This window comes from Halogranum gelatinilyticum (genome assembly GCF_900103715.1).
GTDB classification, from domain to species: Archaea; Halobacteriota; Halobacteria; order Halobacteriales; family Haloferacaceae; genus Halogranum; species Halogranum gelatinilyticum.
In genome coordinates this window covers 1-112918 of record NZ_FNHL01000001.1, presented here as the reverse complement: position 1 = coordinate 112918, position 112918 = coordinate 1, and the positions used below count along the sequence as shown (strand labels likewise).

107 protein-coding genes, 1 tRNA gene and 1 pseudogene (1 of these 109 cut by a window edge) are annotated in these 112918 nt (G+C 66.8%); 64 read left to right on the top strand and 45 right to left on the bottom strand.

Annotated elements, in window-relative coordinates:
• The 3 genes from BLR57_RS00535 to BLR57_RS00525 all read left to right on the top strand — a co-directional run.
• A protein-coding gene (locus BLR57_RS00535; RefSeq protein ID WP_211603161.1) for an ABC transporter permease crosses the window boundary here: on the top strand, positions 1-1139 show its 3' portion. 595 nt of this gene lie to the left of the window's left edge; 1139 of the gene's 1734 nt are visible here — the last part of the coding sequence; the start codon falls outside the window, past its left edge; the stop codon is at positions 1137-1139.
• Between the two features lie 24 nt (positions 1140-1163).
• Positions 1164-2333: an ABC transporter ATP-binding protein gene (locus BLR57_RS00530; protein WP_089693075.1), complete on the top strand. Its 1170-nt coding sequence runs from the start codon at positions 1164-1166 to the stop codon at positions 2331-2333.
• A 106-nt stretch (positions 2334-2439) separates the two neighbouring features.
• A complete protein-coding gene (locus BLR57_RS00525) occupies positions 2440-2985 on the top strand; it encodes a DoxX family protein (protein ID WP_244509867.1) in 546 nt (181 codons plus the stop codon).
• A gap of 98 nt (positions 2986-3083) precedes the next feature.
• Here the strand turns inward: BLR57_RS00525 and BLR57_RS00520 are convergent, their stop codons facing one another.
• On the bottom strand, positions 3084-3764 hold the full coding sequence (locus BLR57_RS00520) for a class I SAM-dependent methyltransferase (protein ID WP_089693072.1): 681 nt from the start codon (positions 3762-3764) through the stop codon (positions 3084-3086).
• Between the two features lie 137 nt (positions 3765-3901).
• On the opposite strand from BLR57_RS00520, the gene BLR57_RS00515 reads away from it, so the two are divergent.
• Entirely contained in the window at positions 3902-4351 is a 450-nt protein-coding gene (locus tag BLR57_RS00515) for a DUF2391 family protein (RefSeq protein ID WP_089693071.1), read from the top strand.
• Between the two features lie 164 nt (positions 4352-4515).
• Positions 4516-5094, top strand: coding sequence for a DUF7090 family protein (locus BLR57_RS00510; protein ID WP_089693069.1), 579 nt, complete (start codon positions 4516-4518; stop codon positions 5092-5094).
• Positions 5095-5151: 57 nt separating this feature from the next.
• Here BLR57_RS00510 and BLR57_RS00505 read toward each other — a convergent pair whose 3' ends face one another.
• The 5 genes from BLR57_RS00505 to BLR57_RS00490 all read right to left on the bottom strand — a co-directional run bounded on the left by BLR57_RS00505 (position 5152) and on the right by BLR57_RS00490 (position 8071).
• The gene (locus BLR57_RS00505; protein WP_089693067.1) at positions 5152-5937 is read right to left on the bottom strand and encodes a DUF7089 family protein; all 786 of its coding nucleotides are present in this window, start codon (positions 5935-5937) and stop codon (positions 5152-5154) included.
• Positions 5937-6026 (bottom strand): hypothetical protein, encoded by a 90-nt coding sequence (locus BLR57_RS20005; protein ID WP_449271663.1) that lies wholly within the window; start codon positions 6024-6026, stop codon positions 5937-5939. Before BLR57_RS20005 ends, BLR57_RS00505 begins: the two co-directional genes overlap by 1 nt.
• Before the next feature lie 140 nt (positions 6027-6166).
• Positions 6167-7036: an OapC/ArvC family zinc-ribbon domain-containing protein gene (locus BLR57_RS00500; RefSeq protein WP_089693065.1), complete on the bottom strand. Its 870-nt coding sequence runs from the start codon at positions 7034-7036 to the stop codon at positions 6167-6169.
• 3 nt (positions 7037-7039) lie between these two features.
• Entirely contained in the window at positions 7040-7423 is a 384-nt protein-coding gene (locus BLR57_RS00495; RefSeq protein WP_089693063.1) for a DUF2073 domain-containing protein, read from the bottom strand.
• Positions 7424-7429: 6 nt separating this feature from the next.
• A complete protein-coding gene (locus tag BLR57_RS00490; RefSeq protein ID WP_089693061.1) occupies positions 7430-8071 on the bottom strand; it encodes an Era-like GTP-binding protein in 642 nt (213 codons plus the stop codon).
• An 879-nt stretch (positions 8072-8950) separates the two neighbouring features.
• Between BLR57_RS00490 and BLR57_RS00480 the strand changes: the two genes are divergently transcribed.
• Positions 8951-10684 (top strand): Cdc6/Cdc18 family protein, encoded by a 1734-nt coding sequence (locus BLR57_RS00480; protein WP_394327560.1) that lies wholly within the window; start codon positions 8951-8953, stop codon positions 10682-10684.
• Positions 10685-10945: 261 nt separating this feature from the next.
• Here BLR57_RS00480 and BLR57_RS00475 read toward each other — a convergent pair whose 3' ends face one another.
• Complete coding sequence (locus BLR57_RS00475) at positions 10946-11653, bottom strand: S26 family signal peptidase (RefSeq protein ID WP_089695411.1); 708 nt, start codon at positions 11651-11653, stop codon at positions 10946-10948.
• 227 nt (positions 11654-11880) lie between these two features.
• Here BLR57_RS00475 and BLR57_RS00470 point away from each other — a divergent pair, with 227 nt between their 5' ends.
• On the top strand, positions 11881-13635 hold the full coding sequence (locus tag BLR57_RS00470) for a DNA-directed DNA polymerase II small subunit (protein ID WP_089693057.1): 1755 nt from the start codon (positions 11881-11883) through the stop codon (positions 13633-13635).
• A 360-nt stretch (positions 13636-13995) separates the two neighbouring features.
• A complete protein-coding gene (locus tag BLR57_RS00465; protein ID WP_089693054.1) occupies positions 13996-15123 on the top strand; it encodes an oxidoreductase in 1128 nt (375 codons plus the stop codon).
• On the opposite strand, the gene BLR57_RS00460 is transcribed toward BLR57_RS00465, so the two are convergent.
• Positions 15120-15566 (bottom strand): hypothetical protein, encoded by a 447-nt coding sequence (locus BLR57_RS00460; RefSeq protein WP_089693052.1) that lies wholly within the window; start codon positions 15564-15566, stop codon positions 15120-15122. The genes BLR57_RS00465 and BLR57_RS00460 overlap by 4 nt on opposite strands.
• 183 nt (positions 15567-15749) lie before the next feature.
• Here BLR57_RS00460 and BLR57_RS00455 point away from each other — a divergent pair, with 183 nt between their 5' ends.
• Positions 15750-16928 carry an aspartate kinase gene (locus BLR57_RS00455; protein ID WP_089693051.1) on the top strand — a complete coding sequence of 393 codons (1179 nt, stop codon included), beginning with the start codon at positions 15750-15752 and terminating at the stop codon, positions 16926-16928.
• 54 nt (positions 16929-16982) lie between these two features.
• Here the strand turns inward: BLR57_RS00455 and BLR57_RS00450 are convergent, their stop codons facing one another.
• The gene (locus BLR57_RS00450) at positions 16983-17642 is read right to left on the bottom strand and encodes a metallophosphoesterase family protein (protein ID WP_089693049.1); all 660 of its coding nucleotides are present in this window, start codon (positions 17640-17642) and stop codon (positions 16983-16985) included.
• A 51-nt stretch (positions 17643-17693) separates the two neighbouring features.
• On the bottom strand, positions 17694-18269 hold the full coding sequence (locus BLR57_RS00445) for an IMP cyclohydrolase (RefSeq protein WP_089693047.1): 576 nt from the start codon (positions 18267-18269) through the stop codon (positions 17694-17696).
• 133 nt (positions 18270-18402) lie between these two features.
• Here BLR57_RS00445 and BLR57_RS00440 point away from each other — a divergent pair.
• The 4 genes from BLR57_RS00440 (at position 18403) to BLR57_RS00425 (ending at position 21173) form a co-directional block, all read left to right on the top strand.
• Positions 18403-18475, top strand: a tRNA-Gln gene (locus BLR57_RS00440).
• 279 nt (positions 18476-18754) lie between these two features.
• Positions 18755-19693: an ABC transporter substrate-binding protein gene (locus BLR57_RS00435; protein WP_089693045.1), complete on the top strand. Its 939-nt coding sequence runs from the start codon at positions 18755-18757 to the stop codon at positions 19691-19693.
• 29 nt (positions 19694-19722) lie between these two features.
• Positions 19723-20412, top strand: coding sequence for an ABC transporter permease (locus BLR57_RS00430; protein ID WP_089695408.1), 690 nt, complete (start codon positions 19723-19725; stop codon positions 20410-20412).
• On the top strand, positions 20409-21173 hold the full coding sequence (locus tag BLR57_RS00425) for an amino acid ABC transporter ATP-binding protein (protein WP_089693043.1): 765 nt from the start codon (positions 20409-20411) through the stop codon (positions 21171-21173). The genes BLR57_RS00430 and BLR57_RS00425 overlap by 4 nt, the downstream gene beginning before the upstream one ends.
• A gap of 150 nt (positions 21174-21323) precedes the next feature.
• On the opposite strand, the gene cgi121 is transcribed toward BLR57_RS00425, so the two are convergent.
• Entirely contained in the window at positions 21324-21860 is a 537-nt protein-coding gene (cgi121, locus tag BLR57_RS00420; RefSeq protein WP_089693041.1) for a KEOPS complex subunit Cgi121, read from the bottom strand.
• Positions 21857-24331, bottom strand: coding sequence for an ATP-dependent DNA helicase (locus BLR57_RS00415; RefSeq protein ID WP_089693039.1), 2475 nt, complete (start codon positions 24329-24331; stop codon positions 21857-21859). The genes cgi121 and BLR57_RS00415 overlap by 4 nt, the downstream gene beginning before the upstream one ends.
• 185 nt (positions 24332-24516) lie before the next feature.
• On the opposite strand from BLR57_RS00415, the gene BLR57_RS00410 reads away from it, so the two are divergent.
• Complete coding sequence (locus tag BLR57_RS00410) at positions 24517-24762, top strand: ferredoxin (protein WP_089693037.1); 246 nt, start codon at positions 24517-24519, stop codon at positions 24760-24762.
• A 337-nt stretch (positions 24763-25099) separates the two neighbouring features.
• Positions 25100-27646, top strand: coding sequence for a DEAD/DEAH box helicase (locus BLR57_RS00405; protein WP_089693035.1), 2547 nt, complete (start codon positions 25100-25102; stop codon positions 27644-27646).
• A gap of 17 nt (positions 27647-27663) precedes the next feature.
• Here the strand turns inward: BLR57_RS00405 and BLR57_RS00400 are convergent, their stop codons facing one another.
• On the bottom strand, positions 27664-28410 hold the full coding sequence (locus tag BLR57_RS00400; protein ID WP_089693033.1) for an Sjogren's syndrome/scleroderma autoantigen 1 family protein: 747 nt from the start codon (positions 28408-28410) through the stop codon (positions 27664-27666).
• A 141-nt stretch (positions 28411-28551) separates the two neighbouring features.
• Here BLR57_RS00400 and mdh point away from each other — a divergent pair, with 141 nt between their 5' ends.
• Together mdh and BLR57_RS00390 are read left to right on the top strand one after the other, a co-directional pair.
• Positions 28552-29466: a malate dehydrogenase gene (gene mdh / locus BLR57_RS00395; protein WP_089693031.1), complete on the top strand. Its 915-nt coding sequence runs from the start codon at positions 28552-28554 to the stop codon at positions 29464-29466.
• 124 nt (positions 29467-29590) lie between these two features.
• The gene (locus BLR57_RS00390) at positions 29591-30583 is read left to right on the top strand and encodes a CPBP family intramembrane glutamic endopeptidase (RefSeq protein ID WP_089693029.1); all 993 of its coding nucleotides are present in this window, start codon (positions 29591-29593) and stop codon (positions 30581-30583) included.
• Here the strand turns inward: BLR57_RS00390 and BLR57_RS00385 are convergent.
• From BLR57_RS00385 to BLR57_RS00375, 3 genes are read right to left on the bottom strand one after another with little or no spacing between them, the layout of a single operon-like run.
• Entirely contained in the window at positions 30561-30788 is a 228-nt protein-coding gene (locus tag BLR57_RS00385) for a hypothetical protein (protein ID WP_089693028.1), read from the bottom strand. The genes BLR57_RS00390 and BLR57_RS00385 overlap by 23 nt on opposite strands.
• Before the next feature lie 39 nt (positions 30789-30827).
• A complete protein-coding gene (locus BLR57_RS00380) occupies positions 30828-31079 on the bottom strand; it encodes a hypothetical protein (protein ID WP_089693026.1) in 252 nt (83 codons plus the stop codon).
• A 39-nt stretch (positions 31080-31118) separates the two neighbouring features.
• Complete coding sequence (locus BLR57_RS00375; RefSeq protein WP_089693024.1) at positions 31119-32855, bottom strand: excinuclease ABC subunit C; 1737 nt, start codon at positions 32853-32855, stop codon at positions 31119-31121.
• Positions 32856-32969: 114 nt separating this feature from the next.
• Here BLR57_RS00375 and BLR57_RS00370 point away from each other — a divergent pair, with 114 nt between their 5' ends.
• The 4 genes from BLR57_RS00370 (at position 32970) to BLR57_RS00355 (ending at position 37234) form a co-directional block, all read left to right on the top strand.
• Positions 32970-34658 (top strand): methyl-accepting chemotaxis protein, encoded by a 1689-nt coding sequence (locus BLR57_RS00370; RefSeq protein ID WP_089693022.1) that lies wholly within the window; start codon positions 32970-32972, stop codon positions 34656-34658.
• 420 nt (positions 34659-35078) lie between these two features.
• A complete protein-coding gene (locus BLR57_RS00365; RefSeq protein ID WP_089693020.1) occupies positions 35079-35348 on the top strand; it encodes a DUF7967 family protein in 270 nt (89 codons plus the stop codon).
• Between the two features lie 120 nt (positions 35349-35468).
• Entirely contained in the window at positions 35469-36413 is a 945-nt protein-coding gene (locus BLR57_RS00360; protein ID WP_089693018.1) for an ABC transporter ATP-binding protein, read from the top strand.
• Positions 36410-37234 (top strand): ABC transporter permease, encoded by an 825-nt coding sequence (locus BLR57_RS00355; RefSeq protein ID WP_089693016.1) that lies wholly within the window; start codon positions 36410-36412, stop codon positions 37232-37234. The genes BLR57_RS00360 and BLR57_RS00355 overlap by 4 nt, the downstream gene beginning before the upstream one ends.
• A gap of 29 nt (positions 37235-37263) precedes the next feature.
• Here the strand turns inward: BLR57_RS00355 and ligA are convergent, their stop codons facing one another.
• Positions 37264-39354 carry an NAD-dependent DNA ligase LigA gene (gene ligA / locus BLR57_RS00350; RefSeq protein ID WP_089693014.1) on the bottom strand — a complete coding sequence of 697 codons (2091 nt, stop codon included), beginning with the start codon at positions 39352-39354 and terminating at the stop codon, positions 37264-37266.
• Between the two features lie 85 nt (positions 39355-39439).
• Between ligA and BLR57_RS00345 the strand changes: the two genes are divergently transcribed.
• The 5 genes from BLR57_RS00345 to hisA all read left to right on the top strand — a co-directional run bounded on the left by BLR57_RS00345 (position 39440) and on the right by hisA (position 44694).
• Positions 39440-39895 carry a hypothetical protein gene (locus BLR57_RS00345; protein ID WP_089693013.1) on the top strand — a complete coding sequence of 152 codons (456 nt, stop codon included), beginning with the start codon at positions 39440-39442 and terminating at the stop codon, positions 39893-39895.
• Positions 39896-39964: 69 nt separating this feature from the next.
• Positions 39965-41245 carry an O-acetylhomoserine aminocarboxypropyltransferase/cysteine synthase family protein gene (locus BLR57_RS00340; protein WP_089693011.1) on the top strand — a complete coding sequence of 427 codons (1281 nt, stop codon included), beginning with the start codon at positions 39965-39967 and terminating at the stop codon, positions 41243-41245.
• 2 nt (positions 41246-41247) lie between these two features.
• Complete coding sequence (metX, locus tag BLR57_RS00335) at positions 41248-42465, top strand: homoserine O-acetyltransferase MetX (RefSeq protein WP_089693008.1); 1218 nt, start codon at positions 41248-41250, stop codon at positions 42463-42465.
• 110 nt (positions 42466-42575) lie between these two features.
• Positions 42576-43880, top strand: a complete 1305-nt coding sequence (locus BLR57_RS00330; RefSeq protein ID WP_089693006.1) for an O-acetylhomoserine aminocarboxypropyltransferase/cysteine synthase family protein — start codon at positions 42576-42578, stop codon at positions 43878-43880.
• Positions 43881-43971: 91 nt separating this feature from the next.
• Complete coding sequence (hisA, locus tag BLR57_RS00325) at positions 43972-44694, top strand: 1-(5-phosphoribosyl)-5-[(5-phosphoribosylamino)methylideneamino]imidazole-4-carboxamide isomerase (RefSeq protein ID WP_089693004.1); 723 nt, start codon at positions 43972-43974, stop codon at positions 44692-44694.
• A gap of 13 nt (positions 44695-44707) precedes the next feature.
• On the opposite strand, the gene BLR57_RS19160 is transcribed toward hisA, so the two are convergent.
• Positions 44708-44878, bottom strand: a complete 171-nt coding sequence (locus tag BLR57_RS19160) for a hypothetical protein (protein WP_170830529.1) — start codon at positions 44876-44878, stop codon at positions 44708-44710.
• Between the two features lie 124 nt (positions 44879-45002).
• Between BLR57_RS19160 and hisB the strand changes: the two genes are divergently transcribed.
• Positions 45003-45593: an imidazoleglycerol-phosphate dehydratase HisB gene (hisB, locus tag BLR57_RS00320; protein WP_089693002.1), complete on the top strand. Its 591-nt coding sequence runs from the start codon at positions 45003-45005 to the stop codon at positions 45591-45593.
• A gap of 5 nt (positions 45594-45598) precedes the next feature.
• Here the strand turns inward: hisB and BLR57_RS00315 are convergent, their stop codons facing one another.
• Positions 45599-46252, bottom strand: coding sequence for a hypothetical protein (locus BLR57_RS00315; protein ID WP_089693001.1), 654 nt, complete (start codon positions 46250-46252; stop codon positions 45599-45601).
• A gap of 96 nt (positions 46253-46348) precedes the next feature.
• On the opposite strand from BLR57_RS00315, the gene BLR57_RS00310 reads away from it, so the two are divergent.
• The 4 genes from BLR57_RS00310 (at position 46349) to BLR57_RS00295 (ending at position 48908) form a co-directional block, all read left to right on the top strand.
• Positions 46349-46849: a TrpY family transcription regulator gene (locus BLR57_RS00310; RefSeq protein WP_089692999.1), complete on the top strand. Its 501-nt coding sequence runs from the start codon at positions 46349-46351 to the stop codon at positions 46847-46849.
• A gap of 85 nt (positions 46850-46934) precedes the next feature.
• Positions 46935-47378 carry a hypothetical protein gene (locus BLR57_RS00305; protein ID WP_089692997.1) on the top strand — a complete coding sequence of 148 codons (444 nt, stop codon included), beginning with the start codon at positions 46935-46937 and terminating at the stop codon, positions 47376-47378.
• 51 nt (positions 47379-47429) lie between these two features.
• Entirely contained in the window at positions 47430-48224 is a 795-nt protein-coding gene (locus tag BLR57_RS00300; protein ID WP_089692995.1) for a DUF7979 domain-containing protein, read from the top strand.
• A 54-nt stretch (positions 48225-48278) separates the two neighbouring features.
• The gene (locus BLR57_RS00295) at positions 48279-48908 is read left to right on the top strand and encodes an IMPACT family protein (protein ID WP_089692993.1); all 630 of its coding nucleotides are present in this window, start codon (positions 48279-48281) and stop codon (positions 48906-48908) included.
• A gap of 12 nt (positions 48909-48920) precedes the next feature.
• Here BLR57_RS00295 and BLR57_RS00290 read toward each other — a convergent pair whose 3' ends face one another.
• The 3 genes from BLR57_RS00290 to BLR57_RS00280 are packed head-to-tail and all read right to left on the bottom strand — an operon-like array spanning position 48921 to position 53170.
• On the bottom strand, positions 48921-51620 hold the full coding sequence (locus tag BLR57_RS00290) for a TRAP transporter permease (RefSeq protein ID WP_089692991.1): 2700 nt from the start codon (positions 51618-51620) through the stop codon (positions 48921-48923).
• On the bottom strand, positions 51617-52120 hold the full coding sequence (locus BLR57_RS00285; RefSeq protein ID WP_089692990.1) for a DUF1850 domain-containing protein: 504 nt from the start codon (positions 52118-52120) through the stop codon (positions 51617-51619). Before BLR57_RS00285 ends, BLR57_RS00290 begins: the two co-directional genes overlap by 4 nt.
• Positions 52121-52180: 60 nt before the next feature.
• Positions 52181-53170 (bottom strand): TAXI family TRAP transporter solute-binding subunit, encoded by a 990-nt coding sequence (locus tag BLR57_RS00280; RefSeq protein WP_089692988.1) that lies wholly within the window; start codon positions 53168-53170, stop codon positions 52181-52183.
• Positions 53171-53403: 233 nt separating this feature from the next.
• On the opposite strand from BLR57_RS00280, the gene BLR57_RS00275 reads away from it, so the two are divergent.
• The gene (locus BLR57_RS00275) at positions 53404-55521 is read left to right on the top strand and encodes a S9 family peptidase (protein WP_089692986.1); all 2118 of its coding nucleotides are present in this window, start codon (positions 53404-53406) and stop codon (positions 55519-55521) included.
• Positions 55522-55704: 183 nt separating this feature from the next.
• Complete coding sequence (locus BLR57_RS19155) at positions 55705-55881, top strand: hypothetical protein (protein ID WP_170830528.1); 177 nt, start codon at positions 55705-55707, stop codon at positions 55879-55881.
• Position 55882: 1 nt separating this feature from the next.
• Here the strand turns inward: BLR57_RS19155 and BLR57_RS00270 are convergent, their stop codons facing one another.
• The 3 genes from BLR57_RS00270 to BLR57_RS00260 form a co-directional block, all read right to left on the bottom strand.
• Positions 55883-56092 (bottom strand): DUF7569 family protein, encoded by a 210-nt coding sequence (locus BLR57_RS00270; protein WP_089692985.1) that lies wholly within the window; start codon positions 56090-56092, stop codon positions 55883-55885.
• 149 nt (positions 56093-56241) lie between these two features.
• The gene (upp, locus tag BLR57_RS00265; protein ID WP_089692983.1) at positions 56242-56919 is read right to left on the bottom strand and encodes a uracil phosphoribosyltransferase; all 678 of its coding nucleotides are present in this window, start codon (positions 56917-56919) and stop codon (positions 56242-56244) included.
• Positions 56920-56977: 58 nt separating this feature from the next.
• Positions 56978-57157 (bottom strand): DUF8107 family protein, encoded by a 180-nt coding sequence (locus BLR57_RS00260; protein WP_089692981.1) that lies wholly within the window; start codon positions 57155-57157, stop codon positions 56978-56980.
• 58 nt (positions 57158-57215) lie between these two features.
• On the opposite strand from BLR57_RS00260, the gene BLR57_RS00255 reads away from it, so the two are divergent.
• Together BLR57_RS00255 and BLR57_RS00250 are read left to right on the top strand one after the other, a co-directional pair.
• Complete coding sequence (locus BLR57_RS00255) at positions 57216-57575, top strand: hypothetical protein (protein WP_089692979.1); 360 nt, start codon at positions 57216-57218, stop codon at positions 57573-57575.
• A 38-nt stretch (positions 57576-57613) separates the two neighbouring features.
• Positions 57614-58024 carry an SRPBCC family protein gene (locus BLR57_RS00250; protein WP_089692977.1) on the top strand — a complete coding sequence of 137 codons (411 nt, stop codon included), beginning with the start codon at positions 57614-57616 and terminating at the stop codon, positions 58022-58024.
• Between the two features lie 9 nt (positions 58025-58033).
• Here the strand turns inward: BLR57_RS00250 and BLR57_RS00245 are convergent, their stop codons facing one another.
• Positions 58034-59287, bottom strand: a complete 1254-nt coding sequence (locus BLR57_RS00245) for a CobW family GTP-binding protein (RefSeq protein WP_089692975.1) — start codon at positions 59285-59287, stop codon at positions 58034-58036.
• A gap of 178 nt (positions 59288-59465) precedes the next feature.
• Here BLR57_RS00245 and BLR57_RS00240 point away from each other — a divergent pair, with 178 nt between their 5' ends.
• From BLR57_RS00240 to BLR57_RS00230, 3 genes are all read left to right on the top strand, one after another.
• On the top strand, positions 59466-59762 hold the full coding sequence (locus BLR57_RS00240) for a DUF7990 family protein (RefSeq protein WP_089692972.1): 297 nt from the start codon (positions 59466-59468) through the stop codon (positions 59760-59762).
• Positions 59762-60733, top strand: coding sequence for an ArsA family ATPase (locus BLR57_RS00235; protein ID WP_089692971.1), 972 nt, complete (start codon positions 59762-59764; stop codon positions 60731-60733). Before BLR57_RS00240 ends, BLR57_RS00235 begins: the two co-directional genes overlap by 1 nt.
• A 195-nt stretch (positions 60734-60928) precedes the next feature.
• A complete protein-coding gene (locus tag BLR57_RS00230) occupies positions 60929-62764 on the top strand; it encodes a carbon starvation CstA family protein (RefSeq protein WP_089692969.1) in 1836 nt (611 codons plus the stop codon).
• A gap of 145 nt (positions 62765-62909) precedes the next feature.
• On the opposite strand, the gene BLR57_RS00225 is transcribed toward BLR57_RS00230, so the two are convergent.
• Together BLR57_RS00225 and BLR57_RS00220 are read right to left on the bottom strand one after the other, a co-directional pair.
• On the bottom strand, positions 62910-63647 hold the full coding sequence (locus BLR57_RS00225; protein WP_089692967.1) for a DUF8052 family protein: 738 nt from the start codon (positions 63645-63647) through the stop codon (positions 62910-62912).
• On the bottom strand, positions 63644-64021 hold the full coding sequence (locus tag BLR57_RS00220; protein ID WP_089692965.1) for a cupin domain-containing protein: 378 nt from the start codon (positions 64019-64021) through the stop codon (positions 63644-63646). Before BLR57_RS00220 ends, BLR57_RS00225 begins: the two co-directional genes overlap by 4 nt.
• 102 nt (positions 64022-64123) lie before the next feature.
• On the opposite strand from BLR57_RS00220, the gene BLR57_RS00215 reads away from it, so the two are divergent.
• Positions 64124-64351, top strand: a complete 228-nt coding sequence (locus tag BLR57_RS00215; RefSeq protein ID WP_089692963.1) for a DUF8007 family protein — start codon at positions 64124-64126, stop codon at positions 64349-64351.
• Positions 64352-64458: 107 nt separating this feature from the next.
• Entirely contained in the window at positions 64459-65145 is a 687-nt protein-coding gene (locus BLR57_RS00210; RefSeq protein WP_089692961.1) for a DUF5828 family protein, read from the top strand.
• 330 nt (positions 65146-65475) lie between these two features.
• On the opposite strand, the gene BLR57_RS00205 is transcribed toward BLR57_RS00210, so the two are convergent.
• Positions 65476-66522 (bottom strand): M48 family metallopeptidase, encoded by a 1047-nt coding sequence (locus BLR57_RS00205; RefSeq protein ID WP_089692959.1) that lies wholly within the window; start codon positions 66520-66522, stop codon positions 65476-65478.
• An 81-nt stretch (positions 66523-66603) separates the two neighbouring features.
• On the opposite strand from BLR57_RS00205, the gene BLR57_RS00200 reads away from it, so the two are divergent.
• The 8 genes from BLR57_RS00200 (at position 66604) to BLR57_RS00165 (ending at position 74120) form a co-directional block, all read left to right on the top strand.
• On the top strand, positions 66604-67644 hold the full coding sequence (locus tag BLR57_RS00200; protein ID WP_170830527.1) for a DUF4129 domain-containing protein: 1041 nt from the start codon (positions 66604-66606) through the stop codon (positions 67642-67644).
• A complete protein-coding gene (locus BLR57_RS00195; protein WP_089692954.1) occupies positions 67641-68630 on the top strand; it encodes a DUF7269 family protein in 990 nt (329 codons plus the stop codon). Before BLR57_RS00200 ends, BLR57_RS00195 begins: the two co-directional genes overlap by 4 nt.
• Positions 68627-69913 carry a DUF58 domain-containing protein gene (locus BLR57_RS00190; RefSeq protein WP_089692952.1) on the top strand — a complete coding sequence of 429 codons (1287 nt, stop codon included), beginning with the start codon at positions 68627-68629 and terminating at the stop codon, positions 69911-69913. Before BLR57_RS00195 ends, BLR57_RS00190 begins: the two co-directional genes overlap by 4 nt.
• The gene (locus BLR57_RS00185; protein WP_139173259.1) at positions 69910-71454 is read left to right on the top strand and encodes a DUF7519 family protein; all 1545 of its coding nucleotides are present in this window, start codon (positions 69910-69912) and stop codon (positions 71452-71454) included. The genes BLR57_RS00190 and BLR57_RS00185 overlap by 4 nt, the downstream gene beginning before the upstream one ends.
• A gap of 27 nt (positions 71455-71481) precedes the next feature.
• Positions 71482-71724 (top strand): DUF8001 family protein, encoded by a 243-nt coding sequence (locus tag BLR57_RS00180; protein WP_089692948.1) that lies wholly within the window; start codon positions 71482-71484, stop codon positions 71722-71724.
• A 123-nt stretch (positions 71725-71847) separates the two neighbouring features.
• The gene (locus BLR57_RS00175) at positions 71848-72222 is read left to right on the top strand and encodes a helix-turn-helix domain-containing protein (RefSeq protein ID WP_089692946.1); all 375 of its coding nucleotides are present in this window, start codon (positions 71848-71850) and stop codon (positions 72220-72222) included.
• 123 nt (positions 72223-72345) lie between these two features.
• Positions 72346-73653 (top strand): threonine synthase, encoded by a 1308-nt coding sequence (gene thrC, locus BLR57_RS00170; protein ID WP_089692944.1) that lies wholly within the window; start codon positions 72346-72348, stop codon positions 73651-73653.
• 104 nt (positions 73654-73757) lie between these two features.
• The gene (locus tag BLR57_RS00165) at positions 73758-74120 is read left to right on the top strand and encodes a cell division protein ZapB (protein WP_089692942.1); all 363 of its coding nucleotides are present in this window, start codon (positions 73758-73760) and stop codon (positions 74118-74120) included.
• 37 nt (positions 74121-74157) lie between these two features.
• Here the strand turns inward: BLR57_RS00165 and serA are convergent, their stop codons facing one another.
• Both serA and BLR57_RS00155 read right to left on the bottom strand, forming a co-directional pair.
• The gene (gene serA / locus BLR57_RS00160) at positions 74158-75753 is read right to left on the bottom strand and encodes a phosphoglycerate dehydrogenase (RefSeq protein WP_089692940.1); all 1596 of its coding nucleotides are present in this window, start codon (positions 75751-75753) and stop codon (positions 74158-74160) included.
• A 161-nt stretch (positions 75754-75914) separates the two neighbouring features.
• A complete protein-coding gene (locus BLR57_RS00155; protein ID WP_170830526.1) occupies positions 75915-77954 on the bottom strand; it encodes a bacterio-opsin activator domain-containing protein in 2040 nt (679 codons plus the stop codon).
• A 237-nt stretch (positions 77955-78191) separates the two neighbouring features.
• On the opposite strand from BLR57_RS00155, the gene BLR57_RS00150 reads away from it, so the two are divergent.
• Positions 78192-78860, top strand: a complete 669-nt coding sequence (locus tag BLR57_RS00150) for a DUF7504 family protein (RefSeq protein ID WP_089692936.1) — start codon at positions 78192-78194, stop codon at positions 78858-78860.
• 28 nt (positions 78861-78888) lie between these two features.
• On the opposite strand, the gene BLR57_RS00145 is transcribed toward BLR57_RS00150, so the two are convergent.
• Positions 78889-79311 (bottom strand): DUF7522 family protein, encoded by a 423-nt coding sequence (locus BLR57_RS00145; RefSeq protein WP_089692934.1) that lies wholly within the window; start codon positions 79309-79311, stop codon positions 78889-78891.
• A gap of 190 nt (positions 79312-79501) precedes the next feature.
• On the opposite strand from BLR57_RS00145, the gene serB reads away from it, so the two are divergent.
• Both serB and glmM read left to right on the top strand, forming a co-directional pair.
• Positions 79502-80152 (top strand): phosphoserine phosphatase SerB, encoded by a 651-nt coding sequence (serB, locus tag BLR57_RS00140; protein ID WP_089692932.1) that lies wholly within the window; start codon positions 79502-79504, stop codon positions 80150-80152.
• Between the two features lie 115 nt (positions 80153-80267).
• Positions 80268-81623 carry a phosphoglucosamine mutase gene (gene glmM / locus BLR57_RS00135; protein ID WP_089692930.1) on the top strand — a complete coding sequence of 452 codons (1356 nt, stop codon included), beginning with the start codon at positions 80268-80270 and terminating at the stop codon, positions 81621-81623.
• Positions 81624-81652: 29 nt separating this feature from the next.
• Here the strand turns inward: glmM and BLR57_RS00130 are convergent, their stop codons facing one another.
• From BLR57_RS00130 to BLR57_RS00110, 5 genes and pseudogenes are all read right to left on the bottom strand, one after another.
• Positions 81653-82801: a DUF7118 family protein gene (locus tag BLR57_RS00130; protein ID WP_089692927.1), complete on the bottom strand. Its 1149-nt coding sequence runs from the start codon at positions 82799-82801 to the stop codon at positions 81653-81655.
• Positions 82802-82804: 3 nt separating this feature from the next.
• Positions 82805-83176 (bottom strand): annotated as a pseudogene (gene hisI / locus BLR57_RS00125) (phosphoribosyl-AMP cyclohydrolase); the annotation flags it as partial.
• Positions 83177-83206: 30 nt separating this feature from the next.
• A complete protein-coding gene (locus BLR57_RS00120) occupies positions 83207-84223 on the bottom strand; it encodes an A24 family peptidase (RefSeq protein ID WP_089692923.1) in 1017 nt (338 codons plus the stop codon).
• Positions 84224-84315: 92 nt separating this feature from the next.
• Entirely contained in the window at positions 84316-84705 is a 390-nt protein-coding gene (fer, locus tag BLR57_RS00115; protein ID WP_089692921.1) for a ferredoxin Fer, read from the bottom strand.
• 123 nt (positions 84706-84828) lie between these two features.
• On the bottom strand, positions 84829-85980 hold the full coding sequence (locus BLR57_RS00110; protein ID WP_089692919.1) for an inorganic phosphate transporter: 1152 nt from the start codon (positions 85978-85980) through the stop codon (positions 84829-84831).
• Positions 85981-86166: 186 nt separating this feature from the next.
• On the opposite strand from BLR57_RS00110, the gene BLR57_RS00105 reads away from it, so the two are divergent.
• On the top strand, positions 86167-86529 hold the full coding sequence (locus BLR57_RS00105; RefSeq protein WP_089692917.1) for a hypothetical protein: 363 nt from the start codon (positions 86167-86169) through the stop codon (positions 86527-86529).
• A gap of 20 nt (positions 86530-86549) precedes the next feature.
• Here the strand turns inward: BLR57_RS00105 and lpdA are convergent, their stop codons facing one another.
• The 5 genes from lpdA to lipA all read right to left on the bottom strand — a co-directional run bounded on the left by lpdA (position 86550) and on the right by lipA (position 92927).
• Positions 86550-87974 carry a dihydrolipoyl dehydrogenase gene (gene lpdA, locus BLR57_RS00100; protein ID WP_089692914.1) on the bottom strand — a complete coding sequence of 475 codons (1425 nt, stop codon included), beginning with the start codon at positions 87972-87974 and terminating at the stop codon, positions 86550-86552.
• Position 87975: 1 nt separating this feature from the next.
• Positions 87976-89580 (bottom strand): 2-oxo acid dehydrogenase subunit E2, encoded by a 1605-nt coding sequence (locus BLR57_RS00095; RefSeq protein WP_089692912.1) that lies wholly within the window; start codon positions 89578-89580, stop codon positions 87976-87978.
• 1 nt (position 89581) lies between these two features.
• The gene (locus tag BLR57_RS00090) at positions 89582-90565 is read right to left on the bottom strand and encodes an alpha-ketoacid dehydrogenase subunit beta (protein WP_089692910.1); all 984 of its coding nucleotides are present in this window, start codon (positions 90563-90565) and stop codon (positions 89582-89584) included.
• A gap of 9 nt (positions 90566-90574) precedes the next feature.
• Complete coding sequence (gene pdhA / locus BLR57_RS00085) at positions 90575-91678, bottom strand: pyruvate dehydrogenase (acetyl-transferring) E1 component subunit alpha (RefSeq protein WP_089695405.1); 1104 nt, start codon at positions 91676-91678, stop codon at positions 90575-90577.
• 316 nt (positions 91679-91994) lie between these two features.
• On the bottom strand, positions 91995-92927 hold the full coding sequence (lipA, locus tag BLR57_RS00080; RefSeq protein ID WP_089692908.1) for a lipoyl synthase: 933 nt from the start codon (positions 92925-92927) through the stop codon (positions 91995-91997).
• 128 nt (positions 92928-93055) lie between these two features.
• On the opposite strand from lipA, the gene BLR57_RS00075 reads away from it, so the two are divergent.
• The 3 genes from BLR57_RS00075 to BLR57_RS00065 all read left to right on the top strand — a co-directional run bounded on the left by BLR57_RS00075 (position 93056) and on the right by BLR57_RS00065 (position 97956).
• Positions 93056-94462, top strand: a complete 1407-nt coding sequence (locus BLR57_RS00075; RefSeq protein WP_089692906.1) for an MATE family efflux transporter — start codon at positions 93056-93058, stop codon at positions 94460-94462.
• A 73-nt stretch (positions 94463-94535) separates the two neighbouring features.
• On the top strand, positions 94536-95528 hold the full coding sequence (locus tag BLR57_RS00070; RefSeq protein WP_089692904.1) for a calcium/sodium antiporter: 993 nt from the start codon (positions 94536-94538) through the stop codon (positions 95526-95528).
• Positions 95529-95622: 94 nt separating this feature from the next.
• The gene (locus BLR57_RS00065; RefSeq protein WP_089692902.1) at positions 95623-97956 is read left to right on the top strand and encodes a DEAD/DEAH box helicase; all 2334 of its coding nucleotides are present in this window, start codon (positions 95623-95625) and stop codon (positions 97954-97956) included.
• Here BLR57_RS00065 and BLR57_RS00060 read toward each other — a convergent pair whose 3' ends face one another.
• Positions 97957-98604, bottom strand: coding sequence for an HAD family hydrolase (locus tag BLR57_RS00060; RefSeq protein WP_089692900.1), 648 nt, complete (start codon positions 98602-98604; stop codon positions 97957-97959).
• A gap of 102 nt (positions 98605-98706) precedes the next feature.
• On the opposite strand from BLR57_RS00060, the gene BLR57_RS00055 reads away from it, so the two are divergent.
• The 8 genes from BLR57_RS00055 (at position 98707) to BLR57_RS00020 (ending at position 110507) form a co-directional block, all read left to right on the top strand.
• Complete coding sequence (locus BLR57_RS00055; protein WP_089695402.1) at positions 98707-99438, top strand: topoisomerase DNA-binding C4 zinc finger domain-containing protein; 732 nt, start codon at positions 98707-98709, stop codon at positions 99436-99438.
• Between the two features lie 63 nt (positions 99439-99501).
• Positions 99502-100578 carry a tRNA-intron lyase gene (gene endA / locus BLR57_RS00050; protein WP_089692898.1) on the top strand — a complete coding sequence of 359 codons (1077 nt, stop codon included), beginning with the start codon at positions 99502-99504 and terminating at the stop codon, positions 100576-100578.
• Positions 100575-102167 carry a tryptophan--tRNA ligase gene (locus tag BLR57_RS00045; protein ID WP_089692896.1) on the top strand — a complete coding sequence of 531 codons (1593 nt, stop codon included), beginning with the start codon at positions 100575-100577 and terminating at the stop codon, positions 102165-102167. The genes endA and BLR57_RS00045 overlap by 4 nt, the downstream gene beginning before the upstream one ends.
• A 314-nt stretch (positions 102168-102481) precedes the next feature.
• Positions 102482-103990, top strand: coding sequence for a phenylalanine--tRNA ligase subunit alpha (pheS, locus tag BLR57_RS00040; protein WP_089692893.1), 1509 nt, complete (start codon positions 102482-102484; stop codon positions 103988-103990).
• Positions 103990-105741, top strand: a complete 1752-nt coding sequence (gene pheT / locus BLR57_RS00035) for a phenylalanine--tRNA ligase subunit beta (RefSeq protein WP_089692891.1) — start codon at positions 103990-103992, stop codon at positions 105739-105741. The genes pheS and pheT overlap by 1 nt, the downstream gene beginning before the upstream one ends.
• A 73-nt stretch (positions 105742-105814) precedes the next feature.
• Positions 105815-106420 (top strand): DUF7979 domain-containing protein, encoded by a 606-nt coding sequence (locus BLR57_RS00030; protein WP_089692890.1) that lies wholly within the window; start codon positions 105815-105817, stop codon positions 106418-106420.
• Between the two features lie 127 nt (positions 106421-106547).
• Positions 106548-107789 carry a trans-sulfuration enzyme family protein gene (locus BLR57_RS00025; protein WP_089692888.1) on the top strand — a complete coding sequence of 414 codons (1242 nt, stop codon included), beginning with the start codon at positions 106548-106550 and terminating at the stop codon, positions 107787-107789.
• A gap of 114 nt (positions 107790-107903) precedes the next feature.
• The gene (locus BLR57_RS00020) at positions 107904-110507 is read left to right on the top strand and encodes a valine--tRNA ligase (protein WP_089692886.1); all 2604 of its coding nucleotides are present in this window, start codon (positions 107904-107906) and stop codon (positions 110505-110507) included.
• A gap of 38 nt (positions 110508-110545) precedes the next feature.
• Here the strand turns inward: BLR57_RS00020 and BLR57_RS00015 are convergent, their stop codons facing one another.
• Positions 110546-111601, bottom strand: a complete 1056-nt coding sequence (locus tag BLR57_RS00015) for a quinone-dependent dihydroorotate dehydrogenase (RefSeq protein WP_089692884.1) — start codon at positions 111599-111601, stop codon at positions 110546-110548.
• 83 nt (positions 111602-111684) lie between these two features.
• Positions 111685-111882 (bottom strand): hypothetical protein, encoded by a 198-nt coding sequence (locus tag BLR57_RS00010; RefSeq protein WP_089692882.1) that lies wholly within the window; start codon positions 111880-111882, stop codon positions 111685-111687.
• Positions 111883-112100: 218 nt separating this feature from the next.
• On the opposite strand from BLR57_RS00010, the gene BLR57_RS00005 reads away from it, so the two are divergent.
• Positions 112101-112409 carry a non-histone chromosomal MC1 family protein gene (locus tag BLR57_RS00005; protein WP_089692880.1) on the top strand — a complete coding sequence of 103 codons (309 nt, stop codon included), beginning with the start codon at positions 112101-112103 and terminating at the stop codon, positions 112407-112409.
• Positions 112410-112918 lie beyond the last annotated feature (509 nt).

Sequence of the window (112918 nt, the reverse complement as noted above, 5' to 3'; positions counted from 1 at the left end):
TACCACAGCTGCTGCCCGCGATACTCGTCGGCGCGACGCTGACGTTCGTCTTCACCTTCGCCTCCTTCCCCATCGTCCTCGCGCTCGGCGGCTTCCAGTTGGCGACGGTGGAAGTCTGGATCTACAAGCTCGTCGGGGAGTTGAACTACGCCGAAGCCGCCGCGCTGGCGGCGGTCGAGACGGCCATCTCCCTCGGGCTGACCTACGCCTACCTCCGCTACGAGGGGCGACAGACGGCCGCCGGCGAAGGGGCACACACCCAGCCGCGACGGTCGCTGCTGCCCGGCCCGCTGTCGGGGTCGTCGCGCTCGTCGCTTGTGGCGTCGCTCCGAGAGGTGGGGACCCGCCTCGCCGTCGTCGGCTACGGTCTCGTCATCCTCGTCGTCTTCGTCGGGCCGATCGCGAGCATGGTGCTCGCGAGCGTGACCGGGCCGAACGGCGGGCTGACGCTCCGACACTACGAGTTTCTCCTCCAGCGACAGGCGACGGGTGCGAGCTACCAAGTCAAGCCGTTGCCCGCGATTCGGAACTCGCTGGTCTACGCGTTCGGGTCGCTCGCAGTCGCGCTGCCGATGGGCGTCGTCATGGCCGTGTTGACGACGCGACGGTTCCGCGGCCGGAAGCTCATCGACGCCTTGGCGATGGCCCCGCTCGCGGTGAGCGGCATCGTCGTCGGTCTCGGGATGCTCAGAGGGCTGGTCTTCGGGCTGGAAGTCGGCGGGACGCGGATTCAAGTGACGGGCACGGTCGCCGTCGTCGCCGCCCACGCCGTCGCCGCGTATCCCTTCGTCACGCGCAACGTCGCGCCGCTGCTCGGCAGTTTGGACTCGCGGCTCGTCGAGTCGGCCCGGAGCCTCGGCGCGTCGCGGACGCGGGCACTCTGGGACGTCGAGTTGCCGCTGGTGTGGGCGGGCGTCGTCGCCGGGGCGGCCTTCGCCTTCGCCATCAGCATCGGCGAGTTCGATGCGACGGTGATATTGGCCTCCGGGTCGGGCAGCTACACGATGCCCGTCGCCGTCGAACGCTTCCTCGGTCGCCGTCTCGGCCCAGCGACGGCGATGGGCTGTGTGCTGCTCCTCGTCACGAGTCTGAGTTTCGTCGTCATCGAACGCTACGGAGGTCGGTGGGGCGATGTCTGAACGCCGGAGGGAGACTGTCTGACCATGTCCGAGATTCACCTCGATGCGGTGTCGAAACGCTACGGCGAGACGACCGCGCTGCGCGACGTCGACCTCGACGTCGCCGACGGCGAGTTCTTCACGCTCGTCGGTCCCTCCGGCTGCGGCAAGACGACGACACTCCGACTCGTCGCTGGCTTCGAGTCGCCCACCGAGGGACGCGTCCGCTTCGACGACGAGGACGTCTCGGGAGTTCCACCCGAAGCGCGGGGGGTCGGCGTCGTCTTCCAGAACTACGCGCTGTTCCCGCACATGAGCGTCGCCGAAAACGTCGGCTACGGCCTGCGGTTCTCAGACCCGCCGGGCGACGAGTCGAAGGCCGAGCGCGTCGAACATCTCTTGGACCTCGTCGACCTCGACGGCATGGGCGACCGCGAGCCGGGGCAGCTCTCGGGCGGCCAACAGCAACGGGTCGCACTCGCCCGCGCGCTCGCACCGGGTCCGCGGCTCCTGCTTCTCGACGAACCGATGAGCGCGCTCGACGCCCAGTTGCGCGAGCGGCTGCGGCTGCAGGTCAAGGAGATCCAGTCGGAGTTGGGAATCACGACGCTCTACGTCACCCACGACCAGGAGGAGGCACTCGCCGTCTCCGACCGTGTCGCCGTCATGCACGACGGACGGGTCGAACAGGTCGGCACGCCGCGGGACGTCTATCACCGGCCGGAGACCCGGTTCGTCGCCGAGTTCGTCGGCGACAACAACGTCTTCGAAGGAACAGTGACCGAGTTATCAGTTTCTCCAGACGAAACAGAGGGGTCGGCCGTCCGTGTCAACGTCGGCGGCGAGACGGTTAGACTCGGCGTCGACCCCGCGGAGCCACCCGCCGTTGGCGACGCCGTCACCTTCTGCGTCCGACCCGAGCAGCTGCGGGTCGGCAGCGGGGAGAACCGCTTCACGGCGACCGTCGAGCGCACGGAGTTCCTCGGCGAGGCGACACGGGTTCATCTCGACTGGGACGGTCGGTCGGTGCTGCTCCGGACGACCGGCGGCGTAGCAGCAGGCGATGTCGAGGCGGCCGACAGCGAGGTGGCTGGTGTTGAGGCGGCCGACAGCGAAGTGGTCGGTGTTGAGGCAGCCGACAGCGAGGTAACCGATGTCGAGGGGGCCGACGTCCAAGTCGGCTTCGACGCGGACGCGGTCCACTGGCTCGGCTAGCCGTTCGGAGCCAACGGCAGTTGGCAGTTTACACGCCGGACCGGCGTGAATCCCAGTCTGTGAAAACCGGGCTGCAGTTATAACGGCATTCCTGCCCTACGCCCAAATGGAGGAAGCACCAATGACGACGAGACAGTTGGACGCCGAGTTGTTCGGGAGAACCGTGGAGTTCGATTACTCGGAGCAGTGGTTCGGCTACGCTCTGCTCGGACTCCGGCTCGTGATGGGCTGGACGTTCTTCTACGCGGGCATCACGAAGGTGTTGAACCCCGACTGGACCGCCGCGGGGTTCCTCATGAACGCGATTCCCCAGGGTAACCCGTTCGCCGGGTTCTGGCCGATGCTGGCGAACAACTACGTCGCCATCATCGACCCGCTGAACGCCTGGGGGCTGACCCTCGTCGGCCTCGCGCTGCTCGTCGGCGCGTTCGTCCGCTGGGCGGCGCTGTGGGGCGCGGTGATGATGGTCTTCTACTGGGCGGCCAGCCTGCCGCTGGCGAACGGCCTCATCATCGACAGCCACATCGTCTACGCGATGCTGCTGTTCGGGCTGGGCGCGTTCGGTGCGGGCCGCCTGCTCGGGCTCGACAGCATCATCGAGAAGACGGATATCGTCCAGCAGACTCCGGCACTCCGGCTGTTCCTCGGCTGAACGGGACGGCCTGTTCGGTCGACGGGAGCAGCTTGGTCGGTCGACGAGAGTGGCCGATTCGGTCGACGAGAACTGCCGGTTCGCTCGTGTGACTCTTTTTACGGGACGACGCCGACCGTGAGCAGCGTGCCGTAGGTCCGATAGCGTTCGACCATGTCCTCGCGTGTCTCCCAGTCGTCGGTCGGGAAGGCACTGGCGGGCGGGATGTCGATGTCCGTGTCGGGGATGTTGTCCTGTTCGGCGACGTGGAAACCAGCGTCGCGGAAGGCCGCGCGGTACTCCGCGGCCGACCAGCGGGTCATCTCGACCTCGATGAACTCCTGCCACTCGTGGGAGTGGACGTTCTCCTCGTAGTAGTTGACCGCACAGAAGAACGTCCCGCCGGGCTTGAGCACGCGAGCGATCTCCGAGAGCGTGTGTTCGGGGTCGGCGGCGTAGTAGAACGCCTCCATCGACCAGACGTGGTCGACGCTGTCGTCGGCGAACGGCAGGTCGTCGAAGTCGCCGACGAGGAAGCCGACGTCCGTCTCCTCCGTGTATCCGCGTGCGTTACCGACCATCTCGGGGGAGCCGTCGAGCCCGTAGCCGCGGCCCGCACCCTTCGTGTCGCGAAGCGCGCGGAGCGCGTAGCCGCTGCCGGTGCCGAGGTCGAGGACGACGTCGCCCTCCTCGACCGGCATCCGAGCCAGTGCGTGCTTGGCGGTGTGCCAGTGGCGGTCCTCCATGCCCTTGTCGCGGCCGTCGGCCGCCCAGGCGTCGAACTCGTCGCGAACGCTCATACCGGAGGGTCGGTCGGGGGCGGTAAAACGGGTTCGGAGCGGTTTGACGGGGAGTGAAGGAAGCCAGGTGGAGATGGCAGTCGGCCGCCGTCGTCACGGCGAACGCCTTTTAACCACGACCGGACGTAGAGAGGGGCATGGTCCGCGTCGGGAGACACCGTCGATTCAAACTCACAGACACCGCCCAGCAGGTCGTCGGCGGCTTCCTACTGGCGGGACCGTTCGTCGTCACCGACGAGGTGTGGGGGCTGGCGGTCGGCATGGAGTGGTATCAAGCCATCATCAGTGCCGTGCTCGTCCTCGCCATCGGCTACGGCGCGCTCTACAAGGCCGACGAGGACCGCGACCCCGACCGCGAGGTCGAGGTGGGCGGGATTCCGCTGCGGTTCATCTCGCTCGTGCTCGTCTCCTACCTCTCGGTGTTGATTCTGGCCTTGTCGTTCGACGCGCCCGCGACGCTCATCCCGAACCACATGGAGGCCGCCGACATCACCTTCCGGACGCAGGTGTTCGTCACGCTGAAGGCGATGACCATCGGCTCGGTCTTCAGCGTCATCGGCGCGGCGACCGCCGACAGCGTGTTCTAACTCCTGTCGTCGACAGCGTATTTCGAATCCTCGTCGTCGGCAGCGTGTTCCGGGTCTCCGTTGGCGACAACGTGTTTTACCGTACCCATCACCGACACGTCCGTGTGAGACGAGAACACCGCCGCGGCCTGTATTCTTAAGTTCGTTCGCGTGATTGGTCGCTTATGGAATACGACCTCGCCATCGAGAACGCACCGGACACGATTTCCGGTGGAACGTGCCTACTGCTTCTGCACCCGAGTATCGGCGAGACCGACCGCATCGACACCGAGTTCTTCAAGACCGACACCGACGCCTTCTTCGTCATCTCGACACGGACGACCGCCCGTGAGGTCGAGCAGAAACTCGAATACTACGACGTCGACGAGTCCCGCGCCGTCATCCTCGACACGCTCTCGGTCGAACGCGGCTACTCGCGGCGCGGTTCGCCGAACGTCCACTACGTCTCCTCGCCCGACGACTTCGACGGCATCGTCGCTCAGACGCGCGACTTCCTCGAAACCCACGACGGAAAGATCCGTGTCAGCGTCGACTCCGTCACCGAGATGGCCTACTACGCCGACGTCGACCGCGCGCTCGACGCGACGGAACAGCTCATCGAACTGCTGAAGGAACACGACGCCGTCGGCCTGTTCCACCTCTCGAACGAGGTCCACGACGACGCGACCGTCGACCGCTTCCGCGAGCTATTCGACGGCGTCGTCACGCTCGACCAAGACGGCAGCGTCAGCTACGACGGGTAACGACGAGCCTCGGGGGGAAGAGTCGAAAGGCAAAGAAACGACGCCGCTGGCGACGACTCAGTCGTCGACCAACTGCTCGAACGTCTTCTCGGCCCACCGAACCGCGTAGCTCGGGCCGTATTCGGCGTACGCAGCCGTATCGAGTGCCGAGAACGGCGCGGGGAGGTCAAGACCGTGTTTGACCGCCGAGCAGGCGAACTCCGTCGCGTCGGCGAAGTCGGTCTCGCCGCGAGCGACGGCTCCCGGCAGGTCGGCGAGTCGCCCCTCCAGACGCTCGCCCGCATCGACCCAGGCGGCGTGGAGCCGCGGCGAGTCGTCGTCCCACGCGGCGAACGTCTCGCGGGTCTGTAGGCCCAGCCACGCCTCGTAGAGCGCGGCGGCGATTTGATAGACGTCGGCCGGACCGAGCGGGACGGCCGCGTCGAGGGCGCGGTACTGCTCCCCGAAGAACGGCAGAAAATGTTCGGGTGCGTCGAGACCGATCTGGACGAACGCCTCCGCGAAGAGGAAATCGAGGAAGTCCTCGGGCGTCCCCTCCGCGCGCTTCTTGGCGATGACTGTCGGCGGGACGGTCTGGCGCGTCCAGACGACGGTGCCGTCGCCCGGCATCCCGATGGTGAAGTCTCCCCCGGCGTAGCGCGCGAGCAGGACCGGGGCGTCGTCGGGTAACCACTCGGCCGGATAGCTCGCCGGGTCGAGCGAGTCGACGACGAGACCGAGATCCTCGGCGGCCGCCGGTGGGATCGTCTCGAAATCGGCCGCTGCGTCGAGGACGAGACAGTCGGGGGCGTGGGCCGCCCGCACCGCCTCGAGGTCCTCGGGGAGCGACCGTGTCTCGAACATCAGGCGAAGACGATACCGAACAGGATGAGGATACCGATGATTCCAGACACGCCGACGGTTCCGAGCACGATCTTGGTCGCTTGGCTCATGGTGTCACGGTCTGCACCGGTCCGCTTAAACCCTTCAATCTGTGGTGGGGACGGCAGTCGACGACTGTGAGGGCAATGGGAACAATCGGTGACGACGAAAGCAAAGGAAACAGTCGGCGATTACGAGAGTGAAGGGGCGGTCAGCGGTCGTCGTCGTCGCCTTTCCAACTGTCGGCGACTTCGATGACGTACCGGCCGTCCTCACGCAGCGAGATGATGTACTCGTCGCGGTCGTACAGTTCCATCAGATTGAGTTCGTACTGACCGGGTGAGAGGATCTTGATGCTCTCGAACTGGTCGTTCAGCTCCTCGCGTAGCTCCGAGAGGTCCGGCCTGTCGTCCGAACTCGGCTCGATGACGGTGCCGTCGGCCTCGTCCGCGGGAGGCTGCCGGGCTGCCGCCTCCTCTGCCTCGTCGCGTGCGGCCGAGAGTTCCTCGGGGGTCACGACGTCGCTCCGCGCGCTCGCCTGGGCGTGGTCTTCGGTCTCGTCGGCAGCGGGAGGTTGGGATTCCGACGCCTGCGAGGACGGGTCCGTCGTCGACTTATTCGCGGGAGACGACCTGTCCGTCGTCGGGTCGTCCGCTGGGGTCGGTTCGTCGGCTGGGGTCGGCTCGTCGGCTGGGGTCGGCTCGTCCGCCGGGAACGACACGTCGGTATCGGTCGTCGCAGTCTCGCCGGCGTCACTGCCGGTGTCGGCAGTAGCCGTCTCGTCACTGCTACCTGTTCTGTTGCCGACCCATTCGCGGACGGAGGAGCGAGCTTTCGCGGCCGTCTCGGCGACCCCGCCGCGGTCTTCCGACTCGTCGTCCGTGGCTGGTGACGGGTCGACCGGCTGTGGCGAGGCCGCCGAGTCGGGTGCGTCGGCGGAGTCACCGGCGTCAGCGGCCGAACGAGCCGCGCTGCTCGGTTGGAACTGGAACTTGTTGCCGCCGCATTCGGGACAGCCCGAGAGCATCTGCTTCGAGCCGTCGTCGAACGTCTTCCCGCAGTTCGTACACTGGTGTGGCATCGACTATTTCCGGGAGACGAGCGCGCTGATGAGGTTCTCGTCCTTGTGGAGCGTCTCGATCTGGTTCGCGGGACCGATGACGGTCAGTTTCTTCGTCGACTCTTTGCCCATCAGCCGCCCGAGGAAGCTCTGGTCGGCGGTCTGTGACTTCGGATAGGTCTCGATCTCGATCCCGTTGAACTCGTCGGGGCTGATCTCGGTCATCGTGACCTCGATGAGCTTCGATTCCTCGTCGGGCGACAGGCCCTCTTCGAGGATGACGATGTTGCCGTCGCGGACGGTGTCGAGGATGAGCCGGATCTTCTCCATGCTGCGCAGGCCGTCCATGCGCGCGCCGCTGATGAGGTCGATCTGGACCCCGTCGGTGTCTGGTGTCGTTTCAGCCATCGGAACTCACCCGAAGTACTCCGCGATCTTGTCGTAGACCTCGTCCATGTTGTCGCCCTCGAGTGCCGAGAGCGGAATCGTCTCGTGCTGCGGGAAGGCGTTGGCGATACGCTGGATGTTCGAATCCTCCAGGTCGACCTTGTTGGCGAGGATCAAGACGGGCAGGTCCTGGCTCTCGATGATGCCGATGAGCATCGTGTTCACCTGCGTGAACGGGTCGGTCGAGGAGTCGAGCACGTAGATGACGCCGTCGACGTCCTCGCGGAGCCAGTGCATGGCCTCGGCGACGCCTTCGGTGGCCTCGCGCGAGCGCCGGATGGCGTCGTCTTTCTCCATGTCGTGGTCGAGGAACTCGTTGTAGTCGACCTTGGTCGTCACACCGGGGGTGTCGACGACGTCGATGGTGACCGAACGGCCGTTGCGTTCGATAGTGACGTTCTCCTTCCGGCGAGCACGGCGCGTTTCGTGTGGAATGTGACTCTCCGGGCCGACGGCGTCACCGGTCCAGTCGCGGGCGATACGGTTTGCGAGGGTCGTCTTTCCGGCGTTCGGCGGCCCATAGATACCGATCCGCTTCGGTTCGCTGGCCGAGAACAGTCCTTCGGTGACCCGTGTAATACTGTCTCTAAGTTCTGTGAGCAGTCCCATCCTATCCTCCCGCTCCTCACGTGTAACCGGTTTACCGTGGAGGGGCGTATGCGGGTATAGCGTTACCGCGCTTACTTAAACACTGCGTCAGACATCCTTCATCCACTAGATACGTGTGTCGAAGAAAACCGCCCGCCGGGACACGTGTCGTCAGGAGCAGCGACCAGACAGCTGTATAGCCGCCAACTCTCGGTAAATCCAGTGTTGTCGGAGGTGTGTCACCAAGGGCTCCGTGAGAAGTGTCTGTTCCGTGGTGTTTTGGGCGACGAGGGGGGTCTGCATCGGTCGGATGAGCCGAGGTGGTGTCGTCGGACGGTGTTCTAGGTTGCCGTGAGAGAGCCCCACACGAATGGCAGGGGGTCGGCCGACCACCCCCCACCCCCTCGTTTCGGGTGGAACCCCCCGAAGGGGTGGGTAGTCGGCTGTCGCTGGGCCGTTCTCGTGTTTCTTACCAAACAACTCTCCCCTAGATGTATCTCTTTGTCTTGCAGTACGGGTTCTGTTTTAGCACGATTGTAATAAGCCTTCGCCATTCTAGGAGGCCATCCCGAGACCCCCACCCCCTCTCACACGGCTCTCCACCCGAAACGAAGGGGTGGGGGGCTAGTCCCACTCGTGACAAGAGTTCGTCATCGTTGAGGGAGCGAGACACCGACATCGTCTGCACCTGAAACTGTGGCGTTTCGCCCCGTTCACCGGGCCTCTGGTCCGACTCGTCGTTCAGAGGGAGAATCTTTTTGTACCACCTGTTCGTCTGGTTCGTCTGCATCAACTGGACACGCCGTCCGACCGGAGACGCCGATTTCCTCTCGATATCCGGCCCTTCACGGCTGTAGACGGTCGGCGCGCTGCGTGCTCCACTCGAAACAGGGGGGTTCCATGAACAGAGAAGACACACACATCGACGCGGACGACGAGGCGGCCGAACCGGACGAGCCGGCTGAGCCGACGGACCAACAGACCACGGACGACGAGGCGAGCGAGTCGACGGACCGACTCGACTCGGTTCAGGAAGCTGACGACGACACGACACCGATGGACTCGGTAGACCTGTCGGCGACGGATTCAGTAGACGTGTCGGCGACTGATCCACCAGAGACGCCGGCGACTGATTCGACAGACACGCCAGCGACGGACCTGACGGGTTCGTCGGTGGCGGACGCATCACCGACGGACACGCCGTCGACCGTCGACCTCGACGAAGTCGTTCTCGACGACACTGCCGGCGACAGCAAGGGACTCTTCGACGATCTGCTCTCCGGCGAGCCGATCTTCGAGAACAAAGAGGTCCTCCGACCGTCGTACACGCCACACGAACTCCCGCACAGAACGGACCAGATCAACCAGATGGCGACCATCCTCGTCTCGGCACTCCGGGGGGAGACGCCGTCGAACATCCTCATCTACGGGAAGACGGGGACCGGCAAGACGGCGAGTGCGAAGTTCGTCAGTCAGGAACTCGAATCGACGTCCCAGAAGTACGACGTCCCGTGTGAGGTCGAGTACATCAACTGCGAGGTGACCGACACGCAGTACCGCGTGCTCGCCCAACTCGCGAACAAGTTCATCGAGAAGAACCACCAGGTCATCGACGACGAACTCGACTCGCTTCGGAGCCTGCGGTCGGCCGCACGCGACGATCCCGGCCGCCTCGACGACACGGATTTCGCCGACCTCGACGCCGTCGACGACCGCATCTCCGAACTGGAACGGGACCGCAGCGACATGGAGACCGTCCCGATGACCGGGTGGCCGACCGACCGCGTCTACTCCACCTTCTTCGAGGCCGTCGACTACAACGAGCGCGTGGTCGTCATCATGCTCGACGAGATCGACAAACTCGTCGAGAAGTCCGGCGACGACACGCTCTACAACCTCTCGCGGATGAACTCCGAACTCGACAACTCGCGCATCTCCATCATGGGCATCTCGAACGACCTGAAGTTCACCGACTTCCTCGACCCGCGCGTGAAGTCGAGTCTCGGCGAAGAGGAGATCGTCTTCCCGCCGTACGACGCCAACCAGCTCCGAGATATCCTCCAACACCGCGCGGACATCGCGTTCAAGACCGACGCGCTCACCGAGGACGTCATCCCACTGTGTGCCGCGTTCGCCGCACAGGAACACGGGGACGCCCGGCGCGCGCTCGACCTGCTCAGAACCGCGGGCGAACTCGCCGAGCGCAGTCAGGCCGACACCGTCGAGGAGACCCACGTCCGACAGGCCCAGGACAAGATCGAACTCGACCGCGTCGTCGAGGTGGTCCGGACGCTCCCGACCCAGAGCAAGATCGTCCTCTTCTCTATCATCCTCCTCGAGAAGAACGGCGTCCACAACATCAACACCGGCGAGGTGTTCAACATCTACAAACGGCTCTGCGAGGAGATCGACGCCGACATCCTCACCCAGCGACGCGTCACCGACCTCATCAGCGAACTCGACATGCTCGGCATCGTCAACGCCGTCGTCGTCAGCAAGGGTCGGTACGGCCGTACCAAGGAGATCAGCCTCTCGGTCCCCATCGACGAGACCGAGGCCGTCCTCCTCTCGGACTCCCGACTCGGCAACATCGAGGACGCCCAGCCGTTCGTGCAGGCGCGGTTCGACAACTGAGCGGCTATCGGTGCGGTCACCGTCATCGGGTGCTCGTCGGAAGTCACTGTTCCGTCCACCGCTCACTGAACTCTGTTCCGTCCCTCTCCACTCACCGAACTTTTGACTGTCCTGCCGCAATGCCGCCACAACGCCACTGTTTCCACTCGAAACGACACCGTCTCACAAGCGAAGTTGGCTACTGTTTGTGAGTGAGTTCCACTCGAAAGAGAGGGGGTTGCCGCCGTTCACCAGACTCCGTCACCTGAGCGGTACGACCGTCTATACGCCGACAGCTGTCGCGTTGGCTGGGGCTGTTGTCGAAACCGTGGTCGCGTTCGCTGGCGTCGAACCTGCGGTCGCGTCGGCGACAGCGACCGACGATCCGGCCGCCATCTCCACACCACCGGCCGGCGGCGTCGCGAACGCCGCGCCGGAGAAGCCGAGGCGGACCCAGCCGAGATACGGAATCCGGACACGAGCGACGCCCTGCACCCACTCGGGTCGGACGGGTGAACTGATGCCGTTGGCCTGGTCGTACTCGGCGTTGGCGTCACCCTTCGTGATGAATCCCGCGTGCGGGGCCGGGCAGTTCAGGAGCTGTTGGCAGTTATCGGCGCGGATGTAGTCCGGATTGGCCTGGTCGTACCAGTTCTCCCCGTCGTCGACCCAGAAGCGAGCGCGGTGGATGATGGGTGGCCCGAACCGCTCGGGATTGTCGTAGACGACGACCGAGCCGAAGGACCCGAAGGTGCGGTAGTCGGCGGCTTCGCCGTCTTCGTAGGTCACGACGCCCGTCTCGTCGCGAGCGGCGTCGGGGGCGAACCGTCCGGGTTCGGTGATGAAGATGAGGTCGCCCTTCTCCATGTGCGGCTCCATGCTGCCGCTCTCGACGGCGACCATCGGGGGCCAGACGCCGCTGATAGAGAACAACAGGAGTCCGACGAGGAGGACGGCGACGACGCTCGTCAGCAGTTCGCGGACGAACATCAGGGGGCCCGTCTGGGCCGTGCGGAACCGCGTGAGAAGCGAGTCCTCCGAGCCGTCCTCGTCGGCCTCGCGGGACTCACCGCCCGACCGAACCGTCGCCGTCGGCGGGGAGTCGTCGGAGGGCGGGCGGCTGTCACCTTGGCTCATTCACCCGTGGTTGGACAGGACCGGCTTTCAAGCTTCTGGGTTCCGGCACCCTTTTTGCTCCCGCCAACCCTGCCATCTCTGTGCCGCTTTCGACGCCGTCGGGTCTGGTCACGGAACTCGCTCGCCGCGGCTACAACGCCGAGCGAGAGGCCATCACGCTGCTCGCGAACGCCGCCGACCCGGCACTCGCACTCGACCGGGCGGTCGAAGACGCCCCCGACGACGCCCTCCGCATCACCGTCGCCCACGTCCGGGCGGTCCTCGACACCGACAAACTCTCTGCGGATGCCCCGACGAAGCCACCCTCCGACGAGTCGGCCGACGCTCCTCCTCGTGAGTCGGTGACCCAAGACCCCCCTGTTTCGACTGGAGAGACCGACCAAACGGCCGAACCGAAACCGAATCGACCGTCACAGTCCGCTCCAGTCGAAACGGAGGGGTCGGCGTCGGCCGATGTCGAGGATACCGTCTCATCAACCGATACCGGAGAGACCGTTCCCTCGACTGATATCGGGGATACCGGGAAGGCCGTCCCATCGAGCACTTCCAGCGACGGCGACTCGTCTCCGCCGGTATCGACGGATACGACGCTGTCGTCGGAGGCGTCGCAGTCCAGCCACACTCGTAATCCGACGCCAGCCCACATCACGAACGACATGACCGGTGCGAGCACCGGAACCGGCGAGTACAAGCAGTTCGTGACGACGTTCAAAGACCGCTACGAGCGGCTCTCGAAACTCCTTCGCGGCCGTGTCAACCACCGTCCTGCCAAGGCAATCCAGCAGATGCCCGGCGGGAGCGACGCGGAGATGATCGGTCTCGTCAACGACATCCGGTCGACGGCGTCGGGCCACTGGCTCGTCGAACTGGAGGACACGACCGGGACCTTCCCCTGTCTGGTGATGAAGGACAAGAACATCGCCGAACTCGTCGACCAGATGCTCAAAGACGAGTGTATCGCGATCCAGGGGACGCTCGCCGACGACGCGGGCATCCTCTTCGCCGACAGCATCCACTTCCCCGACATCCCGCGGACGCACCGCCCCAGCACCGCCGACCGTCACGTGCAGGCGGCTCTCATCTCGGACGTCCACGTCGGCAGCCAGGAGTTCATGGCCGACGCCTGGAACCGCTTTACCGACTGGCTGCACACTCCCGAGGCCGACCCGGTCGAGTATCTCCTCATCGCTGGCGACATGGTCGAGGGCGTCGGCATCTATCCGAACCAGGACGAAGAACTCGACATCATCGACATCTACGACCAGTACGAGCGGTTCGCGGAGTATCTCAAACAGGTGCCCGGCGACATGGAGATCGTGATGATTCCGGGCAACCACGACGCCGTCCGCCTCGCGGAACCCCAACCCGGCTTCGACGAGGAGCTTCGGGAGATCATGTCCGCCCACGACGCGAAGATCACGAGCAACCCCTCGACCGTGACCGTCGAGAACGTCTCCGTACTCATGTACCACGGCGTCTCGCTCGACGAGGTCATCGCGGAACTCCCGGCCGATAAGGCCAGCTACGACGAGCCGCACAAGGCGATGTACCAACTCCTCAAGAAGCGTCACGTCGCCCCGCAGTACGGCGGCCACACCCGCGTTGCACCCGAAGAGAAGGACTATCTCGTCATCGAGGACGTACCGGACGTCTTCCACACCGGCCACGTTCACAAACTCGGCTGGGGGAAGTACCACAACGTCCTCGCCGTCAATTCCGGCTGTTGGCAGGCACAGACCGACTTCCAGAAGTCCGTCAACATCGACCCCGACGCGGGCTACGCGCCCATTCTTGACCTCGACACGCTGGAGATGACGGTTCGGAAATTCTCCTGACGACCTTTTTTCAGCGTGGGGCCTCGGCCGCCTCCGGCGGCCTCGACCCCACTAAAAAAGCTCGGCCAAAAAACCCGCCCCGCGAGGCTCGGGTCTCCGACCCTCGCTCGCGGTACGACCCCTCGACTTCTCCTGCAACTGCACCGCACCGACCACACCGACCGCACCGACCGCACCGACCGCGCCGACTGCACCGACTGCACTGCACGACACCGCCGCAAACCACCACCGCGACGACTCCGGCGGCGGTCTTCCCACCGGCATATCTACTCGCTGACTGGCGTACGCTACCACACGTACAGTGCGCGACCCGTGCAAATCCGGCGGCGGCCTTTATTCGTCCTTTCACAATGACCGCTGATGACTGAGACACCCGACGACGTGCTGTTCGAGTCGTTCGACTTCGGAGGCGTGTCGCTCGACAACCGTGTCGGTCTCGCACCGATGACCCGGACGAGCGCGACCGACGACGGTCTCGCGACCGAGGAGATGGTCCGCTACTACGCCAAGTTCGCCCGTGGCGGCTTCTCGTTCCTAATCACCGAGGGTGTCTACACCGATTTCCAGTACAGCCAGGGCTACCTGAACCAGCCCGGCCTCGTCAGCGACGAGCAGATCGAGGCCTGGACGCGGGTTACCGACGCCGTCCACGAGGAAGGCGCGCCCATCTTCGCCCAGCTCATGCACGCCGGAGCCATCTCGCAGGGCAATCCCCACGCCGACGAGACGGCCGGTCCCTCGACGGTCCAGCCCGTCGGTGAACAGTCGCCGCTCTACGGCGGTGAGGGCGAGTTCCCGACGCCGAAGGAGCTGACCCTCGACGATCTCGACGTGGCCAAAGCCGGATTCGTCGATGCCGCCGAGAACGCCCTCGAAGCCGGGTTCGACGGCGTCGAACTCCACGGCGCGAACGGCTACCTGCTCAACGAGTTCCTCGCGGCCGACGCCAACCAGCGCGAGGACGAGTACGGCGGCGACATCGAGAGCCGCGTCCGCTTCCCGCGAGAGGTCCTCGGCGCGGTCCGCGAGGCGATGCCCGATGACTTCGTCGTCGGAATCCGCATCTCACAGGAGAAGGCCAACGACGACGCATACGAGTGGCCCGGCGGCGAGAACGACGCCGAGGTGGTCTTCTCCGAACTCTCGGCGGCCGGTGCGGACTACATCCACGTCACGGAGACCGACATCACCGCACCCGCCTTCGGCGACGCGGGACCGACGCTGGCCGACCTCGCCGTCGAGTACAGTGACACCGCGGTCATCGCCAACGGGGGTCTCGGCGACCCCGACGCCGCCCGGCAGGCCGTCGAGAACGGTGCCGACCTCGTCACGCTCGGCACGAGCGCGCTCGCGAACCCCGACTGGCCGCGGAAGGTCGCGGCTGGCGAAGAGCTGGCCGACTTCGACTTCGAGAAGACACTGCTGCCGCAGGCGACGATCAGCGACCACGAGGTTCCGGACGCCGAGGCCGTTCCGTCGGACGACTAACTCCCCGGCTCCGGCTTCAGCCGGTAGCGGACCGTCCGCTCGCCGTCGAACATCGGTCCGCTGCCCTTCTTCTCGAACCCCACCGCTTCCACTGCAGCCCGCATCGTCTCGTCCGTCGCAGTGACGACGACCTCGACGTCCATCCCCTCGTGCTCGGCGAAGCGAACCGGCTCCTCGAGGAGCAGCTCACAGGCCGCGCGCGAGCCACCGAACTGTGTGACGTAGACCGTCCCGTCACGGGCGTCGAACCCGACGAATCCTGTAATCGTCGTGCTCTCCTCGTCCTCACCGTCCTCGCTGCCTTCGCCGTCGGTCCCCGCCGACGGCTCCTCGGCGACGCGGACCGTCCGGTCGTGAATCGCGTTCCGCAGTGACTCTTGGGGGGCGTCTCCCAGTGTGGCGAGCGCGCTGGCGTCGGCTTCGACTGCGTCCCGAACGTCCATACCGTATTCAGTCGCCGACTGCGGGTAAAAGTCCACGGCTGTCCGGTTCTCGTCGGCCGAACCGCGATGACGTGTCCAATCGGCAACCGTTGGGAAAGTGGACACAGTTATGCGGCTCCCCACGCTACGCTGTCGCATGTTTACGCACCAGTTCGCAGTCTCGGTCGAATCGGAGGAAGCAGTATGCGCGTAGTCGCCAAGTTCGGGGGGACCTCCCTCGGGAGCGGCGACCGAATCAACCGCGCCGCCGACTCCATCGCGGCGGCCGTCGAACAGGGCCACGAGATCGCGGTCGTCGCGAGCGCGATGGGCAGCACGACCGACGACCTGCTCGACGAGATCAAGTTCGATACGTCGGACGCCGACCGCGCGGAGATCGTCAGCATGGGCGAACGGACCTCCGTCCGGATGCTCAAGGCCGCCCTCACCTCCCGCGGCGTCAACGCGCTCTTTCTCGAACCCGGCAGCGACCTCTGGCCGGTCATCACGAACGCGGTTGGCGAGGTCGACGTCGAGGAGACCTCGAAGCGAGCGGCCAAACTGGCTGAGGACCTCGACGGCGTCGTCCCGGTCATCACCGGCTTCCTCGCGCAGAGTCTCGACGGCGACGTGACGACGCTCGGCCGCGGCGGCTCCGACACGACCGCCGTCATGCTCGGCAAGTACATGAACGCCGACGAGGTCGTCATCGTGACCGACGTCGAGGGCGTCATGACCGGCGACCCCCACGTCGTCGAGGGCGCGCGCAACGTCGGCCGCATCACCGTCGACGAACTCCGGAACCTCTCGTTCCGCGGCGCGGAGGTCGTCGCTCCCTCCGCGCTGTCGTACAAGGACGACGCGCTCGACGTCCGTGTCGTCCACTACCAGCACGGCGACCTGCTCTCCGGCGGCACCCGCATCGAGGGGAAGTTCACCAACCTCATCGATATGCAGGAGCACCGACTCGCCTGTCTCACCGTCGCGGGACGAGCCATCCGGAACCGACCGGGAATCCTCGCGGACCTCTCGAAGGCACTCCGCGGCTCCGAGATCAACGTCGAGGCCGTCGCCAGCGGCATGGACTCCATCACCTTCTACGTCGCCGAAGACCACGCCGAAGAGGCCGAGACCGTGCTGCACGACGAGGTCGTCAACGACGAGCTGCTCTCCTCGGTGACGGTCGAAGACGACATCGCCGTCGTCCGCGTGACGGGCGGCGAACTCCCGAACCGGCCGGGCGTCCTCCAGAACATCGTCACGCCGCTCGCCGAGGCGGGCATCAACCTCCACGACGTCATCACGAGCGCGACGTCGGTCGCGCTGTTCGTCGCCTGGGACGACCGCGAAGAGACACTCAAAATCGTCCAAGACGAGTTCTGAGGCGCGCGCCTCGTCCTCGATACGTTTCTCCGCTTTTCGTTCCGACCAGCGGTGTCACTCTCCCTTCCGCAGTCGCGTTCCGATTCGGCTCGGTAGCCCCGCCGCCTCGACGGCGTCGACGACGCTCTCGACGTCGTACTCGACGCGCCGCTCCTCGACGTCCATCGCGTCGAGGTCCACGACGGCGTAGGCCGCCTGCGGGTCGCCGTCGCGCGGCTGGCCGACGCTCCCCGGATTCAGGACGATACCCTCGCCGTACCGCTCGTGGTGCTGGACGTGGGTGTGGCCCATGACGAGCACGTCCTCGTCGTCGAGGAGTCGCGGCGAGAAGTCGTGAGGCATCGTGTAGCGGTCCGGGTCGTCCGGATGGCCGTGGACGACCTTCACCCGGCCGTCGGCGAGGGTCCGTTCTTCTGGTAGCGACCCGAGCCAATCGAGGCTCTCGTCGTCGAGCTGTTCGCGGGCGTAGTCGACGCCAGCGCGGGCCATCCCGTTGAACCGGAACGCGGTTCCAGTCGAAACGGCCCGGTCGTGGTTGCCCTGGACGGTCGGTATCTCGCGCTCGCGAACGGCGGCGACGCACTCCACCGGCCACGGGTTGTAGCCGACGACGTCGCCAGCGCAGACCAGTCCGTCGACGGGCGGCATATCGTCGAGGACGGCGTCGAGCGCGATACGGTTCGCGTGAACGTCCGAGAGCACGCCGAGGCGCATAGCTGTGGCTCGTCGTTCGCCGGGAACCGTGTTAGAAGTTCTGGGGGTGTGTTACTCGCCGTTGTCGATGGCGGTCTCGACGCCGTCGTCCGTGACCCGAACGCCGGCGGCGCAGACGGCGTGCTCGAACTCCTGGCCGTAGGCCTCGCTGGCGGCCGCCGCGGCGGTCTCGGCCTCGAAGTCGAACGCGCGGGGACTGTCCTCCTCGTAGGTCGCTACGAGCGTCGGCTCGTCGACCTCTTTCACGAGCAGCGCGTCTTCGCGGACGATGCCGATGAAGGCGTCGTCGGCACCGACGACGCCGGCGATACGCGGCGTGTCGTAGTCGTCCTTCTCGTAGTCGAGCGCGAGCAGCGTCTCGGCGAGGGCGTCGCGGGCGGGGTAGCCGAGGCCCAACTTTTCAGTAATGGGGTCGACCTGCGAGCCGTTGCCGACGACGGCTTTGCCGTCGACTTCGCGGACGCAGTTGTACGAGATGTAGGGGTTGTCCGTCTCCGGGGCGTCGGCCGTCGGCGCGACGGTGAGCGTGCCGTCGCGGTCGACGACTTGGCGGTTGGGGAACGAACGCGAGGAGACGCGGTACGCGCCGACCTCGGGACCGATGACGATGAACCGTCCGACGTACATACACGAAACTGTACAATTTGAGGGCAAAAGCGTGGTGGTTTATGCACGTATAGCTCGCTTGCCAGCAAATCACACAGTCCAGCTATCACGCAATGCTTAAGAACAACCGAGCGGTATCTGTGGATGCGAACGAAGTTCCATGGGGTAGTGGCCAATCCTGTTGCCTTCTGGGGGCAACGACCCAGGTTCGAATCCTGGTGGAACTATACTTCTCTCGAATCCTCATCCCGAGAGCCGTCTCCGGAGCGTCTGCCGACGCCTGTTCTACCCACATATCGGCCGACAGTCTCGACGCTCGACGGTCACGACGAACGTTCTCACGACGATTACGCATATCGTCTTCCTCCGTATACCTGAGCACCATGCCTTCCGTACTTTTGACCCGACTCGGTGGACTCCGAGCCGTGTCGTCGCCCTCTTGACGTGACGACTGCCCACCCAGGCGGAGCGAAACATCTTTTTGCTCCTCGTCCGTCGATGTTCCTATGTCGATACAACGGCGGGATTTCATGAAGGCCCTCGGCCTCGGTGGTATCGCGAGTATCGCCGGCTGTACGGGGGCACCCAGTGCCAACGCGGGGTCACAGGCGGGTCGGCCCGGTGTGGCGGGTGAGACCCTGACGCTCACGACGACGACGAGTACGTACGACACCGGCCTGCTCGACGAGATTCACACCGGCTTCGAGGAGATGTACGGGGTCACCGTCGACGCCGTGGCACAGGGGACAGGCGCGGCCCTGGAATCCGCCCGCAACGGTGACGCGGACGTGGTGATGGTCCATGCCCGCGGCCTCGAAGACGAGTTCATGCGGAACGGTTACGGTATCAACCGCCGGGACCTGATGTTCAACGACTTCGTCATCGTCGGTCCCGAGAGCGACCCGGCGGGCATCGAGGGGATGGACTCGGCGACCGAAGCGCTCACCACCATCGCCGAGGCGGAGGCGACGTTCGTCTCCCGCGGCGACAACTCCGGAACGCACACGAAGGAACTGAACCTCTGGGAGGCCGCAGGCACCGACCCCGGTGGCGACTGGTACCAGGAGACCGGAACCGGGATGGGCGAGGCCCTGAACATCGCGAACCAGCAGGGTGCCTACACGCTCTCGGACCGCGGGACGTACATCTCCCAGCGGTCGGAGATCGACCTCACCATCCTCGTGCAGGGACCCATCGAGGGCGGTCCCGAGATCCTCGCGAACCCCTACGGCGTGATGGCGGTCAACCCCGGCGTCCACGACAACGCCAACTACGACCTCGCGATGGCGTACATCGGCTGGATCACCAGCCCGGACGTCCAGACCGCCATCTCGGAGTATCAGGTCAACGGCGAACAGCTGTTCTTCCCCGAGGCGGTCTCCGAGAATCCGGACTTCCAGCAGTACGTCCCGGAAGGTTGGAGTAGCGACTCCGACGACGAGTAGCCGTGCCACTCGAACCGGTCGGACCGCTTCTGCAACTCGTCGACCTCCCGTTCAGGGACGGCTACGTCGCGAGTATCATCTACGTCTCGTTGTACGTCAGCGTCATCTCGGTGACGCTGAGTACGCTGTTCAGCGTCCCGACGGCCATCGTCCTGGGCTTCACCGACTTCCCCGGCAAGCAACTCGTGAAGTCCGTCATCAACACGGGGATGGGCTTTCCGAGCGTCGTCGTCGGCCTGCTCGTGCTCTTCGCCGTCTCGAACCAGGGACCGCTCGGCGCGCTGGAGCTGATCTTTACCAAGGAGGCGATGATCATGTCACAGTTCGTCCTCGCGACGCCGCCTATCACGGCCATCAGCCTCGCGGCCATCACCGGCGTGGGCGACAACGTCCGCGACGCCGCCCGCGTCCTCGGCGGTACGCGACTCGACGTCGCACTTGTCGTCATCAAGGAGGCGCGGTACGGCATCGCGACGGCCGTCTTGGCGGGCTTCGGCCGCGCCATCAGTGAGGTCGGCTCCGTCCTCATCGTCGGTGGCAACATCACGAGCGCGGACGGCATCTCGAAGACCCGGACGCTGACCACCGCTATCCAGCTCGAAGCCCGACAGGGCCGGTACGAGACGGCGATGATTCTCGGTGGCGTGTTGGTCCTGCTCGTCCTGACCGTCAACACGGTCGTCGTCCGCCTCGGCGACACGGAGGGGGTGAACCGATGATCCGGCTCTCGGACGTCTCGCACAGCTACGGCGACGAAAACGTCCTCGCCGACGTGTCGCTGTCGGTCGACCCCGGCGAAGTCCTCGGCATCATCGGCCCGTCGGGTGTCGGCAAGACGACGCTGCTTCGCATCCTGGCACTGTTCACTCGGCCGACTGCGGGGACTGTCGACATCGACGGGCAGGCGGTGTGGACGCTCGACGAGAGCGACCGACTCGCACTTCGGCGTCGCGTCAGCATGGTGTTTCAGGAGGCGAGCCTGTTCGACGCGACGGTCGCGCGGAACGTCGAGTACGGTCTGCGGGTACGCCAGCCGTGGCGTGAGCGTCTGCAGGACCAACTGCGGTCGGTCCTCGGGTCGAACGGCACGCACGACGCCGTCTCGGAGGCACTGGACGTCGTCGACATGACGGACAAACTCGACCAGGAGGCACACTCGCTGTCCGGCGGCGAAGCACAGCGGGTCTCCTTCGCCCGCGCCCTCGCGTGCGACCCGACGTATCTCCTGCTCGACGAGCCGACCTCCGACCTCGACCCGCGGAACACGGGACTCATCGAGGACGCGGTGCTCGAAGCGCGCGACCGCGGTATCGGAGTCGTCGTCGCGACCCACGATATGCACCAGGCCGAACGTATCGCCGACCGCGTCGGCGTACTCTTGGGCGACGGCTTCACGGAGATCGGAAGCACCGAGCGGATATTCGACAATCCCACAGACGAACGCACGCGGAAGTTCATCTCGGGCGAACTGGTCTACTGACCCCTAACGTCGTCACCGAGCGTCGAGACCACTGTCGCGTTCGCTCTGTTAGCTTCCCCACGACGCCAGTTTCGGCCTTCTCTTGCAGCCATACCTCGATGATGTCTTCCGGTTTCCAGTCGAAACGAGGGGGTTGTCCGAAACCGAAACTTACTTTTCTACGTCGAGCAGCGCGACGCGTTCCAAGACGAGGGCTTCGAGGTCGCCGTCGGCCGCTCGCAGTTCCATCTCACCGATTCCGAAATACTCGCTGACCAACGACTCGTCGTACGTCCCGAGCGTTTCACGCTCGCCGAGCAGGTCGGCGAGTGCCGCCTCGGCGGCCGCTTCGTCGCCTTCGCCGTCACCGTTGCTGTCGCCGTTACCTTCGGTGCCACCGCCACCCGCATCGACGAGTGCGACGACGGGTGTTTCGCCCTCGTCGACGCCGAGCGTCAGGGCGCGGTCGATCTGACGGCGACCGGCGGCGTAGCAGAGGATCTCGACCGCACGGTCGCGGGCGACGTTCTCCCCGCGAACGATGGCTCTGTCTGCCAACTCGACGGCGCGTTCGAGATGTCTTCGAGACACGACGTACCGTGCGTCGAACACCTGTACCGTCGTCCCCGACTCGTCGGCGATGTCGCCGATACGGCCCACGAAGTCACCCACGTCGTCGACGGTGGCGACGCCCTCGACGAGTCTCACTGGAAATCACCCAGGCTGGCCTGCCCGTCGTTCTCCTGACTCGCGCCGGTGGCGACGCGGGTTTCGCTGTCCTCCTCGACGTCGTCCATCGAGGGGTCGCGCCGCCCGACGTTCTCCAGGATCTTCTCGGCGGTCTTCTCCCGCCCCCGGAGAGCCGCGAGGACGACGGACTTGTCCGCCTCCCGCAAGTCGGCACGGGAGACGATGCCCGCCTCGAACAGCCGGCGAGCGCGCTTGCGGCCGACGCCGCGGACGCCCGCGAGGTCGAGCAGTTCCTCGCGGACGCCGTACTCGACGCGCTTCTTCGCCTCGCGGACGGCCACGTTGTTGCCGAGGTCGAGGTCACCCGCGAGCTGTTCAGCGGCACCCAAGAGCCACTCGGCGGTGTCGACCTTCCCGCGGATGTCGCCGGGACCGACGCCGTAGCGGTCGGTGATGCGGTCCTCGTCCGTCTCGCTCGCCCAGTCTTCGAGCAGCTTGGCGGTCTTCAACGCGGCCAGCCAGTCCTCGAAGGCGACGTCCTCGTACTCCGAGGGGACGCGGCCGAGGAACTCCGGCTCGCGCTCGTAGCAGAGTTCGGTGTAGGTCTCGCGGTCGCCGGATTTGAGGTAGAGTTCGTACATATCCGGCGTGCGCGAGACGAGATGGTAGAGACCGAGCGGCGTCGGATAGGTGGTCTCGAACTCGTCGGCCTCGTCGTCTGCTTCTTCGCTGCCGTCTGCCTCGCTCCCGCCCTCGTCGTCAGCGGCGTTGGACGCGGCTTGCAGGTCGCTCGCGGTGGTGAAGCCCGCCGACATATCGGGTTCTTCTTGCGATTGCCGCTTCTGCTGCTTCGACTCGCTCGACGTCGACTCCTTGCCCTCGATGACCCGCAGCTTCTCGACGCGCTTGTCGGCGGCGAAGCGCAGGCCGTCGATGATCTCGGCGGCACTCATCGGGTCGAGATAGAGCCGCGAGACCGTGTGGCCGATGTTGGTCGCGCGGATGGTGTCGTCCTCGCGCTCGATGAACTCGTTGGCCTCCAAGTACGCGAGGACGGTGTCGGTGACCGTCTCTAATCTCCCCGACTCCGTCGTCTGCGTCGCGTAGAGCGTCTGGTCGAGGAAGTCCAAGATACCCTGTCGGGTGTTGGCGAAGCCGGAGGCGACGGTGGCGAGGAGATGCGTCCGGAGGGCGGGTTCGGCGGCGAGTTTGGACCGGACATCCTCGGCGTCGGCCCAGATATAGCGCTCGAAGAGTTCGTCCATCGTCTCCGAATCCTTGGCGAGCAGGACGGCCTCGCCGTAGGGGTCGAGACCGGGCCGACCCGCGCGGCCGCACATCTGGTGGATTTCGAGCACGTCGAGCGGTTTCATGCCGCCGAACTCGCCGTCGTAGCGTCGCCAGTCGCGGACGATGACGCGTCGGCTGGGCGTGTTGACCCCGGCGGCGAGCGTTGGCGTGGCGCAGACGACCTTGATGAGTCGGTCGCGGAAGGCCTCCTCGACGAGCGCGCGGTGTTCGCTGGCGAGGCCAGCGTGGTGGAAGGCGGCACCCTTCGCGACGGCTTTGGCGAGGGTGTCGCTGGTGTCGGTATCGGAGACGTCTCGGAGGTCGGCGGCGAGTTCCCGGAGCTTCGCCCGCTCGTCGTCCGTCAGATGTCCCTTCGTCACGTCCGCGAGGCGGCGTGCCTCGGACTCGGCGTTGCGCCGGGAGTTGACGAAGACGAGCGACGACCCACCCTGCCCGTCGACCTTCTCGCTCAGGGTGTCGTCGACGAGCGCGGCGGTCTTCTTCTGGCCGCGTTCGACCTCCACCTCGCGTTGGCTGCCGTCGTCGAAGTTGATCGCGTTGCCGTAGTGGACGCCCATCTTCAGGTCGATGGGCCGCCAGTCCGACTGGACGAGTTCGGCGTCGAGCCAGTCGGCGATCTCGTCGGCGTTGCCGACGGTCGCCGAGAGCGCGACGGTCTGGAGGCCAGGGTTGATCTTCCGCAGCTTGGCGAGGGTGACTTCGAGCGTCGGCCCGCGGTGGCGGTCGTTGACCAGATGGACCTCGTCGGAGACGACGCAGTCGAGGTCGTCGACCCACGGCGCGCCGTTGCGGACGAGCGAGTCGACCTTCTCCGAGGTGGCGACGATGATGTCACGCGACCCGAGCCACTCGCCCGAGGAGTCGTAATTACCGGTCGAGACGCCGACGGTGACGCCGTACTCCGCCCACCGCTCGAACTCGGCCTTTTTCTCGCTGGCGAGCGCGCGAAGCGGGACGATGTAGAGGGCCTTCCCGCCGCGCTGGACGGCCGAGAGCATGGCGAGTTCGGCGATGAGCGTCTTGCCAGAGGCGGTTGGAATGCTGGCGACGACGCTCTCGCCGTCGAGGATGCCGGCGTCGACGGCTGCGCCCTGCGGGGGGTAGAGTTCCTCGATGCCCTCCGACTGGAGATGCTCGGGGACCCCCGGCGGGAGACCGTGTAGGTCCGCAGTCTTCATTGGAACGAGGTTGGGTCGTTCTTCGGTTTAAACTGTCGGGACGGGGTGGCAGTAGTCGTTCTCCTGACTCCACCATCCATCCACCATCCATCCACTAACCCGTCCGTCACCCATCTACTACCACCCACCACTCATCCATCACCCCATCCACCACCGCTATGTAACCCACCGCCCAACCCTGTCCCATGAAAATCGAATACGACCGCGAGACCTGCATCGGGATGTTCCAATGTGTCGACGAGTGGGACGCCTTCGAGAAGAACCTCGACGACGGCAAGGCGGACCTCGTCGACGCCGAGGAAGTCGACGAGCAGGTCTTCGTGCGCGAGGTCCCCGAGGACGCCGAGTTCGACGCGGAGTTCGCCGCGCGGGTCTGTCCCGTCGACGCCATCACGGTCTACGACGACGACGGCGAGCAGCTCATCCCGTAACCGGAAAGGGTCGCCAACGGGCGATAGCACCCAGGAGACGCCGGTCTGTCCTCTGACCGACACAACCATTATATATCTCGGTTGAGAGTCACCGTCTGAGGGTGAGATTATGAGCGAGCATACACCAGACCGAATCGCGGAGTGGGCGGACCTCGTCGGTGCGGAGGTTCCGGACGTCGCCGACGACGGTGACGCCGCCACAGAACAGCCACTCAACTGAGCGAGCCGAGCGAACTGCGTTCCGTCGCCGCGTCGACGGCGGTTCGACCCCGACCGACGTCTTTAGTTTCACCACGCTTCGCCAACTCTTATCCACGAAGACGACGAACACGGCCTAATGGCCGCCACCGACGACGTCGCGTACGTCGAGCATCCTCTCCTCGCCCCCGGCTTCATCGAGCGTCGCCTCTACCAACTCCGTCTCGCGGGCGCGGCCCGCGACGAACACACGCTCGTCTGTCTCCCGACGGGTCTCGGTAAGACCACCGTCTCTCTCCTCCTGACCGCCGAACGCCTCCACGAGGTCGGCGGCAAGTCGCTCTTTCTCGCCCCCACCAAACCGCTCGTCCAGCAGCACGCCGAGTTCTACCGCGAAGCCCTCGAAATCCCCGACGACGACATCGTCGTCTTCACCGGCGAGGTCCGCCCCGACGACCGCGCGGAACTCTGGGAGTCGGCCCGTATCGTCATCGCCACCCCCCAGGTCGTCGAGAACGACCTCGTCGGCAACCGCATCAGCCTCCGCGACGTCACCCACCTCACGTTCGACGAGTGTCACCGCGGCACCGGCGACTACGCCTACGTCTACATCGCCGAACGCTACCACGCCGACGCCGCCGACCCGCTCGTGACCGGGATGAGTGCCTCGCCCGGCGGCGACGAGGAGTCCATCCTCGAAGTCTGTGAGAACCTCGGGCTGACCGAAGTCGCGGTGATGACAGAGGACGACGCCGACGTCGCCGAACACACCTACGACACCGACGTCCGGTGGGAGAAGATCCAGCTTCCCGACGAGATTCTGGAGATCCGCGACGCCATCAACGAGGTCATCGTCGACCGCCTGGAGCAGCTGAAGGAACTGGGCGTCAGCGGCACGACGAGTCCGGACCTCTCACAGAAGAAGCTCAACGCGATGCGCGGCAAATTGCGGAAGATGATGGACAACGACCAGTCGAAGGGCTACAAGGGGATGTCCATCCACGCCGAAGTGATGAAGCTCCGCCGGGCCGTCGAACTGGTCGAGACCCAGAGCGTCGAATCGGTCCGCCGATACTTCGAGCGACAGCGCAACGCCGCCCGCTCGTCGGGAGCCTCGAAGGCCAGCCAGCGGCTCGTTTCGGAGCCGAAAGTCCGCGAGGCGATGCGGAAAGCCGAGTCGTTCGACGCGCTGCACCCGAAGTTCTCGAAGACGCGCATCCTGCTCGCCGAGACCCTCGGCATCAACGACGGTGAGCGCGTCATCGTCTTTACCGAGTCTCGCGACACCGCCGAAGCCCTCACCGAGTTCCTCTCGCAGTCCTTCTCGACCCAGCGGTTCGTCGGGCAGGGCAACAAGGAAGGCTCCGACGGGATGAGTCAGAAAGAGCAACAGGAGACCCTCAACGCCTTCCGCAACGGCGAGTTCGAGGTGCTCGTCTCGACCTCTGTTGCCGAGGAGGGGCTGGACGTCCCCGAGGTCGACCTCGTGCTCTTCTACGAACCCGTCCCGACGGCCATCCGCTCCATCCAGCGGAAGGGCCGGACCGGCCGCCAGACCGAGGGCAAGGTCATCGTCCTCATGGCCGAGGACACCCGCGACGAGGTCTACTTCTGGATCTCGCGCCGCCGGGAATCGAAGATGGAGAACGAACTCCAGAAGCTCAAGACCGCCGCCGACGAGTTGGAGCAACAGCTCGACAAGAGCCAGAAGTCACTGGGTGAGTTCAGTAACGGCGACGGGGGCGGCGAGAGCCGACAGAAGCGGATGCAGCCCGGACTGGCTGACTTCGACGGCCGGGACGGTGAGAGCGAGGACGACGCTGAAGCCGCCATCGAGACGGACGAGACCGCGACCGCACAGGCGACGGAGATGGCGGCCGAAGCCGTCGACGACACCGAGACTGCGAGCGACGGCGAGACCGACGTTGCCGACAGCGACGTTGCTGACGCCGATGCCGACAGTACCGACACCGACGCTGACAATACGACCGACGCCGACAGCGTCGTCGCCACCGCCGAGAGCGACCCCGAGGAGGAGACGGTCGAGATCGTCGTCGACCAGCGGGAACTCGACTCCAACATTGCGCGGGACCTCTCGCAGCGCGACGGCGTCCACACCCGGCTGGAGACGCTGGCCGTCGGCGACTACATCCTCTCGGACCGCGTCGCCGTCGAGCGCAAGTCGGTCTCGGACTTCCTCGACACGCTGACCGGCGGCGACCGCTCGATGTTCGAGCAGGTCCGCGACATGTCGCGACACTACTCGCGGCCGGTCGTCATCATCGAGGGCGAGGACCTCTACGGCGAGCGCAACGTCCACCCGAACGCGATTCGGGGGGCCATCGCCTCCTTGGCTGTGGACTACGGCGCGAGCGTCCTTCGGACCGAGAACGAGGGCGACACGGCCGACCTCTTGGAGGTCATCGCCTCCCGGGAGCAGACGAAACGCCAGCGGACCGTGAGTGCCCACGGCGAGAAGAGCGCGAAGACGCTCTCCGAACAGCAAGAGTACGTCGTCGAGTCAATCGCCGACATCGGGCCTGTCACGGCCCAGTCGCTCCTGGAGCACTTCGGCAGCGTCGAGGCCGTGATGATCGCGCCGAAAGACGACCTCCTGGAGGTCTCGGGCGTCGGGAAGGTCACGGCCGACCGGATTCGCGAGATAATCGGCAGCGACTACGAATAGTTGGCGCGGAGAGTTCTCTACCGACGCAGCGCGGCCAACGTCTCGGCGGCCTCGTGGGCGGCCGCGAGCAACTCGCGAGCACGTCGTGGGTCGTCGGTCTGTTCTGCTTCCTCGGCGTAGCGCGTCACCGTCCGCCGGAGCGACGCGCGGGCGGCGTCGAGGTCCGCGGTGCCTGTATTCGGTTGCGTCGTCGGCGGCTCGGCCGACTCGGACTCCGTCGCTGGCACCGGCGGCTGCGTCGGCTCGACGTCGGCTTCGGTGTTCCGCGCCGCGTCGTCTGTGCCGCCAGCCGCCGGTTCGGTCGTCGTCGCGTCGGCTGTCGTCGCTTCGGTCGCCGTCGCGTCGGCTGTCGCCGCCTCGGTCGTCGTCGCGTCGGCTGTCGCTGCCTCGGTCGTCGGCGACTCGGCGGATTGGGCGTGCTCGGATTGGCCGGTTCCCGTCGCTTGCGTGGCCTGCGTCGCCTGTGTCGTCTGCGCTGGCTCTGCGGCCTGTGCCGACTCGGGCCCCTGCTCTTGCTGTCGGCCCTCGGGGTTGCGGAGCTGAATCTGCCCGCCCGCGACGGTCGCGTCTTGGCAGGAGGGACAGAACTCCTGGCCGTCGAAGCGGAAGACCGGGTCGCCACAGCGGTTGCAGTGGCTGTTGGTCATCGTCGCGCCCTTGAGCAGCAGTTCGCTCATCCGCTTCGTGCTCTGGCGTTTCTCCTCGTCCTTGGCGAACTTCTCTCGCAACTTCTCCCGTTCGGCCTCCTTGTCGAACTCGCTCATGTCTCATCACTCGTTCTTCGCGTCGAAAAAGACCACGGCACGCATTTGTTCGACGTCTGTCGAACCCTCATGACGTCAGAGGGGGCGAGAGACGGCCGTTCCGAAGCGTTTAATCAGCATCGCAGGGCAGGTTTACGTGGTATGTCGAAAGTTAGCGTGGTCGGTGCCGCAGGGACGGTCGGTGCCGCCGCAGGTTACAATCTCGCGCTTCGTGACGTCGTGGACGAACTCGTCTTCGTGGACATCCCGAAGATGGAGGACAAGACGGTCGGGCAGGCCGCCGACACGAACCACGGGATCGCCTACGACTCGAACACGACGGTCGTACAGGGCGACTACTCGGCCACCGAGGGCTCGGACGTCGTCATCATCACGGCCGGGATTCCGCGCAAGGAGGGCCAGACCCGTATCGACCTCGCGGGCGACAACGCGCCCATCATGGCCGATATCGGCTCCTCGCTCGCGGAGTACAACGACGACTTCGTCTCCGTGACGACGTCGAACCCGGTCGACCTGCTCAACCGCCATCTCTACGAAGCGGGCGACCGCGACCGCCACAAGGTCGTCGGCTTCGGCGGCCGCCTCGACTCCGCGCGCTTCCGCTACGTCCTCTCCGAGCGGTTCGACGCGCCCGTCAAGAACGTCGAAGCGACGATTCTCGGCGAGCACGGCGACGCACAGGTCCCCGTGTTCTCGAAGGTCCGCGTCGACGGCCGCGACCCTGAGTTCAGCGAGGACGAGCGAGAAGAGATCCTCGGCGACCTGCAGGAGTCCGCGATGGACGTCATCAGCCGCAAGGGCGCGACGCAGTGGGGTCCGGCGACGGGCGTCGCCCACATGACCGAAGCCATCCTCCGCGACACCGGCGAAGTGCTCCCCGGCTCGCTCGTCCTCGACGGCGAGTACGGCTACGAGGACACCGCCTTCGGCGTCCCGGTCAAGCTCGGCTCGAACGGTATCGAGGAGGTCGTCGAGTGGGACCTCGACGACTACGAGCAGGAACTGATGGACGACGCCGCCGAGAAGCTCCGCGACCAGTACAACAAGATCGCGTAACCGGGCGACCGGACGACACCGCACTACGGCGACGACACCGCACCGCGGCCGTCTCGCCTGCACGCGGGCGGTCGCGACCCGACGCACCCGACGTTTTTTCGCCGCTGCCGTCCTCGGTAGTGGTATGTCCCTCCCCGTCTCTCCCGACGAGTCCGTCGAAACGCGGCGTATCGGGGTTTTTCTCGCCGTCGCCTACGGCGTCGCGTGGGCCACGGGCCTCACCATCTACGCCACCGGCGGTCTCGTCGACAGCCCCGAACTCCTCCCCGGTCTCGGCATCACGCTCGCGACCGTCCTCCTGCCGACGGCGTATATGTTTGCCCCCGCCGTCGGCACCGTCGTCACGCGCCTCGCGACCGGCGAGGGCTGGGCGAACCTCGGGGTCCGTCCCCGTTTCAGACCCTCGTGGCGGACCTACGCCCTCGCGTGGTTCGTGCCCGCGCTCTTGACGCTCGTCGGCGCGGCGGTCTACTTCGCCGTCTTCTCGGCGACCTTCGACCCCGAGCTGACGGCCTTCACCGAGGCGGTTCGGGCGGCCTCCGGCGGCGAACTCCCGCTCGACCCGTGGACGCTCGTCGCCATCCAGCTCGTCGCGGCGGTCACCATCGCCCCGCTCATCAACGCGCTGTTCGCCTTCGGCGAAGAGCTCGGCTGGCGCGGCTATCTCCTGCCGAAACTGCTCCCGCTCGGCCGACGGCAGGCGACGCTCGTCGTCGGTCTCGTCTGGGGGGCGTGGCACTGGCCGCTCATCGCGATGGGCTACAACTACGGCTTCAGCTATCCGGGCGCGCCGTGGACCGGCTTCCTCGCGATGTGCTGGTTCACGCTCACGACGGGCGTCTTCCTCGCGTGGGTGACGCTCAAGAGTGAGAGCGTCTGGCCCGCCGCCATCGCCCACGGAGCCATCAACGCCGTCGCCGCCATCGGCGCGCTGTTCGTCGCCGGGCAGCCGAACCCGCTGCTCGGGCCGACTCCCTTGGGCGTCGTCGGCGGCGTCGGCTGGACCGTCCTCGCGGCGTGGCTGCTCTGGCGGAGCGAGGTCTTCACGGCGTCGCCGCCGCTGGCCGAGACGGCTGGCGAGGTGACCGGCGACGCTACCACAGCAGAAATGCGGTGAGCACGGCGACGGCGAGGACGGCGACGCCGACCAAGACCGAGTTCCCAGTGAAGACCGCTCCGAGGACGAGCGGGAGGCCGACGAAGCCGACCACGAGACCGACGACGCCGTAGCCGTAGCTCTTGAGTTCCGAGCGAACCGCTCGCTGTGACTCCTCGCGTACGATGTCGCGCAGTTCGTCGTCCGACAGGTCGCTGGAGGGCATCGGAGTCGACAACGCGGAGACAGGTGAAAAGCGCGTCGCTCAGCGGGACGGCCACAGATCCGAGACGAGAAACGCGGTCCCGAGGGCCACGAGTGCGAGCGAGACGACGCCGACGTACCGCAGCGGTCCGATCGCGAACAGGGCGAGCGAGGCGGCGTTGATTCCGAGGATAACGAGCAGGACCGCCGCGACGAGATAGCCGAGCGAGGTCAGTACCGACCGGACGCTCCGCCGGATCTCGTCGCGGGCGATAGCGCGTATCTCGTCTTCGGTGGGTTCGGTGGAGGGCATCGGCTTTGCAAACTCGTGGTGGCGGAATAAACCGTTCGCCTACAGCCGCGACTTGAGTGCCTCGGCCGTCTTCTCGCCGACGCCCTCGACGTCCCGGAGGTCATCGACCGACGCCCCTCGCACGCCGTCGACGCTGCCGAACCGTCGGAGCAGCCGTTTTCGGGTCTCGGGACCGACGCCGGGTACGTCGTCAAGGACGGTCTTCACGTCGTCGCGGAGGGTCTGGTGGTACTGGACCGCGAAGCGGTGGGCCTCGTCGCGGACACGCTGGAGGACGTGGAGATGGGGCGCGTCCTTGGGCCAGTCGTAGACCCGTGAGTCGGTGATGACGAGCTCCTCGTCCTTCGCCAGCGCGATGGCGGGCACGTCCCAGCCGACCTCGTCGAGGGCGTCCTGTGCCGCGGCGAGTTGGCCGTCGCCCCCGTCGATGAGAAGCAGGTCCGGGTCGGGTCGGTCGTCGCGCCCCGAGACCGCGCGCTCGGCCCGCCACCGAATCAGCTCGCGCATATTGGCGTAGTCGTCGTTACGCTCGGTGAGTTTCTTTCTGCGGTAGCCGGACTTTTCTGCGGACCCGCCGACGAAACAGACGTCGCTGCCGACGACGGACTTCCCTTGGGCGTGGCTCACGTCGAAGCCCTCGATGCGTTCGATGCGGGGCAGTCCGAGCGCGTCGGAGAGCGCGCCGAGTTCGTCGCCGCGGGCGGGACCGCGACGGGCGTTCTTGAGTGCCAACTCGACCAGCTTGGCCTCCCGGCCCGCACCGGGCACCCGCACCGCGACGCCCTCGCTGTCGAGCCACGCCAGGAGTTCCTCGTCGTCGGGGCGTTCCGAGAGGAGAAGCGCGTCGGGCAACTCGCGTTCGGCGTAGTACTGTGCGACGAAGGCGGCCAAGACCTCGGCGACGCCCTCCTCGCTGCCCTCGGGTGCGTCGAGGCGGTGGCGCGAGCGGTCGACGAGCTGGCCGCGCTCGCTGTGGAGGCGGGCGACGGTGGCCTTCTCGCCCTCGACGGCGGCCCCCAAGACGTCGACGGCGCGCTCGCCGGACTGGGAGGCGACGGCCTCGCCACCGCCGCCGTGGAAGGATTCCACGACGTCGAGTCGGTCGCGCAAATTGGCGGCGCGCTCGAACTCTTGGGCCTGCGCGGCCGCCTCCATCTCCCGGCGGAGCGGGTCCGAGAGCACGCCCGTCTCGCCCTCGAAGAACCGCACCGCGCTCTCGACGTCCTCCCCGTAGCTGGCCTCCGTAATCTCGCCCGTGCAGGGCGCAGTGCAGAGACCCATCTCGTAGTCCAGACAGGGTCGGTCGCGGTTCGCGTACTTGTGGTCCGAACAGCCCCGCAGGCCGTAGGTTTCCCTAATCGCCTTGACGACGACTTCGACGCGTCCCTTGTCGGTGAACGGCCCGAAGACCGTCGCGGCCTCGTCGGGGTCGCGGGTGACTTCGATGCGGGGAACGGGGTGGGCGGTGAGCTGGACCAGCGGGTAGGACTTGTCGTCCTTCAGCCGGACGTTGTAGCGCGGCTGGTGGCGTTTGATGAGGTTCGCTTCGAGCAGCAGTGCCTGCGTCTCGGTGTCGGTGACGGCGAAGTCCAGCCGGTCGGCGCGGGCGACCATCCGGCGGATGCGGTCGCTGCGGGGGTCGGCGTAGGAGCGGACCCGACTTCGGAGGTCGACGGCCTTGCCGACGTAGAGGACGGTATCGCCCTCGTGGAACTGGTAAACACCGGGGTCTCGGGGGAACTCGCTCGCACGGGCGCGGACCTCGCTGACGTCCATCTGTGCACAGTTGTGTCCGCGGACGCTTGAGGCTGACGTCCTCGCCTGCCTGCGATTATCAGCACTGAAATTTGCCGCGAAAGGTTAAGGGTCGGGTCGCATCGATACGGCAACATGCTCCGCGAATCGGTCCGCCAGTTGTTCTCCCGACTCGGGTTGCGTGACCCGACGACAGCCTCGATGACCGACGGTGGCGTCACCGTCTCTGAGCCCGCAGGCGGCTCTTCGTCCGACGGCTCTGCTACCGCCAACTCCGCCACCGACGACGCGACGGCGGCCGCCGAGAGCGGCTTCGAGTTCCCCGACGACGCCGCGGCCGCTGGCGACCCGGACGCCGAGACCGCCGCCGACTTCGACGTCGACGACGAGATTCTCCTCGACAGCGTCGGGATGCCGGTCTTCATGCTCGACGTCGACGGCGCGGTCGTCGCCTGGAACTACGACATGGAACAGTTGACGGGCGTCTCCGCAGCCGACGCGCTCGGCTCGACGGACGCCAGTCGGGTCTTCTACTCCGAACGGGGCGGCACGCGGACGCTCGCGCAGAAGGTGCTCGAAGCACCCGAGTCGGCCGACCGGCGGTTCGGCGTCGACCGCGAGGCTGGCACCTCGGCCGCCTACGACGAGGGCGGCGCGCCGCTGTTCGTCGACGAGGAGACGCTGACCGACCGCTCCGGCGAGGACCGGTATCTCCGCTACACCTCGATGCCGCTGTACGAGGACGGCGACCTCGTCGCGGTCGTCCAGACCGTCCGCGACCGGACCGACGAAGTCCGGCGACACCGCGACGTCGAAGAACTCGTCGACGAGGTCCAACAGACGCTGCACGCGCTGGTCGACGGCCATCTCGACGCGCGGGCCTCCTACGACGCCGACGGCCGCGTCGTCGACGACACACTGCTCCTCGTCGTCGACGAACTCAACCGGATGGCCGAAGGGTTCGAGGACGTCGCCATCCGCGTTGACGACGAGACCCAGTCGCTCGCGCAGGCCGTCGAACGGACCGCGACGGCCGCAAACCAGATCGCCCGCAACGTCGAGGAGCAGAACGACCTGCTCGCGGAGGGAGCCAGCGAGATGCAGCGGTTCAGTGCCAGCATGGAGGAGGTCGCGGCCACGGCCAATCAGGTCGACGCCGCGGCGACGCAGGCACGTGACGCCGCCACCGACGGCCTCGACGCCAGCGAGGGTGCCCGGGAGGCGACCGAGGAAGTCGTCGACATCGGCGACGAGCTGGTCGACAGCGTCACCGACCTCGGCGACCGGATGGACGACATCGAATCCGTCGTCGAAGTCATCTCGGACGTGGCCGACCAGACGAACCTCCTCGCGCTGAACGCCAACATCGAGGCCGCCCGCGCGGGCGAGGACGGCGACGGCTTCGCGGTCGTCGCCGAGGAGGTCAAGAACCTCGCCGACGAGACGCGGAGCCACACCGAACAGATCACGAGGAGCATCGAGGAACTCCAGGCGCAGACGGACTCGACGGTCGACGCCGCCGAGGAGTCCCACCAGCGCATCGACCACGCGGGCGAGCAGATCGGCGACGTGCTCGAAGCCTTCGAGGAGATTGCGGCCTCCATCGACGAGGCCGCCGACGGCATCGCGGAGGTCTCGCGGGCCACCGACGACCAGGCGACGACGGTCGAGGAACTGACCGCGACCATCGAGAACGTCCAGGAGCGCGCCGAGGAGACGGAGGACGCGACGGGCCACATCGTCGACGCGACGGACGACGGGACCGCGGCCATCGACGAACTGAGCGCGACCGTCAAAGAACTGCGCGGCGAGACGTCGTACTGAGCGGCGACTGCTGACCTTTCTACCGGATTCGACTGATGCACCAGCCAGCGTGGCGCGTGGCTTCGCGGCGACGGCCGCGAGACACGCACGCGAGGGACGAGTGAGCGAGTGCAACGAGCGAAGGAGTCGGCTGGGGAGGACGTGGCTGTTGCTGTCGGGGAGGACTGAAAGGGGACGCGTTCTCGGCGAAGCACGACGATGCAAGCACCGCAGCCGAGTGAAACGAGACGATAAGCACAGCGAGGGTCTCGTGAGCGGAGCGAACGGGACTCAGCGAGACCGCAGGTCTCGCCAGACGCGCGAGCCGAGAACGCGTGGGCTTTCGAGGTATTCTGAAACTCGTCATTCCCAACTGAGAAAACAGTTCGTTCGACTCCCAGCATCAACGTCGCTAAGTGCCCGATGCCCCAACCCCTTCCCATGACCGACACCGTCCGCCTGTGGCTCGTGGAGCGCAGCTACGACGACCGGAACCTCATCACCCTCGTCTACGCGACGCCCGAGGGTGACGGGATGCTCCAGAAAGAGATCGCGGCGACCATCATGCACCAGCGCGGCTCGGCCGCCACCGCGGCCATCGACGTCGAACCCGACCGCGTCGACGACGTCGCCGACGAGGCGGACCGCGAACGCTACGCCACCGAGGCCGCCCGGATGGCCGAGCAGCACGACCCCGACGACGAGGTCTAACGCTCGACCAACCCACCGGACAGCAGCCGTTTTCCACCGTCTCGGCCCGTAGAACGCTATCAATCTGTTGGCTCTGTAGAGACCTAAACTCTTTATGCGGTGGTGGGACAACCGGCATCCATGGCCGCTATCGAACTCACCGGCGTGACGAAACGCTACGGCGACGTCACCGCCGTCGACGGCCTCGACCTCACGGTCTCCGAGGGCGAGGTGTTCGGCTTTCTCGGTCCCAACGGGGCCGGGAAGTCGACGACGATCAACATGATCCTGGACTTCGTCGGGCCGACCGAGGGCGACCTGACCGTCCTCGGACTCGACGCCCGCCGAGACAGCGTGGCGGTCCGCCAGCGGACCGGCGTCCTCCCGGAGGGGTTCGACGTCTACAACCGCCTCACCGGCCGCAAGCACGTCGAGTTCGCCATCGACTCGAAAGATGCCGACGACGACCCCGACGCTATCCTCGAACGCGTCGGTATCGCTGACGCCGCCGACCGGAAAGCGGGCGGCTACTCGAAGGGGATGCGCCAGCGGCTCGCACTCGGGATGGCGCTCGTCGGCGACCCGGACCTGCTCATCCTCGACGAGCCCTCCTCCGGACTCGACCCCGCGGGCGCAAAAGAGATGCGTGACATCGTCCGCACCGAGGCCGACCGCGGTGCGACGGTGTTCTTCTCCAGCCACGTCCTCGGGCAGGTCGAGGCGGTCTGTGACCGCGTCGGCATCATGCGCGAAGGGTCGCTCGTCGCCGAGGACAGCATCGAAGGCCTCCGCGAGGCCGCAGGCGGCGAGGAGACGCTGGAGATCACGGTCGACAGCGCGTCGACCGAGGACGTCGACGCCGTCCGCGAACTCGACGGCGTCGTCTCCGCGTCGGGCGATGGCGGCAGTCTCACCGTCTCCTGTGAGGGCGGTGTGAAGACCAAGGTGCTCTCGACGCTGGAAGACCGCGGTGTGACCGTGAAGGACTTCGAGACCGTCGAAGCCTCTCTCGAAGACTTGTTCCTCTCGTACACGGAGGACCGCGTCGACGCGGACGCCGAAGACGAAGAGGAGGTGACGGCATGAGCTGGCAGGCCGTCGCCCGCAAGGACTTCGAGGACGCCGTCCGCTCGCGGTGGCTCCTCGGGCTGACGACGCTCTTTACGCTGCTCGTCTCGCTGGCAGTCTACATCGTCCGACCCGCGGGCGGCGGGACGTTCAGCTCCAACGCCGTCCTCAACTCTATCGTCGTCAAGGACGGCGTGACGACGACGCTGATCCCGCTCATCGCGCTCGTCATGGCCTATAGTGCCGTCGTCGGCGAGCGCGCCAGCGGGAGCCTGAAACTGCTGCTCTCACTGCCGCACTCCCGCGCGGACGTCGTGTTCGGGAAGGTACTGGGTCGCTCGGGAGCCATCGCGCTGCCGGTCGTCGTCGGATTCCTCCTCCCGGCGCTGCTCTTGGCACTCGGCCCGCTGAATTTCGCGGTCGGCTCCTACGTCGGCTACACTCTGCTCACGGCGTTCCTCGGCTGCGTCTTCGTCGGTATCGCCGTCGGCTTCTCGGCCGCGATGGCCTCACAGCGACTCGCGATGGCGGGCGCGATGGGTCTCTACCTGCTCTTCGTCCCGCTGTGGGGCGCGGTGCAGTTCCCACTCCAGATCTACCTGCAACTCAGCGGCGGCGTCCCCGGCTGGCTACCGTTGACCGGCCCGGAGATATTCCGACTGCTCCGACTCCTCAATCCGACGGGGTCGTTCAAGATCGTCTCCGGCGCGTTCCTCAACGGCCAGCTGTTCACTGGCGGGAGCGCGAACCTGCACGTCGCGGCGGCGACGATGCTCGTCGGCTGGCTGCTCCTGCCGCCGCTTCTGGGCCTCTGGAAGTTCGAACGGGCTGATCTGTAGTCGGCGGAACGCCCGCTCGGTAACCGCTTTTACTCCTCGTCTTCCGGCGGATACTCGATCCCCTTCTCCGCGAGGAACTCGGCAAACTCCTCCTCCGTCAGAATCGGCACGTCGTTGGCCTCGGCGTCGTCGCGCTTCGACTGGCCGGGGTTGTCGCCGACGACGAGATAGTCCGTGTTGCCCGAGACGCTGCCCGTCGCGTTCGCGCCGTAGGCTTGCACGAGGTCCTGCGCCTCACCGCGGGTGACGTCGAGCGAGCCGGTGAAGACGAACGTCAGCCCGTCGAGCGCGTCGCGTCCCTCCTCGTCAACCTCTATCTCTGTCGGACTCACGAACGCTAGCAGGTCGTCGATGACGGCGGCGTTCTCGGGGTTGTCGAAGAACTCCCGCACCTTCTCGGCGACTTTCGGGCCGACGTCCGGCACGTCCTGTAGCTCCGCCTCGCTGGCCGCCCGCACGCGCTCGAAGCTCCCGAACTCGCGAGCCAGATTTCGGGCCGTCGCGCCGCCGACGTCCGGGATGCCCAGTGCGGCGAGGAAATCCCCCAACTCGGGTTCGCGGGTGGCCTCAATCTCGCCAACGAGGTTGTCCGCGCTCGTCTCGCCCCAGCCCTCCAGTTCGGCGACCTCCTCGCGGGTCAGCCGGTAGAGGTCCGGCAGCGTCCGGACGAGACCAGCCTCACGGAGCTGTTCGACGCGCTCGCCGCCGAGCCCTTCGATGTCCAGCCCGCCGCGACTGGCGTAGTGGATGATAGCCTGTTCCAGTTGCGCTTCGCAGGCCAGCCCGCCCGTACAGAAAGCGATGGGACCGTCGCGCTCGACATCGCTCCCGCAGACGGGACAGGTCTCCGGGAACTCGAAGTGTCCCTCGCTGTTCTTTTCGACGACCTCCGCGACCTGCGGGATGACGTCGCCCGCGCGCTTGACCCGGACCGTGTCGCCGACGTTGACGCCGAGGCTCTCGATCTCGTCGGGGTTGTGGAGCGTCGCCCGCGAGACCGTCACGCCGCCGACGTCGACCGGGTCGAGCAAGGCGACGGGCGTCAGCCGACCTGTCCGCCCGACTTGGACCACGATGTCCTCTATTGTCGTCACCTCGGCACGGGCGGGGAACTTGTAGGCGAAGGCCCACCGGATCGACCGCGAGGTCGCACCCAGCTCCTCGCACTGCGCGCGGTCGTTGACCTTGAGAACTGTTCCATCGATCTCGTAGTTCAGATTCTCGCGCCGCTCCTGCATCCGGTCGCGGTAGTCGATGGCGGCTTCGATGTCGTCGACGAGTTCCACGTCCCTCGTCGTCCGCAGCCCCCAGTCTTCCAGCTTCGCGTACTCCTCCCAGTTCGTCTCGGGATGTTCGGAGGCCTCCATCACGTCGTAGAAGTAGCAGTCCAGCGGCCGCTCGGCGACGACCGAGGGGTCGAGCTGGCGGAGGCTCCCGGCCGCCGCGTTGCGCGGATTAGCGAAGGGGTCCTCGCCCGCCTCGACGCGCTCGCGGTTGTACTCGGTGAACGCGTCCCGCGGCATATAGACCTCGCCGCGGACGGCGAGGAACTCCGGGTGGTCGCCGCGGAGCCGCTGCGGAATCGACCGAATCGTCCGCACCTGCGCGCTGACGTCGTCACCCTCCTCGCCGTTGCCGCGGGTCGCCGCGCGGACGAACTCGCCGTCCTCGTAGACGACCTCCAGGGAGAGACCGTCGAACTTCGGCTCGCAGACGTACTCGACCTCGCCCATGTCGCCGACCCGTCGTCGCACTCGTTCGTCGAAGGCGCGGACGTCGTCGGCCTCGCCGCTCTGGTCGATAGAGAGCATCGAGACGACGTGTTCGACCGTCTCCAGTTCATCGATTGGCTCGCCGCCGACCCGCCGAGTGGGGCTGTCCTCGGTCGGCAGGCCGAAGACGTCCTCCAGCTTCTGGAGCCGCGCAAAGAGCGCGTCGTAGGTCCGGTCGGCGATGGCGGGGTCGTTCTCGACGTAGTAGCGGTGGTCGTGCTCGCGGATGGCTTCTCTCAACACTTCGGCCTGTGCTCGTGCCTCCTCTTTGTCCAGTTCCTCGACGGCTTCGAACTCCGTCGCGGGGTCGTGCAGGTAGGGGTTCTCGTCGGACGCCTGCTCGCTCATTGGTGGGGGTTCGGAGACCGGTGACAAAAACGACGCGACGACGAGGGCACAGAAGACTTATTCCGAACTCACTGACAGCTGTCGTATGCGACGCGCCCTCCTCCTGCTGTTCGTTCTCGCGGTCGTCCTCGGCGGCTGTCTCGGTGGCCCGGTCGGCTCGCCGACCGACCAGACGAGTTCCCAGACGACCGACGTCTCGACGACGACAGCCGCACCGACCACGCCCAGCGAACTTACCGAAGACGATGTGCAGACACTCGCCCTCGACGCCGAACGCGCGGCAATTCGCGACCGTCTCGACGAGTACGACGAGTACGGTCTCGGCTGCTGTACGGCTTCGACCGAAGCGACCGTCGTCGACGCGAACGCGACGCACTATCTCGTCGACGTGCAGGTCGCCTACTGGTACACGGCCACCTACGAACAAGGGGGCAACACCACAGTACGCGACGAGGCCGACGGAGCCTCGCAGGCGACGTATCTCGTCGGTGAGGACGGCAGGGCGACCGAGTGGCACGGGTCGGCGACGCTCTCCGACTGAGTGACGACCACCCGCAGCCGTTGCCGTAACTACGGGTTATAAGTCACTTCAGAAATATGCGTCTGGTACATGACTCGCGGCTTCCACACCCGGAGCCTCCACGCCGGACAGGACCCGGACCCCGCCACAGGGGCGCGAGCCCCGCCCATCTATCAGACGTCGTCGTACGTCTTCGACGACGCCGACCACGCGGCTGCCCTGTACGCGCTCGACGAGGAGGGTGACGTCTACTCGCGGATTTCGAACCCGACGACCCGGATGCTCGAAGGGCGACTCGCCTCGCTTGAGGGCGGCGTCGACGCCGTCGCCACCGCCGCCGGGATGGGCGCGCTCGACTCGCTGACGAGCATTCTCGCATCTGTCGGCGACAACATCGTCGCATCCGCCGATATGTACGGCGGCACCTCCACCTACTTCACGAAGATGTCCTCGCGGCGTGGCATCGAGACGCGCGTCGTCGAGACCCTCGACTACGACCAGTACGAGAAAGCCATCGACGAGGACACCGCGTTCGTCCACGTCGAGACCATCGCCAACCCGTCGCTCGTGACGCCGGACTTCGAGCGCGTCGCCGAAATCGCCCACGAGCACGCCGTCCCGCTCGTCGTCGACAACACCTTCGGCACGCCCGCGCTCTGCCGACCCATCGAACACGGCGCGGACATCGTCTGGGAGTCGACGACGAAGTGGCTCCACGGGTCGGGGACGACCCTCGGCGGCGTCGTCGTCGACGGCGGCACCTTCCCCTGGGACCATCCTGAGGCCGACTACCCCGAGATTTCGGGCGAGAACCCCGCCTTCGGCATCGACTTCACCGAACGCTTCGGCGAGCGGGCCTTCGCGATGACCGTCCGCCAGCGCGCCGTCCGCTCGCTGGGGAACCAGCAGTCGCCGTTCGACGCCTGGGTGACGATGCAGGGCATCGAGACGCTTCCGTTGCGGATGCGCCAACACTGCGAAAATGCAAGAACAGTCGCCGAGTTCCTCCGCGACCACGACGAGGTCGGCTGGGTGCTCTATCCCGGCTTCGAGGACCACCAGACCCACGACAACGCTTCTAAATACCTGGACGGCGGCTACGGTGGTATGATTACGTTCGGTCTCGCGGACGGGTTCGAGGCCTCGAAGCAGCTGTGCGAGCAGGTCGAACTCGCCTCCTTCCTCGCCAACATCGGCGACGCGAAGACCCTCATCATCCATCCGGCGTCGACGACGCACGCCCAGTTGAGCGAGGAGGAGCAGCGTGCCGGCGGCGTCCGGCCTGATATGCTTCGACTCTCGGTCGGTATCGAAGACGCAGACGACATCATCGACGACCTCGCTCGGGGCATCGAGCGGGCGACGGAGTGACCATGCCGGTCGACGCCGTCGCCGACGTCGCCGAGTTGGGTGAGTTCCGCTTCGAGTGCGGGGAATCCATCGACGAACTGGAAGTCGCCTACGAGGCCTACGGCGAGTTCAATGGGTCGAACGCCGTCCTCGTCTGCCACGCGCTCACCGGGAGCCAGAACGTCGCCAGCCACCGGACGCAGGGCACGGCCGGACAGGCGCGAGCCTGGTGGTCCGACATCGTCGGTCCCGGCAAGGCCATCGACACCACGGAGTACTACGTCGTCTGCGCGAACGTGCCGGGGTCGTGTTACGGTACCTCCGGCCCAGCCAGCGACGCGCCGGACGGCGAACCCTACGGCACGCGATTCCCGCCGGTTACCATCGGTGACTGGACGCGCGCCCAGCGTGCTCTGCTCGACCATCTCGGCGTGGGCCGACTCCACGCCGTCGTCGGCGGCAGCGTCGGCGGGATGAACGCGCTCGACTGGGCCGTCCGCTACCCCGACGACGTCCAGCGCGTCGTCTCCGTCGCCGCCGCCGCGCGCCTCGACCCGCAGTGTCTCGCGCTCGACGGCATCGCCCGCCGCGCCATCACGACCGACCCCGACTGGCAGGGTGGCGACTACTACGGAACTGGAGAGAAACCGAAAGACGGGCTGGGCCTCGCCCGACAGATCGGCCACGTCATGTATCTCTCGAAGGAGTCGATGGATCAGAAGTTCGGCCGCCGGTCGGCCGGTCGCGACATGGTGCGCGACGCCTTCCCCGCGGACCCCGCGGCGGACTTCTTCCCGTACCGCGACGTGGAGTCGTATCTCGACTACCAGTCGGAGAAGTTCGTCGAGCGGTTCGACGCCAACTCGTATCTCTACTTGACGCGGGCGATGGACGACTACGACCTCTCGGAGGGCTACGAGTCCGACGCCGCCGCGCTCGCGGCATTCGAGGGCGAGGCACTCTTGATGTCCTTTACCGCCGACTGGCATTTCACGACCGACCAGTCCGAATCCGTCGCCGAGGCCTTCCGCACTGACGACGTCCCCGTCGCCCACCACGTCGTCGAGTCCGACCACGGCCACGACGCCTTCCTCGTCGAACCCGAGAACGTCGGCCCGCCGCTGCGGGACTTCCTGCAGTCGGGCGTTCGCGGCCGGGCGGTGACGGACACCGAAAAGGACGACGACGCTGGCGAGGAACCCGACTTCGCGCCGGTCCACAACAGCCTCTTCTCGGGGTGAGCGGGCGGCTCACGGTCGCCACCGCCACCGCGACTTCCTGCCGTCGCAGATAGTGGCAGCACCTGTGTCTGTGCTACGGTTTTACACTCTCCCGGTGTGTGTCGTCGCGTATGTCCGACGACGAACCCGACACTCGTGGCTTCGCGACCCGGAGCCTGCACGCCGGTCAGGAGAAGCCCGACTCGGCGACGAACGCCCGCGCACCGCCGCTCTACCAGACGACCTCGTACGTCTTCGACGACGCTGACCACGCCGCCAGCCTGTTCGCGCTCGAAGAACCGGGCAACATCTACTCGCGGCTGATGAACCCCACGTCGTCGATGCTGCAGGAGCGTCTCGCGTCGCTGGAGGGCGGCATCGGCGCGCTCACGACGGCCTCCGGGATGGCGTCGCTCGACCTCTTGACCTTCCTGCTCGCCTCCGTCGGCGACAACATCGTCTCGGCCTCGTCGCTCTACGGCGGGACCTACACCTACCTCACCCACACCGTCGAACGTCGCGGCGTCCACACGCGCTTCGTCGACACGCTCGACTACGAGGCCTACGAGGAGGCCATCGACGACGACACCGCCTACGTCCATCTCGAAACCATCGGCAACCCGGCGCTCGTGACGCCCGACATCCAGCGCATCGCCGACATCGCCCACGAGCACGGCACACCGCTCGTCGTCGACAACACCTTCGCGACGCCGTATCTCTGCAACCCGTTGGAGCACGGCGCGGACCTCGTCTGGGAGTCGACGACGAAGTGGATTCACGGCTCGGGCACCACCGTCGGTGGCGTCGTCGTCGACGGCGGCGAGTTCCCGTGGGACGAGTACGCCGACGACTACCCCGAAATCGCGAAGCCGAACCCGGCCTACCACGGCGTCAACTTCTCGGAACGCTTCGGCGCGGCGGCGTTCACCTACGCCGGAATCGCCCGCGGCCTGCGCGACCTCGGGAACCAGCAGTCGCCGTTCGACGCCTGGATCACGATGCAGAAGCTGGAGACGCTGCCGATGCGGATGCGCCAGCACTGTGAGAACGCCCAGGTCGTCGCGGAGTTCCTGGAGGACCACGAGAAGGTGTCGTGGGTCAACTACCCCGGCCTGGAATCCCACGAGACCCACGAGGAAGCCAGCGAGTATCTCGACGGCGGCTACGGCGGCATGATCACCTTCGGTCTCGCCGACGGCTACGAGGCCGCGAAGGCCACCGTCAACAACGTCGACCTCGCGAGTATGCTAGCCAACGTCGGCGACGCGAAGACGCTCGTCATCCATCCGGCGTCGACGACCCACCAGCAGCTCAGCGACGATGAACTGGCCGCCGCGGGCGTCACCAGCGACATGATCCGCCTCTCGGTCGGTATCGAGGACGTCGAAGACATCGTCGCGGACCTGGAGCAGGCAATCGCCACGGCAACGCAGTAGACACCGATCAGCCGGGTTCGACACCGGCGAACTCGGCCGACCACCTGCCGCAACCGGTTCTCTTTACTCGCCGACTCGCACAGACAGGGATATGAGCCACTTCCCCGAGTTCGAAGTCATCCCCGCCGTCGACATGCAGGACGGCGAGGTCGTCCAACTCGTCCAGGGCGAGCGCGGCACCGAGAAGACCTACGGCGACCCGGTCGAGGCGGCCGAACGCTGGGTCGACGAAGGCGCCGAAACCCTCCACCTCGTCGACCTCGACGGCGCGTTCGAAGGCGAGCGGAAGAACGCTCCCGCCGTCGACGCCATCCTCGACGCCGTCGCCGTCGACGTCCAGCTGGGTGGCGGCATCCGTACTGCCGAGGACGCCATCGACCTCTTGGACCGCGGCGTCGACCGCGTGATTTTGGGTACTGCTGCCATCGAGAACCCCGACATCGTCGAGGAGATTTCGGACGCTCATCCCGACAGCGTGATGGTCTCTCTCGACGCGAAGGACGGCGAAGTCCTCGTCTCGGGCTGGACCGAGTCGACGGGTCTCGACCCCGCGGAGGCCGCCGAACGCTACGAGGACCTCGGTGCTGGCGCGATTCTGTTCACCGACGTCGACGTGGAGGGGCAGTTAGAGGGCGTCCAGACCGACACTGTCCAGCGAGTCACCGAGGCGGTCGACATCCCGGTCGTCGCCTCAGGCGGCGTCGCGACGCTGGAGGACGTCGCCGCGCTCCGTGAGGCCGGAGCCGCCGCTGTCGTCGTCGGGACGGCACTCTACGAGGGACGGTTCACGCTGCGCGAGGCGATTGCCGTCTGAGCGGCGAGGAGGGTCAGGCCGTCCGCCAGACCCACTCCCAGACGCGCTGTGAGAGGTCGGGGACGACCGAGGCGATTGCGAGCACGACGAGCGGGAGACCGAAGACGACGCCCTCGACCGTGAGCGAGCTCACGAAGAAAACGCCGGCAACGAACGTCAACGCCGTCAGGGCGACCCGCTTCATATCCAGACCGTTCGGGACCATGATATATCAATCCGAAGCAGACGCGCGTCTGACGTTCGATAACGGGGGCTGTCATGCTCACAACGAGCGCAACCGTATTACCACAGGGCGACAACCCTGAGATATGACCGACCGAACCGCCTCCGTCACCCGCGAGACGGCCGAGACGACCATCGAGGTCACGCTCGACGTCGACGGGTCCGGCGAGAGCGACGCCGAGACCGGCGTCGGCTTCTTCGACCACATGCTCGACGCGTTCGCCAAACACGGCCTGTTCGACCTCACGGTCGCCTGCGACGGCGACCTCCACATTGACGACCACCACACCGTCGAGGACGTCGCCATCGTCCTCGGCGAGGCCTTCGCGGAAGCCTTGGGCGACAAGAAGGGCATCGTCCGCTACGCCGACCGGAAGGTCCCGCTGGACGAGGCCGTCGCCTCGGTCGTCGTCGACATCTCGGGTCGCCCGTTCTTCGAGTTCTCGGGCGACTTTTCGCAACCCTCTATCGGCGACTTCACGAGCCACATGGCCGAACATTTCGCCATGTCGCTGGCGATGAACGCCGGGCTGACGCTCCACATCGGCGTCGAGGGCGACAACGCCCACCACGAGGTCGAGGCGATGTTCAAGGCACTCGCCCGGAGCCTCGACGACGCGACCCGCATCGACGAGCGTCGCGCCGACGACACGCCGAGTACGAAGGGCGCGTTGTAAGCGACCTAGTTCTTCCGCAGGACGCCGCCGTCGACGACGATGACGCCACGTTCGTCCGCGTAGTCGATGATCTCGGCGACGTGGTCGTCGTCCAGTTCGTAGGCTCCCGCCGCGAGCTCGGCGAACTCGGCGCGGTCGACGGGGAACTGTCGGTTGTTCAGGAGCCGCATCACCTTCCGGAACTGCTTGGGTTCCGTGGGCGTCTCGGACGCTGCTGGTTCGTCGTCCGTTGGCTCTACTGGCTCTGCTGACTCCTCCGACGCGGACTGGCCGTTGAGAATCGCGTCGCTGGCGGCCAGCGGGTCGTCTTCGTCACCTTCGTCGTCTTTACTCCGGCCGATGGCGATTCCCTCGGCGCGGGCGTCGGTGTCGATGGCGGCGTTCGTGGCCGGTTCGTCGGCGTCGTTTTCACTCTCGTCGCCGACACCGTCGACACCGTCATCGTCGTCGGCTGGCTCCTCGGCGGCAGCCGCGTCCTCGTCTGTCGCGCTCGCGCCGTCGAGGAACGGTTCGAGCACGGTTTCGAGCGTGTCGTAGCAGTGCGAACAGAGGGCGACGCGACGCTGGTCGGCGTCGGTTCGGATGCGTTCGTCGGGGACGACCTCGTAGGTCCCGACCGCGTCGTCGCCACAGAAGTCACAGGAGTGGACTGCGCGCATGGCCGGGAGATGGTCGGTCGGGGCGAAAAGTGTGGGGGGTCGGCCGGACACACCCACACCGTTAAACCGCCCGCTGTCGCACTGAAAAGCGAAACCATGTTCGACGAGATAATGGGGAAGTTCGAGGGGAGTCCGAGCCAGCAGGCCGTGATCCGCCTCCTCCTCGAACGCGGCTTCTCGGTCAACGACGAGGGCCGCGTCGTCTCCGGCGGCATCGAGATTCCCAACACGGGCATCGCCCGCGAGATCGGCGTCGACCGCCGCGTCGTCGACTCGACGACCAACGCCATCCTCGACGACCCCGAACTGAAACGCATCTTCCAGAACATCTCGTCGATTCCGAGCCTGATGGACCTCGCGCCGGTGCTCGACCTCACCGTCCTCACCATCGAGGTCGAGGACGCCGACGAACCCGGCATCGTCGCGAAGGTGACGACGATGCTCGCCGAGGGCGGTATCAGTATCCGCCAGACCATCAGTGAAGACCCCGAGTTCACCGACGACCCCAAACTCTACCTCGTCACCGACGACCCCGTCCCCGGCGACCTGCTCGTCGAGATCCGCAACCTCCCGTTCGTCCGTAAGGTCGAGTTCTGACCCCTCGACCGCCGCTTTCGAAAACTGTACCACCGGATTTCGGCGGAATAGGCAGCTTCTTTGGTCTCCTCCGTCCAGCGCGGACATGGACGAAACCACCGAGTCGGTCCTGCACTTTCTCGGCGTGCAGGGTACCCTCGTTTCGGCGTTGATTCATCTCTGGCTAGGGCTTCCGCTGCTCGCGATCTACCTCCCGCTCTGGGAGTTCGCCGACGTGCGCGGCTATCTGTTCGTCCCCTCGGCACTCCTTCTGCTCGTCGTGCTCGCCGGACTCTACTTCGACCGAGCGGTCCGGCCCCTGCTGGCCGTCGGCGTCGTCGTCCTCCTCGGCTACGTCGCCGGCTACGTCTGGTGGCATCTCGGCGACCACGGCGGCTTCGTCCCCGGCGGCCACAGCCACGCCTCGCCCGTCTCGCTCGTCGTCGAGCACTTCGTCGACGACCCGCTGGCCTTCTTCGCTATCGTCGTCGAACTGGTCGGTGCGAGCGCGTTCGTCGGACTACTGGTCGGCGGGTACGGACAAGATTGACCCAACTGACGACGGACAAGACACTTACCGCCGACGGCCATCTCGCCGCCCGTGAACTACCGCCGAACCGCCCTCGCCCTCCTGGTCGTCGGCCTGCTCCTCACGCCCGGCGTCTGGTACGTCTTCGCCGTCGACGACCTGACCGGGCCGGACCGCTACCGGTCGTCGTCCGGCTACACCGCGACGCCGGTCGACGTCTCGAACGACACGCTGCTCGCCGACCGCTACGACAGCCGGCTCACTGTCCGTGCCGACTCCCTCCGGTATCGCCACGTCGCCGACGACTACGCCGCGCCGAACGAGACCCGGCGCGTCCTCGCCGAGGCTATCGAGACGGGCCGTGCGACGACCTCCAACGACTCCGTCCGCGCGGACCTCGTCGCCATCGACGAGGAGTATCCGTTCGTCGCGAACGAGAGTACGAGAGACGGCGTGTACGCCCTCGAACTCTCGACCGACGAGGGCACGACCGTCGCCCGCGCGACCCGCGCCAACGACTCGGCCGTCGCCGACGCCGTCCGCCGCGACCTGCTGGTCTCCTACGAGGCACTTCCCACCGACGAGCAGGCGACGTTCGACGCGATTCGGAACGCGACCGTCCACGACGACTGGTACCGGCCGTGGTCCGACGAGCCGGTCCCCGACGAACCGCTCGTTCGGAAGGGCGACACTACCTACGCCGTCGCGGCACCCGTCGCCGTCGACGACTTCAACTTCCCCGACGGACTCCTCGTCGGTCTCGTCGCCTCCGCGCTCGGCGTCCTCTCGCTCCTCGCGGCCGGACTCGTCGCCATCGTCGGCTACGTCCGGAGCGAGGAGAGTCAGGAGGTCGAGGTGGACACCTGACGCGGACGGCTGAGTGTGCGAATTCTTTTGCCGTCCGACCGACCACTCCGTGACATGACCGACGCCTACCGGACCGTCGCCGACCGCGCCGAGGCCTCCTTCGAGGTCCAAGGCTCCGAGTTCATCGGCTACGTCGCCCCCGCCGACACCGTCGCGGAGGCGGAGGCGTTCATCGACGAGATCGAGGAGTTGCATCCCGACGCGACCCACAACGTCCCCGCCTACCGCGTCCCCGCCGGTGAGGCATCGAGCAAGCGAGCACCCGGCGATGTCATGCTCCGAGAGTATCAGAGCGACGACGGCGAACCGACCGGGTCGTCCGGGAAACCGGCTCTGAACGTCCTCGTCCAGCAGGACATCCGTAACGTCGCCGTCGTCGTCACGCGCTATTACGGCGGGACGAACCTCGGCGTCGGCGGGTTGGCTCGGGCCTACTCCCGCGCCGTCAAGGAGGCAGTCGAGGCCGCGGGCGTCGTCGAGGAGGTTCCCCACGAACGCCTCGAACTCGTCACCGAGTACGACGACTCGGGCACGGTTCGCGGGATTCTGGAGAGTACAGGCGTCGAGTTCGAGGCGGCCTACGAGTCCGACGTCCGCTTCGCGGTGCGCGTCCCCGTAGACGACGCAGACGAACTCCGCGACCGGCTGCGGAGTGCGACGAGTGGTCGCGTAAAAATCGAGTAGTCGGCTGGACGCTTACTCGGCAGTCGCTTCTGCGGACCCACCGACGGGACTCGGCTGGTCGCCCCGCTTGCTGCTGTCGCGGTTCTTCAGCGTCAGGATGCCGAACAGCACGGCACCGACCGCGCGCAGGCCGAGGTCGTAGACGAGCGTGTTGTCGGCGATGCCGCCACCGCTGAGCGACAGGAGCGTGAACACCGGCGTGAACACGAGTGCGGGTGCCATGAGCAGCAGTGCCGAGACGGCGAAGAGCACGCGCTCGGTCCGGCCCACGTGGGTGTAGAAGTAGCCGATGATGGTCGGCCCGAGCGCGAGAACGCCGACGAAGACGCAGACGATGGGGATGAGGACCTCCGGGATGAAGAAGCCGAGGTCAGCCACGTCCGCGAGCGTCAGGACGTTCACGTCGTCGCCGTCTCCCACTCCGCGGATGAGCAGGATACCCGGCGAGAGGACAAACGCGAAGGGCACGATGGCCTTGTTCAGGGAGAGCGAGAACGCCTCGACGCCCGTCTCGAAGGGGTCGGACTTGGCGACCCCGGAGGCGGCGTAGGCCGCGACGGCGACGGGCGGCGTGATGTCGGCGATGACGCCGAAGTAAAGGATGAACAGGTGGGCCGCGAGGATGGGAATCGCGGCCGCCTGCGAGATGGGGGCGGCGAGCATCGAGACGAGGATGATGTACGTCACCGTCGTCGGCATCCCCATCCCGAGGATGATCGAGGAGATGGCCGTAATCACGAGCAGGAGGACGAGCGAGCCGCCCGAGATGTCGAGCAACAGCGCGGTGAGGTTCGGGCCGAGACCGGTCACGGAGATGACGCCGGGGATGATCCCCGCGGCGGCGACGGCGATGACGACGGTCGTCGCGGTCCGCGCGCCGGAGTCCATCGACTTCACGATGAAGGTGGTGAACTTCGCGGCCTTGTTGTCGGCGAGATTCGGGATGAGCGACTCGGCGGTGTCGTCGACCTGGTCGTCGTAGTCGAGCAGCGGCGACCCGCTCTTCGGACTGAACAGGAGCGTCGCGAAGCTGACGAAGAGGATGATGGTCCCGAGCGTCCCCGCGGCCGCTTCGACGGCGGCCAGCGGTGCCAGCCCCGCACCGCCAGTGCCCGTCACCGCACTGACGAGGTCGACACCGGTGACGAGGAACGCGGCGGTCTCGGCGACGAACAGGCCGCTGATGGCCGCAAAGAGGGGCAGCCGGGTCCGCTCGTTGTACGCCGCCATGAGCGCGATGAGTGCGATGATGGCGACGATGGTGAACCACGCCGACCGCGCGACGGAGAGGCGGGCGACGATGAGGTAGTAGAGCAGCAGCCCGAGCGGGACGAGGTAGAACCAGCCACGCTTGAGGTGCGACCCGAGATTGACCAGTTCACTCGGGTCGATGCCGCCGATGCCGACCCGGGAGGCTTCGAGGTGGACCATGACCCAGACCCCGAAGAAGAAGACGATAGCCGGGATGGCGGCGGCGGTGATGACGTCGCTGTAGGGCGTCCCGGTGTACTCGACGATGAGGAACGCAGCCGCGCCCATGACCGGCGGGAGAATCTGCCCGCCGGAGGACGCCGACGCCTCGACGGCCCCCGCGAACTCCGCCCGGTAGCCGGAGCGTTTCATCAGTGGAATGGTGAACGCGCCGGTCGTCACGGTGTTGGCGATTGAGGAGCCGGAGATGGTCCCCATGAAGCCCGACGAGAGGATACTCGCCTTCGCGGGGCCGCCCTTCCGCGAGCCGGTCGCGCCGTAGGCGAGGTCGATGAACCACTGGCCCGCCCCGGACATCTCCAGGAACGCCCCGAAGAGGATGAAGATGTAGATGAACTGCACCGAGACGGTGACGGGAATCCCGAAGACCCCGTTGTTGGTGTTGTACCAGAGGTCGGTGATGATGCTCGACCACTGCCCCGGCTGAATCGAGAGGACGCCGACGAACGGCGCGTCCAGCGGGATGAGATAGCCGTAGCGCGCGTAGACGATGAACGACGAGACGATGAGCATCAAGTAGAGCCCGAGCGTCCGCCGCGTCGCTTCGAGGACGAGCAACACGCCGGCGACGCCGAGGACGAAGGCCCACGAGACCTCGTTCAGCGGGATGCCGACGAGCGAGATCGCGTCCGCGATTGGGGCGAGATACCAGTGAATCTCACCGACCGTCCGGCCCGCGTCGAGGCCGAGTGCCCGCATCCGCTGAATCTCGTCGAACTGGGTGAGCATATACTGTCCCGTTGCCAGCGAGAAGAGGATGAACACCACGTCGAGCGGCGTCACTCGGTTGCGTTCGGGGTCGCCGGCGATCCACGCGACGGCCGCTCTGAGGCCCTCGACCGCGCCGGTCACCGGGCTGTCCTTGCCGGCCCGGTCGCGGACTGCCGGGGGAATCGCCTTCAGCCGTCGTGAGACGAAGCCGTCGCCGGTCGAGGCCGGAAACAGCAGGAACGTCAACACGAGCGCGAAGACGACGTGGATGGCGTTGATCTGGAGCTGTTGGAGTGCGAAGCCGACCTCGCCGAGTCCGGGAAGCATCACCTCGAACTCGAAGCCGCGAGCGGCGATCCACATCTGATAGGCCGAAAAGAGGATGCCGACGACGGCGACGACGACGGCGGCGGGACCACGGAGCGACCGTTTCCGCTCCAGCTCCTGCAGGAGTTTCTGTTTCTCTTCTTCGGTCAGTTCCTCTGTCTCTGTGTCGGTGTTGGTTGTCATGGCGTGAGCCTCTCGATTCCCGTCCTCAAGAGCGACCGTTGGACGACGTGGAGTCGGACGGAGTGTTCGCCCCCGGCGACGGTGACGAGGTCGTACGTCCGGTCACCGACGTGGAGCCGGTGGTCTGCGACGGTCCCGGGCGTGACGTACAGCTCGCTAAACGACCCCTCGGGGTCAAAGACGAACGTCCCGTTCTCGTTGGTGACGTTCGCCCGGGCGGGCAGCCCCCAGCCGAACGACTCGAACTCCATCCGCGTCATCACGAGTTCGTCGTCGCGAACGGCGTAGACGTCGAGGACGGGCGTCTTCTCGACGCTGTGGGTGTACTCCAGCGCCACGACTGTCTCCTCTTCGACCGGCACGGTCAACAGCGTCTCGCCGGTCTCGGCGTCCTCGACGACGAGTGCCTGTCCGCCGGGAACGGCGGCGGCGACACCGCTGACGACGACGAGCAGGGCGAGCAGTCCGGCCGCTAGTCGAACCGGTTTGGAGTCTGTCATGACGTAATAAGTGGATGTGGGTGTGGTCGAACGACGGTACGTCTGCCGTGACGAGGAGGGTTATCCCTCGAAGTAGGCTGCCGCACCGGGGTGGAGTTCGATGGACATCCCGTCCTGTGCGGAGTCCGCGCTGATGAAGTCCGTCTTGATGGTCAGCTCGGAGACGTTGTCGAAGATGGCCGCGGTGACCGCCTCGACGACCTCGTCGGGCTGTTCGGAACTCGTCGCGATCATCGCCTGGACGGCGACCGTCTGTCGCGGCTCGTCGACACCGTTGTAGGTGCCGGCCGGAATCTCGTCGTCGGCGAAGTAGGAGCCGGACTCCTTGACGGCGTCGCGGGCGTCGCCGTCGACTTCGACGATGGTCAGGTCGTTCGAGGTCGCGAGGTCCTCGATGGCACCGACCGGCCAGCCGCCGACGACGAACGCGGCGTCAATGTCGCCGTTGCGGAGCTGGTCTGCGGCCTGCGAGAAGCCGGTGTTCTGCTCGTCGTAGTCGGAGATGCCGACCGCGTCGAGAATCTGGTTCGCGTTGACCTGCGTGCCGGAGCCGAGGTCACCGGTGTTGATGGTCGCACCTTCGAGGTCCGAGACCGTCTCGATGCCCGTGCTCGCCAGCGAGACGATGTGGATGGTCTCGGGGTAGAGCGTCGCGACACCACGGAGGTTCGGGATGGCGTTGCCGTCGAAGGCGTCGATGCCGGTCCCGTTCTTCGCGAAGAAGGCGACGTCGTTCTGGATGAGCGCGAAGTCGGCGTTGCCGGAGCCGAGGTTGCCCGCGTTCTCGACGGACGCACCGGTCGACTGCACCTGCAGCCGGTAGTCGGTGTTGGCCTCGACGACCCGCTTGAACTCGTTCGACAGCGGGAAATACGTCCCACCGGTCCCGCCAGCGTGCCACGAGAGGCGCGTGTCGGTGCCGCCGTCGCCACCGTCGCCGCCGTCTCCACCATCTCCACCGTCTCCACCACTAGTACAGCCGGCCAGACCGGCCAGGCCGGCAACTCCTGTCGCTGCGATAAAGTCACGGCGGTTTATGTCGGTACGCATGCTAGTTACTAGTTACAGTTACTATTTATGTTTGTCCATGGGTATTGTTGTTCAAGTAGCGTCGTTCCCCGGCAGCGTTCTCCCGTCCAGCGGTCACCGGCCGCCATGCTGGTGACCCCGCCCCACGACTCACCGGGTGCCAACGGTCTCGACCGGAAACGAAGGGGTTCGCCCCCGTCACACGCCTCTTCCGCTTCCCGCAGGACTATCTAACCGAAGCCCGACCCCGTCGCATGAACCCGATCACCGCGGCCGATTTTCACGGGCTCGTCAAACCGAGCGACCCTCGGCTCTCGCCCGACGGCGAGCGGGTCGCGTTCGTTCGCTCCGTCCCGACGGACGACGAGACCTACGAGTCGACGGTCTACGTCGTCGACAGCGAAGGGGGTGACTCCCGACAGTTCACCGTCGCGGAGGGCGTCGACAGCCAGCCACGGTGGAGTCCGAGCGGCGACCGCCTCGCCTTCGTCTCCACGCGCGGGGCCGACGACGACCGACCCCAACTCTGGGTCATGCCGACCGACGGCGGCGAGGCCCGACAGGTGACGGACGTGCCGGGCGGCGTCGTCGGCCCGGTCTGGAGTCCCGACGGCACCCGCATCGCCTTCACGCAGGCGGCGACCGAAGCCGAACGCGAGGAGGGACTGGACCTCGACATCGGCGAGGAGGAGGAGTACGAACGCGAGACGCCCGACCCGCGCGTGGTCGACCGGCTGGTCTACCGTCAAGGGGCCAAGTACATCGACGGGACGCGGAGCCACGTCTACGTGCTGGACCTCGCCAGTGAGGAGGAGACACTCACACGCCTCACCGACGGCGACTACGACCACAACGGGGTCGAGTGGGGCGACGCGACGACGCTCTACTACGCCAGCAAGCGGACGGACCCGACCGACGACTCGGTCGTCGTCGACGTGCTCGCCTCCGATACCGAGGCGGGCACCGAAGAACTGGTCACGCAGACGACGGGCTGGGGGGCGGTGCTCGCCGCGACGGAAGACGGCCGGGTCGCCTACCCTCGAACCCCGGAGGAAGGGCTGTCGATGCGGGGGACCGACCTCGAAGTCTACGACCGCGCGACGGGAGAGACGACGGTCCTCACCGCCGACCTCGACCGGACGGTCGACCTCACGGCCGGCATCGCGTGGGACCCGAGCGAGGAGCGACTGGGCTTCGTCACGCCCGATGAGGGGCGCGTCGTCGTCCGCACCGTCGCCAGCGACGGCACGGAGTTGAAAACCGTCGTCGGTGAGGGCCACGTGAGCGGATTCAGCGTCGGCGACGACGCGGTCGCGGTCGCACGCTCCGAGTGGGACCATCCCGGCGACGTCTTCGTGGCTGGTCGGAGCGGTGACCACGAGCCGACCCGACTCACCAAACTCAACGCCGACTATCTCGCTGCCCACGAAGTGCGCAAACCCGAGGAACTCCGCTTCGACTCTGACGGCCACGAGATTCAGGGCTGGCTCTTGACGCCCCCGGGCTTCGACGAGCGCGAGGCGGACGAGACGTATCCGCTCGCGGTCGAGATCCACGGCGGTCCGCACGCCATGTGGTCGACGGCGGGGACGATGTGGCACGAGTTCCAGACGCTCGCGGCGCGCGGCTACGTCGTCTTCTGGTCGAACCCGCGCGGGTCGACCGGCTACGGCGAGGCCCACTCGATGGCCATCGAGCGCGACTGGGGGGCGGTGACGATGGCGGACGTGATGGCCGGTGTCGACCTCGTCTGCGAACGCGACGGCGTCGACGCCGACGACGCCTTCGTCACCGGCGGCAGCTTCGGCGGCTTCATGACCGGCTGGATCGTCGGCCAGACCGACTTTTTCACCGGAGCTGTCGCCCAGCGCGGCGTCTACGACCTCTCGTCGTTCTACGGCTCGACGGACGCGTTCAAGCTCGTCGAGTGGGACTTCGGGACGACGCCGTGGGACGACCCCGCCTTCCTCTGGGAGCAGTCGCCCGTCGCCCGCGCCGACGAGGTGACGACGCCGACGCTCGTCATCCACGCGGACAACGACTTCCGGGTCCCCGTCAACAACGGCGAGATGTTCTACCTCTTCCTGAAGAAGGCGGGCGTCGACACCCGGCTCGTCCGCTATCCGCGCGAGGGCCACGAGCTATCGCGCTCGGGCGAACCCGGCCATATCGTCGACCGCATCGAGCGCATCGTCCGCTGGTTCGACGGCTACTCGGCCCACCACGACGTCCCCCGCGCGCTCGACCGCGGCGACGACGGCCTGTCGGCGGGTGAGGAGACAGGGAACGAGGACGACGCGGATGCTGGTGAGGACAGTGACAACGCGGACGACGGCGAGGACGGCGGCGACGACGCTGGCGACGACGAGTAAGCCGACTCCCAGATATGGGGTCGGCTATTGTCGGCTCCGGAGTCTCCGTGGGGGCGTTTCGGGAGCAACACCTGCGGCGACGAACCGGCCGCTCTCTTCGGGTTTTCGACCCGAAGCGAGGGGGTTGTACGCGCGCGGCACAGCCGCCAAACGGCTAACTTCCTCCCCCGCCTCGTCTCTCCTATGAGCGACGCCTGCGACTACTGTGGCTGTGACGTGACGGCCCACGACCCCGTCTACACGTTCGCCGACGCGACGGGCGACGAACAGGAGGGACAGTTCTGTAACTACGGCTGTCTCGCGGCCTACATCGAGCGCGAGGGGCTCTCGCGCGGGACGACCTGTTCCGTCGACCTCTAGCTCAGTCGACGATGATGTCGGCGTCGCTGTCGACGGGTTGGCTCGTGTCGTCGGGCTGCATCTCGCGTTCGTAGCGGGCGATCCAGTCGGCGAAGCAGTCCGGGCAGAGCCGTTGGGAGTCGATCTGCGAGCGGTCGACGCTGAGTCGGACAGTCCGGGCGAGCGCGTCGCGGACGGCGTCGCCACAGGCGTCGCAGGCGTCGTCGGTCACGCCCCCCACCTCGTAATCGTTGACATAGGGGGTCGTGCGTGCGACTGTGGTATAACGGTTTGTGTGGGTGCGACTGGTGAGAGTGAGCGTGCCGGACGCGACCGGCGAGAGCGAGCAAACAGAGCGAGCGGAGAAGACGAGAGACCGAGTTACTTCGTGCGGAACGCGCGGTCGCCAGCGTCGCCGAGACCGGGGATGATGTAGCCGTCGTCGTCGAGGTAGTCGTCGATGGCGACCGTCAGCAGGTCGGCCTGCGGGAACTGCTCGCCGACGCGGAGCAGGCCGTCGGGCGCGCTGACCGCCGAGAGGACGAACAGGTTCTCGTAGTCCGGTGCCTCCGCGAGCACGTGGTCGAGGACGGTACACATCGTACTGCCCGTCGCGAGCATCGGGTCGGCGACGATGACGGTGTCCTTCTCCGAGATCTCGGGGAGCTTCACGTAGTCGATGGTGATGGGGAACTCGCCGTCCTCGTTCATCCCCGCCTCCTCGTTGCGACCGGCACTGATGACACCCTGCTTCGCGCGCGGGAACGCCTTCAGCAGTCCTTCGACGAACGGCGTCGCGGCGCGCAGCACGTTGATGATGACCACGTTGTCGAGGCCCTTGACGCGCTCGCCGGTCGTCTCCTCCAGCGGCGTCTGGATGGAGACGTACTCGGTCCCCATCGCGCCGTCGATGATTTCGTAGCCACAGATGCGGCCGAGTTTGACCAGGCCCTTCCGGAAGGCGACCTGCTCGGTCTCGACGTCGCGGAGCTTCGAGAGCGTGTCCTTGGCCAGCGCGTGTGTGATGAGATACGCGTCATCTCGGTCTTCGATAGGCATTACCTGAAACGCGGTACGCCGAGTGACTTAAATCGCCTCATCGGCCGCTGTGGCTCCGCTACCGAGTCACGAAGTGCGTCAAAACCATCAACAGCGCGGCGGCGACGGCGACGTTCCTCGCGGAGAACGCCAGGACACCGATGAAGTTCAGCCCCCAGACGATGACCCACGCAAAGACCGAGGAGAGCACGAGGTTCATCACGAACAGCACTCGGGGGTCACCCTGCGAGTTGGCCATGGGGCCTCTGGTCAGGGCCGGGACTTAGCTTCTTGGTCGTCCGTCCACTCTCTCCCGTATGCGTCTCCGGAACCGCGAGGGCGTCGCCGTCGACCCCGTGCCCTACCTCGTCGTGGTCTCGGCTGCCTTCCTCCTGAGCTTCTCGTTCGGCCCGGGCTATCTGCTCTCGTTCGGCGTGTCGCTCCCTCGCGCACTCGTCGTCTCCGGCGTCGTTTTCGTCGCCCTCGCGGCCGTCGCTTACCACCAGATGGTCTGGCTCGCCCGTCCCGACCTCCAGGGCGAGGTGCCCGCGGCCTCCCGCCTCCGGCGGCTGTTCTACCTCATGCTCCTGGTCGCCCTGCTCCTCCTCGTCCTCTCCTCGCCCTTCCTGCTCGCGCCGCCGCCGGAGTACGGTGCGGGCGACGCCCTCTGGTTCTGACCCCGCCGTTTTTGTGCCCCCACTCGATACCGCTACCAATGCGCGAAGTCGAGGTCTCGCGGTTCGTCCGTGCCACGCCCGCCGAAGTCCGCCGGGCGTTGACGCCGACCGCACTCGTCGAGTACGAGGGCAGTTTCTCCGTCGTCGACGTCGAGGAACGAGACGACGCCACCGTCGTCACCGCCGGCTCCCGAGGACTGGGTCTCGCCCTCCGGTTCGAGGAGCGCGACGGAACGACCTACTACACCCAGGGGGGCGACGCCGGGCCGTTCGACGCGATGGAGACCTGGGTCACCGTCCGCGCCGAGGACGACGGCTCGCGCGTCACCATACGCTCGGCCGTGAGCCTCGGCCTTCCGCTCCCGAATCTCACCGACCGCCTCGCTGCCTGGAAGCGAAAGGGCGAACTGAAGCGGGCACTGTCGTCGCTTTCGGCCGACCTCGGCTGAAGCGACCGCTCAGGGTTCGGCGACGACAACGGCCTCGCCCTGTTCGCCCGCAAAGGGGTCCGCGAAGTCCCACTCGTCGTCCATCTCGGCGTCCGTCAGGAGACAGTCGTCGAGCGCGGCGCGAATCGCTTCCTCGTCCATCGACTGGCCGATGAAGACCAGCTCCGTCCGGCGGTCGCCCCACTCCTCGTCCCACTCCAGGTTCTTCCGGTTCGAGCGGTAGAGCTCTTGGTCGAGTTCGGGGAGGCTCGCGACCCACGGCCCGGTCGCCTCGACGCGAACCGACGGGCCGGCCTGTCCCATCACCTGCTGGAACTCGTTGCCAGCGACCCAGCAGGTGCCCTTCGAGCGGATGACGGAGTCAGGGAGGTCCGCGAGGAAGGCGTCGAGGCGACCAGGGTGGAAGGGTCGGCGGCGACGGTAGACGAAGGGGGTGACGCCGTAGACCTCGTCGGGATGGGCGTGGTCGTGGTCGTCGTGAGCGTGGCTGTTGCCATCGCCATCGCCGTGAGCGTGGCCGCGTTGGTGATTCTCTCCACTCTCCTCGTCTGCTGCCAACGCCTGCCTCCAGCCCGCCGCTTCGGCGGCCGTCGCCGGGTCGTACAGTTTCCGACCCAGCAACTCAGCGGGGGCGACTCGGCCGAACTCGCTGCGCAGGACGACGGCGTCGGGTCGCAGGGTCTTGACCAACTCCTCGACGGTCTCCAACTCCTCTTCGGAGAGCAGGTCGCGTTTGTTCAGGAGGACGAGGTTCGAGAACTCCACCTGTTCGACGAGGAGGTCCGAGAGCGGGCGAGTGTCGTCCTCGTCCGTCCCCCGCCGCTCGACCGTCCCGTCGCGGCCGAAGGTGTCGTAGAAGAGCCGTGCGTCGACGACGGTGATGAGCGAGTCGACCTCGTACATCGCGGCCGCTCGCGACCCGGTGGTGAACAGTTTGGCGACGGGTTCGGGTTCGCTGATGCCCGAGGACTCGACGACGAGATGGTCGAAGTCGCGGTTCTGTGCGAGGCGGACGACGGCGGTGTTGAGGTCGTCCTGCAGTTCACAGCAGATGCAGCCGTTCGAGAGTTCCGTGACGCCGTCGTCGACGTCGAGTTCCGACCCCTCGCTGACGAGCGAGGCGTCGATGTTGACCTCACCCATGTCGTTGACGAGGACGGCGATGTCGCGGTCGGCGGTGTGCAGGAGATGGTTGAGCAGCGTCGTCTTCCCAGCACCGAGACTCCCGCTCAGCACCGTCACCGGAATCGCGTCACGTGCCATATCCGGTGTGTGGTCGATACTCGGTATTATACTGTTGGATGTGCGCTATTGGCACGTTCGGCACGAAATGTGCCGAATCGTGCCGCGACAGTACAGCCGACAGTACTTCGCCGCCGATTGTGCACGAAGAACACTGAACGATACCCTTTTGCCCGCGAGACTAGGAGGTTGTCACCATATGACACTCGCAGACCGCATCGAGGAGTTTCGTCGCGTCCTCGACGAGTGGCTCCGCGGACTCTACCACGGGATGATCTCGCATCCGGCCTACGAGAAGATCGAGCAGGAGGCCGAGGACATCGAAGACACCTTCATGCTCGCGTGTTTCCCCGACGCCTTCGGTATCCCGAGTCCCGTCTCCTACTACACCGCCGAACTGCTCCCCTACCTCGAAGACGAGTTCGAGGCGTGGGAGCGGCGGATGTGGGACCGCGGGTCGCTGCTCGAACGCAAGGGCGAACAGTACCACTTCTGATGCGCAAGTTCGTCTTCTTCGGCGGCAAGGGTGGGGTCGGCAAGACCACCGTCTCCAGTGCCTACGCGCTCAAGTGCGCGAACGCCGGTCTCGACACGCTCGTCGTGTCGACCGACCCGGCGCACAGCACCTCCGACGTCTTCGACCAGCAGTTCTCCGACACCCCCCAGGCCGTCGACGGCGTCGAGGGGCTCTGGGCGATGGAGATCGACCCCGACGACGAGGTCGAACGCCATCTGATGGAGACCAAACGCGCCATGGGCGACCAGGTGAGCGCGGCGATGGTCAACGAGGTCGACCGCCAGATCGAGATGGCCCACCAGACGCCCGGCGCGTACGAGGCCGCACTGTTCGACCGGTTTATCGACGTGATGCGGAATTCCGAGGAGTACGACCGCGTCGTCTTCGACACGTCGCCGACGGGCGGGACCCTGCGACTGCTCTCCTTACCGGAGTTCCTCGAAGGCTGGATCGACCGCCTGCTCGCCAAGCGCAAACAGAGCGTCAAACTGTTCGAGCGCGCCGCCATCGGCAACAACGAACCCCGGCGGATGATGGACGGCGACCCCATCATCGCCCGCCTGGAGGCCCGAAAGGAGCAGTTCGAGTTCGCGGGCGACGTCCTGCGCAACGAGGCGGCGTTCTTCCTCGTCGTCAACCCCGACGAGCTGTCGCTCCGCGAGACGCGACGGGCGGTCGACGGACTCGACGACTACGGGCTGGACGTGCGGGGACTCGTCGTCAACAAACTCTCGCCGGAACCCGGTCCCGACGAGGAGGGCGTCGGCGCGCAGTTCCTCCGTCAGCGTGTCGCCACGGAGCGTGAACGCCTGCGGGAACTCCGCGAGGACTTCGAGACGCCCGTCGTCGCCGAGATTCGCCTCCGGGTCGCCGAGGTCAAGGGCGACTTCCTCGCCGACGTGGCCGAGGAACTCGGTATCGACGTGGTCGTCGAAGCCGACGCGGTCTGAGCGTCCCGGCCACCACAAAGTATTCACCGAACGTTTCGTGACGGATATTCTATAGATGAATATTCGGAATCCTGTAATCCGTCGACAGCGGGGCTCTGTCGGGAATTCATTGCTGATTTCTCACTAATTATCAACGAGGTATTTCCTAACGTTTAAGTGAGCCATTTTCCATGACTGTTAATGAGGTTCACACACATGGTACAGGTTGCCGTGCTGGTCGTGCTGTCACTCGTCACGTTCACGGTGGGGTATGTCGCGTATTCGCGCTACCTCGCACAGTTCGTGGAACTCGACGAGGACGCAGAGACACCGGCACACAAGTACGAAGACGGGCAGGAGTACGTTCCGGCCAAGAAGTCCGTTCTTCTGGGGCATCACTATTCGAGTATCGCGGGCGGGGCACCCATCGTCGGTCCCATCACGGCCGCGGCGGCCTTCGGCTGGCTGCCGGCGATTCTCTGGATCGCCATCGGGAATCCCCTCTTTGGGGCGGTTCACGACTTCATGTCCCTCTCGGCGTCGGTCCGCCACGAGGGGAAGTCAATCGGCTACATCATCGGCGAGTACGTCGGCGAGCGCGGGAAGAACATGCTGTTGTGGTTCGCGTTCCTGACGATCATCCTCGTCATCGCCGTGTTCGCACTGGTGGTGGCGGTCGTCTTCAACGCCTTCCCGTCGTCGGCGACGGCGAGCCTCATCTACATGGGGCTCGCCCTGGCGTTCGGGATCTATCTCTACCAGCTCAATCTGCCGTTCCTGCCCGGTGCCATCGCCTTCGTGGCGATGGTCTTCGCCGGGGTCTGGGTTGGCCTGGAGTATCCCATCGTCCTCGTCGGCGAGAGCGGACTGCTCGGAGCCGCGGCGACGTGGAGCTGGCTCCCGCTCGCCGGTGCGTTCGGCGCGAACGTCGCCGCGTGGGTGCCGGTCGTCGTCATCTACGGCTTCATCGCCAGCGTTCTCCCCGTCTGGGTCCTGCTCCAGCCGCGTGACTTCCTCACGTCGAGTCTGCTCTACGCGGGCGTCGGCGGGATGCTCCTCGCGGTCATCGTCGGCACGGTGCTCGGCTTCAGCTCGGTCACGGTCGACGGGACGAGCTACTCGGCACTGACGACGAACACCGCGGCGTTCAAGGGCTTCACCAGCTCGCTCGGCCCCATCTTCCCCTTCCTGTTCGTCACCATCGCCTGTGGGACCATCAGTGGCTTCCACTCGCTGGTGTCGTCGGGGACGACGGCCAAGCAGCTCAACAACGAGACCGACGCCCGTGCCATCGGCTACGGTGCGATGCTCGGTGAGGGGCTGCTCGCGACGACGGCGGTCGGTGCGTTCGCGCTCGTCGGCGTCTCGGAGTTCTCCTCCGGCGTCGTCGGCGCGCTCGCGAACTTCCCGACCGGCGGTGCCATCATGCTCTCTGCGGGCTCCAGTTCGCTCGGCTTCACCATCCCACCGGCGGCCGGTGCGGCCTTCATCGGGCTCGTCTTCGTGAGCTTCCTGCTCACTTCGACGGACACCGCCGTCCGTCTGGGACGCTACATGTTCGACGAAATCGTCGGCGTGCCCGAGACCAGCGTCCAAGAGACGGCGACGAACCGCTACGTCAACGCCGGTGTCCAGTGTCTCGGCGGCTACGTGCTCGTCGCCTCCGGCACCTGGAGCAGCCTGTGGCCGCTCTTCGGCGGTGCGAACCAGACGCTCGCCGCGCTCGCCCTGCTGTCGGCGACGCTGTGGCTGGCTAACTGGAATGACTCGAAGCAGCTCATCTCGACGGGCGTCCCGATGGCCATCATGCTGGCGGTGACGCTCTCCGCGTTGCTCTGGATCGGCCTGTACCGCACACCGCTGGCGGCGATAACGGCACTCGGTGAAGGGTCCACCCTCGAAGCGGTCTCCTTCGCCATCCAGTCGCTCATCGCACTCGCGATGGTCTATCTCGCCTCCTCTATCGTCTGGATGGGGTACAAGAACCTGCGCGACGTGCGCGGAAGTCTCGGTGCCGTCGCCACCGACGGCGGCGAACCGCGCGACGACTGAACCCCTCCGTTTCCACTCGAACGTCGCTGTTTTCCGCCTCGCTCGGAGCGCGCGTTGCTTTGCCCGCGAGCGATAGTCTCGTCCTGCCCGCGGCACACCGTTCTCGTGTCGAGTGTGGACGGTAGCGTCGGTGAGAAGCGAGCGGTCAGCGCTTCAGTCGCCGGAGGAGCCGTCCGAGCAACCCCGGTCGGTCGAGCGGGTCTTCGTCCCACAGGACGAACGCGCGGGCGGGGTCGGCGTTGCGGCTCGCGACAACGTCCTCCACGTCGGGCGCGACGACGGCGAGGTTGAGTTCGTAGTGGCCGTAGTAGCCGTACTTGATGAGGTTCCGGTCTTGGAACCCCGCGACGAACGAGCGGACCTCGTCGGGGATGTCGGGGGCGACGACGACGAAGGTGAACTCCGTGCCGTAGTGTTCCTCGTTCGCGTCGATCCAGTCGTCGGCGACGTCGTGGCCGAGGTCGGCCAGCCGTTCGAGGTCGCGGACGGTCACGCTTCCAGCAATCCGGCGGGCGAAGAGATGGTGCCGTTCCTTCTGGTGGCCGTAGGAGAGTGCGGAGGTGAGAAACTGCTTGTGGCTGTCCATCCGGAGTTCGCCGTAGAGGTCGAAGGTCTCGCCGTCGACGCGGAAGTCCCTCTCCAGATCGAAGTTGAACATCAGGTTCGCGCCGACGCGGTCGAGATACTCGTCGTCCCACTCGGGGACGTCCTCGGGCAGCTCGTACTCGCGGCCGTCGACCTCGACGACCTGTCGGCCGTCGGCTTCGGCGTCGGTGTCAGTGGCTGGCGCGTCGTCGGCGTCAGCGGTCCGTCCGCTCTCGCCGTCGGTACGACTCTCGTCGGCGTCGGTGACCCGTCCGTCTCCGCCCTTCTCCGCGCTCATGCGTCCGGATCGTAGGCGTGGGCGTCGTCCGCCGCCGGTGGCGCGCCGACGGCGACGACGGCGACCGGCTCCTCGGCCTCCTCGGGATTGAACGCCCGCTGGGGGCTGCCCGGCTCGACGGCGAAGAGCTGGTCGGCCTCGACCGTGTAGGTCTCCTCGGGCGTCTCGACGTGGAGCGTCCCCGAGAGGACGTAGAAGACCTCCTCCTGCTCGTCGTGGTAGTGGTAGGCCAACGGAATCTGCTCGCCCGGTTCGGCGACGAAGCGGTTGACAGCCATCTGTGTCAGTCCAGCCGCTTCGGAGAGTGCCCGCTGCTCGCAGGGGCGGTCCGGCGCCGGCTCGACTGCGTCGGTGTCGACGACTCGATAACCCATACGTGGTGAGACAGCAGTACCCACACAAAAGTCCGTCGGGAAACCTTCACGGACGATAACGCTTAATTGGCTCCTGCCCCAACGTCCGTGCGAGACAGACACATGGGAAAGCAGACCGAACACTGCGGGCGGTGTGCGATGTCGTCGGTCGTCGGCGTCACGGGCGACGGCGACGGAGACGACGAGACGAGTACCGACCGCGACCCTTTCGGGACCGCGCGTATCGAGGTCGACGACGCCGACCTCCGGAAGCTGTCGCCGGGAGCGTGGCTCGGCGGCGTCAAGCGTCGTCTCGACGATGTCGCGACGCAGCTCACCTACGGACGGTAACCCATCCAAAACCACGAGAGATGTTCACATGACCGATAGCCGCTCACACACGGCCTCGCGGCCGGTCACGCTTTATAGGTTGGCTCACTGTAGTCACAGCTAACGCGATGGAAGAGAGTATCTCCGGCTTCAAGCAGCGTGGGTCGTGGGGCGACGTCGTCGAACACGGCGAGCGGATCACTCGCGCGCTCCGTGACGCAGGTGCCGACGGGTCGCCCTTCACCGACTGGGACGAGTGGCGACCGAAGGCACACGAACGTCTCAGCGAGGACGTCAACGAGAAGACCGCAGAACAGGCCGTCGTCGGCGAGGGCGAGGGTGAAAAAGCGGGCAAGGGCCCCGACGAGGACCTCCAGACCGCGGGCGAGAAGATTTCGGAGTCCTACGAGAAGGTCGGCGAGGGTGACAACGAGGGCGCGCTCGACTCGTGGAAGGACTCCATCGACCACGTCGCCCGCGCCGCCGACTCGGCGGGCCGCAAGGCCATCCGCGCCGTCGAGGGGACGGTCTACCGGAAGGTCATGACGCAGCTCGCGCCCTACTACTTCGACAACGAACTCGTCAGTGCCAACATCCAGAAGTCCACCCGCGGCGAGGGCGAGCCGACGTTCATCTTCGAGGTCAACGTCAACGACGACACGATGAAAGAGGAGGTCAGCCGTCGTCTCGGCGAGTACGAGGACGAGATCGACCGCTGGCACGTCGACACGCCGAAAGAGACGGAGAACGTCGAAGCCGTCGAAGGTGTCGAAACCCCCGAGTCGGGGGGGACGCCGAACTCGACGACGAACTAGTTGCTGCTTCGTTTGTTCTTGTTCGTGGTTTCGTGAGTGCTGTCACAGGTAATCCAGTGAATCTCCAGAAAGCCCACGCGCTGTCGACTCGCGCGGGTCGTCGCGCTCCTCGTCACTCGCTCCGCTCACTCCTGTGGTGCTTACGTCCCCGTGCTTCGCCGACAGCGCGTCCCCTTTCAGTCCCGCCCGCAACAGCCACACCCTCCCCAGCCGATTCGCTCACTCACTCCGTTCGTTCACTCATCCCTCGCGCGAGTGGCTTCGCGCTGACGAGACAGCGCGAAGCCACGCGCCACGGTGGAATGTGAGACTGGCGTCCCCGAGCTACCGTCACACCGACGCCGTCAACGACCGCAGATTCTCGATTCGCTCCGCCAGCGACGGATGCGAGCGCGTCGAGACGCGGAACTCGTCGTCGCGCTCCGTGTCGAAGCCGTGCGGGAGGAAACACAGTCCCCGAACGGTCTCGGTCGCCCGGAGGTCACCCGTGGGTCGCTCGTCGCCGCCGTCCAGCCGTCGCAGGGCACTGACCATCGCGGCGGGGTTGCCCGTCGCCTGCGCGCCAGCGTGGTCCGCGACGAGTTCGCGCCGTCGCGAGAGCCGCCGCGAGAGGAAGACCACGGGCGAGGAGAGCAGGCCGAGTGCGACCCCGCCGAGCAGGACCGTCAGCGTCGCCGTCAGCGCGAAGCTGACGAGCGAGGTGATGCCGAACGGCGTGCCCGGCAGATGCGGCAGGCTCAGGCCGTAGGCGACGACGAGACCGACGCCGAAGAGGAGCGTCGACGCGCCGCCCAGCCGAGCATCGAGGCGGTCGAAGACCGCGTAGTCGCCGTTCGAGAGCGCGGGGAGAAAGGAGGCGAGCGTCAGAATCGCGGCGTCGTTGTTCCCGACGTGCGCGAGTTCGTGCGCGAGCACGGCGTCGAGTTCGTCGCCAGAGAGTGCATCGAGTAGGCCGGTCGAGACGACGACCGTGGCGTCACGCGGCCCGCCGACGGTGAAGCTGTTCGGGACCGGTGAGTCGACGACGGCCGCGGTCGGCGGCCGGACGTCCATCTGGCTGGCGAGGCGGGTCAGTCGCGTCACGAGTTCGGGATGCGTTTCTCGAGTCGCTTCGGTCGCGTCCACCTCGGCGAGCAGTTCCCGGCGGGCGTAGCGCAGTTGGAGCCAGAGTGCCAGTCCGAGCAGGGGGGCGACGAGGAGCGTCCACTCGGCGACCCGCGCCGCCAGCGGTGGGAGCGAGGCGGTCAGCCCCGTCGTCAGCGGTACCAGCCACGGGCGGAGGAGGAACGCGAACGCGAGGACACAGAGGAGGTTCACGGCGAGGACGAGCGCGAGCGTCCCCGCCATCCGGAGGGTCAGGGCGGTGTCCGAGGACATCTCTGTCGGTACGTCGAAACGCTCGCTTAAATGTTTTCTCAGAGGGACAAGGATTTTAACCGATTGCGACGCAGCATGACCGTGGCTTACGACCCCGCTCGTGCCGCTCTCGCCCTCCTCTGTGTGCTGGTCGTCGCCTTCGCCGCGTCGCTGTTTCCCGCGACGGGCTTCGGGACCTATCCCACCAGCGCGGACGGTGGGGGCGGCCTCACAGACGCCCCGCTCGACGGCGCGTCCACGCCGTCGGACCCCGCACAGTTTACCAGTACCCCCACAGCGACACCGGAGCCGACGTCCGACGAGGCGACCGCGACGCCGACGCCCGAACCGACGACCGACGAGTCGACGCCAGCGGCCGGCTCGCAGGTTCGCACCGACGGTCTCGGTGACTTCCTCGTCGCGGTCCTCCTCGCGGGGACCGTGCTCGTCGTCGGCGGCGTCGGCTTCTTGCTCGTCCCGCTCGGCAACGAACTCACTGTCGCCGGTGTCGAACTACCAGCCCTTCAGGCCCGACTCCGTGGCGTCGTCGGCGCGGTCCCCCGCCGGACGATGACGTTCGTCGTCGGTCTCTCGGCGTCCGTTCCCGGCCTGCTCGACAGCCTCGGCAGTCTCACGACCGAAGTCGCGAGCAGCCTCGGCGTCGTCGCCGCCGGTGCAGGTCGCGCGGCACTCGGCTCCGTCCGACTGTTCACCGCTGGCTTCGCGGCCGCCTTCGTCTCGCTGCCCCGCGCGCTCGGCGGCGGTCTCTTCTCGATGGCTGGCAGCCTCTCGCGGGTCGGCGGCTCCTTCGGCCGCGGCCCTCGCGGTGACGGCGACACCGACGAGGGGACCGCCGGACGCGACACCCCGAGTCCAGAACCCGGGGACGACGCGCCCCCGAGCACGGTCCAGGAGGTCTGGGCCGCGATGGTCGAGGTCGTCCCGGTCCCCAACCGCCGGAGTGCGACCCCCCGCGACTACGCTCGGGCCGCCATCGACGCCGGCTTCCCCTCTACGGCGGTCGAACAGCTGACGACGACTTTCGAGGAGGTCCGGTACGGCGGTCGGCCGTCGACGGCAGACCGCCTGCGAGCCGCCCGCGCCGCGCTCCGCCGTATCCTCGACGGAGGTGACGGCGAGTGACTCTCGGTAGACTCCTCGGCCGCGGTGCTGGCCGCCTCACCGGCACGCTCGCTAACGTCTTCACGCGGCTCGTCGACCGCGCGAGCGACGCCCTCGGCTCCCGCGAGGCGGCACTCGCCCTCGGCTCGGTCTCGTTTCTCCTCGCGGTCCTCGTCGCCGCGCTCCCGGCGGCGTGGCTGCCACCGGCTGTCCCGCTCGCGGGCGACCTGCTCCTCGCCAACCGTCGCGCTATCTTCGTCGTCGGTGTCATCACGGGTATCGCCGGCGTCTGGTGGCTCTCCGAGCGTTCGGAGCCCGCCGACGACCCGGCCGTCACAATCCCCGACCGCCACCCCGAGTTCGCCTACTTCACCGAGGGCCGGGCGGTCGGCGAGGCCATCGACCGCGCGACGAGCGGCGAGGAGCTCGCACAGTGGGAGACGAACAAGTTCCGCCGTGAGACCTACGACTCGCTCTACGAAGCGGCCGTCGTCGCCATCAGCGAGGCCGAGAACTGCGCGCCGCAGCTCGCCCGGAACCGCCTTGCCGAGGGCACGTGGACGGACTCCCCGCGGGCAGCACGGTTCCTCGGCGACCAGAGCGAGACGCGACTCCCCCTGTCGGTTCGTATCCGCGACTGGGCCAGCGGCGAATCCTACCGGCGACACGTCCGCGACACCGTCGAGGCCATCACCGCCATCGACCCCGAGTATCGCGACGTCGGTGAGGACGTGACCCACACGACGGCCGACGCCGCGACCGACCGTCGAGCGCGCGAGGAGCGCGCCCCCCAGCCCGTACGCGAACGGTCGACGGCCACCGCCGCTGCCGACGACCGTCGGTGGGCACCTGGTGACGATGCCGACGACACGGACGACGAGTCCGACGACCGCGACGGTACCGTCGCCACCGACAGCACCGACGGTGCTGCCGAGGAGAGCGACGGGGACACCGACCGCATCACCGACCACGAGGTCGCCACTGGCGTGGGGGGTGACCGGCCGTGAGCACCGAGAACGAGCGTGACTCCGTCCGCTTCACCGGCGGCCCGGGTCGCTGGGACGTCGGACTCACTGTCGGACTCCTCGCCGGTGTCTCGGGGCTGGTCGTCGGCAATCCGGCGATGTTCCTCTCGGCCGCCGTCGGTCTCACGTACGCGGGCTACCGCTACGCCACCCGGCCGCCGGAACTCGACCTCGCGGTCGACCGGACGCTGAGCGAGACGTCACCCGCGCCCGGCTCGACCGTCGAAGTGACGCTCACCGTCACCAACGAGGGCGAGGGACCGGTCGCGGACCTCCGGGTCGTCGACGGCGTTCCCGAAAGGGTCGCCGTGGAGGACGGCAGTCCGCGGGTCTGTACGAGCCTCCGCGCGGGCGAGCGCGAGACGCTCACCTACACCGTCCGCGCCTCCCGCGGCAGCCACCAGTTCGACGAGACCGTCCTCGTCGCGCGCAACGTCAGCGGCGGCGCGGAGAAGCGACTCGCGGTCGAGGTGCCGACGACGCTCACCTGCGAGGCGGGCGTCGAACGGCTCTCGCTGGCGGCCCAGACCGTCGCCAGCAGCGGCCGCGTCTCGACCGACGTCGGCGGCCAGGGCCTGGAGTTCTACGCGACCCGGAAACACCATCCCTCGGACCCGATGAGCCGGATCGACTGGAAGCGCTACGCCCGGACGGGCGAGCTGACGACGGTCGAGTTCCGCCAGGAACGCGCCGCGACGGTCGTCCTCCTCGTCGACACCCGACCGCCGGCCCACGTCGTCCGCGAGGCGGGCGAACCCGACGCCGTCTGGCTCTCGGCGTACGCGGGCGAACGGCTCACCGAGGCCCTGCTCGACGCGAGCAACCGGGTCGGTGCGGCACTCTACGGTCCCGAGGAGGCGTATCTCGCTCCCGGCACCGGCCGCGACCAGGCACTCCGGGTCGGCCAGCTGTTCGAGACCATCGAGCCGCCAGCCGACGAGCCCGATATGTTCGGTGCCGACGACCAATGGGGCTTCGACAGCCTGCTCAAGCGGCTGCCGAGCGCGGCGCAGGTCGTCTTCCTCTCGCCGCTCGTCGACGACGAGCCGACGACGGCACTCAGACGGCTGCAGGCACACGGTCACAGCGTCACCGTCGTCACGCCGAACCTCTCGGGTGAGACGCTCGGCGGGACCGTCGCCCGACTGGAGCGCGCCCGGCGGTTCTCGGACCTCCGGCGACGCGAGATCCGCGTCGTCGAGTGGTCGCCGGACGAACCGCTCTACACTGCCGTCGACCGCGCCACGGCGAGGTGGTCGCCGTGACCCGCGAGTTCGAGACGGCCGCGACCCGGTTCGGTGCCTCGCTGGCACTCGGCGTCGCGGCGGTTGCGACCGTCGCACTCGTCGCCGGGACCGGCTCGCTCCTCCGCGGTCTCGTCGGCGTCGCGGGTGCGGTACTCGTCGGCCGGAGCGCGAACCTGCTCGACGGCGAGTCGAACCAACGGCGCGCCATCGGCAGCGTCGGCGTCGTCGTCGGCTCGGCGTTGCTCGTCGGTGCCGTCGTCGTCGCCGACACCGCCTCCGGTCTCGTCGCACTCGCCGGACTCGCCGTGATGGCGACGGCACTCGACGCGACGGGCGGACTCGACGAGGACACGGGCCGCGAGCTGTTCCGGGCGATTCTCGACTCGGGCGTGGTGCTCGCGGGCTTCGTCGCGCTCGCCGCCGCCGTCGCGACCGGTCTCGTCGCCGCGGTCGCACAGGGCGTCCTGTTCGCCGGCGAGACGCTGCTCGCACAGAACAGCTTCGTCCTTCTGCTGTCGGTGCAACTCGGCGTGTTGCTCGTCGTCCTCCTGCTCGCGCGGGCACTGCCCCGGTACGACGAGTGGCTGCCCGACGCGTGGCTGCCCGAGCAGCGGGCAGTGCTCGACCAGCTCGCGACCGAACTCTGGGAGGTCCCGCGGTGGGTCTGGCTCGCACTCGGCGGCCAGGTCGTCCTCGTCGGCACCGACTGGGCACCGCCGCTGGTCGAACGACTCCTCGGCCTGCTGTCGGTCTTCGGCGAGGCGATTCGGTTCCTCCTGCGTTCGGGTGTGTTGCATATTCCGCTGGCACTGCTCGTCACCCTGCTCGCCGGGACGGTTCTGGCCGACTACGTCCGTCACGCGGTCGTCGTCTGGGCGGGCGACGAGCCGCCGGAGACGCTCGCGAACGCGGGCGGCGGGCTGGTCGTCGGCGCCGTCGTCGGTCTCCTCACCGCGATTCCGCCGCTCGTGGCACTCGTCGTCTCGGGCTTCCACCCCGAGTCGTCGGCGGCGACGCTGAGCGCGGCCTTCGGTCTCGGCGCGACCACGCTCGGTACCGTCGTCGCCGCGCTCGTGGCCGTCCTCACGACCGTCGGGACCGCGCTGTGGCTGTCGGAGACGTCGTACGTCCCGGCCACCGCGGGCGGCTTCGCCATCGGCAGCGGCCTGCTGTTCGTGGCCGCGCTCGCCGGGACCGTCAGCGGCGTTCCGGCGTTCCTGACGTTCGTCGGCGTCGCCGCCGCGTTGCTCGTCTGGGATCTCGGCGAGAACGCCGTCGGTCTCGGCCACCAACTCGGCGTCGAGGCCGAGACGCGCCGCGGTGAGGTGGTTCACGCGACCGGCAGCCTGCTCGCCGTCGGCGTCGGTGTCGTCGTCGCGCTCGTCGCGATGTACGGTCTCGGCCCGCTGTCGGTGCCGTCGGGCGGCCGGGCCGCCCTCGCACTGGCACTCGCGCTCGTCTCGCTCGTCGCCTTCGTCGTCGCCATCGAGCGCGGCGACGGGAATGACGGCGAAGACAGTCGAAGGGGAGCCGACGGGGTCGCAGAAGGGCAGGAGTAATAGTCTCGGCTGCCGATTGCTCTGCCGATGGCCGAACCGCTACGTGTGAAGTCGGGTGAACTGTCCGCCGAGGAGATCCTCTCGGCACTCAGAGAGGGACGGCGCGTCGTCGTCGAGGCCGAGATGCTCGGCGGGGTCCACGAGGTGACGCTCCGCATGGACGACAACTTCTACTACTGTGACACGCCGACGACGCTCCACAAACACCCCGACGAGGACGGGATGCGTGCCTGTATCGACAAGATGGGATACGCCAAGCGCGAGGAGTGACACACGGAGGCGAGCCGCGTCGACGGAGTGGTGACGAACCGACGGCGGTGCCGTCCGGCGGCGAGGCGGCACGACGTGCGGGGAACGGGGAGTTTTAATCCCGGCCACTGCGAAGAGCCAGCCATGACCGACCGGCCGGATATGGAGGACCTCCTGCAGACCGAGGACCCCAGTTTCCAACACGTACTCGCCTGCGTCTTCGGCATTCAGGACCACGAGAGTCGGACGTATCTCGTCCTCCGCGACAACCCCGGCAGCACTGTCGCCGAGTTGGCCGAGAAACTCGAACGCGACCGCAGCAACGTCAACCGCTCGTTGACGACGCTGCTCGAAAAGGGGCTCGTCGAACGCCGCCGTCGCCTGCTCGACCCCGGCGGCTACGTCTACCAGTACACCGCGACCCCGCTCGACGAGGCGAAGGAACTGCTTCACGACGCCCTCGACGAGTGGGTCGAGACGGTCCACGCCCGTATCGAGGAGTTCGGCGGCGAAGAGTAGCCGACCCGTCCCTCTTGTCTCTCCCTGACTGTGACGAGCACCGGCGCAGCCGTCCCGGACGTCCCTCGCCAAATTTCCCCGAAACCGCCCCCCTTTTGGTCGCCGCCGCCAACGACCGAACCAATGAGTCTCGAACTGACGACGGAGTCGCCGACGGAACCGGCCGACGCCGTCGACGGCATCTGGCTGGAGTGCATCGAGTGCGGCGAGACGTTCGCCCCGTTCGACGACATCCGCTACACCTGCGACGACTGCGACGGCCTGCTCGAAGTCAGATATTCGAATCTGCCGACGTGGGACGACTTCGAGGGGACGGGCGTCTGGCGGTACTCCGCCGCGCTGCCGTTCGACGACGCCGTCACCATCCCCGAGGGTGACACGCCGCTGCACTACGTCCCCCGACTGGAGGAGGGCGTCGGCGTCAACCGCCTGCGCATCAAACACGAGGGGATGAATCCGACGGGGTCGTTCAAGGACCGAGGCATGACAGTCGGCGTCACCGTCGCCCGCGAACTCGGTGTCGACCGCCTCGCGTGTGCCTCGACGGGCAACACCTCCGCCGCGCTCGCCGCCTACGGCTCCCGCGCCGGACTGCAGACGCTCGTCCTCCTCCCCGAGGGCAAGGTCGCCGCCGGAAAGATCGCACAGGCCGCGCTCCACGATGCACGGATTCTGGAAGTCGCGGGCAACTTCGACGAGTGTCTCGACATCGTGCAGGACCTCGCCGCCCGCGGCGAGGCCTACCTGCTCAACTCGCTGAACCCCTTCCGGCTGGAGGGCCAGAAGACCATCGGCCTGGAGATCCTCGAAGAGTTCCACGCGGACCACGGCCGCTACCCTGACCGCATCGTCCTGCCCGTCGGCAACGCGGGCAACACCTCCGCGCTCTACAAGGCCTTCCGCGAACTCGTCCAGTCCGGCGCGCTCCACCCCCGCGACGTGCCGAAGCTGACCGGCGTGCAGGCCGAAGGCGCGGCCCCGATGGTCGAGGCCATCGAGAACGACGCCGACGAGGTCCGCCGCTGGGAGGAGGTCGAGACGAAGGCGACCGCCATCCGCATCGGCAACCCGGTCAACGCGCCGAAGGCGCTGCCCGGAATTCGCGAGACAGGCGGGACGGCCGTCGCCGTCTCCGACAAGGCCATCACCTCCGCCCAGCGCGCGCTGGCGAAGGAGGGCATCGGCGTCGAACCCGCCTCCGCCGCCTCCGTCGCGGGTCTCCAGAAACTCGTCAACAAGGGTGTCGTGAGCGAGGACGAGGACGTCGTCTGTCTCACGACCGGCCACCTGCTGAAGGACCCCGACGCGGCGTTCGAGGCCGGCAACAAGCCCGAGCCGGTGCCCAACGACACCGACAAAGTGCTCGCGCATCTCGAAGGCAAATCCGGCAGTGGTGCCTTCGGGAAGCTGAAGGGCCTGCTCGGCCGGTAGACGGCCGCACACGACACTCGCTTGACTCGTGACGCGCGCCGGCAGACGGGCGTCAGTTGCTCGTCTGACACATCCTTTTGCTGCTGTGGTACATCGTAGCACATATGCTCTCCAGTCGACTGCCGACGGGGACCGTGCGCCGCGACGACACGGAGGGGCGCACCTATCCACGAGAGAAGCGTGACAGACCACCCAGCGACGTAGACCGGACGGCTCATCCCCCCACTGCTGGGGGCGGCGTGAACGCCGACGGACTCCGTGCCGAGAACGAGGCACTCCGTCGACAGAACGAGCGGCTCCGAACCCGGCTCGACACCGAACGCGAGGACCGACAGGCCGTCATCGACCGCTACGAGGGCGTCGTCGCCGACGTCGAGGACCAGTCTACACCCCGCCGACGCCAAGACACCCCGTCCGGCCCGGTCGCGTCGCTCCTCGGACGGCTCCGCGGTCTGCTATCTCGGTAAAAAAAAAACTCCCTCTGCGGCTGTGGCTGTTTTGCGGTTACTCGTCGCCGTTGAGCGTGATGCGCTTGACGTCGGCGATACGCTCGTCGGCGAGCAGCTCCGCGACGACCTCGTCGGAGACGGCCGAGTCGAGGTTGTAGACGGTCAGTGCCTCGCCGTTGGTCTCGTTGGTCGAGCGGCGCGCGTTGAACATCCCGGCGATGTTGATGTCGTGGTCGCCGAGGACGGTCCCGATGAGGCCGATGACGCCCGGCTTGTCGTAGTTGCGGGCGACGAGCATGTGGCCGTGCGGGATGGCGTCGACGCGGTAGCCGTCGATGCGGACGATACGCGGGTCGTCACCGGCGAAGAGCGTCCCGCAGACGCCCAGCGAGTCCTCGTCGTTGCCGACGGTGACCGTGATGAGACTCTGGAAGTCGTCGGTCTGGCGGGTCTTCGTCTCCGTCACCTCGATGCCGCGCTCCTCGGCGATGCGCGGGGCGTTGACCGAGTTGACCTGCCACTCCAGCGGCTCGAAGACACCCTTCAGCGCGCTTGCGGTGACGAGTTCAATATCTTCAGCAGCGATGTCGCCCTCGTAGCGGACCTGGACCTCCGAGATGCGGCCGTCGAAGACCTGCGCGGCGACCTTGCCGGCGGTCTCGGCGAGACCGATGTAGGGGCGGATACGCGGGAACGCGCTCTCGTCGACCGAGGGCGCGTTGAGTGCGTTCATGACGGGCTCTTCCTTGAACGCGGCCGAGATCTGGTCGGCGATGCTCGTCGCGACGTTCTCCTGGGCCGCCGAGGTCGACGCACCGAGGTGGGGCGTGACGACGACGTCGTCGACGGCGAGAAGCGGGTTGTCGTCGTCGACCGGCTCGTCGGCGAAGACGTCGACTGCGGCGCCGTCGAGGACGCCGTCGTCGACGGCCTGTGCGAGGGCGGGCTCGTCGACGACGCCGCCGCGGGCACAGTTGACGAGGTAGCCGCTACCCATCGTCTCCAGCTCGTCGGTCGAGATCATGCCCTCGGTCTCGGGCGTCAGCGGCGTGTGGACGGTGAGGAAGTCCGCGCGTTCGAGACAAGTCTCGAACTCGACGAGTTCCGCGCCGAGCTGGTCGGCGCGCTCCTCGCTGATGTAGGGGTCGAACGCGACGAGGTCCATGCCGAGGTTGCCGAGCTTCTTGGCGACCTCCTGGCCGACGCGGCCGAGGCCGACGACGCCGAGGGTCTTGCCGTTGACCTCGGTCCCCAGATAGTCGGACTTCGCCCATTCGCCGTTCTTCAGGCGGGCGTGTGCCTGCGGGATGGAGCGGGCGGCGGCGAAGGCCATGGCGACCGTGTGCTCTGCCGCTGCACGGACGTTGCCCTCGGGGGCGTTGGCGACGATGACGCCGTGGTCGGTGGCGGCGTCGATGTCGATGTTGTCGACGCCGATACCGGCGCGGCCGACGATGACGAGGTTCGGCGCGGCCTCGAAGACCTCCTCCGTCACTTCCGTCCCGGAGCGGACGACGAGTGCGTTCGCGTCGGCGACGGCGTCCAACAGGGCGTCGCCCTCGACGTCGTAGGCTGTCTCTACCTCGTAGCCCGCATCACGCAGCCGTTCGAGCCCGGCGTCTGCGATGGGGTCCGTGACGAGTACCTTCATGATTCGTGTGAGCCATGCCCGGTGGTTAACGCTTTCTTCCTGTGCCGAACATGCCGCCTTTCGCGGTCAGTGCCACGGGTTCTATTCACATATGTGGGTAGTGTCAGCCTCGGTGGCGCGAAAACAGTCGGAATCGTGGATGGCCGTTCGCGGCTCGCCGCTCACTCGAACAGTTCGCCGAACACCTTCGACTCGGCGACCCGGAGATGCTGGAGGAACGTCGACCGCGAGATCCCCAGCGACTCGGCCACCTCGGCGGCCGACTGGAGCCGCGGCCGCTCGAAGTAGCCGCCGTAGTACGCCGTCCGCAGTGCCTGCAGCTGCCGTTCGGTCAGGTTCGCCGGCAGCGTCGGCTGGAGCTGCCACTCCCGCAGCCGGTCGACCTCGTGGTGTCGCCGGACGGTCAGGTCCGGCATCGACGCCCGGAGTTCCTCGGTGACGGCGTTGGCGTCGACGACCTGTGGGAACTCGACGACCAACTGCACCGAGCCGCGGTCGACCTGCTGGGAGCGGACGACGACGCCGCACTCCGTCAGCACCGTCGCCAGCGACGGCTCCTCGACCGACAGCCGGAGCCGGGGCGTCCGCTCGTCGTCGTCGAGGACGGCCCACTCCGTGACGCGGTCGTTCGCCTCGGCGTGCTCGACGAACGTCGCGGCGTCCGTCCCGTCCAACTCGACGAAGTAGACGACCCGGTCGTCCGCCTCCGGAACCACCGCCGAGACGTCGATGCGACAGCCGCTCGCGACCGACAGCTGTGCCAAGGGTGTCGTCGCGTCGTTACTCGCGAGGACGACCTGGACGACACGGTTGGCCGAGAGCGAGGCGCGCCGACCGATGACGTCGACCGCGCTGCCGAGCGACGCCGCCGTCTCCGTCAGGAGCCGCCGGTCCGTCTCGTCGAAGCCCTCCGGGTCGTCGGTGTAGACGACGAGGACCCCGTATGGGATCGTCCCGTGGGTGACCGGCAGGGCTGCGACGCCGGTGAAGCCGCGGGCGGCCGCCTCGGCCAGCCACGCCGCGTCGTCGTCTCCCGCCTGTCGCTCGTCGGAGCCGTCGGACTCGTCAGATTCGTCGGAGCCGTCGGAGCCGTCGGAGCCATCGTCGACCCCCGGCACGGCGACGAACTGGGGTTCGTTCGTCCGGAAGACGGTGTCGCTCGGTCCGTCGACGGTCTCGCCCGTTTCGCGGCGGCCGTCCAGATAGTCGTCGTCGTCACCGGCGGCCGCGCCGACCGCGACACTGTCGTCGGGCGACTGGCGGCCGACCCACACGAACCGGTAGCCGTCGGACTCGACGAGCCGCTCGACGAAGGCCGTCTCGACTTCGGTCCGCGAGGAGGCGTTGACGAGGATGTCTCTGACCTCCTGTGTGGCGTCGCGTTCGGCTTCGAGCAGCCGCTCGCGCTCCTTGCTCGCGGTGATGTCGGTGTAGTGGCCGTAGACCTCTCTCGTGCCGTCCGCCGTCTCGTCGACGAAGAGTCGTAGGTGGTACTCGCGGGGGCCGTCGACGGTCCACCGCGTCACCTCCGCGTCGCGCGTCCCGTCCAGGTCGACGTCCTCGGGCACTCCGAACAGCTCGTCGTCGTCACCGGCGGGCTTGAGATAGTCACCGAGCGGTTCGCCGACGATCTGGTCGGCGTCGTGGCCGAAGACGGCCTCGAAGGCAGGATTGACCGTCCGGACGACGAGATCAGGCCCGTGGGCGACGACGACGGGGTCGGGGACCCGCTCGAACAGCCGTTCGAACCGGTGGTCGCCCTCGTCGGCCGCCTGCCGTGCGTCGACGCGCTCGACCGCCTGGGTGATTCGCGTCGCCAACTCGTCGCCCTGGTCGGTCCGCGGGTCCTTCACGAAGTAGCCCGTCGCCCCCGCGGCGGTCGCCTCGCTCGCGACGCTCTCGCTGCCGGTCGCGGTCGCGAGGATGAACGGCAGGTCGGGGTCGGTCTCGCGGACGGTCGACAGGAAGGACAGCCCGTCGCCGCCGGGCATCCGGTAGTCGCAGACGACGCAGTCGAACGACTCGGGGGCGAACAGCGCTCGTGCGTCGACGACGCTGTTCGCCGTCGTCACGCTGAACGCGTCGTCGACCCCTTCGAGGAGCCGCGCCACGAGGGTTACCCACTCGTTGTCGTCGTCGACGAGAAGCACCCTGATACTCGTGTCCGTCTGTCCACGTTGGCTCCCCACTCTCTCTGCCATGTCAGTTGTTCTCGTTTTCCGGTCGTTCTGCCTGGCTAAAAATTCAACGCCTGTCGGGTGTTCGAATCTGAAGATATCGGGCGAAGCACGGCCCATGACAGCTGTTTGTCTCGTTCAGTCGACTGTTCTCTCTCCCGGGAACGACGGCGTCTCCGCCCGTCCGTTCCGTCGATCCTTTCCCTGTCTCCGCTACCGTGTGGCGGGGGTTGAAATAGGGGAGGACCATACAATCGACTCATGCAGCCTCGGAGGGTCGACGGTGGTGCTGAGACACTCCCGTTCGACGAACTGGACCCTGGGACGAACGTGCTCGTCACCGGCCCGGTGATGACCGGGAAACGTCGCCTCATGCACGCGCTGCTCGCGCAGGACTCGCCGAACGAACGCGGAACGATCGTCGTCACGACCCGGAAAGACGCGACGCGGACGGTTCGGGACTTCGAACGGGTCGCCGGAACCGTCGACGACGACCGTCTCGCTATCGTCGACTGCGTCGGCGACAGCCGCGGCTTCGGCCGTCGCCGACCCACCTCGAACGTCCAACACGTCTCGGACCCCGGCGACCTCACGGGTATCGGAATCGGCGTCACGAAGTTCATGCGTCGGTACTACGACGAGGGGACCGGTGCCCGACTCGGGCTCCACTCGCTGTCGACGATGCTGATGTACTCCGACCTCCGGCGGGTCTTCCAGTTCCTCCACGTGATGACCGGCCGCATCAGCTCTTCGGGCTTCGTCGGCGTCTTCACGCTCGACGATACCGTGCCGGACAACGCCGACGTGAGCATCCTCCGACAGCCCTTCGACGCGCTGGTCGAGGTGCGGGAGACACCGGAGGGACAACGAGAAGTACGGACCCGCGGCGCGGATATCGGACCACGGCACTGGACGCCGGTCGACTACTGAGTCGCTCTTTCTCTCTCTCGTCTACTGGCTACTCCAACTCGTCGAGTGCCGCCCCGACGAACGGGGAGTCGCCGCGGTCGAACGTCGCCACGACGCCCGTCCACTCGCCGGTCGGATAGCAGGCGACGACGACGTCGTCGAACCACCGGAGCGTCGCGTGCAACGAGCCGAAATCCGACAGCTCCTGCTCTTCGGGCGGGTCGCTGAGTCCCTTCATGACGAGCGTCTTCACCTGCTCCTCGAACGCCTCGTCGTCGAGGTCCGTGCCCACGTCGTCACGCGTGTAGAGCACCGTGTGTTCGTCGCCATCGTACCGCACCACGAGCCGCAGGCTGTCGTCGGACTGCGTCCGCAGCGTCTCGACGAACGCCGACAGCGGGGTCTCGCTCGTCGCGGTGGCGACTTCCTCGTCGAGCGCGTCTTCGACCTCACGCCGTGCCTCGGAATCCATACAGGTCCCACATCGGGCTTCGATAAATAACTGGCCGAACCGGTCGGCACGGTCAGTGGATGCCAAGCGGTCCCTCGGTGGGTCAGTCAGTGAATCCCACAGGGGTCAGTCAGTGAACTCCTCGGTGGGTCCACCGGTGAAACCTGACCGCTTCAGGTGGTTTCAAATCGGCCGAGAGTGAGTTTGAGATGTGAAACTCATCGCCTTCGACTTCGACGGGACGCTCTCGGACTCGGAGATGACCGTGCTGCTCGGCGAACGCATGGACGTCGCCGACGAGATGGCCGACATCACCGAGCGCGCCATGAACGACGAGATCAGCTACGCCGACAGCCTCCGCAAGCGCGCCTCGCTCCTGGAAGGACTCGAAGAAGAGGTGGCCGAAGAGGCGTACGGAGAAGTCGAACTTCGCCCCGGCGCGGCCGACGTCATCGAACGGCTCAACGACTACGGCCACCACACCGCTATCCTCACCGGCGGCTTCGACCGCGGCGTCGAGCGCGCACTCGAAGCCGAGGGGGTCGACGTCGACCACATCGTCTCGAACCGCCTGCCCGTGAAGGGCGGTCGACTCACCGGCGGCGTCGAGGGGCCGCTCATCGAGGGGACGAAAGACCGTGAACTCGAAGCCCTCGCCGACGAACTCGACGTCGAGATGGCGCACACGGTCGCCATCGGCGACGGCGCGAACGACCTGCCGATGCTGGAGGTCGCCGGACTCTCGGTCGGCTTCAGCCCGAAGCCCGCCGTCGAACCCGCCTGCGACACGGTCGTCCACTCGATGCACGCGCTGGCCGATCTCTTCGAAGAACGGAACATCCTCCGCGCGGACGACGAGTAGCCCCTCGCGAGTATCGACCTTGCCACGACCATCCCCCTTTTTCGCCTGTGTGATTCCACCACGGAGCCTCCGACGTTCGGAACGGCTTTGATGCCGCGCCCTCCATGACCCGGTAATGAAGCTATTCGGGTCGAGCGGGACACGCGGGGTAGCGGGTGAACAGCTCACCCCGGAGTTCGTTCTCCGCGTCGCGAAGGCCGCCGGGACCGTCTGGGACGAAGACCGCGTCGTCGTCGCCCGCGACACGCGGACCACCGGCGAGATGTTTACGAACGCCGCCGCCAGCGGTCTCGCTAGCGTCGGCGTCGACGTCGACCGCCTCGGCGTCTCGCCGACGCCCGCGGTCGTCCGCTACTGCGACGTCGAGAACGTCCCCGCCGTCCTCATCACGGCCTCGCACAACCCGCCGGAGTACAACGGCGTCAAACTCGTCGGTGCCGACGGGGTCGAACTCCCCGTCCCCCGTCTGGAGCGCGTCGAAGAACACATCCTCGCCGAGACGTTCGACGTGGCCGAGTGGGACGAAGTGGGAGAAACCCGCCGCGTCGAGTCGGCCAACCGCGACTACGTCGACGAGATGCTCGCCACCGTCGACCGCGAGAAGATCGCCGACGCGAACCTCACCGTCGCACTCGACCCCGGCCACGGCGCGGGCGCGCTGACCAGCCCCGACTTCTACCGCGAACTCGGCTGTGACGTCGTCACCCTCAACGCCCAGCCCGACGGCCACTTCCCGGGCCGCGAACCCGAACCCGTGCGAAAGAATCTCGGCGACCTCGGCCGACTCGTCCGCGCGACCGACGCCGACGTCGGCATCGCCCACGACGGCGACGCCGACCGCGCCATCTTCTTCGACGAACACGGCGAATACATCCAGGGCGACACCTCGCTGGCCGCACTCGCCGCGGCACATCTCGACGAGGGCGACACGACGGTCGCCGCCGTCAACGTCTCCCAACGGCTCGTCGACGTCTGCGACGACGTCGGCGCGACCCTGGAACTGACGCCCATCGGCTCGACGAACATCATCACCCGCATCCGCGAGCTGTGGGCCGAGGGTGCGACCGTCCCCGTCGCCGGCGAGGGCAACGGCGGCATCTTCTTCCCCGACTACCGGCTCGTCCGCGACGGCGCGTTCATCGGCGCGAAGTTCCTCGAACTGCTCGCCGACCGCCCCGCGAGCGAGGTCGCCGCCCCCTACACCGACTACCACAACGTCCGGGTCAACCTGACCTACGAGACCGAAGCCGAACTCGACGCGATGCTCGGGGCGGCCGAGGAGTACGCGCGCTCGGCCGACGCCGAACCGAACACGAAGGACGGCTACCGCCTCGATTACGGTGACGCCTGGGTGCTCGTCCGACCGAGCGGCACCGAGCCGAAAGTCCGCATCTACGCCGAGGCTCGTGACGAGTCGCGCGCGCAGGACCTCGCCGACGGCGTTCGTGAGGCACTCGAAGCCGCACGGTAGTCGCGCCGCGAAAAGCAGTTTTCTCTCTCCTACCGCCGCGGATACGTCTCCAGTGCCTCCTGCAACTGCTCGCGTTCCGTCCGCAACGTCGACAGCTCCTCCTCTACCGCGCCGCTGGCCAACTGCTCGCGCTCCTCGTCGGTCAGTTGCTCGCGAGCCTCGGCCGACGTCCGCAGCCGCTCGTAGTCCTCACGGGTGGTGAGGTCGCGGAGCTCGCGGGTCTGTGCGACCGTCTCCTCGGAGGCGAACCGGCCGACGACGGCGACGAGTTCGTCCACCCGGTAGCGCAGTTCCTCGGCGGGCGCGGGCGGCCACTCGACGGTGAGCGGCGTCGCGTCCAGCCGTTCGAGGTAGGTGCGGTGGACCGCGACGTTCGTCTTGAGCGCGCTGGCGTCCTCGACGTAATGTGAGAGCTTCGAGGCCGAGTAGTCGGCGTAGTCGAGCAACTGTGCCACGGACTCCTCGCCTGCAGGGTTGTCGTCGACGTAGCCCCGGAGGTCGTCCGGCGGCGTCTCGAAGTCGACGAGGGGGTACGCGGTCGTCGCGTCGAGGAAGTCGAAGAAGTCGCGCGCGCTGGCCTCGCGGCGGAAGGTCTGAAAGTCGCTCCGGACCGCGTCGTTGTAGGCCACAATGGGCTCGCGGAGGTCGTCGACGGGCGCGTCGAGGTCGGCGTCACCGAGCCGCTGGAGCCGTTCGAGGTCGTCGAGGCGCGTCTCGACGTCGTCCAGTCGCTTCTCGACGTCGCGGCGCGCGCGGCTGTAGCCGTCGCGGGCGTCCTCGCGGTCGGCGAGCAACTCGGCGGTCTCGGCGGCGGGTTCCAGCGTCTCGCGGGCGAAGGCGAAGTCACCCTCGCTCAGCCGGCGTTTGTCCATCCGGTCGCTGGCGGTCTCGAAGGCGTCGTAGTGGGGGATGTCTTCGGGTAACTCGTCGACGAGCCCGATGAACTCGTTTTGGAACTGGAGGTAGGCCTTGAAGTCGCCGCTGCCGGTCGCGGAGTCGGCGTAGTTATCCAGCAGTTTCGTCGCCTGTCGGTGGGCATCGGCGACGCGTTCGACGGTCGACTCGCCGAGGTCGTCGACCTCGCGCTCGACGGTTTCGAGTCGGTCGTGGGCGGCCCGAAGCTCGGCGACTGAGGCGGGAACGTCAGCGTCGGCGTCGGCGGGGGCGGAATCGCTCATGGCTCACTCGTAGACGGTCTCGGGGTCGAAGACTTTCTCGCCCACCTCGTCGCCGTCGACGGTGCGGTAGAAACACGAGCGGTGGCCGGTGTGGCAGGCCCCACCTTCCTGGTCGACCAGATAGAGTAGCGTGTCGGCGTCGCAGTCGACGCGGACCTCCTGAATCGACTGGAGATGGCCGCTCGACCCGCCCTTCTTCCAGAGTTCGTCGCGGCTCCGGGAGTAGTAGTGGGCGTAGCCCGTCTCGCGCGTCCGTTCGAGTGCCTCGGGGGAGACGTAGGCGAGCATCAGCACCTCGCCCGTCTCGGCGTCCTGTGCGACGGCGGGCACCAGCCCGTCGTCACCGAAGTCGACGTCGACTGTCATTGTCGAATCCGAAGCGCGTTCGGCCGATAGGTCTTGTGCCTAGACTCCGAGCAGCGTCACCAGCTCGGCGACGCCGACGAGACCGAGCACGCCGAAGAGGAGGTCGCCGTAGGTGAGTGCGACGAGGAGACCACCGAACATCGGGACGACGAACGGGAGGCCGGGCGAGATCCAGACCGTGTCGCGGGCGGCGACGAGTTCCAGCCCCTCGCGGAGCGACTCGGCGGAGGTGCCGTACGCCGTCCCCTCGATCTCGTCGAGGAACCGCTCGGCGGCCCACGCGTCGTCGCCTGCGACGTCTGCGGGTTCGACGACGTCGTTGTCGCTCACCGAACCCCCGTCCGCGACGGGGTCGTCGCCGACCGCGCCGTCCGTCGGCTCGAACGTCTGGCCGACGCTCGCGGGGTCGCGGTGCTCGTCGGGGTTCGTTCGGACGTCGGCGAGCGTGCTCCCGCGCCAGCGGAGATACATCCGGAGGGCGTCGAGGTCCAGCCCGCTGCGGGTGAACCCCTCGCGCGTCTCGAACAGCCGGCCGTGTTCGGTCCGGAGGTCGTCGACGGCCGTCCGCCGCCCGAGAAACATCACGGGCGCGACGTCGCCGACGGCGAGGTTCCGGACGAGAAGGAGGAGGGGATAGACGAGCGCGACGACGACCGTGTTGGTCAGGATGGTCATCGAGAAGACGCCGAGCAGCGGTTCGACCATCGGGAGGTCGAGACTGCCGACGGTGTAGGTCGGGAAGGTCGGAAAGACGACGGCGAGCGTCATCAGTGCCTTCGCGTCCGCGCCGCCGAAGCCGCCGATCCACCAGAAGCCGTAGCTCAGCGGGACGACGAAGAAGAGGCTGAAGCCGACGCGGATGAGAAACAGCCGGTCCTCGAAGCCGGCGAGCGGCCACCGGCCCGCGAGGTCCCACAGGAGGAGACAGACGCCGAGCGCGACGAGCGGATACCACAGGCGGTTGGGGAGCCGTCTGGTCTCGATGTCGCGGTAGGCGGCCCACGCGAAGACGGGGACGACGAGGAGCCGGAGGAGATCGGGCGTCGTACCGAGCATACAGACGAGGCGTCGGCGGAGGGATTCAACCTTTGGATGCGGAGAGCCACGGCTGGTCGGGCGAGCGCGAAAAAATACTGGATAGGCTCGACTTAGATGACGCGGTTCTGGAGGTAGTCGAGATGCTTCGCGTTGTAGACGATGCGGACGTTCTCCGCTGCCGGCGAACCGATGCAGGTCAGGCGGACGCCTTTCTCGTCGACTTCCTCGTCCGAGAGGATCTGCTGCATGTCCATCTCGATTTCGCCTTCTTTGATGATGGACGCGCAGTTCGCACACGCACCGGCGCGGCACGAGAAGGGCCAGTCGTAGCCCTGGGCCTCTGCGGCTTCGAGGATGTACTCGCCCTCGTTTACCTCGAGGGAACCGAAGTCCTCTGCGTCAAGGCCAGCGTCTGCGGCCTTGTCGAAGAGGTCGTCATCGTCCATGTCCCATCCCTGATCGTCGAGCACTTCGTAGTTGAGGTATTCTACCGTGGGCATCAGCCGAGGATTGGATTCCCTCCTCATTAGGCTTTGCTGTTCGTGTAGGGAAAGGTTCCGCCACGTCGGCTATCTGTCGGGCGGTTCTCGGCCGACTATTTCGACTCGTAGGCTACCGGGCCGCTACAGCGGTACGAACGCGAACAGCAGATACGACGCCAACGCCGACAGCGACGGCGTCAGAATCCAAAAGAAGATGACGCGGCCGGTCGTGCCGGGGTTGAACAGGTCCTCTGCGAGCAGGTCGTCCTCGCGTTCGCCCATCGGGCGGACCTCGTCGGTCTCGGCCGCCAGCGCGTTGACCGAGACCTCCGGCCCGTTGCCGCGGACGGCGTCGCCGAGTTTGACCGTCCGGGTGGCTCGCCCCCAGCCGAGACCGACGATGCACATCGTCGCGCTCACGGCGAGGCTCGCGGGGATGCCGAGATACGAGAGGAATGTGATGATGCTCGCGCTGACGACCTCGACGATGAGTGCCGCGAGAATCGGCAGGTCGGTCAGGTCGTTGCCGACGGTGTCGAGCGTCCGGCGGGCGATGGTGAACGCGCCCAGCCCGATGGCACCGGCGGCGAGCAGGATGCCGACTTCGATGTCGATGGCACCGTTGCCGACGAGCGGGGCGACGGCGTTGGCGGCGTTCGACGCGCCCGCGGAGAACGCCATGTAACACGCGATGACGACGACGAGCACCATCCCGACGACCTCGCGAGTCGTCGTCGAGTCGGACAGTCGCGGCCGCGGCAGTCCGCCGTCGGTCCGGATCTCCCACACCGGGCCGTCCGAGCGGTCGATGGCGAAGCGGGCGTCGAGATAGGGGTAGACGTACCGGCCGATGACCGCACAGACCCAGAAGGCGAGGATGGGTGCGACGATCCACCACGAGATGATTTCGAGCATCACGCCCTCGTCGAGCGTGCCCGTCGCGACGCCGAGTCCGGCGATGGCACCGACGGCCGTCATCGACGTGGAGGCGGGGACGCCGAAGGTGTTCGAGACGAGGAGCGCGAGGCCGACGAAGAAGAGAACGGCGACGCTTGCGACCAGCGTGAACTCGCTTTGGGGGACGATCTGTCCACCCATCGTCTCGATGACCTCTCGGCCGACCGTCCAGCCGCCGAGGAGCGCGAAGACCGTCATCAACGCGGCCGCGGTCAGCTTGCCCACCACGTTGCTACCGACTGCGGGACCGAACGCCACGCCGGTCGACGAGCCGCCGATGTTGAAGCCGACGAACACCGCAACGAGAAGACCGACTGCCAAGAGAGGTGAGAGCACGACTACCACTTGGCACGTCCCGACACTTATGTTGCACCGTCTGGCGTCCGCCACGTGCCGGGGTCTGCCGGCCGAGACAGTCGGCCACCACGTCCGGTTTACGCGGACACTCCGAGAGTAGCCGGATACTGTGTCGCGAGAACGATCGACGCGGTTTATCGCCGTTTCAGCCGATTCTTACAGTCTATGCAGCACGCCGCTGCGGTGGCGACACTCCTCGTCGCCACCGTCGTCCTCGCTGGCTGTAGCGGCTCGCCGGGACCGTCCCTGCCCGCCCCGATGGTCGACCGCGTCGCCGGGACGACGACGGCCGACACGGCCGAGACTCCGGACCCGGAGCCGGTGGCCCCAGCCTCGGCGACGGCCGACGGTTCGCAGGTCGTGACTGTGACGACCCCAACGGCGACGGCAGCCGCGACGACCCCGGCGGCGACGGTGACAGCTCCGCCACCGTCGACAGGGACGCAGACGCCGACTCCGACGGCGGAGGCGTGCCTCCGCGAACGGGGACAGGACGGTCTCGCTTGCGACGAAGTTGAAGAAGACTGAAAAGTCGGACGTCGGCCGACCTACCGGTTCAGCGTGTGGATGGCCTGGCCCATCGCGTTCTCGGCGGCCTCCATGACCGACTCGGCGAGCGTGGGGTGGGTGTGGACCGTCGCGGCGAGGTCTTCGAGCGTCGCGCCCATCTCGATGGCGAGCGCGACCTCGGCGACGAGTTCCGAGGCCTCGGGACCGACGATCTGGCCGCCGAGGACGAAGCCGCTCTCCTCGTCGGCGACGATGCGGACGAAGCCGTCGGTGTGGCCCGTCGTCATCGCCCGCCCGCTTGCGTTGAACGGGAACTGGCCGACGACGGGCGTAAAGCCCATCTCCTCGGCCTCGGCTTCGGTCATGCCGACCGTCCCGATTTCGGGGTCGGTGAAGACCGCGGCGGGAATCGCTTGATAATCGAGCGCGGCGGGTTCGCCGGCGATGACCTCCGCGGCGACGATGCCCTCGGTACTTCCCTTGTGCGCGAGCATCGGCTCGCCCGCGACGTCGCCGACGGCGAAGATGCCCTCGACGGCGGTGCGTGCCTGCTCGTCCGTCTCGATGAAGCCCCGCTCGTCCGTTTCGAGACCGGCGTTTTCGAGACCGAGCGTGTCCGTGACGGGACTGCGGCCGACAGCAACCAAGACGTCGTCGGCGACGTAGCTCGACTCCTCGCCGTCTTCGGTCTCGGTGGTGACGGTGATAGCGTCGCCGTTGTCCTCCCAGCCCGACGCGCCCTCGCCGAAGTGGAAGTCGATACCGAGCGACTCCGCGCGTTTCTTGACGACGCGAGCGACGTCGTCCTCGTAGCCGGGCAGGACGTCGTCCAGCATCTCGACGACGGTGACGTCCGCGCCGAGCTTGGCGAAGACGGTCGACAGCTCCATCCCGATGTAGCCCGCGCCGACGACGACGAGGCGGTTCGGGACGTACTCCAGTCCGAGCGCGTCGCGCGACGACAGCACCTCGTCGTCGGCGAACTCGAAGCCGGGAATCTGCATCGGACGGCTCCCGGTCGCGATGATACAGTGCTCGAACTCGATGGTCTCGCTTCCTTGGCCCTCGCCGCCGTGGGCGACGCGGACACTCGACTCGTCCTTGAACGACGCCGTCCCCTTGACGAGGTTGACGCCGTTGGCCTTACAGAGCTTCTCGACGCCGCCGGTCAGCTGGTCGACGACGCCGTCCTTCCACTCGCGCATGGCCGCCATGTCGACGGCGGGGTCGGCGTGGATGCCCATCTCCTCGGCGTTGCCCGCGTCGTAGGCGAGGTTCGCGCCCGTGATGTAGGCTTTCGAGGGGATACAGCCGTGGTTCAGGCAGGTGCCTCCGTAGGCGTCTTTCTCGACGAGCGTCGTGTCGAGACCCTTCTGTGCGGCGCGGATGGCGGCCACGTAGCCGCCCGGTCCCGCGCCGATGACCAGTACTTCGGTTCCGGTTGAGATGTCTCCGACGACCATATTATTCGAGTAGCAGCAGTTTGGGGTGTTGCAGGTACTCCATGACCTTGTTCGCGAACTGCGCGGCCACCGCACCATCGAGGATGCGGTGGTCGATAGACAGCGACAGCGGCAGCGTGTGGCGGGCGACGACCTCGCCGTCCTCCACGACCGGCCGCTCCGTCAGCTCGCCGAGACCCATGATACCGACCTCGGGATAGTTGATGATGGGCGTGGCGTACTCGCCGCCGACGACGCCGAAGTTGGTGATGGTGAACGTACTGCCGCGGAGTTCGTCCCGCGAGATGGAGCGGTCCCGAGCCCGCTCGATCTTGTCGTTCATGTCTTCGGCGATTTCGAGCAGTCCCTTCTTGTCGACGTCCTCGACGACCGGAACCATGAGCCCCGCGTCCGTCGCGACGGCGACGCCGATGTGGTACTCGTCGCGGAGGACGATCTCCTCGTTCTCCTCGTCGAGCGTCGCGTTCATGTAGGGATACTGCTTCAACGCCGCCGCGATGGCCTTCATCACGAACGGCATGTAGCTGAGCTTCACGTCGCGCTCTGCGGCCACTTCCTTCAGCTCCGCACGGAGTTCGACCAGCGCGCTCACGTCGGTGCTGTCGTGGTGGGTGACGTGCGGCGCGGTGAACTTCGAGTTCTGCATCGCCTCGCCGATGGTGCGGCGGACTCCTCTGTAGGGGATGCGCTCACCCGACAGGCCACCCTCGCCACCAGCGGGCGCGGCTGCCGACGGCTCGGCGTCCGTTTCGGTCTCGGACGCTCCCGCTTCCGAGACGGCCTGTGCGTCGGCCTCTTGCGCCGCTCGCTGGGCCTCGGCGTACTCCGTCACCGCGGCGGCGGAGACGAACGCCTCGCCGTCGCGCTGTTCGGTCGCGGGCACGTCGTTCAGGTCGACGCCCTGCTCGTTCGCCAGCCGGCGCGTCGCCGGTGCGGCCAGCGTCCGGTTGCGACCCGCTGCGTCGGGGGCATCCGACGGCGTCTCGCCGTTGGCGGCCTCCTCGCGCTTCGTCACCGAGGATTCCCCGTCGTCGATGTCGACGTCGCGGGGACCGTCGTCCTCGTCCGCTTCTGCCGTCTCTCCGCCAGCCTCGCCAGCCTCGGCGGCCTGCCGGACGTCGGCGTCGGTCACGCGGCCGCTCGGGCCGCTTCCCTCGACCGTCGCGATGTCGACGCCGAGTTCACGGGCCAGCCGTCGCGCGCTGGGTGCCGCGAAGACGCGGCCGCCCTTCGCCGACGACTCGGCCGGTTCGGCGTCCTCGGTCGCTGCTTCGGCCGGTTCGGTCTCTGATTCCGCGGGTTCCGCTTCCGAAGTCTCCTCGGGTTCGGTTTCGGCCGCTGGATCGGCAGGCTCGTCGCCCTCGCCTGCGACCTCGTAGGTGATGATGACGTCGCCGACGGGGACCATCGTCCCTTCCTCGACGTGCAGCTCTTTGACCGTTCCATTGTACGGCGACGGCACCTCGACGAGTGCCTTGTCGGTCTCGACCTCGGCGACGGGCTGGTCCTCTTCGACTGTGTCGCCGGGACCGACGAGCCACGAGACGAGTTCGCCTTCCGCGACACCTTCGCCGACGTCGGGGAGTTTGAAGTCCTTCGTTCCCATGTTAGAACCCCACTGCGTTGCGGATTCCCTCCTCGATGCGGGCGACCGAGGGCAGGTAGTAGTCTTCCAGCGCGTACAGCGGGAACGGGACGTCGAACCCGGTGATACGCTCGACCGGTGCCTCCTGGTAGAGAAGCGCCTCCTCCTGAATCACGGCCGTAATCTCGCCGGCGAGACCGCCCTTCTTGGGTGCCTCGTGGACGACGGCCGCGCGGCCGGTCTTCTTGAACGATTCGACGATGGTCTCCTCGTCGAGCGGGGAGACCGTCCGGAGGTCGACGACCTCGACGCTGACGCCCTCCTCTTCGAGGTTCTCGGCGGCCTCGACCGTGGGACGGCTCATCGCGCCGTAGGTGAACACGGAGATGTCCGTGCCCTCGCGGCGGACGGCGGCCTCGCCGATGGGGACCTCGTAGTCCTCCTCGGGCACCTCACCGCGGAACGCGCGGTAGATGAGTTTGGGTTCGAGGAAGATGACCGGGTCGGGGTCGCGGATGGCCGAGATGAGCAGTCCCTTCGTGTCGTACGGCGTCGAGGGGATGACCACCTTCAGGCCGGCTTCGTGGGCGTAGAACGCCTCCTTGGACTCGGAGTGGTGTTCGGGCGCGCGGATGCCGCCGCCGTAGGGCGCGCGGACGACCATCGGACAGGTGAACCGCCCTCGGCTCCGGTTGCGCAGGCGCGCGGCGTGGGAGACGATCTGGTCGAACGCGGGGTACATGAACCCCGAGAACTGCATCTCGGGGACCGGCTTCAGGCCGTAGGCGGCCATGCCGATGGAGGTCCCGACGATGCCGGACTCCGCGAGCGGCGTGTCGATGACGCGGTCCCCGCCGAACTCGTCGTAGAGACCTTCGGTGGCGCGGAAGACGCCGCCGTTCTTGCCGACGTCTTCGCCGAGGACGACCACGTCGCCGTCCTGCTTCATTTCGGTGTAGAGACCGTCCCGTACTGCTTGGACTATGGTGAGGTTTTGTGCGCTCATGTGGTTCGCTTACTCTCTCAGGAATGCTTCGTCGCCGAACTGGTCGCGCAGGGACTCGAGGTCGTCCATCTGCTCGCGGAGATGGTCGGGCATCTCGCTGTAGACGTGCTCGAACATCTCCGAGGGCTCCGGACGCGGGACCGACTCGGCCTCGGCGATGGCGTCGGCCACCTGGTCCTCGACGGACTGGGTGACGGCGTCGACGGACTCGTCGTCGAGCCGTCCCGTCTCGCGGAGGAACGTTTCGAGGCGTGGAATGGGGTCCTTCGCCTTCCACTTCTCGACCTCGTCGCTGTCGCGGTAGACGGTCGGGTCGTCGGCGGTGGTGTGCGCACCGAAGCGGTACTGGACGGCCTCGATGAGCGTCGGTCGGCGGCGGTCGCCGGGGTTCTTCGCCTTCTCGACGGCCTCGCGGGTGACCTTGTAGACGGCCAGCGGGTCCATCCCGTCGACCTGCACGCCCTCGAAACCGTAGGCGTGGGCCTTCTGGGCGATGGTCTTCGAGGCGGTCTGTCGCTCGCGGGGGACCGAGATGGCCCACTGGTTGTTGTTGCAGAAGAAGACGTTCGGGGTGTCGAAGACGCCCGCGAAGTTGAGCCCCTCGTGGAAGTCGCCCTCGCTGGTGCCGCCGTCGCCGAAGTAACAGATGAACGCCTCGTCGTCGTTGCCCTTGAGCTTCGACGCCCACGCCGCGCCGGTGGCGTGGAGGATCTGCGTCGAGATGGGGACGGCGACCGGGAAGACGTTGACGCCCTCAGCCATCCTGTTGCCGTCCTCGTGGCCCATCCAGTAGAGCAGCGTCTGGGTCAGGGGGACACCGCGGACGACCGCGCCGCCGTGTTCACGGTAGCTCGGGAACATCCAGTCGTCGTCGTCCAGTGCCATGACGCTCCCGATCTGGGCGCCTTCCTGCCCGGAGAGCGGGGGGTAGGTCCCCATCCGGCCCTGCCGCTGGAGGCTGACGGCGCGTTTGTCGAAGTGTCGAGCCAGCCGCATCGCACGGTACATCTCGACGAGTTCGTCGTCGGCGATATCCGGTACCTCACCGACGACACCGCCGTTCTCGTCGAGGACCTGTACCTGTTCCTCGGGGTCCCGTTGCAGCGTACTCACGGTCGCACCCTCCATTGCATACGCGAAGGGTCACTCGCCCGCATTAAATGATTTTCGTAAATAGTTTACTATAGTTAGGATTCTTGCCAGTCTCGGTCGTATCTGTCCAATTCCGCCGCAAGAAACGGACGAATTTTCTGTGCTTGTCCGGAATATGGACGAATCGTTAGACGGAACGACCGTTCGGGGGTCGTTAATGGACGAACGGGAAGAATTCCTGACAGGCGTGTGGTGTGTGGTCGTGTCGCAAGCAGGTCGTCCAGACAGAAATCGGCTGACGGCGTCGGCAACGGACGACTCACGCCGAATTGACTGCTCAGTGACTCGCCGCGCGGGCCTCCGCACGGGCCTGGTCGACGCTCTTGCCGTCGCGGAGCAGGGCGTCGACGAACAGTTCGCCCGCCTTGTACGACGAACGGACCATCGGTCCCGAGGCGCAGTAGAGGAAGCCGAGTTCGTCCTCTGCCACCTGTTGCCACGTCTCGAACGCGTCGGGGTGGACGTACTCGAACACGTCGAGATGTGAGCGCGAGGGCTGGAGATACTGCCCGAGCGTCACGATGTCGACGTCGGCCTCCCGGAGGTCCGAGAGCGTCTGGTAGATCTCGTGGTCGTACTCGCCGAGCCCGAGCATGATGCTCGTCTTGGTGTAGATGTCCGACTCCCGCTCGACCTGTTCGAGCACCGACAGCGACTGGTCGTATCTCGCTCTCCGGTCGCGCACCGGCCACTGGAGTCGCTCGACCGTCTCGATGTTGTGGGCGATGACGTCGGGTCCGGCCTCGATGATCTGGCGGACGCAGTCCGGGCGGCCCTGGAAGTCAGGGATGAGGACCTCGACGAGGACCGAGGGGTCCCGTTCCTTGATCTCCCGAATCGTCTGCGCGAAGTGGCTCGCACCCTGGTCCGGCAAGTCGTCGCGGTCGACGGAGGTGAGGACGACGTAGTCGAGGCCGATGTCGGCGACGGCCTCGGCGACGTTCGCGGGCTCGTCGGGGTCGAGCGGCTCCATTCCACCTGTTTGGACGTCACAGAAGTTACAGCCGCGCGAACAGCGGTCGCCCATCAGCATGAACGTCGCCGTGCCCGGCCCGTCGCGGCCGCTCCAGCACTCCCCGAGGTTGGGGCAGTTGGCCTCTTCGCAGACCGTGTGGAGGTTCCGGTCGCGGAGGCTCTGTTTGATTTCCGTGAAGCGCTGGCCCGCCGGTGGTCGCATCTTCAGCCAGTCCGGCTTGCGCCTGCTGCTCATGATGCTCCCTTCGGGCCGGGAGCCAAAAACGTGAGCATTACGTCTGCGGCCGCGTGGCCGCTGGCCGCGGCTCCCATGCCAAACACCGACAACCATTTATTCTACCTCGCCAACGACAAATTCATATCATGTTCGACCTCGCGAAAGACGAGATCACCGAGGGGTCGATTCCGCGCGCGCTGCTCGTTCTGGCGGCCCCACTCGTCGCGCAGAACTTCGCGTTGGTCGCCCAGCAGGTCGTCGACATCTTCTGGGTCGGCCGCCTCGGCGAGGAGGCGGTCGCCGCGGTCGGACTCGTCATCCCCTACACGGCCCTGCTGATGGTCCCGCTCATCATGCTCTTCGTCGGGAGCCAGATACTCACCGCCCAACGCGTCGGTGCCGAAGACATCGTCGGCGCGAGGCGCGTCCCGTTCAACGCCATCGCACTCGCGCTCCCCATCGCACTCGTCCTCATCGGCGTCGTCGTCGTCTTCGGGGAGGAACTCGTCGGTCTCCTGAACCCCTCGGCGGCCGTCGCGCCGCTGGCGCTCACGTATCTCACCGCACACGCGGTCTACGCGCTCGTCCCCTCCGCGCTCAGTGACACGCTCGAGAGCGGCTTCACCGCCTGGGGCGACACCCGGACCGCGCTCGTCATCAACCTCGTCGCCATCGTCGTCAACCTCGTCCTCGACCCCTTCCTCATCCTCGGCTACTGGGAGTTCCCCGCGATGGGGCTCGAAGGAGCAGCCCTCGCGACGGGTATCGGCTACGCTGTCGGCGCGCTCGTCGCCCTCTGGTATATGACTCGCGACAGCAACGAGTTCACGCTCACGCGCGAGTCCATCTCGCTCCAGCCGGACCTCTTTCGGGACCTCGTCGAGGTCGGCTCGCCAATCGCGGTCCAGGAGTCTGGCCGCCAGTTCGCCCGCCTGCTCATGGTCGCGGTCGTCTCGCTGGCTGGCGGCGCGGCCGGTCTCGCCGCGTACACCATCGGCGCGCGGGTCGCGACCATCGCCTTCGTCCCCGCGAGCGGCATCGGCCAGGCCGCCACGAGCGTCATCGGACAGAACCTCGGAGCCGACCAGCCCGAGCGTGCACAGCACGCGACGTGGTTCGGTGTCGGTCTCGCCGTCATCGGTCTCTCGGCCATCGGCGTCGTCCAGTATCTCTTCCCGGCGGCCATCGCCCAGCTGTTCGTTCCCGACATCTCCGGGGCGGCACTGGAGTCGACGGTGCTGTATCTCCAGATTCTCGTCTTCGGCTACTGGGCGCTCGGCGGCATCAAGACGCTCGAAGCCGGGTTCAACGGCGCGAGTCGGACGAACGTCAGTATGTGGTCGACGGTGGTGCAGTACTGGGTGGTTCGGCTGCCCATCGCGGCCGGTGGTGCCTTCCTGCTGGGGCGGGGCGTCGAGGCGGCGTTCTGGGCGGTCACGCTCTCGAACGTCGCGGCGGCGGTCTGGCTCGGCGTCTACTACTGGTACTCCACGCGTGCCGGGATGCTAGAGCGGGCGGCCGAACAGGCGTCCGGTGCTCCGGCGGCCGACTGAGTCGCCTCACCGTTCCGTCCTCCGGCCGTCCACAACGCTCATACACGTCCCCCGAGTCGTCTTTCCGTACAAGATGGTCGCCGGTAGTACTGCCGTCCAACTCGGCATCGTCGTCGCGACGGTGCTCGGGCTCTGGGTCGGCGCACGACTCCTCGTCGACTCGGTCGTCCGACTCGCCCGGCGTGCCGGGCTCTCGGAGCTGACCATCGGGCTGACCATCGTCGCGGCTGGCACGTCCACGCCCGAGCTGGTGGTCACCGCCGACGCCGCACTCAACGGGCTGGGCGACATCGCGGTCGCCAACGTCCTCGGTTCGAACGTCTACAACCTGGCGTTCATCCTCGGTGTCGTCGCGTTGTTCCGGGCCATCCCCATCGCCGAGACGCTCGTCCGGCGCGACGGCGTCGTCCTCCTCGCGAGCACGCTCGTCGGCGGGGCGGTCCTGTTCGACCTCACCGTGACGCGCCTCGAAGGGGGCGTCCTCCTCGGCCTGTTTCTCGCGTACACCGGCTATCTCCTCGCGAGCGAACGGGCGACGGCCGCGGAGACGTCGCCGACGGGTGAGACCGAACGCGACGACGCCGTCTCGGCCGTGACGCGCAAGGTGACAGAACGGGTCGCGTTCCCCGGCCGGGACGTCGTCTTCCTGGTCGTCGGACTGGCGATTGTCCTCGTGAGCGGCGACCTCCTGGTGGGGGCCGCGTCGACACTGGCCCGCGGGGCGGGCGTCTCCGAGTGGGTCATCGGCGGGACCGTCGTCGCGGCGGGGACGTCGACACCGGAGTTCGCCGTCTCGCTCGTCGCCATCCGTCGCGGCAGCCTCGGCGTCTCCGTCGGCAACGTTGTCGGCAGCAACGTGTTCAACGTCCTCGCCGTCATGGGTCTCGGAGCCGTTTTCCGGCCGCTGACGGTCAGTCCGGCCGCATTGGAGACGCTCGGCTGGCTGCTCGTCGTGTCGGCCGTGATGGTCGCCGCGCTGTGGACGGGCCGGGTGCTCTCCCGCGTCGAGGGAGCGCTCTTTGCGGGGTCGGAACTCGTCCGGTGGACGCTCGGGCTGCTCGGCTGACTCTCCGACGCCACCCCGGACGGAAACGCCTTTGCCCCCGTAGTGCCGGATTCCATCCGATGAGCGTGTCCCCAGTTTCTGCGGGTGGTCGCCGGTGAAGGTCGCCGAGGCCGTCCCGGAGTTCGCCGACGCCTTCGGCTTCGACGAGTTCAACCGGATGCAGCGCGAGGCGTTGCCGGCTATCCTCGACGGCGGCGACAACTTCGTCGCCAGCGCGCCGACCGCCAGCGGCAAGACCGCCCTGGCCGAGTTGGCCATCTGCCGCTGTCTCAGCAAGGGGGGCACTGCACTCTTCATCGCCCCCATGCGGGCACTGACGAACGAGAAGGAGTCGGAGTGGGAACGCTTCGAGTCGCTCGGCTACTCCGTCTACGTCGTCACCGGCGAGCGCGACCTCAACCCCCGTCGGGCCGAACGTGCGGACATCCTCGTGATGACCCCGGAGAAGACCGACTCGGCGACGCGGAAACACGAGTCGCCGCGCTACTCCTTCATCACGCAGGTCGACTGCGTCGTCATCGACGAGGTCCATCTGCTCGACTCCGAGAAGCGCGGCGGCGTACTGGAAGTCACCGTCTCGCGGCTCCGACGTCTCTGCGACCCGCGCATCGTGGCACTGTCGGCGACGATGCCCAACGTCGAGGACGTCGCCGAGTGGCTGGACGCTCCGCCCGAGTCGACCTTCGAGTTCGGCGACGAGTACCGCCCGGTCGACCTCCACGCGGGCGTCAAGACCTACACGCACGGCGAGAACTCCTTCGCCGACAAGTACCGCAGGCTCTACCGCGCGCTCGACCTCGCGGAACCACACATCCGTGACGGCGGCCAGTCGCTCGTCTTCGTCGCCTCCAGACAGGACTCGGTGATGGCCGCCCGGAAAGCCCGCGACGAAATCGCCGAACGCGACATTCCTATCGGTGCGCGCGGCGACTACGACTTCCACAACGACGCGAAACAGCTGTCGAACGACACCCTTCGGAAGTCCGTGCTGGACGGGGTCGCCTTCCACCACGCCGGCCTCGGGAAGAACGACCGCGACCTGGTCGAACAGTGGTTCAAGGAGGGGAAGATCCAGCTGCTGTTCTCCACCTCGACGCTCGCGTGGGGGGTCAACCTCCCCGCCCGTTGTGTCGTCATCCGCGACACGAAACACCACGACCCGCTGGAGGGCGACGTCGACATCAGCCCGCTGGACGTGCTCCAGATGCTCGGCCGCGCCGGCCGGCCGGGCTACGACGACGTCGGCTACGGCTGGGTCGTCTGCGACCGCTCGGAGGCCGACAAGTACCGCCGCCTCCTGAAAGAGGGCAAAGAGATCGAGTCCCGGTTGGCAGAAGACCTCGACTCGCATCTCAACGCCGAGATCGCGATGGGTACCATCGGCGACCTCGACGACGTGATGTCGTGGCTGGAGACGACGTTCTACTACGTCCGCGCCCGCAACAAGCCCGAACACTACGACTTCGAGGACCTCCGCGAGCGCGTGCGCGACACCTTGGAGACGCTCGTCTCGCGGGAGTTCATCGCCACCGACGAGAACCTCGGGCTGGACCCCACGCCGTTGGGTAACCTCGCCTCGAAGTACTACCTCCGCCTGGAGACGGCTCGTCGGTTCCGCGACCTCTGTGAGCGCGAGACCATCACGGTCGACGCCGTCCTCGAAACCGTCGCCGCCGCAGCCGAGTTCGACTCGGTCTCCGCGCGCCAGTCGGAGTCCGACGCGGTGGAGTCGGTCATCTCCGGCGAGACAGACCTCGAAGACGGCCACCGGAAGGTGTTCGCCATCCTCGAAGCCAGCATGACCGGCTCCGTCCCCTCGGACCTCCGCAGCGACGCGTGGGTCATCCGGCAGAACGCTCTCAGGCTTCTTGCGGCACTGCAGGAGTTCCTCGACCGCTTCACCGGCCCCCGCGCGGCCAACCTCGCGGCCCGCGTGGAGGCCCGCGTCGAGAACGGCGTCGACCGCGACGCCGTCGCCCTGACCGCCATCGACGGCGTCGGGTCGGGCCGCGCGGAGACGCTGGCGACGGGTGGTCTCACCTCTCCTGCAGACGTCGTCGACGCTGGCGTTTCGGAACTCACCCGCGCGGGGATGTCCGAGGGCGTCGCCGAACGCGTCCTGAAGGCCGCGAAGTCGATGCCTCGCATCGAGGTGGAGTGGGGCGACTTCCCGACGAGCATCACGCTCGGCGACAACGAGATGTGCGACGTGTCGGTGCGGAACGTCGGCGGCGCGGCGCGGGCGGGGATTCGCGTGACCGTCAACGACGTCGAGATGAGCCAGTCGTCGACCTACCTCTCGGATGTGACGACCGTCCCGGTCGGTGTCTTCGGCGCGAAAGACGAGTTGGAGTTCACGGTCGAGGTGACCTTCCCCGACTTGCCGCTGATGCCGTATCGGGAGTCGCGGACGGTCGACGTCGAATAATCAGTCCAACAGCTCGGCCCGCAGTTCCTCGGGCCCGTTGACGACGACGTCCGCCAGCGACAGGTCCGTCTCGGCGTTCGGGCCCGTCCGGTAGCCGACGACATAGGCACCCGCCCGCGACGCCGACGTTACGCCGTTCTCCGAGTCTTCGACGACGATACAGTCGGCGGGGTCGGCGTCGATCTCGCTCGCGGCGTGCTCGTAGATGTGGGGTTCGGGCTTGCCGGGCGCGTCGATGTCCTCGGCGCTCAAGACGAGGTCGAACGGGCCGAGCGAGAAGCGGTCGACCGTCGTCTCGATCCAGGATTTGGGAGCCGACGAGACGATGGCGAGCTTCGCGCCGCGGTCTCTGAGGGTGTCAGTCAGCGCGTCGAAGCCGTCCATCAGCGCGACCTGTTCGCCGTAGATTTTCGTCGCCGTCTCGTTGTACAGCTCGATGAACTCGGTTTTCGTAATCGTCGGCTCGTAGTTCGTCTCGAGATAGTCGTAGATTTCGCGGTAGTTCATCCCCGTCACCTCGTCGAGGTCGGGATGGTCGCCCGCGAGCGTCTCGGGGAACAGCGTCTCCTCCTCGAAGGCGTGCCAGTAGGTCTCGGAGTCGACGATGACGCCGTCCATGTCGAAGAGGACGGGCGGTTGGTCGGTCATACTCGACAGGGCGGCCCCCACGGAGAAAGGCGTTCTGTCCATCCGGCTCCGCTCCGTAGGTTCAAATCCGAGAAGGCGGCCAGACCTCCCGTGACAGACACGATGCGCATCTTCGCTGGCGACTGTACGACGACCTTCGAGGGGACCCGCGACCGGACCCAGCGCGGCCACGTCGTCGTCGTGGTCAAACCCGACAAGACGGTGCTCGTCCACGACGCCGACGGCTACCAGCCCGTGGCGTGGCTCACCCGCGCCGACAGCGTGACCGTCGAAGCCGACGACGACGGCTTCGGCGTCACCGCGCAGGCGGGCGACCAACTGCTCCGCGTGGTTTCACACGCGACGACGACACGCCGGGACGTCCCCGTCTCCGCCGCGGGCGTCCCGGTCGGGACGTGCCCCGACTGCGACGGCGCGCTCGTCCGGGCCGGCGGCGACGTCCGCTGTCTCGGCTGTGAGGACGAGTACGGCCTCACGGCCGCCGCGACGGTACTCGACCGGACCTGCGGGGACTGCGGGCTCCCCCTGCTTCGGGTCGAACGCGGTGAGGTCTTCGAGGTGTGTCTCGACCCGCGGTGTGAGTCGCTGGCCGACCGCGTCACCAAGCGGTTCGACCGCGAGTGGACCTGTCCCGACTGCCACGCCGACCTCCGTATCGTCCGCGGCGCGGGCGGCCATCTCGTCGCTGGCTGCGACGCCTATCCGGACTGCGAGACGGCGTTCTCGCTGCCGGCGGGCGTCGTCGTCGACGAGTGTGAGTGTGGGCTGCCGGTGTTCGAGACGGGTGCGGGGCGGCGGTGTCTGGACGGGACCTGTGAGCGGTTTCAAACCTGACTGATTGGCGTGACCCGCGCCCACACCGACGCCCCTTTGTCGTCGTCGGCACGTCCATAGCCCATGGACGGACATCTTCAGGGCGACGTCGTGCGCCTCGGCGGCGACGCACGCCAACGGTTCCACGACTCGCGGGGCTACGGCCGACCCGCCGGGGGGAACGACATCGACGTCTCCCGTGTCGAGGCCGCCCACCTCCTCTTCCGCGGCGACGTAGAGTCCATAGACGGCATGGACTTCCGCGAGTTCTTCGTCGCCTCGACCGAGGCCAGCGACCGCTTCGCGCTCCGCTTTCTGGTCTACATCGACCTCCGCGGGCGCGGCTTCTACCTCTCACCGACGCGCGAGGGCTGGCCCGGCGCGCGGGACGACGACAGCGACCTCTCGCGCGACGACTACGACTTCGTCGTCCACCCTCGCGGGACTGGTCCCGGGGAGGGCGCAGTCGAACACCGCGTCCGCGTCGTCGGCGAACGCCAGCCGGTCCCGGCCGAGGAACTCCTGACGGAGGACCTCGTGCTCGCCGTGGTCGACGAGGAGAGTGAACTGACCTACCTCGAAGCGACGACGCCGACGCTCGACGGGAAGACGGAGTACACCCCGCCGAACTCGCTCGCGGGCGTCCTGCTCGAAGACCGTGTCGTCGTCTGGGACGCACCCGAGTCGCTCTACGAGTACGGTTTCTACGGCCAGCCGCTGACGGGCCGCGACGCCGACATCACGGGCGCGATTCAGCTCTCGCTCGTCGAGGCGGCGTCGCTCGCGGCGGACGGCGTGTTGTCGCTCGACGGTTCCGAAGACGACTACGCCGCCATCGTCGCCCGCGGCCGCGACGTCGAGGGTGACCGGTTCGACCGTCGGCTGGCGGTCTACGCGGAGCTTCGTGACCGCCGCGTCGTCCCCAAGACGGGCTACAAGTTCGGCGCGGACTTCCGGACCTACGCCGAGGTCGAGTCGGTCTCGAACCTCTCGCACTCCGAGCATCTGATTCGGGTGCTCCCCCCGGAGCACGTCTTCGCACCGCGGGATTTAGCGCTGGACGTCCGCCTCGCTGGCGGGGTACGGAAACGAATGGTTTTTGCGCTGACCGACGCCAACGAACGGATAGACTGGCTGTCGGTCGCCCGACTCACACCATGACCCGAGACACGGACCCCGAGACGAACGTAGAGGAAGAGATGCGGACCGACGGCGGCGACGTCGACACCGCCGGTGCCGACGACGTCCAGCTCGACCCGTGGGGTTCGTCCACGGTCTCGGACTACCGCAAACTGTTCGAGGAGTTCGGCATCGAGGAGTTCGACGAGGTACTCGACGAGATTCCGCGGCCGCACTACCTGATGCGTCGCGGCGTCATCTTCGGCCACCGCGACTACCGCCCCGTCGCGAAGGCCATGCGCGAGGGCGACGACTTTGCCGTACTTTCGGGCTTCATGCCGACGGGCGACCCCCACATCGGCCACAAGCTGGTATTCGATGAAATCATCTGGCACCAACAGCAGGGCGGCGACGCCTACGGTCTCATCGCGGACCTCGAAGCCCACTCTGCCCGCGGGCTGACGTGGGACGAGATCGACGAACACGCTCGGGACTATCTCCTCTCGCTCATCGCGCTCGGCTTCGACGCCGAGGACGGCACGCTCTACCGCCAGAGCCAGAACCGCGACCTCCAGGACCTCGCGTTCGAACTCGGCGGCAAGGCCAACTTCTCGGAGTTCCAGGCCATCTACGGCTTCGACGGCGAGACCAACGTCTCGCATATGCAGTCGGTCGTCACGCAGATGGCGGACATCCTCTACCCGCAGATGGACGAGCCGAAGCCGACGGTCATTCCCGTCGGACCTGACCAGGACCCCCACGTCCGCTTCGCCCGCGACCTCTCGACCCGGATGCGGTTCTTCAAGGTGACCGAGGCGTACGCGAGCTTCGAGGCCGACGACGCCGAGCGCGAACTGCTCGCGGCCGCCTACGGCGCGCTCCGCGACGACGTCGACGAGGACGAGATGGTCCGCTGTGAGGACGCCGCCGACTGGCTCGAAGCCGAACTGACGCCGGATGACGTCCGCGACAGTACGGTGAAGAAGCTCCGCGCCGCGGGCAAGGAACCCCTGCGCCCGCGAACGCGGTTCCTCGACAGGAACGCCACGGACGAGGCCTTCGAGGCACTCATCGAGGCTATCGACGGCGAGAAACGCCGCTACGACGAACACGTCGACGCCTTCGACCTTTCGCGGACCGAGGCCGACGAACTCGCCCGCGAGGTCGAACTCGACAACGAGGGCTACGGCTTCATTCCCCCCTCCTCGGTCTACCACCGGTTCATGACCGGCCTCACGGGCGGGAAGATGTCCTCCTCGATCCCGGCGAGCCACATCAGCCTGCTCGACGACCCCGAAGACGGCTACGACAAGGTGAAGTCGGCGACGACGGGTGGCCGCTCGACGGCCGAGGAACAGCGCGAACTCGGCGGCGAGGCCGACAAATGTCCCGTCTACGAACTCTACGCCTACCTGCTCTCGGGCGACGACGACGAGTTCGCGAAGAAGGTCTACGACGAATGTGTCGGCGGCGAACGCCTCTGTGGTGGCTGCAAAGAGCAAGCAGCGGAGTTGATGCGCGAGTTCCTCGAAGAGCACCAGGAGAAGCGCGAGGAGGCCGAGGAACTGCTGGAGGACCTCGACTTCTCGCTGGAGTCCGACCGTCGCGGCATCGCGCCGAACGGCGAGTAAGTCTGTCATCGCCTCGCCGATTCTGACGACGCTGACTCGCTCCTTCCGAACGTTTTTGTCTCGTGGCGGTCTTCTCCCGAGTATGACGTCCGAATCCGACGTTGTGACGCCCGTGCGCCGAGCGACTACCAGCGGGTTCGGGTTCTTTTTCGACGCCTGAGCGGGGCGGTGGACTCCGTCGGACTCGCGGTGTTCGGTTCACCCCGACACCGCCGACCCGGCGGACGAACCCGCTCCGATTCGGCGTAGGGACAGGAGACGACTGTCCCGGAACTGCTAACTGACGACCACACGGTATCCGAAGCAACGACGATATGCGACTCCCGGAAACACAGGTCGCGGTGTTAGAAGCCGCGAGCGCGACGGACGCACAGACAATCGACCAACTGGCGGAGGCGACGGGCCTGAAACCCGAGACGGTGACGGGTGCGGCCTTCGACCTCCGCGACGACGGCCTCGTCGCCGTCGACGAAGAACTGGAGACGAGTGCCTCACTCACCGAGGAGGGCGAGGAGTATCTCGACGACGGCCTGCCGGAGGTCCGCCTCTACCGCGCCGCCATCGACGCCGGTGCCGACGCAGAACCGGTCGAGATGGGCCAGCTCATCGGTGCCTCGGGCCTCGGCGGTCCGCAGGTCAACATCGCCCTCTCGAACTTCGCCCGGAAGGGCTACGGCGTCATCGACGGCGGAGCAGTCGACGCGAACGCCGACGCCGACCCGGATGCGGACGAGGAAGCCGCCGCACTCTCGGCTGTCGCCGACGACGAGGCTGGCGACGTCGCTGACGACGTGCTCGACCAACTGGAGAGCCGTGGCCTCGTGGAGCGCTCTGAGCGCACCGTCCGACTCGTGACACTGACCGACGACGGCGTAACCGCGCTGATGGAGGGCGTCGAAGCCGCCCAGACCGTCGACCGCCTGACCCCCGAGATGCTGACCTCGGGTGAGTGGCAAGACGTCGAGTTCACCGAGTACAACGTCGAGGCCGACGCCCCGACCGCACAGGGTGGCAAGACCCACATCCTCCGACAGACCGCCGACCGAGTGAAGGACACGCTCGTCGGGATGGGCTTTCAGGAGATGGAGGGGCCGCACGCCGACGCGGACTTCTGGATCAACGATTGTCTCTTCATGCCGCAGGACCACCCCGCGCGAACCCACTGGGACCGCTTCGCGCTGGACGTCCCGCCGATTCAGGAGATTCCGGCGGACCTGGTGGATAGAGTCGAGAGTGCTCACCGCGAGGGTGTCGGCGAGGACGGCGACGGCTACCACTCGCCGTGGTCCGAGGACTTCGCCCGCGCCATCGCGCTCCGTGGTCACACCACGTCGCTGTCGATGCGCTACCTTTCGGGCTACGCGCAGGGCGACCTCGAACCGCCGCAGCGGTATTTCAGTGTCGAGAAGGTCTACCGTAACGACACGCTCGACCCGACGCACCTCTTGGAGTTCTTCCAGATCGAGGGCTGGGTCATGGGCGAGGACCTCTCGGTACGGGACCTGATGGGGACCTTCGAGGAGTTCTACCGCCAGTTCGGCATCACGGACATCCAGTTCAAGCCGCACTACAACCCCTACACGGAGCCGTCGTTCGAGCTGTTCGGCCGCCATCCCGAGACGGGGGAGCTGATCGAGATCGGCAACTCGGGGATGTTCCGCCCGGAGGTGCTCGAACCGCTCGGTATCGAGTGTGACGTGATGGCGTGGGGCCTCGCGCTCGAACGCCTGCTGATGCTGATGTACGGCTTCGAGGACATCCGCGACGTCCACGGGACGTTGTGTGACCTCGAACTGCTGCGGGAAACGGAGGTGCTTCACTGATGCCTGTCGTAGACGTCGACCCGGACGAACTCCGCCGACTCACTGGAAAAGAAGACAAGAGCGACGACGAACTGAAAGACGACCTCTTCGCGCTCGGTCTCGAATACGAGGGCGACACCGAGGACGGCCTGATGCAACTGGAGTTCGGTCCCGACCGGCTGGACCGACTCTCCGTCGAGGGCGTCGCCCGGTCGCTTCGCTACCAGTACGGAGACGACCGCGGTGTCTACGTGCCCAAGACGAACGACCCGGACTGGACCATCGAGGTCGACGAGTCCGTCCCCGACGAGCGGCCGTACGTCACCGGCGCGGTGATTCGCGGTGCGAACCTCTCGGAAGCTGGCTTGGACTCCATCATCCAACTGCAGGAGAAACTGCACGCGACGATGGGTCGCAAGCGCGTCAAGGGTGCCATCGGTATCCACGACCTGACGATGCTGAAAGGCGAGATGCTCGGCGAGGAGGGTGGCAACTCCATCACCTACAAAGGCATCGACCCGGAGGGCGACACCTTCGTCGCGCTTGACTCCGACCGTGAACTCTCACCGGCGCAGGTGCTCGACGACCACCCCACTGGCCAGAAGTACGCGGACATCGTGGCCGAGTACGACCGCGTGCCCGCCATCTACGACGAACTCGGGCTGTTCTCGTTCCCGCCGGTCATCAACGGCCGTCGGACCGAGGTGTCGACGGACTCGCGTGACCTGTTCGTCGAACTCACCGGGACCGACCAGTGGACCATCGACCATATGTGCAACATCATCTGCTACGCCCTCGCCGCACGCGGGGCGACAATCGAGCAGGTGGAGGTCAACTATCCCAGCGGAACGGCCGTCAAGCCGGACTTCGAGGTCCGGACGAAGACTGTCACCCACGACCGCATCGAGACGATGCTCGGTCTCGAACTCGACGAGCAGGAGACCATCGACCTGTTCGAGCGTTCTGGGCTGGATGCTGAGGCGGCATCGGACGCCGCCGAAGTGGACGCCGAACTCGACGACGAAGCCGAGGACCTCGCCTACGAGGTGTCGGTTCCGCCGTACCGCGTCGACGTGCTCCACCCCATCGACCTCGTCGACGACGTCGGCCGCGCGTACGGGTTCAACGAACTCGTCCCGAAATATCCCGACATCGGCACCGTCGGCGGCCGCCACGAGCACTCGACGCTCGAAGACGCCGCCCGTCGGAGTCTCGTGGGACTGGGCTTCGAAGACCTGCTCAACTTCCACATGATCAGTGGAGAAGAGAACTACGAGCGGATGCACGTCGACGCCGGCAGCGACGTCGTCGGCGGCGGCGAGCCGGTCGAGATCACGGAACCCTACAGTGAGGACTACACGCAACTCCGGTCGTGGGCACTCCCGTCGCTCATGATGGTGCTGGAGAACAACACCCACCGGCCGTATCCGCAGGACCTCGCGGAGATCGGCCTCGCGGCCGAACGCGACGACTCGGAGAACACGAACGTCGCCGAACACCGGACGGTCGCCGGCGCGCTGGCCCGCTTCGACGCGACCTACGAGGACGCAAAGGGTCGCCTGCAGGCACTCTGTCGCGACTTCGACGTCGAGTTGGAGACGCCCGCGACGGAGCATCCGTCGTTCATCCCCGGCCGCGTCGCTGCCGTGGTCATCGACGGCGAGGAGGTCGGCGTCGTCGGCGAAGTCCACCCGAAGGTGCTCGTCGAACACGACCTCGAACTGCCGGTCGCGGCCTTCGAGTTCCGACTGGACGCGCTGGCCGACGAGTAACTCGGGAAACTCGGGAAACTCGACTCACTCACTCGGCAGAAAACACTTGTTTCTCGCGGATGGGCGTTCGACTATGCGCCCTCCACCGCGCCCGTCACGTCGGACAGTCGTCGGCTTCCTCGGCAGCGTCGCCGCCGGGTTCGCGGGCTGTCTCGGTCCCGCCGCGCCGACCGACCGGTCGTCGCCGACGGCCGAGTCACCGACCGATTCATCGACGACCACCTCGCTCCCGCCCGGTGTCGTCGCCTACGACTCGCTCTCTGACCGTCACCAGCGCGTCGTCGAAGAGGCGGTGCTCCGCGAGCGGACCGCCGTTCAGTACGAGACGATGAAGAAACTCCGCGAATACGACGCGATTCTGTACGAGGGGACCCAGTACGAGCCACAGTTCGACTGGATCGTCACGTACAGCATCCGCCCCGACGAGGTCGACTGCGCGGAGGCCGAAGGGAACGAGACGCTGACGTACGCGAACCTCTCGGCCGAGGGGCAGGCCGCCTTCGACAGCGCGCTCGAAGACGGGTCGTACGAAGCGCGTGACTACGAGTTCCCCGACGAACTCGAACCCAGCGGCGGGAACGAGGAGTACGTCCGGAAGGAGAACACGTGCTACTGGCTCTACGGACTCCACAGCGACACCTCGATGTACGAGTTCGTGCTCGAACCTGTCGCCGAGTGACACTGCCGGCGGACGGGACGGACGTCGCATAACCCACGAGAATTTTACGCAGTGTGGCGATACTCTATACTAATTTTTCACCGAAGTTACGAAAACGTTACAACCTGTCTTCCCATCTCTATTCTTAATGGACATTCACAACAAACGGTTCGAGACGCTCAGCGTGACCCACGGCGAGCACGAGTCGACGACGAGCGACGTCGCCGAGGACGTCGTCGTCCCCATCCACCTGACGTCGACCTACGCCGTCGGCGGTCTCAACCCGGACGCGGACCTCGAATCGTTGAACCCTGACGCCGGCGAGTATCTCTACTCACGGCTGTCGAATCCGACGCGGAACGCGTTGGAGCATCGGTTGGCGGCGATGGAGGGGGGCGAGTACGGGATGGCCTTCGCCTCCGGGACGGCGGCCATCGTCTCGACGGTGATGGCGACCGTCCAGCCCGGCGACCACGTCGTCGCCTTCGACGACCTCTACGGTGGGACGAAGACGATGCTCTCGCGGCTGTTCGAGGAGCGTCTCGGGGTCGACGTGACGCTGGTCGACGCCCGCGACCCCGACGCCGTCGCCGACGCGGTCCGCCCGGAGACCGAACTGCTCTGGATGGAGACGCCGACCAATCCGCTGATGCGGCTCTGTGACATCGCGGCGCTGGCGGACGTCGCCCACGACGCCGGCGCGCTCCTCGGCGTCGACAACACCTTCGTCAGCCCGTACTTCCAGCAACCGCTCGCGCTCGGGGCCGACGTCGTCGTCCACAGCACGACCAAGTATCTCAACGGCCACAGCGACTCCGTCGGCGGCGCGGTCGTGACGGACGACGAGACGCTCGCGGGGGAGATCCGCTTCCTCCAGCAGGTCGGCATGGGCAACATGCTCTCGCCGTTCGACGCCTACATGGTGCTCCGTGGGACGAAGACGCTCCCGCTGCGGATGGAGCGCCACCAGGAGAACGCGCTGGCCGTCGCCGACTACCTCGAATCGCACGACCTCGTGACCGCGGTCCACTATCCCGGCCTCGAGAGTCACCCCCAGCACGACCTCGCGAAGCGGCAGATGAGCGGCTACGGCGGCGTCCTCTCGTTCGAACTCGACGCCGAGCTGGCCGGTGTCGAACAGTTCCTCGGTGCACTCCGGGAGTTCCCGCTGGCCGTGAGTCTCGGCGGTGTCGAATCGCTCGTCGAGCATCCGGCGACGATGACGCACTCGCCGCTCACGCAGGCCGCCCGCGACGAACTCGGCATCACCGACTCGCTGGTGCGGATGTCAGTCGGTGTCGAACACATCGCCGACCTGCTCGCCGACCTCGAACGCGGCTTCGACGCGCTCGAATCGGCGCAAGAGAAGACTGCCGCCACGTCGGACTGAGCGGCTGGGGCCGCCGACAGGGGAGACGCTCCGTGCATCGGCCGTGTGAGCCTGTTACGGCCTCCCGGACAACCGAGTTCTTTAACAGCGACGCAAGCGGACCACAAGCCAAGAATGCCGAGTGGAGAATACGACCCCGAGACCGTCGAACCCAAGTGGCAAGACCAGTGGGTGGAAGACGACACCTACGCCTACCACGGCGACGCCGTCGACCCCAACACCGCCTTCTCTATCGACACGCCGCCGCCGACGGTATCGGGGAGCCTCCACTGGGGCCACGTCTACGGCTCCATCCTCCAGGACGTCGTCGCCCGCTACAACCGGATGCAGGGCAAGGACGTCTTCTTCCCGTTCGGCTACGACGACAACGGCATCGCCTCCGAACGGCTGACCGAGGACGAACTCGACGTCCGCCACCAGGACTACGGCCGGCGGGAGTTCCAGGAGATGTGCCGCGAGGTCACCGCCGAGTACGAGGCCGACTTCAACGAGAAGATGCAGGGCATCGGCGTCTCCATCGACTGGGACCAGACCTACCAGACCATCGAGCCGCGCGTCCAACGCATCTCGCAACTCTCGTTCCTCGAACTCTACGACCAGGGCCGCGAATACCGCCAGCGCGCTCCGGCCATCTGGTGTCCCGAGTGTGAGACGGCCATCTCGCAGGTCGAGACAGAGGACGACGAGCAGGCCTCGCACTTCCACGACATCGAGTTCGGGATTGCCGACAGCGACGACTCCTTCGTCATCTCGACGACCCGCCCCGAACTGCTGCCCGCCTGTGTCGCCGTCTTCGTCCACCCCGACGACGACGAGAATCAGGACCTCGTGGGACAGGAGGCCGAGGTGCCGCTGTTCGGCCAGACCGTCCCCATCCTCGAAGACGAGCGCGTCGACCTGGAGACGGGAACGGGCCTCGTCATGTGCTGTACATTCGGCGACCAGACCGACATCGAGTGGTATCAGGCCCACGACCTGCCGCTGCGTATCGCCATCGACGAGTCCGGCACGATGACCGAGGTCGCAGGCGAGTACGACGGCCTGCACGCCTCGACGGAGGCCCGCGAGGCCATCGTCTCGGACCTCGACGACGCGGGCGTCCTGCTCGACAAGCGCGCCATCACCCACACGGTCAACGTCCACGAGCGCTGTGGGACGGGCGTCGAGTTCCTCGTCAAGGACCAGTGGTACATCAAGCTCCTCGACAAGCGCGAGGAGTATCTCGAAGCCGGCCGCCAGATGGACTGGTTCCCGGAGAAGATGTTCACGCGGTACAAGAACTGGATCGAGGGACTCCAGTGGGACTGGGCCATCTCCCGCCAGCGCTCCTCGGGCATCCCGTTCCCCGTCTGGTACTGCGCCGAGTGTGACGAGCCGGTCATGGCCGACCGCGAGTCGCTGCCGGTCGACCCGCTCTCGGACGACCCACCAGTGGACGCGTGTCCCGAGTGTGGCCACGGCGAGTTCGTCGCCGAAGACGACGTCTTCGACACCTGGGCGACGTCGTCGCTGACGCCGCTCATCAACGCCGGCTGGGACTGGAACGAGGAATCTGGAGAGCTCCAGATGGAGCGTCCCGAGATCTACCCGTTCGACGTCCGGCCGCAGGGCCACGACATCATCAGCTTCTGGCTGTTCCACACGGTCGTCAAGTGCTACGAGCACACCGGCGAGGTCCCGTTCGACTCCGTGATGATCAACGGGATGGTCCTCGACGAGAACCGCGTGAAGATGTCGAAGTCGCTGGGCAACATCGTCTCGCCCGACGAGGTCATGGAGAAGTTCCCCGTCGACGCCGCCCGGTACTGGGCCGCCGGCAGTGCCATCGGCGACGACCTCCCGTACCAGGAGAAAGGCCTCGTCGCTGGCGAGAAGCTCATGCGGAAGCTCTGGAACGCCTCGAAGCTCGTCGAAGGCCTCGCAGACCAGACGCCCGAGCAGCCCGACCTGAAGGCTATCGACAAGTGGCTGCTTGCAGAGCTCGATGCCGAAGTCGAGTTCGTCACGGAGAAACTGGAGAACCGCGAGTTCTCGAAGGCCCGCGACAGCCTCCGCAGTTTCTTCTGGCACACGTTCTGTGACGACTATCTCGAGATTGCCAAACAGCGACTCCAGGAGGGCGAGGACGACTCGGCGGCCTACACGCTCCGGACGGCCCACGCGACCTTCCTGAAGCTGTTCGCGCCGTTCCTCGCACACATCACCGAGGAACTCTGGCGGGACATGCACGACGCCGAGACGAGCGTCCACCGCGCCGACTGGCCCGAACCGCGCGGTATGGAGGCCGACCTCGAAGCCGGCGAGACGGCGATGGCCGTCGTCGGCGCGCTCCGGAAGTACAAGAGCGACAACCAGCTGTCGATGAACGCCGCCGTCGACACGGTGCAGGTCTACGGCAACATCACGGGGCTCGAAGACGATATCAGCCGCGTGATGCACGTCGAGAGCCTCGAATCGCTCGACGAGGAGCCGGAAATCGAGTCCGTCGTCACGGGCATCGACCTCGACTACGCACAGGTCGGCCCGAAGTTCGGCAGTCAGGTGCCGGACATCGAAGCCGGTATCGAGGCGGGCGACTACACCATCGAGGACGGCGTCCTCCACGTCGCCGACGTCGAACTCGACGCGGACCTCTTCGAGGTCAACCGTGAACGCAAGTTCATGGGCGAGGGCGAGATGCTCGAAGTCGACGGCGCGCTCGTCGTCGTTCAGAACTAAACGGCTCTCCTCTCTCCGCCGTTCTCTATCTTCAGCAGCTACAGGTCCGCTCCGACTGCGTCGTCGACGCTGTCGAAGCCGTCGCGCTCCAAGAGTTCCACGAGTCCTTCGTTGATGTCGCGGGCGAGACCCGGCCCCTCGTAGACGAGTCCGGTGTAGAGTTGGACGACGCTTGCTCCGGCGCGAATCTTCGCGTAGGCACCTTCGGCGTCCGTAATGCCGCCGACACCGATGACAGGGACGTCCGTCCGTTCGGCGATGAACCGCACCATGCCGGTCGCACGCTCCTCGATAGGTTTGCCCGAGAGACCGCCGCGCTCCGCCTTCTCGGGACTCTGGAGGGAGTCTGGCCGTTCGGTCGTGGTGTTGGTCGCGATGACGCCGTCGAGGTCCAGGTCGTCGACGACGGCCAAGGCGTCCTCGATGGCTCCCCCCGACAGGTCCGGCGAGAGTTTGACGAGCAGTGGCGAGGCACCGGCGTCCTGCAGTGTTCCGAAGATCTCCTCCAACGACTCGCGGTTCTGGAGTGAGCGGAGACCGGGCGTGTTCGGACTGGAGACGTTGACGACGAAGTAGTCGCCCGCGTCGGCGACGCGTTCGTAGGTGTAGAGATAGTCGTCTGCGGCCTCCTCCAGTGGGGTGACCTTCGACTTCCCGATGTTGATGCCGAGCGGGGCATCGGGGAGCGGTTCGCTGTCGAGCCGGTCACCGATTCGGTCGGCACCCTCGTTGTTGAAGCCCATCCGGTTGATGAGTGCCTCGTCGTCGCGGAGCCGGAACATCCGTGGCCGGGGGTTACCGGACTGTCGCTCCGCGGTGACGGCACCGATCTCGACGTGACCGAAGCCGAGCGCGGTGAGCACCGAGGGTATCTCGGCGTTCTTGTCGAAGCCGGCGGCGACGCCGACGGGGTTGTCGAAGGAGAGCCCGAAGCGGTCGACGGCGAGCCGCTCGTCGTCAACGCTGTAGCGGCGGCGGACTGCGCCCTCGGCTGGTGTGTGTTGGGCGGCTCGGAGTAACCGGTGGACCGCGAGATGTGCGGTTTCCGGTGGCAACGCGAAAAGCGCTGGCTTCGCGAGGTCGTAGAGGCTCATTAGGCGGGCAGAATCACTCGACCGCTATTAACCCGACGGAGCGGCCGCTCCAGCCATCGGCTGTGCCGCACAAGGGAGTGAGCTCAGAAGTCGTGTTCGACGTCGTCCGGGTCGGCCTTCTGGATGATGATCTTGCCGTCGCGGACGCGAACGAACACCTCGTCACCGATCTCCATACCGGCGACAGCGAGTTCGTCCTCGTGGAGGTTGAGGTGAACGTTGTGGTATTCACCGTTCTCGTCTTTCGCGCCACTCGGACTGAGCTTCTTTTTCCGAACCATCGGGGTTGTCTACCGGAAGTTCGCCGTAGGATATACATAAGTGTTGTTTACCTCCGTGCGCCTCGTCTCTCCGTTCTCCCGATTGTCCGGGGTTCCGACTTGCGTCACAAACCGAACGAAGAGACCACTGCAGTATAAAACAGTATCGCCGGATTGTCATCATTTCGCCGATATATTTATACTCTACTGTGTGTTCACATGCCATAGAGGACCAAACCATGGTACGAGAAGACGGTAAGCGAAACTTCGCACTGCGAGACGAGAACGGCGACGAAGAACACGAGTATTCGGGAAACACTCCCCGGCAGGCAGCACTCAAAGCGGCGCGCCGACTCGAGCCCGCGAGCTCCGAGGACGACGCGGATCGGATCGAGCTACGGCTGCGTGAGAAAGGAACCGACAAGGTCCACATCTACGACGGCTGGGCCTGGCGTTCGTCGGCACCGGACAACAAGCCCGACTGGATGCCCGAGACGATCACCGAGGCCAACGTCTCGAAGAAAGGAATCGAGCACCTCGAAGAGTAACTCGCTCGCACACGCGTGCGACGCCGTCCCGACAACGTTTTGCACCGTCTCCCACGACGTGTACACGCGCGGCCGACACCCGATCAGACCTGACGCGAGACGCGTGGGATGACCGACCGGCCTCCAGCCGCGCGATATTACTTTCCGAGAGTCACGACTCCTCGACTCTTCTCTGGCTGACCAGACCTTCGTCAACACACCACACGCGTCATGAAACCGCATGGCGAAGGCGGTTTTCTTCGGTGGCGTTTTATACTACACTGCCATTGGAATGCAATGCGAAGGGCGTCCGGGTCACCCCGGCCGTCCACGGCTGCCCTCCCGGCGCGCCGCGCCGGGCGGCGGCAGTCTCAATCCGAATCCCTTAAGTGGGAAACGACACTCGGATTGAAGTACGCAGAAGTCGGCGAAATCGGAAGACGACGCCGACTTCGTTCCGACGCCCTTAAGTGGAACAGGGCACTCGGACGTAATACAGACACACCGCGACTGTGGGCCGTTCAACTCGG

Excerpts from the sequence above, each read along its gene's own strand:
- pheS (WP_089692893.1), top strand. The coding sequence starts at position 102,482 with ATGCGACTCCCGGAAACACAGGTCGCGGTGTTAGAAGCCGCGAGCGCG.
- BLR57_RS00260 (WP_089692981.1), bottom strand. The coding sequence starts at position 57,157 with ATGGCCAACTCGCAGGGTGACCCCCGAGTGCTGTTCGTGATGAACCTC.
- BLR57_RS00385 (WP_089693028.1), bottom strand. The coding sequence starts at position 30,788 with ATGCCCTCCAGCGACCTGTCGGACGACGAACTGCGCGACATCGTACGC.
- BLR57_RS19160 (WP_170830529.1), bottom strand. The coding sequence starts at position 44,878 with ATGAAGCGGGTCGCCCTGACGGCGTTGACGTTCGTTGCCGGCGTTTTC.
- BLR57_RS00380 (WP_089693026.1), bottom strand. The coding sequence starts at position 31,079 with ATGCCCTCCACCGAACCCACCGAAGACGAGATACGCGCTATCGCCCGC.
- BLR57_RS19155 (WP_170830528.1), top strand. The coding sequence starts at position 55,705 with ATGAGCGACGCCTGCGACTACTGTGGCTGTGACGTGACGGCCCACGAC.
- BLR57_RS00480 (WP_394327560.1), top strand. The coding sequence starts at position 8,951 with ATGAACAGAGAAGACACACACATCGACGCGGACGACGAGGCGGCCGAA.
- lpdA (WP_089692914.1), bottom strand. The coding sequence starts at position 87,974 with ATGGTCGTCGGAGACATCTCAACCGGAACCGAAGTACTGGTCATCGGC.
- BLR57_RS00290 (WP_089692991.1), bottom strand. The coding sequence starts at position 51,620 with ATGACAACCAACACCGACACAGAGACAGAGGAACTGACCGAAGAAGAG.
- BLR57_RS00425 (WP_089693043.1), top strand. The coding sequence starts at position 20,409 with ATGATCCGGCTCTCGGACGTCTCGCACAGCTACGGCGACGAAAACGTC.
- BLR57_RS00315 (WP_089693001.1), bottom strand. The coding sequence starts at position 46,252 with ATGCGCGCAGTCCACTCCTGTGACTTCTGTGGCGACGACGCGGTCGGG.
- BLR57_RS00120 (WP_089692923.1), bottom strand. The coding sequence starts at position 84,223 with ATGCTCGGTACGACGCCCGATCTCCTCCGGCTCCTCGTCGTCCCCGTC.
- metX (WP_089693008.1), top strand. The coding sequence starts at position 41,248 with ATGCCGGTCGACGCCGTCGCCGACGTCGCCGAGTTGGGTGAGTTCCGC.
- BLR57_RS00410 (WP_089693037.1), top strand. The coding sequence starts at position 24,517 with ATGAAAATCGAATACGACCGCGAGACCTGCATCGGGATGTTCCAATGT.
- BLR57_RS00275 (WP_089692986.1), top strand. The coding sequence starts at position 53,404 with ATGAACCCGATCACCGCGGCCGATTTTCACGGGCTCGTCAAACCGAGC.
- BLR57_RS20005 (WP_449271663.1), bottom strand. The coding sequence starts at position 6,026 with ATGAGCCAAGCGACCAAGATCGTGCTCGGAACCGTCGGCGTGTCTGGA.
- BLR57_RS00250 (WP_089692977.1), top strand. The coding sequence starts at position 57,614 with ATGCGCGAAGTCGAGGTCTCGCGGTTCGTCCGTGCCACGCCCGCCGAA.
- BLR57_RS00490 (WP_089693061.1), bottom strand. The coding sequence starts at position 8,071 with ATGGGACTGCTCACAGAACTTAGAGACAGTATTACACGGGTCACCGAA.
- BLR57_RS00340 (WP_089693011.1), top strand. The coding sequence starts at position 39,965 with ATGACTCGCGGCTTCCACACCCGGAGCCTCCACGCCGGACAGGACCCG.
- BLR57_RS00510 (WP_089693069.1), top strand. The coding sequence starts at position 4,516 with ATGGAATACGACCTCGCCATCGAGAACGCACCGGACACGATTTCCGGT.
- BLR57_RS00005 (WP_089692880.1), top strand. The coding sequence starts at position 112,101 with ATGGTACGAGAAGACGGTAAGCGAAACTTCGCACTGCGAGACGAGAAC.
- BLR57_RS00465 (WP_089693054.1), top strand. The coding sequence starts at position 13,996 with ATGACTGAGACACCCGACGACGTGCTGTTCGAGTCGTTCGACTTCGGA.
- BLR57_RS00360 (WP_089693018.1), top strand. The coding sequence starts at position 35,469 with ATGGCCGCTATCGAACTCACCGGCGTGACGAAACGCTACGGCGACGTC.
- BLR57_RS00530 (WP_089693075.1), top strand. The coding sequence starts at position 1,164 with ATGTCCGAGATTCACCTCGATGCGGTGTCGAAACGCTACGGCGAGACG.
- BLR57_RS00450 (WP_089693049.1), bottom strand. The coding sequence starts at position 17,642 with ATGCGCCTCGGCGTGCTCTCGGACGTTCACGCGAACCGTATCGCGCTC.
- BLR57_RS00180 (WP_089692948.1), top strand. The coding sequence starts at position 71,482 with ATGGCCGAACCGCTACGTGTGAAGTCGGGTGAACTGTCCGCCGAGGAG.
- ligA (WP_089693014.1), bottom strand. The coding sequence starts at position 39,354 with ATGAGCGAGCAGGCGTCCGACGAGAACCCCTACCTGCACGACCCCGCG.
- BLR57_RS00055 (WP_089695402.1), top strand. The coding sequence starts at position 98,707 with ATGCGCATCTTCGCTGGCGACTGTACGACGACCTTCGAGGGGACCCGC.
- BLR57_RS00025 (WP_089692888.1), top strand. The coding sequence starts at position 106,548 with ATGGACATTCACAACAAACGGTTCGAGACGCTCAGCGTGACCCACGGC.
- BLR57_RS00415 (WP_089693039.1), bottom strand. The coding sequence starts at position 24,331 with ATGAAGACTGCGGACCTACACGGTCTCCCGCCGGGGGTCCCCGAGCAT.
- BLR57_RS00400 (WP_089693033.1), bottom strand. The coding sequence starts at position 28,410 with ATGAGCGAGTTCGACAAGGAGGCCGAACGGGAGAAGTTGCGAGAGAAG.
- endA (WP_089692898.1), top strand. The coding sequence starts at position 99,502 with ATGGACGGACATCTTCAGGGCGACGTCGTGCGCCTCGGCGGCGACGCA.
- BLR57_RS00370 (WP_089693022.1), top strand. The coding sequence starts at position 32,970 with ATGCTCCGCGAATCGGTCCGCCAGTTGTTCTCCCGACTCGGGTTGCGT.
- BLR57_RS00015 (WP_089692884.1), bottom strand. The coding sequence starts at position 111,601 with ATGAGCCTCTACGACCTCGCGAAGCCAGCGCTTTTCGCGTTGCCACCG.
- BLR57_RS00215 (WP_089692963.1), top strand. The coding sequence starts at position 64,124 with ATGGGAAAGCAGACCGAACACTGCGGGCGGTGTGCGATGTCGTCGGTC.
- BLR57_RS00070 (WP_089692904.1), top strand. The coding sequence starts at position 94,536 with ATGGTCGCCGGTAGTACTGCCGTCCAACTCGGCATCGTCGTCGCGACG.
- BLR57_RS00255 (WP_089692979.1), top strand. The coding sequence starts at position 57,216 with ATGCGTCTCCGGAACCGCGAGGGCGTCGCCGTCGACCCCGTGCCCTAC.
- BLR57_RS00375 (WP_089693024.1), bottom strand. The coding sequence starts at position 32,855 with ATGGACGTCAGCGAGGTCCGCGCCCGTGCGAGCGAGTTCCCCCGAGAC.
- BLR57_RS00455 (WP_089693051.1), top strand. The coding sequence starts at position 15,750 with ATGCGCGTAGTCGCCAAGTTCGGGGGGACCTCCCTCGGGAGCGGCGAC.
- BLR57_RS00500 (WP_089693065.1), bottom strand. The coding sequence starts at position 7,036 with ATGCCACACCAGTGTACGAACTGCGGGAAGACGTTCGACGACGGCTCG.
- hisA (WP_089693004.1), top strand. The coding sequence starts at position 43,972 with ATGAGCCACTTCCCCGAGTTCGAAGTCATCCCCGCCGTCGACATGCAG.
- BLR57_RS00460 (WP_089693052.1), bottom strand. The coding sequence starts at position 15,566 with ATGGACGTTCGGGACGCAGTCGAAGCCGACGCCAGCGCGCTCGCCACA.
- BLR57_RS00445 (WP_089693047.1), bottom strand. The coding sequence starts at position 18,269 with ATGTACGTCGGACGGTTCATCGTCATCGGTCCCGAGGTCGGCGCGTAC.
- BLR57_RS00295 (WP_089692993.1), top strand. The coding sequence starts at position 48,279 with ATGACCGACGCCTACCGGACCGTCGCCGACCGCGCCGAGGCCTCCTTC.
- serA (WP_089692940.1), bottom strand. The coding sequence starts at position 75,753 with ATGAAGGTACTCGTCACGGACCCCATCGCAGACGCCGGGCTCGAACGG.
- BLR57_RS00310 (WP_089692999.1), top strand. The coding sequence starts at position 46,349 with ATGTTCGACGAGATAATGGGGAAGTTCGAGGGGAGTCCGAGCCAGCAG.
- BLR57_RS00240 (WP_089692972.1), top strand. The coding sequence starts at position 59,466 with ATGACACTCGCAGACCGCATCGAGGAGTTTCGTCGCGTCCTCGACGAG.
- BLR57_RS00030 (WP_089692890.1), top strand. The coding sequence starts at position 105,815 with ATGCGCCCTCCACCGCGCCCGTCACGTCGGACAGTCGTCGGCTTCCTC.
- BLR57_RS00435 (WP_089693045.1), top strand. The coding sequence starts at position 18,755 with ATGTCGATACAACGGCGGGATTTCATGAAGGCCCTCGGCCTCGGTGGT.
- thrC (WP_089692944.1), top strand. The coding sequence starts at position 72,346 with ATGAGTCTCGAACTGACGACGGAGTCGCCGACGGAACCGGCCGACGCC.
- BLR57_RS00520 (WP_089693072.1), bottom strand. The coding sequence starts at position 3,764 with ATGAGCGTTCGCGACGAGTTCGACGCCTGGGCGGCCGACGGCCGCGAC.
- BLR57_RS00145 (WP_089692934.1), bottom strand. The coding sequence starts at position 79,311 with ATGGATTCCGAGGCACGGCGTGAGGTCGAAGACGCGCTCGACGAGGAA.
- BLR57_RS00010 (WP_089692882.1), bottom strand. The coding sequence starts at position 111,882 with ATGGTTCGGAAAAAGAAGCTCAGTCCGAGTGGCGCGAAAGACGAGAAC.
- BLR57_RS00060 (WP_089692900.1), bottom strand. The coding sequence starts at position 98,604 with ATGACCGACCAACCGCCCGTCCTCTTCGACATGGACGGCGTCATCGTC.
- BLR57_RS00365 (WP_089693020.1), top strand. The coding sequence starts at position 35,079 with ATGACCGACACCGTCCGCCTGTGGCTCGTGGAGCGCAGCTACGACGAC.
- BLR57_RS00345 (WP_089693013.1), top strand. The coding sequence starts at position 39,440 with ATGCGACGCGCCCTCCTCCTGCTGTTCGTTCTCGCGGTCGTCCTCGGC.
- BLR57_RS00210 (WP_089692961.1), top strand. The coding sequence starts at position 64,459 with ATGGAAGAGAGTATCTCCGGCTTCAAGCAGCGTGGGTCGTGGGGCGAC.
- BLR57_RS00330 (WP_089693006.1), top strand. The coding sequence starts at position 42,576 with ATGTCCGACGACGAACCCGACACTCGTGGCTTCGCGACCCGGAGCCTG.
- fer (WP_089692921.1), bottom strand. The coding sequence starts at position 84,705 with ATGCCCACGGTAGAATACCTCAACTACGAAGTGCTCGACGATCAGGGA.
- BLR57_RS00245 (WP_089692975.1), bottom strand. The coding sequence starts at position 59,287 with ATGGCACGTGACGCGATTCCGGTGACGGTGCTGAGCGGGAGTCTCGGT.
- pheT (WP_089692891.1), top strand. The coding sequence starts at position 103,990 with ATGCCTGTCGTAGACGTCGACCCGGACGAACTCCGCCGACTCACTGGA.
- BLR57_RS00075 (WP_089692906.1), top strand. The coding sequence starts at position 93,056 with ATGTTCGACCTCGCGAAAGACGAGATCACCGAGGGGTCGATTCCGCGC.
- BLR57_RS00495 (WP_089693063.1), bottom strand. The coding sequence starts at position 7,423 with ATGGCTGAAACGACACCAGACACCGACGGGGTCCAGATCGACCTCATC.
- BLR57_RS00105 (WP_089692917.1), top strand. The coding sequence starts at position 86,167 with ATGCAGCACGCCGCTGCGGTGGCGACACTCCTCGTCGCCACCGTCGTC.
- BLR57_RS00525 (WP_244509867.1), top strand. The coding sequence starts at position 2,440 with ATGGAGGAAGCACCAATGACGACGAGACAGTTGGACGCCGAGTTGTTC.
- mdh (WP_089693031.1), top strand. The coding sequence starts at position 28,552 with ATGTCGAAAGTTAGCGTGGTCGGTGCCGCAGGGACGGTCGGTGCCGCC.
- BLR57_RS00165 (WP_089692942.1), top strand. The coding sequence starts at position 73,758 with ATGCTCTCCAGTCGACTGCCGACGGGGACCGTGCGCCGCGACGACACG.
- BLR57_RS00230 (WP_089692969.1), top strand. The coding sequence starts at position 60,929 with ATGGTACAGGTTGCCGTGCTGGTCGTGCTGTCACTCGTCACGTTCACG.
- BLR57_RS00285 (WP_089692990.1), bottom strand. The coding sequence starts at position 52,120 with ATGACAGACTCCAAACCGGTTCGACTAGCGGCCGGACTGCTCGCCCTG.
- BLR57_RS00155 (WP_170830526.1), bottom strand. The coding sequence starts at position 77,954 with ATGGCAGAGAGAGTGGGGAGCCAACGTGGACAGACGGACACGAGTATC.
- BLR57_RS00205 (WP_089692959.1), bottom strand. The coding sequence starts at position 66,522 with ATGTCCTCGGACACCGCCCTGACCCTCCGGATGGCGGGGACGCTCGCG.
- BLR57_RS00225 (WP_089692967.1), bottom strand. The coding sequence starts at position 63,647 with ATGAGCGCGGAGAAGGGCGGAGACGGACGGGTCACCGACGCCGACGAG.
- hisB (WP_089693002.1), top strand. The coding sequence starts at position 45,003 with ATGACCGACCGAACCGCCTCCGTCACCCGCGAGACGGCCGAGACGACC.
- BLR57_RS00090 (WP_089692910.1), bottom strand. The coding sequence starts at position 90,565 with ATGAGCGCACAAAACCTCACCATAGTCCAAGCAGTACGGGACGGTCTC.
- BLR57_RS00475 (WP_089695411.1), bottom strand. The coding sequence starts at position 11,653 with ATGTTCGTCCGCGAACTGCTGACGAGCGTCGTCGCCGTCCTCCTCGTC.
- upp (WP_089692983.1), bottom strand. The coding sequence starts at position 56,919 with ATGCCTATCGAAGACCGAGATGACGCGTATCTCATCACACACGCGCTG.
- glmM (WP_089692930.1), top strand. The coding sequence starts at position 80,268 with ATGAAGCTATTCGGGTCGAGCGGGACACGCGGGGTAGCGGGTGAACAG.
- BLR57_RS00095 (WP_089692912.1), bottom strand. The coding sequence starts at position 89,580 with ATGGGAACGAAGGACTTCAAACTCCCCGACGTCGGCGAAGGTGTCGCG.
- BLR57_RS00515 (WP_089693071.1), top strand. The coding sequence starts at position 3,902 with ATGGTCCGCGTCGGGAGACACCGTCGATTCAAACTCACAGACACCGCC.
- BLR57_RS00130 (WP_089692927.1), bottom strand. The coding sequence starts at position 82,801 with ATGAGCGATTCCGCCCCCGCCGACGCCGACGCTGACGTTCCCGCCTCA.
- BLR57_RS00405 (WP_089693035.1), top strand. The coding sequence starts at position 25,100 with ATGGCCGCCACCGACGACGTCGCGTACGTCGAGCATCCTCTCCTCGCC.
- lipA (WP_089692908.1), bottom strand. The coding sequence starts at position 92,927 with ATGAGCAGCAGGCGCAAGCCGGACTGGCTGAAGATGCGACCACCGGCG.
- BLR57_RS00220 (WP_089692965.1), bottom strand. The coding sequence starts at position 64,021 with ATGGGTTATCGAGTCGTCGACACCGACGCAGTCGAGCCGGCGCCGGAC.
- BLR57_RS00045 (WP_089692896.1), top strand. The coding sequence starts at position 100,575 with ATGACCCGAGACACGGACCCCGAGACGAACGTAGAGGAAGAGATGCGG.
- BLR57_RS00505 (WP_089693067.1), bottom strand. The coding sequence starts at position 5,937 with ATGTTCGAGACACGGTCGCTCCCCGAGGACCTCGAGGCGGTGCGGGCG.
- BLR57_RS00235 (WP_089692971.1), top strand. The coding sequence starts at position 59,762 with ATGCGCAAGTTCGTCTTCTTCGGCGGCAAGGGTGGGGTCGGCAAGACC.
- BLR57_RS00305 (WP_089692997.1), top strand. The coding sequence starts at position 46,935 with ATGGACGAAACCACCGAGTCGGTCCTGCACTTTCTCGGCGTGCAGGGT.
- BLR57_RS00355 (WP_089693016.1), top strand. The coding sequence starts at position 36,410 with ATGAGCTGGCAGGCCGTCGCCCGCAAGGACTTCGAGGACGCCGTCCGC.
- BLR57_RS00280 (WP_089692988.1), bottom strand. The coding sequence starts at position 53,170 with ATGCGTACCGACATAAACCGCCGTGACTTTATCGCAGCGACAGGAGTT.
- BLR57_RS00175 (WP_089692946.1), top strand. The coding sequence starts at position 71,848 with ATGACCGACCGGCCGGATATGGAGGACCTCCTGCAGACCGAGGACCCC.
- BLR57_RS00390 (WP_089693029.1), top strand. The coding sequence starts at position 29,591 with ATGTCCCTCCCCGTCTCTCCCGACGAGTCCGTCGAAACGCGGCGTATC.
- BLR57_RS00020 (WP_089692886.1), top strand. The coding sequence starts at position 107,904 with ATGCCGAGTGGAGAATACGACCCCGAGACCGTCGAACCCAAGTGGCAA.
- BLR57_RS00150 (WP_089692936.1), top strand. The coding sequence starts at position 78,192 with ATGCAGCCTCGGAGGGTCGACGGTGGTGCTGAGACACTCCCGTTCGAC.